The organism is Sphingomonas echinoides ATCC 14820 (assembly GCF_000241465.1).
Lineage (GTDB): Bacteria > Pseudomonadota > Alphaproteobacteria > Sphingomonadales > Sphingomonadaceae > Sphingomonas > Sphingomonas echinoides.
In genome coordinates this window covers 2,780,529-2,895,871 of the sequence record NZ_JH584235.1, presented here as the reverse complement: position 1 = coordinate 2,895,871, position 115,343 = coordinate 2,780,529, and the positions used below count along the sequence as shown (strand labels likewise).

The following is a 115,343-nucleotide window of genomic DNA, read 5'->3' as shown; positions in this document are numbered from 1 at the left end:
CGCAATTCTCCAACGCCAATGCGCTGGCCGGGCTGTTCGAGGCCGAATTGCTGTTCAAATCGGCGCTGATGACCGGCGCGCTGTCGACCGAGGCGGCCAAGGGGTCGGACACGCCGTTCGACCCGCGCATCCATGCCCTGCGTCGCCATGCCGGACAGATCGAAACCGCTGCCGCGTTGCGGACGCTGATGGATGGCTCTGCGATCCGCGCGAGCCATCTCGAAAACGATGCGCGCGTGCAGGATCCCTATTGCCTGCGCTGCCAGCCGCAGGTGATGGGCGCGGCGCTCGACATCCTGCGCCAAGCCGCGACGACATTGGCGATCGAAGCGAATTGCGTATCCGACAATCCGCTGATCTTTCCCGAAACCGACGAAGCGCTGTCGGGCGGGAATTTCCATGCCGAACCGGTCGCCTTTGCCGCAGATATGATCGCGCTCGCGATTTGCGAGATCGGTTCGATTTCGGAGCGGCGGATTGCCATGCTGGTCGACCCCGCCCTCTCCGGCCTGCCAGCGTTCCTGACGCCCAAGCCCGGTCTCAACTCGGGCTTCATGATCCCGCAAGTCACCGCCGCCGCGCTCGTTTCGGAAAACAAGCAACGCGCCTATCCCGCCAGCGTCGATTCGATCCCGACCTCCGCCAACCAGGAGGACCATGTCTCGATGGCCGCGCACGGCGCACGCCGCCTGCTGGAAATGGCCGAGAATGCGAGCGCGGTGATCGGCATCGAATATCTGGCGGCAGCGCAAGCGATCGATTTCCATGCGCCACTCGCCAGCAGCACGGTGTTGCAGGCCGCCCATGCCTGCCTGCGGGCAGACGTGCCGCATCTATCGGACGACCGGCATTTCCATCCCGATATGGAAGCCGCCAACCGGCTGGTGCGCTCGGGGGCGCTGGTCGCGGTCGCGGGTGACCTGCTGCCGGGGGTGGCATGAGCGACTGGCTACACGTCGATCGCGGCGAAACGCCGCTGATCGTCGCCTTTCCCCATACCGGTACCGATCTCGCCGATGTGAGCGACAGCTTCGTTTCGTCGTGGCGTGCGCAGCGCGATGCGGATTGGTGGATTGACCGGCTCTATGCCTTCGCGCGCGACCTCGGCGCGACGACGGTGCGCACCACGATTTCGCGCAGCGTGATCGACGTGAATCGCGATCCGTCGGGCGCGTCGCTCTATCCCGGCATGGCAACCACCGAATTGTGTCCGACGACAACCTTTGACGGCACGCCGCTCTATCGCGGGGCCGTGCCCGATGCGGCGGAGATTGCGCGGCGGCGGACGCTGTGGTTCGATCCGTACCATGCCGCGCTGGCGGCCGAGATCGCACGGCTGCGCGACGCCCACTCCGCCGTCGTGCTGTACGACGCGCATTCGATCCGCAGCCGAATCCCGCGCCTGTTCGAGGGCGAACTGCCCCAGTTCAACATCGGCACCCATGACGGCGCGAGCTGCGCACCCGCGCTGGCCGAGGCGGTTGCGGGCCTGTGCGCGGCGAGCGGTCTTGGCCACGTGCTCAACGGCCGCTTTCGCGGCGGCTGGACGACGCGCCATTATGGTCGGCCGGACACGGGCGTGCACGCAATCCAGATGGAGCTCGCGATGCGCGGCTATCTGGACGAATCCGATGAGCCCGCGCCCGGCATGTGGCCGCCACCCTATGACGCCGCGCGCGCCGCACCGCTCACGACCACGCTTTCCGACATCTTGAAGGCCTGTCTCGCCTTCGCCCAAGCCTAAGGACTCGCCATGACTCGCCTCGACAACAGCCGCGACATTCGCGCGGCGATCGGCACCGACCTCACCGCCAAGAGCTGGCTGACCGAAGCCCCCTTGCGCATGCTGATGAACAATCTCCACCCCGATGTGGCCGAACGGCCCGAGGAACTGGTCGTCTATGGCGGCATCGGTCGCGCCGCGCGCGATTGGGAAAGTTACGACACGATCGTCGAGACGCTGCGTCGGCTCGAGGCCAATGAGACGCTGCTCGTCCAGTCGGGCAAGCCGGTCGGCGTGTTCCGCACCCATGCCGATGCACCGCGCGTGCTGATCGCCAATTCCAACCTCGTGCCGCATTGGGCGACGTGGGAGCATTTCAACGAACTCGATCGCAAGGGGCTGGCGATGTACGGCCAGATGACGGCGGGATCGTGGATCTATATCGGCACGCAGGGCATCGTGCAGGGCACCTATGAGACCTTCGTCGAGATGGGTCGCCAGCATTATGGCGGTGACCTGTCGGGCAGATGGCTGCTCACCGCCGGTCTTGGCGGCATGGGCGGCGCGCAGCCGCTTGCGGCGGTGATGGCGGGCGCATCGTGCCTCGCGATCGAATGCCAGCAGAGCCGCATCGATATGCGACTGCGCACCGGCTATCTCGACGTCGCCGCCGCGACGATCGAGGAGGCGATGGCGATCATCGAACAGAGTTGTGCCGACAAGACGCCGGTCTCGGTCGGCCTGGTCGGCAATGCGGCGGAAATCCTGCCCGAGCTGTATCGCCGTGGCATCCGCCCCGATCTGCTGACCGACCAGACCAGCGCGCACGATCCGATCAACGGCTATCTCCCGATCGGCTGGAGCATGGCGAAGTGGGCCGAGGGCCGCGAGCGCGACCCGCAGGCGGTGGCAGCCGCCGCCAAGCAATCGATGGCGGTGCATGTCCGGTCAATGCTTGATTTCCAGGCAGCCGGCGTGCCGACCACCGATTACGGCAACAACATCCGCCAGGTCGCCTTCGACGCAGGCGTCACCAATGCGTTCGATTTTCCAGGGTTCGTACCGGCCTATATCCGCCCGCTCTTCTGCCGCGGCGTCGGGCCGTTTCGCTGGGTCGCCTTGTCGGGGGATCCCGAGGATATCTACAAGACGGATGCCAAGGTGAAGGAGTTGCTGCCCGACGATACGCACCTGCATCACTGGCTCGACATGGCGCGTGAGAAGATCCAGTTTCAGGGCCTCCCGGCGCGGATCTGCTGGGTTGGCCTTGGCGACCGCCACCGCTTAGGCCTCGCTTTCAACGCAATGGTAGCCAGCGGCGAATTGAAGGCCCCGGTGGTGATCGGGCGTGACCATCTCGATTCGGGTTCGGTCGCGTCGCCCAACCGCGAAACCGAAGCGATGCGCGACGGCAGCGACGCGGTGAGCGACTGGCCGCTGCTCAATGCGTTGCTCAACACGGCGAGCGGCGCGACCTGGGTGTCGCTGCACCATGGCGGCGGGGTTGGCATGGGCTATTCGCAACATTCGGGGATGGTGATCGTCGCCGATGGCACGCCGGAAGCGGCGGCGCGGTTGGAACGCGTTTTGTGGAACGACCCGGCGACCGGCGTGATGCGCCATGCCGATGCGGGGTACGACATTGCGCTGGACTGCGCCCGCGAGAAGGGACTCGACTTGCCCGCGATCCTGGGGTGAGCGACGGCGTGCTGATCCGCGCGGACGCACGTCCGCAAGTGGCGTGGAAAAATGGCGGGGGCGTGACGCGCGCGCTCGCCAGCTTTCCCGACGATGCCGGGATGGAGAGCTTCGCCTGGCGGTTGAGTGCGGCGCGCGTCGATGTGCCCGGGCCCTTTTCGCATTTTGCGGGGGTGGATCGCACCCTTGCGATCCTTTCCGGGCGCTTGCTGCTGAACGTGGCGGGCGCGGCACCGATCACGCTCACGCCGCACAGCGCACCCTATACTTTCCCGGGCGATGTCGCTGCCTTCGGTACCCCCGAGAACGGCCCGGTGCTCGACCTGAACTTGATGGTGCGGCGCACTGCGGGGATAGGCGAGATGCGAATGGTGTCCGCCGGTCCCATCTTCGGCGTCGGTGCTGGAGCGATCCTTGTCGCGACAGCCGACATGGCGCTTCACATCGGCTCCCGCGCCATCCCGATGCAGGCGTGCGACGCTTTCCGCTTCGATACCCGGCCCGACGCGGCCCTTAGCGTCACCGCACCGGCACACATCGTCTCCGTCACTCTCAACTCGGCGGTGTGAGGCCCCGGCGACCTGCCAAAGATCGTTCGACACAGGACAGCGGGAGCGGCTTGGTCTATACGGCGCTGATGGCGTTCGCTCCGCTCTCCATGGCGCTGCCGCTCGGCAGCGCTGCCGTTATCACTGGGATTGCGGTGACGCTGGGCTACGGCCTGTCGCTGCGCGGCAGGGCACGCGCCGCCTAGTTCAACCATTATTGAGGGGGAAACACGGAATGTACGGAATCATCCGAACGAGCGCGGCCCTTGCGGCATCGGTTGCAATGGCCGCCATCGCCCCCGGCGCGGCGCATGCCCAGCAAGCCGCAGGCGAGTGGCACGGCACGCTCAGCATTCCTCCCGGCGTCGTGCTGCGGATCGGCGTGACGATCAGCCCCAAAGCTGACGGCGGCTATCAGGGCGTGATGCAGAGCCCCGATCAGACCCCTGCCCTAATCCCGCTGGACGCGGTGAAGGTGGAGGGCGACGCGCTCAGCTTCGCCGTCGATGCGATCCACGCCAGCTATGCCGCTCGCTGGGATGCGGCGCGCAAAGCCTGGGTCGGCGAATGGCGGCAGGGCAAGGCACTGCCGCTGGTGCTGACCGCCGGCAAGCCCGATGCGCGTCCGGTGATCACCGGCTTGGACGGTGACTGGGCGGGGACCATCACCCCGGCGGGCGCGACGATCCGCCTGGTGCTCCATGTCACGACCGATGCCCGGGGCACGGTAGTGAGCCTGGATTCGCCCGACCAGCTCGCCTTCGGCCTGCCGCTGCCCACGCTCACGCGCGAGGGCCAGAAGGTCCGCTTCACCGTCAACGGCAGCCGCTTCGAAGGGACGCTATCGGCGGACGGCCGCACGATCGACGGCACATGGGAGGGGCCAAACTATAAGGGTCCGCTGGTCTTTACCCCGCAAGCGAAGCAGGCCGCTGCGCCGAAGCGCCCGCAGACCCCGCAGCCGCCCTTCCCCTATCGCACCGAGGAGGTGACGGTAGAGAGCGCCCCGGGGGTGAAGCTCGCGGGCACGCTCACCCTGCCTGCGGGCAAGGGCCCGTTCCCGGCGGTGGTGCTGATCACGGGCTCGGGGCCCCAGGACCGCGACGAAACGATCTTCGGCCATAAGCCCTTCGCGGTCATCGCCGATCGGCTGACGCGCGACGGCATCGCGGTGCTGCGCATGGACGACTGAGGCGTCGCAAAGTCGACCGGCGACTTTGCCGCCGCGATCGACGACGACTTCGCGGTGGATACCGCCGCCGACGTGGCGTTCCTGCGCACCCGCGCCGATATTGATCCGGCGCGGATCGGCCTGATCGGCCATAGCGAGGGCGGGATCGTGGCACCGAAGGTTGCGGCGAAGGATCCGAGGATCGCGTTCATCGTCCTGATGGCGGGGCCCGGCGTGCCGCTGTCGCAGGTGCTCGCGGCGCAGCGCGCCCGGCTTGCCCCGGCAATGGGTCAGACGCCCAAGCAGGTCCGCCAGACACAGGCGCTGACCGACCGCATGGTGTTGGCGATGCGCGGATCGAAAGACGAGGCCGAGGCCCACGCGCGGGCGATGAAGGTTATCACGGGCGAGGGTGCCGATCTGATCCGCTCCAACGAGCAAGCCGAAGCGATGGCAACCACGCTGAGCTCGAAATGGATGCGCGATCTGTTCGACTATGATCCGGGCCCGACGCTCGCAAAGGTAAAATGCCCGATCCTGGCACTGAACGGCTCGAAGGACGGCCAGGTGCTGCCCGAGCAAAACCTGCCGCCAATCCGGATGGCGACCAAGGGCAATCCCGATGTCACCCTTGTCGAGCTGCCGGGTCTCAATCATCTGTTCCAAACGGCAAAGACAGGCGCTTTGGGCGAATATGCCGATATCGAAGAGACCGTCGCACCGGTCGCGCTCGACACGATGGCAGACTGGATCCGCAGGCGCGTTCTGATCGACCGTACCGCGCGCTGAGCGTCAGGCCCGGTGATCGGGTCGGCACCACCGTCGCTTTCAGCGTTGGTGCGTCACCATTTTTCCAGACATACAGTGGCTTATCCAGCGTTGGCAGGCGTTGCGATGTGCTGCGCGCAAGCGCACACTCTCGCACGCGGTGTTTTTGTCTGATCTTCAAAGAGGCACTGCATGCGTTTCCTGATTCTTGCTGTGCTGGCACTCGCCACGCCCGTACGGGCGCAAGAGATCGCGGCCCTGCCGACCCAGGGGCACCCGTTTGCGGCACTGCCGCTACCAGGCGCGGTGATCGTGACGGTCACGGCAAATGGACGGCCTGATAGCGCAACAGGGCTGCGAGTCTTTACGGGCCCGTCGCCTGCCGCGCTGAAGTTCGACTGCTTTCAAGCGGTGGATGCGAAGCAGGTGCATGCGATCGCGATCTCGGCGGACCGGAACACGCTGGTCGTGGCGGCGGGGGATGCTGGCCTGCAACTGTTTAGCCGTGCCGCCGTAATCAATGGCTGCCACGCGCGCCCGGTAACGGTCTCGCTCGGAAGCGCGGCGTCGCGGCAGGGCAGCATCGACGTTACGATCTCGCCAGACGGTCGCTATGCGTTCGTCGCGAACGAATATGGGGTCGTGTCGACCGATGCTGCGGGGCACGACCTGCGCGGTCACGTCGCCATCGTCGCGCTTTCCTATGACGATAAGGGGGCACCGACCGGCGGCAGGGTGGTGGGCCGCGTCGCAACGGGTGCCGCTGCGGTCACCAGCGTGGTGCTGTCGCGCGACGGACGCAGGCTCTACGTGACCAGCGAAGTGGCGCGGCCCGGTGCGCGGTTGGCCAATGCGACCGTGCCAAAGCTCGCGCATGGCGGTTGCCGACAAGGCGACGGTCCCGCGCAGCCGTTCGGGGTGTTGTCGGTGATCGACGTCGCCCGGGCCGAAGCTGGCGATGCCCGCTCGGTGATTTCAGCGACAGCGGCGGGGTGCTCGCCGGTGCGCGCGGCGGTGTCACCCGATGGGCAGACGGTGTGGGTGGCGGCGCGGGGCGACGACAAGGTCCTCGCCTTCTCAACAGACCGACTTGAAGCCGATCCGGCACAGGCGTTTTTGGGGGAAAGCGACAGCGGCGGGCAGGCACCGGTCGGGCTTGCGGTGTTCGCTGGCGGAAAGCGCCTGGCCGTTGCGAACTCCAATCGGTTTGGCGGAGCGACGGCCACGGGAAACCTCGCCTTGCTCGACGCTGTGCCAAGTGCGCCCAAACTGACGGCGTCCATTCCGGCCACACACTTTCCGCGCTCGGTCAGCGTCGGCGGCGACGGACAGACACTTTTCCTGACCGACTATAATGGCGGACAGGTGCAAGTGGTTTTAGCGAATTAGGTCCAGCCATGCCCGCCAGAGCCATCGCGTTTCCGAGGCAGGGCATGGTCAAGACTGGCTTAGCCGGGGCTCGGCCGGCTAAGCGCCCTCTCCCGGCACAGCACCTTCGGCGGTGCTCGGCAGTTCGAAGGTGAAAACGGTACCGCGTTTGTCGGCATGGCGTGCCGTCAATCGTCCGCCATGAGCCTCGACGATCGATTTGCAGATCGCCAGCCCCATGCCCATCCCCTTCGATTTGGTGGTGAACAGCGGCGTGAAGATGCGCGCGAGATGTTCCGGCGAAATGCCAGTGCCCGAATCCTCCACCCGCACGGCGACGCTGGCCTCTTCCCGGTGTGTGGTAACCGTCAGAGCGCGCTCCGCCTCCGGAACGCTCCCCATCGCGTCGATCGCGTTCATCACCAGGTTGAGCACGACCTGCTGCAATTGCACATAGTCCCCGATGACGACGGATTCGGTTTCGTCGAGGTGCACTATCAGCACGACCGCGCGCTCGTCGATTTCCGCCGCCGTCAGCTCCAGCACGTCGCGCACCACGGCATTCAGAACGACGGGTTCGCGGGATGCGGGTTCCTGCCGGGCCAGCGCGCGAAGGCCGCGCACGATGTCGGCCGCGCGCAAACCGCCGTCCTTGATCTGCTGCAGACCCGCCACGGCTTCCGGAATATTGGGCTCAGCTCGCTTCAACCACCGGATGCTGGCCCCGGCATGCGACACGATCGCGGCGAGTGGCTGGCCGATTTCATGCGCGATCGATGCGGCGAGCCCGCCCATCACCGAAAGATGCGAGGTCTGCGCCAATTCCGCCCGAGCGGCGCGCAGCGCGTTTTCGGCCTGCGCGCGACGCGCATCCTCCTCCATCAGCGCGGCGTGCCGGTGCGCGGTGCCAAGCGCGATACTGGCCACCGCAGCGATCCGCTCCATCAAGGCGACGCCGGACGGCGAGCAGCTCTCGGCGGGACAGCTTTCGAGATGCACGATGCCGAGCAACCGATTGCGCTGGAGTAGCGGAATCGACAGGACTTGCCCCTGCTGCCGATCGGCAGTGACAACCGATGTCTGCGTGCGCATCACCGTGTTCAGGATCGTCGGGTCTATGCGCTCGGCGGTGGGGATCACCGCCGCCACGCTGACCTCGATCCCGCCCGGCGTGCGAACCCCCATGGATTCGATGACGGGCTCGCCGTCGCGCAAAATCATCAGCAAGCCACGCTGTGCGCCGGAGCGCTCGATCATCGTGCTGGTGAGCAGTTCGGTCAGCCGGTCAGGGGCGAGTTCCTGAGAGAAGGACAGCGCGAGATCGAGCACCGTATCGACGTCGCGAGTCTGATCGCCTTGCTGGCTGCCAAACCATTCGGGATGACCCGTTTCAAGCAGGGTGGCCTTGGCGGTGGCACCCCAATCGCGATAGCCGGTGCGCGCCGCGCGGCCATGATAGGCAGCAGTCACGCCCAGCCCGATTGCGGTGCAATGGCGCGCGGCCAGTTCGTGGGCCATCGCGCGTTCGTGGCCAAAGTCCCCGCTCGCCTCGATCGCGCGATCGTAAAGCTGCAGGGCCCCCAGCCCCTCGCCACGCAGGCGCGCCATTTCCGCTTCGACGAGCAAGCGCTTATTCTCGAAATTGCGAGGATTGAGCTGGGCCCAGGTCGCGAGCCTAGCGCGATGGACCTCAATCTTGCGCAAGGCGTCCGCACCTTCCCCGTATTGGGCGGCCGTGAGGGCGGAGAACAAGGCGAGATAGGCCAGATCGATATTGGCCGGAAGCGCCCAGGACAGGAACTCCGCTTCGTCGAGCACCTGCGATGCCCGCGCATAATCCTTGAAGAAATAGGCAGCCATGCCGGCATTCAGGCGAACCCAGAACCGGGTCGAGGCCGAGGTGATGTCACCTGCTGATTCGAACGGCAGCATCGTTTCGTTCCGGCTGAGCTGACGCACCAGCCCGTATTGACCGCCGATCAGCAATTCGATGTCGCGAAAATTGATGCGGCGCGTCAACTGCAGCCCGCGTTCGGCCTCTTCTTCGACCAGCGACAGCGGTGCCCCCATCATCAGCAGGTCCGTCACCAGGTGGTTGCGCGCATAACAGGTCATGCCAAGATCACCCGCCGCATGCCCCGCCGCAATCGCTTCGCGGATCCGCAGGACGGCGTAGGAAAATGGCTGCGTCCACGGACTGAGCTGATCGAGCGCGACAAGCGTACCCGTTCGCTGCGTCTCGAATCCATGCCGGTCGACCAGCGCGAGCGCGGCCAGGCCATATTCGAAACCGTCGGCATATTGTCCGTAGAAATCGCACACGAACACCCCGAACCAGGCGAGGCCATAAGCCGACCCCGCAGTGGCCCCATGGGCCAGCGTGAGCTCGACGATCTTGGCGACGTGGATGAAACGCAGTCCGTCATCTGCGAAAACCGCCGCGATCATCGTCGATAACAACGCCATGATCGCCTCGATTTGGGGATCATCGGTTTTGGGCAGATCGGCCAGGCTGGCGATCGGGGCATCGCCAAGCGCGATCCGAACCCGCTGATAGGCGGCGTCGCATTCGGCCTGTGCGGGAAAGCGGTGAAGATCGACGCCGAGCAGCGCCAGCCCGGCCAGCCCCGCCGCGATCGAGCCGTCATAATCGGAATGGAGCGTCCGCGTGATCGCCTTCAGGCGATACACCCGCGCCTTGTCGATCGGTTTGGCGGCATGGCCCAACAAGGCGTCGATCGCGCGTTCGGCAATGTCCACAGCACCAATCTGCAACAGATTTTCGATCCTGCGAAAATCGATGTCGAACGCCAAGGTGTAATGGGTTTGCCACCATTCGTCGGACGACAGGCGCTTCGCGCCCTCCATGTAGCGCGTGACCTGGTCAACCGCGGCCGTCTGCAACGCGCGATCCGCCGCGTCGACCAGCGCGCGCGCGAACAGAGGTCGGTCGATTATGGCAACATCGCTCACCATCGCCCCGACGACATGGTCGGCGATATCGAATTCCGTCACACCGGTGGTACCGCGCTGCTCGAGCATCAGGCGCGCAAGCGCGGCATGTCGAACGGGCCGGTCGGCCTCCGGGGTCAAGGCGATGGAAACTTCCATGATGCGGTCATGCGCAAACGCATAGTGCGTGGCATCGCGGTGGAGGAACCCGGCTTCGACCAGCGGGCGTGTCCGCGCCTCCAACGGATCGCGGTCAAGATCCATGAACGCCCCAAGCAAACCGCCATCCGCACGGCTGCCGATCAACGCAAGCGATTGGAGGACTTCGCGTTGCTCGCGCGGCAGACGCTCGACCCGGCTACCGGTAAAGTCGACCACATTGCCGGCGTGCACCGACGTTTCGAGGTTTTGGGCGGTCCAAATCCAGCACTGCCGCGTCTCGTCATAGCGGATCACCCCTTCCTCGCGCAGGCTGCCGAGAACCTGCTGCACGAAGAACGGATTTCCGCCGGTTTTCGCGTGAATGGCGTGCCCCAACGCCCTCAGATCACGATCCGAGCCGCCAAAGGTGTGCTCCAGCATCTCGACGATCGAATCCGGCGCTAACGCCGCCAACGCGATCGGTGTCACCGGAAGCGCGCACGCGCCGATTCCGTCGAGGAAGCCGATGGGCTTTAAATACACATGCGCTTCGTCTTCACGATAGGCCAGGATGACGAGCGTGTTGGCCGGGGGATCGGCGGCCAGACTCATCAGCATTTCAAGCGAGAAGGGGTCAGCCCATTGAATATCGTCCAGAAACAGGATCAGCGGCGCTTCCCGCGTCGCCAGCGCTGCAATCGTCGCCAACAGTGCTTTGTGAAGCCTGACCTTTGCAAGTGCGGGGGACATGTCGGTCCGCGCGCCACCGGTTCCAAGCACGATCTCCATGTCCGGCACGAGATCGACGACCAGGCGGGTATCGTTTCCCAATTCCGGCAAAAGGGACGCGCGCAAGCTCTCGAGCATGGCATCGCTTTCGCCGAGCAGGCCATGCGCCAGATGTTTCAATGCCTGCGCTATCGGCACGAACGGCGCATGATGGTGAAGCTGGTCGCATTTGCCCGCCGTGAAGCGGTGCGGCGACGCCGCCATCAACATGCGAAATCTGCGGACCAGCGCCGACTTTCCGACCCCGGACACGCCCGACAGCAACACGATTTCGGAACGACCGCTGGCCCGCACGCGCGCGAGCGCATCGGCCAGCGCCGCACTTTCGGTGATCCGGCCAAACAGCCGTCGCGTGAAGCTGCCGTCCGAGGAACCCTGGTCTGTGAACTCTGCGGCATCGACAGTGCCAAATACGACGCTCGACGAAGGCCTGTGATCGATCGAGGTCATATCAATCCCACACCGCGCAGAAATGTTGCACGCGCCCGTAGCCGCACGCCAAGCTCATCCCGGATTGACGCCCACGCAGTGACGCGACCCCGATGAAGAGGGCTTAGGGTGACCCGAGCACCGAGGATTGTATAATCTGCACACGATCGGGGTCTGGCCGCCGAACGACAGGGCACCACCAAAGGTGCCAAGCCTAAGGGGACGGTCGATTGGTCGGGAGGGGGACGATACCCTGGGTTCCGACCGGAAATTTCGCCAGCGTCTCAGCGTCGATATTGAGGTGCTGGGTGACCAGCGCCGGGGGCAAATGGCTGAGCCAATTGGCGAGCGAGACCTCCTCATAACGATCCGAGCGGAACACCTCGACGAACTGCAGCACGTCATCGCCGGTATTTTCGACATAATGGCCGTAATTGCGCCGCACGACGCCAACGTCGCCGGGACGAAAATCGGTCGTGGTCGCCTTGGGGCCGGTGTTGAACACCGTCATGCGTGCGCTTCCGCGCAGGTAATATTGCCATTCGTCTGCATTGGGGTGCCAATGCATTTCGCGCATCCCGCCCGGCTCGATCGTGACCAGCGCGGTCGCCACGGTCTTCGCGATTGGAAAGTTGCGGCTGTCCGCGGTCTGGATGCTGCCGCCGCTATTGCTCTTGATGGCGGGCGAGCGCGACAGGCGGAAGATCACCGGCTCGGTCCCTTCCACGACCCTGGCCGCCTTGCGATCGGCGTCAAGATCGCCGGGTTCGTTCGCCGCGAAGATCCAGAGGTTGTGGAGCGGGATATCCTTGAACGTCTCGATCGGCATCCCGAAATTCTTGGCGAGCACCTCGGGCGGCGTGTGCGCGAACCAATCCGTGATGAGGAGGGTGTTGCTTTCGGACTGGGAGCCGTCGTCGAAGACGATGACGAATTCGGCACCGTCCGGACCGAGCCCCTGCAGCGAGTGCGGCAGGCCCGGCGGGAAGTACCACAGGTCGCCCGCCTCCACATCTTCAATGCTCGGGCGGCCGTGGCGATCGAGCGTGGTGACGCGGCAGCGCCCGCGCGTCATGATCGCCCATTCCGCCGTCTGGTGCCAGTGCAGCTCGCGGATGCCGCCCGCTTCGAGATACATGTTCACGCCAGAAATTTCGTCGGAGATCGCGAAATCGGCCTGTGTCAGCTCGCGTGCCCAGCCCCCAAGCTGTTGGCGGCGCGGCGAGATGTTGAACGACGACCAGAAGAACGGCTGGGTGCTGATGTCGGTCGCCGGCGCATCGATCTGCGACGGGAACTGGCTTTCGATCACCGGATTGCGCGGGCCGGTCATGCGGCTGCTTTTGGCGTCATCGGCAATGTTCACACGACCCTCGGCCGGCATATCCGGATTGCCGAAGACGGGGGCCTCATGATGCGGTGAAAGCTGCGCAGCGCGCGGGTCGGTCATGACGATACCTCGACTTTTACGGTGATCCTGACGCCGAACCAAGATCCGTTCGGGCTGTTTCACGGTATGACGAGCCGCTTTGGTGGTGATACCTATACGATCGTTTCGAGTTCTTCCCGTTGACGTCGCCGCATGTCCGCAGACAGATGCCGACACACAGCGTCGCGACCAACACGGGCAATAACGGTGTCATCTCTGGCCAGCGGATACCGATCGCGCCACCGACTCATATCAACGTATTATCAAAATGCGCCCGTCGCGCCGTTACTTTGGCGGCGATCGAAATCGCTTTGGCCGCACAGTACCGGCCGGAGTGTCAGATCGTCCCATGACCCACGCTTGCGAGCGTAACACGAAAGGTTCTTCCCATGCGCAGCTCCTCCTTCTTCGCAGCCAGCATCCTGATGGCCGCTTTGGCGACGCCGGCCTGCTCGCAGAGCACGGCCAAGAACATTCAGGTCAAGAACGGCGTCGTCACCACCGATCAATTCGTAAAGACGCGCAAAGGCGGCCAGGAAATTAGCTGCGAAGACTTTCTCGACATCGAGAACAAGTACAAGCCGCAGGCGATTTCCTATATCATCGGCTACAACAAGGCCCGCAATCCCAGCGTGAAGGCCATCGACATCAGCGCTGTCGACACGCTCACCCCGGTCATTGTCAGCACGTGCAAGTCGCACCCCAAGGGTTCGCTGCACGACACCGTCAGCACCGTCATCTACAAGCGCTGATACCCCCCCGGAGGGGGCGGGCCGCGCGGCCCGCCCCCCTTTTTTTGTCGGCTCGGGGATCGCGCCCGCCGGACACGGACACAGGCCAGCTGCAGATACGAAGAAGGGAGGGTGGATTGCTCCACCCTCCCCTTTTTGTCGTCGTGCGGATCCGGGGCTCAGCCCTTCACGAACGCGAGCAGATCCGGGTTGATGACGTCGGCATGGGTGGTCAGCATCCCATGCGGATACCCCTTGTAGATCTTGAGCGTGCCGTTCTGCACGAGCTTGACCTGCAGCATCGACGCGTCCTTATACGGCACGATCTGATCGTCATCGCCCTGCAGGATCAGGGTTGGCACCGCCATTGCCTTCAGGTCATCGGTCTGGTCGGTTTCCGAAAAGGCCTTGATGCCCTCATATTGGGCGATCGCGCCGCCCATCATGCCCTGGCGCCACCAATTGTCGATCACCCCTTGCGAAACCTTCGCGTCGGGTCGGTTGAAGCCGTAAAACGGGCCGGAGGCAACATCGCGATAGAATTGCGCACGATTGGCGGCGAGAGCGGCGCGAAAGCCGTCAAAGACCGATAGCGGCGTGCCACCGGGGTTGTTCGGCGTCTTCAGCATCAACGGCGGAACCGAGCTGACCAGCACGGCCTTGGCCACGCGTCCCTGCGGCTGGCCGTACCGCGCGACATAACGGGCGACTTCGCCCCCGCCGGTCGAATGACCGATGTGGACGGCATTGCGCAGGTCCAGATGCTCCACCACGGCCGAAGCGTCTGCGGCATAATGATCCATATCGTTGCCGGTATCGACCTGGGTGGAACGCCCATGACCACGGCGGTCATGCGCCACGGTGCGATACCCGTTGGCGAGGAAGAACAGCATCTGCGCGTCCCAATCGTCCGCCGACAGCGGCCAGCCGTGGTGGAACACGATCGGCTGGGCGTCCTTGGGACCCCAATCCTTGTAGAAGATCTCGGTGCCGTCCTTGGTCTTGATGAATCCGCTGGCCATCTTGGTATCTCCGGTGTGCTTGGGGGGAAGGGGGCGCGCAAAAGTTGCTGTGGGCAGCAACGTCGCGGCAGCGACGCTGGCGGTCCCGACAAGAACCGCGCGCCGGGACGGTTCACGCTTGAGGTTTGACATCCGCATTTGCCCTTTTTGGGAGGAAGGAATGGAGACGCTGCCCGAAGGAACGTCCGGTCGGTGCCAGGGCATAGGGATTCGGCGGTTGATCGTGTGTGACCACTGGTCCCGAATATGACCGGCACTGCCTATCTAGGTTTCGGGCCGCGCCCCCGACATTATACAATGGTTTGGAGACGCGGTTTGGAGCGGTCGTCGGAGCGGGCAGCCGCAGGAAAACCGCGCCACCGGCAGGCCTCGGCCATACAAACCTTGGTATGACTTGGATCGCGCCAGCGCCCCCATATTTCGAGGATGTTCGAGCAGTGCCACCCGCCATGATGCGCGTGGTGTGCCTGCGAGACGTGCCGCCCGTCCGCCATCGCGGAAGGGATCTCGGCGATGGCGGCGCACCTCCCCTGCCCCCCGGGTGCGCCGCCATGACGATCGTGTTCCACGGGAGATCGATATGGACGGACGCATTTTCCTCGGCTCGCTTGCGCTCATCCTGGGCGGCTGCTCGTCCAGCAAACCCGTTACGGTCGTGGGGTGCCCGGATGCAGCCGCGGTCGCCCCGGCCTCCATCGGCGGTGCCGGTTATGTCGCGGGATTGACCGGACGGCTGGGCGACGGCAACCGTGAAAATGTCGTCGAAGAGGCGGTCAAGGAGATGCGGCGAATGGACCCTGCCATCAGCCCCGACGCCATGACCAACGTGCTGATCGCGGCGGATTGCCCCCTGGCGGTCGCACGGCCGGACCATGATGCCAGCGCCGATCGCGCCCGGATCGCCCAATTCCGCGCACAGATCGATCAGATATTGCTTCAATAAAGCCGGTCAGCACCGATCGACCAGCAAGGTGAAGCAAGTCCCCGGCCGCATGTCGCGCCACGCATAGCGCGCGCGCAGCCGGTCCGCCATCATTGCGATCAGCCGTGTGCCAAGCCCGGTGCCCTGCGGGGCGACGCCGCCCGCCATACCGCGACCGCGATCCGAGACTTCGAGCTGATAGCCGCCGAACGGCATCGCCCGTAGCGAGATCTGGATATCCCCGGATTGGCCCGGATCATAAGCATATTTACAGGCGTTTCCGACCAGTTCCGACACAATGATGCCGATTGCGGTCGCGTTGTCCGCCGGCAGATGCAGCGCCTCCGCGTCGATGCGGACATGCCGTCCGCCGGCTGCATCGGCGCAGCTCTGCTCCAGATCGCCGGCCAACTCGCCGAGATAGGCCGCCATGTCGACCGAGCGGGCATCGCGCACTTGATACAACAGGCGGTGAACGCCCGCGATCGCGCCGATCCGGCGCTGCGTCATGTCCAGCGCGGCAAGCGCCAGCGGATCGACGATCCCGCGCGCCTCGATCGAAACCATGGCGGCAAGCAATTGCAGGCTGTTGGCGACGCGATGATTGACCTCGTCGACCGCGCTCGGTTCGGGCATCGGCGGCAACACTGTGATCTGGGGCGCGAAACCCGGCTTCGGACTTTCTGTTGCGATCATCGCACTTTCCTTCCAATTCTCCGGTGCAAACGTGTCACTCTGATCTCTTGGAACCACCGCAGATGCTATCATACGGAAGTTTATGCACAGCGCTTTCCGTATCGCATTGAGCGGGGTGCCCCGGAATCCTCTGCATCGCCGTTCGGGGCCGGGTGCAGGCCCAGGAAATGCCACCCGACCCATGCCGCGACGATGCACGCCAGCGCGCCGACCACGATCGCCCAGCGCGGACTGACCTCCGCAACAAAGCCGATTATTGTTGCGCCGATCGGCGTGGATCCGACAAAGGCGGTCGACCACAAACCCGTCACCCGACCGCGATATTGGGGCGCGGCGGCAAGCTGGATCGTGGAATTTCCGGTCGTGATGAAGGTGATGCTGGCCAGGCCCACCACGATCAGCACCGGTACCGCCACCGGCAAGGACGGCGCGAAAGACAGCGCCAGCATCGCCGCCGCATAAAGCGCGGCGGCGCGTACCAGGCGGGGCAAGCCCGTTGCCGGACGGACCATGCAATAGAAACCACCCAGCACCGACCCCGCGCCGAACGCGCCGAGCAGCCAGCTATAGGTCACAGGTGCGGGGTTCAGCTCCATCTTCGCGAAGATCGGCAGGCTGACCTCAAACTCGTAGGTAAAAGTGCCGATCAGCGCCATCATCGCGATCGGCCCGATAATCTCGGGCACGGTCGCGGCATATCGCAGGCCCTGCAGCACCTGACCGCGCGCGACCGCTACGCGTTTTACCGGGAACAGCGCGCGGGTGTCCATCGTAGCGAGCGCGAGCAGCACGGCTGCAAAGCTGATGGCGTTGATGAGAAAGCACCATCCGATGCCGACCGTGCTGACCAGCCCGGCGGCGACCAGCGGCCCAAGCGCCCGCCCGACATTGACCATCGTGCTGTTGATGGTGACGGCGTTGCGGATCAGACCCTTGCCGACCATTTCGGGGATGAAAGCCTGGCGGGCAGGGTTGTCGAGTGCCGAAAGCGTGCCAAAGACCAGCGCCACGACGAACACCACCCACATCTGCATGTGATGCGACAGGACAAGAGCGCCCTGCAGCACCGACAACAGCGCCAGCGAACAGGCGGTGAGGATCAGGATGCGGCGCTTGTCGTGGCGATCGACGATCAGGCCGGCATAGGGCGTCAGCAACAGCACCGGCAGATACCGCGCGGCGGTGGCGAGGCCCACCGCGACCGCCGAATTGGTCAATTGCAGGACGAGCAATGCCTGTGCGACGGTTTCCGTCCACGACCCGACCAGGCTGATGCCCTGGCCCGTGACGAACCGTCGAAAATTGGGGGTTCCGAGGGCGGCGAACGGCGGCATCGGGCCTGGCAAGGCTAGGCCGCTTGGATCCGTGTCTGGCATTGGCCCTCCCCTTCAAAAATCAAAAAGGCGCGCCGCAAGCATCGGATGCTCCAGTCGAGCGGCGCGCCTGCTTGCCCTTACCAGCCGCGATAGCGCCCGAAGCCCCAGCCGCGGTTGAAGCCGCCCCAGGCACCCCAGTTCCAGGCCGGATTCGCGTAATCCTCCGCCGCCATCTGCTGCGTGTCGGCCAGCTTCTGGGCCTGCATCGCCTTCACATACGCCCCGTAAGCCTGTTGGGTGCCGACATAGATGCAGTTGCAATTCTTGGTATCGGCATAGACGTAATGCACCATCTGCCCCTTCACCCGGCGGATGAATCTGTTCTTGGGGAGTTGGGCGATCATCGCGACGCGCTCGGGCGTGCTGGCCGGGCGATCGACGAAACCGGCGGCGAGCAACGCGTCTTCGGTTTTCTGAATGCTCTTGGTCGAAGCTGCCATTGCCGGCGCAGACAGGCCCACCACCAACAGACCAACCGCCGTCAGGGCGGCGAATGGGCGCGCATAGCTATTTCCGTTGCTCATTAGAATTCTCCTCCGATTCGACCAGCGCCACACCGGCGCCGTTTCCTGACCAGGACAAAATCGCCCCAGGAGGCACCAGGCCTCGGGTCTCATCTAGAAATTCGATGCAGCCGTTAAATTTATACTTTCGTTTAAAGATACTTAGCGTTTGAAAGCGCTGTACATCGTCTCGGGTCGCAGAAGCATTTCTGCAGCGTCTGCGGCCCGCTCCCTTTCCGCGCGCCCGGCAAAAGCGCGCGGTACCACAGCCTACGCCCCTGTGCCCGACATGGTCGTTCGCGCCACCATACCTTGGTGTAGGGCGGCTGCTCGCTTGGATGGTAGCCCGTCCCAAGCGACGGATGGCATATTCCCCTCGGTCGAGCGGCTGCGGCTGCCCGTTGACGAGCAAGCGGGAGACACGCGATGAGCATTTCGGAAACAGCAAGCCCCCCCGCCCTCATCTGCGTGATCGATGACGATCGCGACGTTTGCAGCGCGATCGACAACCTGTTGCGCGCGGCGGGGTTCATGGTGCGCACCTTCACCGCGCCCGCCGACTATCTGGCCTGCCCCCGCGCAAAGGATGCGGCGTGCCTCTTGCTGGATGTCCGTCTGAATGGAGCGAGCGGTCTCGACTTCCAACGGGAGCTGCGCGAGCGCGATGCCAAGGTTCCGGTCATCCTGATGACCGGATATGGCGACATCCCGATGACGGTGCAGGGCATGAGAGCGGGCGCGGTCGATTTCCTGACCAAGCCCTGCGCCGATGACAAGATCCTCGCGGCAGTCGCCGAGGCGGTCCGCCTCAACGCCGTCCGCCGGGCCGAGACGCGCAAAAGTGACACGGCGCGCCCGCTTTACGAGACGCTGACGCCGCGCGAGCGCGAGGTGATGAGCCTGGTGACAGCCGGCCTGCTCAACAAGCAGGTGGCAGCGCGCCTTGGTGTCAGTGAAATCACCGTCAAGATTCACCGCGGAAACATGATGCGCAAGATGCGCGCGCAATCGCTTGCCGACCTGGTGCGCATGGCGGAAGTGCTCGGCGCGCGCGAAGAAAGCGCGGCCCGCTTCGCCGCGCCAGTGCCGTTCTAGGCGTCCCAACACCCGTCCCTCTAAGCCCGGCGCGCGTGGCCGATCAGGCCATGAAGGCCCCCAGTCGCCGACCATATTGCGTGATCGCGCGCCCAACCGGCAACCGCTGGCGTTGATAGTGCAGCAAGGCCTGTTCGACGGGCGCGCGCGCCAGTGCCTCGACCAGTGCCAGCGAATCCGCCGCCGCCTTGGCCACCCCCATCGCGGTGTGCGGACGCGCGACGAAGGCACTGTCACCAACCAACGCCAAGCGGCCACGGACCATCTGCGGGGTTTCATAATCGAAGATCGCTTGCACAAACGGCTCCGGCTCGGCGTGCAGCGCATCCCTGAATTGCGGCGGCAATTGCGTTTCGGCGTCGTGGCGCAAGGTGGACCTGGCCGCGTTCGATAGTTGCTTTGGCGCAAGGGAGAAGGGGTGCACCCGCCCCTCGCGGTCCGTCAGCGTGGCGCTCAGATCCGCTTCGCGTCGATACCACACCCAATTGTACCGCCGATGGCCTTGATCGATCTCGCCGCGCGGCCCCGGCACGACATAGCCCAGCGCCTGCGTCCGCTGCGCCGTGTAGAAGGCGAAGCGGTCGAGCAAGGTGCTCGCCGCCGATGCCGACAAGGCGTTTTCCGGGATCAGCCCACGCCAGGCGACATAGCCGGTACAGCGCGCATTTTGCGTGCCGCCGATGACGGCCGACCGCACCGCCGACCCGATCCCGTCGGCACCGATCACGAGATCCGCCTCCGCGCGCGCACCGTCGGCGAACTCGATCCAGGCCAAGCCGTCGTCCTGGCCCGCGCGCTGGACCAGCCGCCCGAGGCTGTAATTTTGCTCGCCAACAAGCGCGCGCAGGCCGGTGTAGAGATGATCCCACGACACGTGCAGTTGCGGCGTGGCGGCGCGGTCGACGATGCGACCGGCCAGGTCGAGAAAAATCCGCTCCCGCGCGACCACGCCCACACTCGCCAAATGGTTGAGTCCGAGCATACGCAAGGTCGCGAAGACATCCTCCTGCGGCACCAGCCCGGCACCGCGCCCGGCGAGACCCGCGCGCGACCGCTCATAGACATGGACCGTGTGCCCGGCCTGTTGCAGCAACGCCGCCGCAAAGAGCCCGCCAAGCGAGCCTCCTACAATCGCAATCCGCATCACGCGCCCTTCCCGTCCGTGGGGACACCAGCGCTATCATAACGGGCCGCAACAGCGGGCCGGTTGCTATGGCATTCATGGGGCACATCCTGAGGTTTCGGATGAGCGCCGTGTATTGGTCGGTATTCGGCGCAGTAATCATACAATCGTATATTCGGTGGGCTTGGAACATGGTCGGCATTTTCCAACCGCGCCAAACGCGCTGCGCAAGGGCATCCGTCCCCGCGAACGTCATGCTGTCTTGATATGGACCGCCGCGCTTTTCGATGTCGGCGCGCGCGATCTTACAGGGACGGCAAAAGACGTTTTGCGTCGCCACGGGGACATTCGACCGATCCGAACAGGCACGCGCGCACCGCTCAGCAAAGCTGGGCGCAATATGGGACAAGCTTTGGTTATTGTGTGCGATTTCGACAATAATCGTCCGCCGCCGCTGGTATCGTAACGTCGTATGCGGCCACGCATTTTTCTTCGCGCTTACCGCTTCACGGCTCCCCTCCAACCGCAATGGACTGGTGAAATCGAATGACACCAAGCGATGCCAACGGCACCGAAGGCGGCAAAGGAGAAATCCAGGCCGCTTCGATCATACACGAGATCAACCAGCCGCTTTCCAGTATCCTCTCCAATGCCGGTGCCGCGCTGCGCTGGCTCAAGCGCGATCACCCCGATCTTGCGGAAGTGGAGAGCAGCCTGCGCGATATCCAGAAATGCGCCGAACACGCCGCCGCCATGGTCCGCACCTTGCGAAACCTGCCCCAGCCATAGGACAGCCCGGCAAGACGCGGTAAAGCGCAAAACCCCGATCGCGGCGATGGTCGGGAGACGGGAAGGAAGGGAGATCGGGTGACACGACGGACGCAGGAGACAGACGGCAGCGATCATCACGGCGAACCGACGGTCATCATCGTCGATGATGACGCACTGGTACGCTCTGCGATGGATTCGCTGTTTCGCTCGATCGGCCTGCGAACGCTCACCTTCGATTCAGCGCAGACGCTGTTCGAACACGCGTTGCCAAAAGGGCCCAGCTGCCTGGTGATGGATGTCCGCCTGCCGCGCATGAACGGGTTGGAAATCCAGGCGAAACTGATGGAACGTGGTGACCGCGCGCCGATCGTTTTCATCACCGGGCATGGCGACATTCCGATGAGCGTGCGCGCCATGAAGGCGGGCGCGATCGACTTTCTCGCAAAGCCGTTTCGCGACCAGGATATTATCGATGCCGTCGAAACCGCGCTCGACCGCGACCGAAAGCGGCTGGAGGACGAAGATGCGATCGCCGCGGCCGCACAGCGCCAGGCCTCGCTGACACCTCGCGAACGCGAAGTGATGGAACGCGTCGTGGCCGGGCTGATGAACAAGCAGATCGCCGCCGACCTTGGCCTCAGCGAAATCACCGTGAAGCTGCACCGCGGCAGTATGATGCGCAAAATGGGCGTGCGCACGGTCGCCGATCTGGTACGGCTTTCCGAGGCGATCGGGCGGCGCGGCGTCCCATCCTAAACTTGTGTATGGTTTTGCGCGCCCCGCGAACGCTCTAGCAGGGAAGCGGTCGCCAAAGTCGGCCATGACCAGGAATTTCGATGACCTTGCAGCAGCGGACGGTGGCGATTGTCGAGGATGACGACCTCGTACGCTCGGCGACAGCTAGCCTGATCCGTTCGCTCGGCCTGGAGGCCGCGCAATTTCCCTCTGCGCCCGAATGCCTCGCGGCCTACCCTGACCAGTTCGGCTGCATCATCTCCGACATCAACATGCCCGAAATGTCAGGCCTGGAGTTTCAGGACGCGCTTCGCACGCGCGGCATTGCGGTGCCGCTGATCTTGATGACCGCTTATCCGACCGACGACCTGCTCACCCGCGCGCTGAACAACGGTGCGCATTGTTTTTTGCAGAAGCCGTATAGCCCGGACACCCTGGTCGATTGCCTGGCGGACATCTTCGGCCCGCTCGAATGAACCGCGCCACACCGGCCTGAGATGCGCTAAATAGCGCGGCACGGCCCGTCTCTGGCCCGGCGGCTCTGCCACCACCACGACCATTGCTGCCGTAGCGCCGTCGCCCTCCCTCCGACCTTATGCTCGCGACCGTCCGTCGGGATGACGCGGTGCGGCGACGCTGCGAGAGGCTGCCGGGACACCAAAAACCGAGCGCAACATCCGCTTGAATACCGATGTAAAGAAAGATATACCCGTCAGTATCAAAAGATGCCGCGTGATCAAGCGTGGCCGAAAAATAGGGGAGTTCGGATGCTGCGACGCTTTTTGCTGGCGCGTTACGCGCCTTTGGCCATGCTGATGGTGCCCGCCCTTGCCCATGCGCAAACGGCACCCGTTACGCCTCCCTCCCCGCCCGCCTCCGCCGATCAGGACGGGATCCAGGATATCATCGTCACGGCAACGCGCCAAAACACCTCGCTAAGCCGAGTCCCCGGGGCAGTCAGCGCAATCACCGGTGCCGATCTCGGGCCGGGCGGGGTCTCCAATATCGGTGACCTTCAGGTTGTCGTCCCCAACGTGTCGATCGGCGATCAGTTCGGCGTCAACCGGACGTTCATCCGCGGCGTCGGGCTGAACAATTTCGATGTCGGTGGCGAAGGCGCGGTCGCCTTCTTGCAGAACGGTGCCATTCTGCCCCGCCCGGCGCAGCAGCTGAGCGGTTTCTTCGATCTCGAGCAGATCGAAGTGCTGCGCGGGCCGCAGTCGATCCTCTACGGACGCGGCGCAACCGCAGGCGCGATCAATCTCGTCACCGCGCGCCCGAAGGAGGAGCTGCAAGGCTTTATCCGCGCGACCTACGGGGACTATAACGCCAAGATCATTGAGGGCGCGGTTGGTGGCAGCGTGTCCGGGGACGACCGCCTGCTGGCGCGGATCGCCGGCAAATATGAAAAACGCGACGGCTACGGCAAGAATTTGTTTACAGGCGGCGACGTCGACGATCGCGACGCATACGCGCTGCGCGGCACGATCATCGCCAACTTCAATCCGTCGGTGCGCGCAACGCTGGTCCTCGATCATTTCAACGAGGACGACCACAATTACGCGTTTCACTATTTCGGGCCGTCGGTCGTTCCGGAAAACCAGCTGCCGCATACGCTGCTCGGCGGCAAAACGGTGATCGGCTATTATGCGTCGATCGGCCAAACCCCCAACCTGCGCAATATCTATTCCGATCAGGAAGCGATCAATCGTCGCAAAGGCTATGGCGCGACCGGAACGCTCGACTTCAATCTGGGCGCGGCCACGATCAAAACGATCACCGCCTATCGCAGCTTCGACCGTTTTCAGCGCGACGATCTGGATTCGTCACAAGTCAATTTGGCCGGCCAGAACAATTACGTCGAAAAAAGCAGATCGTTCAGCCAGGAAGTCACGGTCAATTACCAGCGTGGCGGCTTATCGCTGCTGGGCGGCGCGATGTATCTGCACGAGAAGCTGTCGGGCCAGGTGCTCGTGCCGACGACGAACTTGGCCTTGCTGTTCGGGCTGCCGGCGAGCACGTTCGACAATGGTGCCTATGAGCAAAAGGGCGTCGTCAAGATCGACGCCGTCGGCGTCTATCTGCAGGCCAGTTATGAGCTCAGCCCGGCGGTGAAGGTCACGCTCGGCGGTCGCTACAATTACGAGCATCGCAGCGGCGATGGCTATTTTCGGTTCGATGCGATTGGGCTGAACATTCCAACCAACGTCGCGAAAGGATGGTCGTCGGTTACGCCCAAGGCGCTGATCGAATATCATCCCACCACGACGACGATGCTGTACGCCAGCGTCACCAAGGGTTTCAAATCGGGCGTGATCAATGTCGGGAGCACAGACCCGGCGATCGATCCTGAAACGGTATGGAGCTATGAAGGCGGGTTCAAGCAGCGCTTCGCCAACAATCGCGTACTCCTGAGCGGCGCGATTTTCTATTATGATTACAAAAACTTGCAGGTTAGCTTCGTCAACGCGAACAGCATCGTCCAAACGATCAACGCAGCGACCGCGCGCAACTATGGCGGCGAACTCGAGCTGGAAGCGCGGATCGTCGGCGGCCTCTCGATCAATGCCAATGCGTCGTATCTGAATGCCAAGTTCACGAAGTTCTGCAACGCCTATTACGGTGCCGCCTTTCCGGCGCGCGCAGGCATCTCTTATGCGCCATGCCCCAACCAGCCGGGCCTGGTCGATTTGAGCGGCAACAGTCTTCCCAATGCGCCGCGAACGTCGTTCGGCGGTGGTTTCAACTGGGATGTGCCGGTCGGCAGTGGAAAGATCACGCTGAACGGCGACGCGAAGTGGCAGTCCAAGGTCTACTTCACCGAGTTCAACAATCGCGACGCCGAACAGGGCGCATATGCGATGGCCAATGCCGGTCTGACCTATCACGCCGCCAAGGATCGCTGGTCACTCGGCGTATGGGTCAAGAACATCGGTGATGAGTTCGTGATCGCAAACAACATCATTGCGGCGGCCACCTATCAATTCCCGCGGGTCGGCTCGTTGATGCCGCCAAGGACGTACGGCGCTACGCTTGGCATCAATTTCTGAAGCCTGCCTGATGGCAGCGCTGGTGCGGTCGGGGTAGACCGGCGCGTGGCGACGCCGCGGCATCGCCACGCGCTGCTGATCCCGTCGGATGACGGGGGAGCGCGCTTCGGCCGGTGGTGATGTGCGAAGCGAAGGGCGCTTGGCCGGTCCTATCGTCCAGTCTCTGGGGCGAAGTGGGCAGGGTCGATGCCCCATGCGCGCAACCGATCCTCGCCGCCCTCGCCAGGCTCAACCGGTGCCGTCGGAAGGGTTGGCGGGGTACGATCGAAACGCGGTGCGGGTGCCGGCTGCAGCACGCCAGACACCGCGACATGCACGCCGCGCGTCACGTTTGCCGGGTGCTCCGTCGCCTCCTGCGGGCTGAGCACGGGACTGAGGCACGCATCGAACGGCGCGAAATGCTCGATCCATCCATCGCGCGTGCGCGTGGCGAAGATCGCTTCCAACTGCGCGGCGCGCGTGGCCCAACAGGACGGATCGAGGTGACCGCCAAAGTCGGCAGGATCGAGCCCGAGACCGCGGATCAGCTCTGCATGAAATTGCGGCTCAAGCGCCCCGACCGCGACAAACTTGTCGTCGGCGGCTCGGTAGCACCGATAGAAATAGGCGCTCCCGTCCAGCAAATTGCCCCCGCGCCCGGGATGCCATCGCCCCATTGCGGTCCACGCGAAGATTTGCGTCGCCAGCAACGATGCACCATCAACCATCGCGGCATCGACGATCTGCCCGCGTCCGCTGACGGATCGTTCGAGCAAAGCGCTGAGCACGCCCACGACCAAAAGCATGCCGCCGCCGCCGAAATTGGCGACATAATTGATCGGCGGCACCGGTGGCCCGTCGAACGGCCCAATCAGGTCGAGCGCACCCGTCATCGACAGGTAGTTGATATCGTGCCCGGCTTTGTGCGTCATCGGGCCCGTCTGGCCCCATCCGGTCATGCGGGCGTAGATGAGACGGGGATTTGCCGCGAGCAGCGGATCCGGCCCCAGCATCAGACGTTCCATGACGCCCGGCCGAAACCCTTCGATCAAAACATCGGCCCGACTGGCCAATTCGAGCGCCAGCGCGCGACCGGGATCGGACTTCAGGTCCACCACGACCGAGGGTCGGCCCCGGTTGAGGAAATCGGCGCGATCGTCCCCGCCCCCAAACGTCTCGGTTCGGCGGCGGTCGATGCGCACCACCTCCGCGCCCAGATCGGCAAGCACCATCGCCCCGAACGGGGTCGGGCCCAGCCCGGCAAATTCGACCACGCGGATACCAGAGAGAGGGCCGCTCATTGAACGACCGCCGCAGACGGTGCGCAGCGGTGCCCGACGGCTCTTTTCGCGCGGCGCGCGGGATCAAGAGAGACTAATCGTTGATCCATCCAGGCTATCTCTGTCTTCGTGGTGGCGACCGGCGATGCGCCCGGCAATGTGCCTACCGGCTACCGAGGGGTAGAGAGAGGGTCAAGCCGCCACCCGGTGATTTTTGAATAATGGTATGAAAATATACTAGTCAGTATCACCAGTGGCGTGCATACTGCTCATCACAAGCGCAAAGATATGCGAGAGAGGATAAGGCCGTGACGAGCGTCATTCCGACCCAGATGACTTTTACGACGACCGAGCGCGTTACGATGGGGCAGCCCGCGCGCGACGCCCTACGCGCGCAAGCCGAGGCGATGGGCGCACGCAAGGTGTTCCTGCTGACCTCCGACAGTCTGCGGCGCAATACCGACGAAATCGCACAGATTGAGATCGCGTTGGGCGATCGTCACGCCGCCACGCATAGCGGGATCGCCTCGCACGCGCCGCGCGCGGACGTTCTCGCCGCAGCCGAGGCCGCACGCGCCGCCGGAGCGGACCTGATCGTCGGCATCGGGGGTGGCTCGGTCATCGACGCGGGCAAGATCGTGCCGTTGTTGCTCAAGCACGACGTGCGGACGGTCGAGGATTTCGAGCCGCTGCGCACCTTCGTCGATGGCGACGGCACTGTGATCAATCCGATAAAGATCGGACCCGACATTCGGACGATTTGCGTCCCCACCACCTTGTCCGGCGGAGAGTTCAACGCCCTGTCGGGCTCGACCGACGAGGTCACGGCGCACAAGCAGGGCTATGAGCATCGCAACATGGCCCCGGTCATGGTGGTGCTCGATCCCGCCATCACGCTGCACACGCCCGAATGGCTGTGGCTGTCGACCGGCGTCCGGTCGGTCGATCATGCGGTGGAAACGCTCGCCTCCGACAAGTCGAACGACTTCGCCAACGGCTTGGCGGACAATGCGCTCCGCCTGCTCGTCGAGGGGCTGACGCGCGCCAAGGCCGATCCCACGGACCTGGAAGCCCGCCTCAAATGCCAGATCGGTGCCTGGCAATCGATGATCTCGATCATCGGCGGGGTCCCGATGGGGGCCAGCCATGCGATCGGGCATATCCTTGGTGGCACCTGCGGCGTCCCGCACGGCCATTGCTCCTGTGTGATGTCGCCCTATGTCCTCGACTGGAATGCCGAATATGACGACAGTCGGCAGCATCGCATCAATGCCTGTCTGGGCGCTACGCACCCGACGGCGGCAGCGAGCCTCGATGCGCTGATCCGATCGCTCGGAATGCCGCGGACGTTGGGCGAAGTGGGCGTCACCGCAGACCGCTTCCAGCAGGTGGCGGAATATACCATGCTTGATATATGGGGACGGACCAATCCGCGCCCCGTGACGTCGCCGTCGGATATCATGGAAATTCTCAGAAGGGCCGCATGACCAAATCCAGCGCCGCCGCGAAAAACCCGGCCGGTTACGAATCGAGCTTGCGGGAAATCAAGCCGGGCGTTGTCGCCTATAAGCGCGCGCGCATTCTCGCGGAAGCGAGCGCGCTGTTTTACGAGAAGGGGTATGAATCGGCGACGCTCGAAATGCTCGCCGACCGTCTGAGCGCCACCAAGCCGTTTCTGTACACCTATTTCAAGGGTAAGAGCGCGATCCTGAGCGCGATCTGCGAAGCGGGCGTCAAGGAATCGCTCGCGGCGCTCGACCGGATCGAGGAAATCGAGCGGCGGCCGATCGACAAACTCAAGGCGTCGTTACGCGAAGTCGCGGAAATCATCGTCGCACGACACGAATATCTCGTGATCTATCAACGCGAGATGATGAACCTCGATCGCGCCGACGCGCAGCGCATTTTGCGCCTACGGCACGAATTCGATCTGCGCATCGGGAAGTTGATCGATGATTGTGTCCAGGATGGCGCGGTCACCGTCGCCAATGCGGCCGGCATGTCGATCTGGATCGGCGGCCTGCTGAGCTGGATCATCCATTGCTATCGGCCGGGCAGCAAACGGTCGGCGGAAATGGTGGTCGATCAGGCGGTCGCGGCCTGTCTGCGCCTTATCGCCGTGGATTGACGACTGCCCTCGCTCAACATTTTCGAGGTGAAGGTGTTATGACTATGACTGTGGCGAGCGGAAGCCGCGACTTTGCCGATCCGCGAATCCCCAATCGCAACGAATGCGTCCTGCGCTATCTGGTCGACCGCTGGGCCGACGAGCGCCCCGACAAGACCCATGTTATTTTCGAAGATGGCGAGGAGTGGAGCTATGCCGAGCTCCGTCGTCGCGTGGTCTCCAAAGCGGCAGGTCTGCAGCGGCTGGGCATCCGTCAGGGGGACCACGTTGCGGCATGGCTGCCGAGCGGGCGCGATGCGCTGATCGCCTTTTACGCGATCAATTATATCGGCGCGGTCTTCGTGCCGTTCAACACGGCCTATCGCGGCAAGATGCTGGGTCATGTGGTGCGCAATTCGGGCGCGATCGTGATGATCGTGCACCCCGATCTGGTCGAGCGCCTGGCCGAAATCGATCGCGCCGAGCTTGCCCAGCTCGTGATCGTCTCGGATGCGCCAGCACCCGATATCGGTCTGCCGGCGGTGCGCTTCGACGAGGTCGGCGGGGAAACGCTTGATCCGCTGGACCGTCCGATCGAGCCATGGGATATCCAGTCGATCATTTACACCTCCGGGACGACGGGCCCGTCCAAAGGGGTGCTGTCGTCCTATCTGCACATGTTTTCCAACGCCGGACCGGAGTCCTGGCCGATGGTGGGGGAAGACGATCGCTATATGTGCGTCGCGCCGATCTTTCACATCGGCGGCATGGGCCCGCCTTTCGTCATGCTGGCGCGCGGGGCATCGGTCGCGCTGATCGAATCCTTCTCGACCGACCGCTTTTGGGACATTGCCCGCACGACGCAGGCGACGGTCGTTTTCCTGCTGGGCGTGATGGCGACATTCCTGATGAAGCGCCCGCCCGCACCCGAAGATCGCGATCACTGCGTGCGCGCCGCCTTCATGGTGCCGCTGACCGATGACGCCGCAGCCTTCACCGAGCGGTTTGGCGTCGACATCTACACGATCTTCAACATGACCGAGATCTCGTCGCCCGTGGTATCCGAAGCCAACCCGGTCAAGCGCGGTACGTGCGGCAAGGTCAGGCCGAACGTCGAGGTGCGGCTGGTGGACCACAACGACTGCGAAGTGCCCGTCGGCGCGATCGGCGAAATGCTGGTGCGGACGGACCGTCCCTGGGCGATGAACAGCGGCTATAATCGCAACCCCGAAGCAACCGCCGCGGCGTGGGCCAATGGCTGGTTCCATACCGGCGACGCCTTCCGGCGCGACGCGGATGGCTATTTCTATTTTGTCGACCGGGTGAAGGACGCGATCCGGCGGCGCGGCGAGAACATTTCGTCGTTCGAAGTCGAAGTGGAGGTTTGCGCGCACCCCGACGTGCGCGAGGCAGCAGCAATCGCCGTGCCGAGCGAATATTCGGAGGACGAGGTGATGGTGGTCGTGGCACCGGTGCCGGGGCGCACCATCACGCATGAAGATCTCGCCGCCTTCCTGATCCGCCAAATGCCGTACTTCATGGTACCGCGCTATATCCGAATCATGGACGAATTGCCCAAGACGCCGTCGGCCAAGGTGCTCAAGGTCGATCTGCGCCAGGAGGGGATCACGCACGACACCTGGGATCGCGAGAAGGCCGGAATGCGCGTGCGGCGCGAGGTGTTTTCCGCCTGACGGCGTGACCTTACCGCCCCGATGTTTCTCGTTCGACCTAATGACAGCGGCCTAATGCGTTGACTCGATATACCAGTGAGTAGATATTGCATATCATCAGTAATGTGGGCGCGTGACGCACCATCATCGAGAGGCACTTGACGGCAATGCAAGCCAGCGACCAACTCCAAGGCGTGTCCCTCGATCGCGGGTTGCTGCGCCAAGGCGTCGACCAAGCCAACATTCCCGCGCTGCTGCTGTGCCTGGTCCAGCTGACCGGGGATCAAGCGTGGCTGGAGGCGCCGTTCGCACCACGGCGCGGTCGCGGGTTGGACGACAACGATACGGGTGGGCTGAGCGACGAGGTTCAGCGTACGATCCGCGATGCGGCCTATGACGCGATCCTTGCCTGGGCCGAAGGCGCACCGCTGAACCTGCCGCGCCCGAGCAATGCCCAATTGGCCGCCATGCTGAGCGTCGCGATGAGCGAACCGGTGCCGGAGGACTATGGCGATGTCGTCGCCTTCTCGATGCAGTTCGAACAGCCAGCCGCCCCAACCCCGTCCAAGCGCCCGCTCACGGCGATCGTGATCGGCGGGGGCATTTCGGGGATCTGCGCGGGAATCGAGCTGCAGCGGGCCGGCATCGACTATACGCTTTTTGAAAAGAACGCGGATTTCGGCGGGACGTGGTGGGAAAATCACTATCCCGGCTGTGGCGTCGATACGCCCAATCTCACCTACACCTTTTCGTGTCGGCCGACCGACTGGTCGCATCATTTTCCGCTGCAGGGTGAGATCGAGCGCTATCTGCTGGAAACCGCGCGCGCTTTCGGTCTCTATGACAAAGCGCGTTTCGGCACCAAGGTCGACCGCGCGGAGTGGATCGCCGAGGACGCCAAGTGGGCGGTCACCGTCACCGACCCGGACGGCAAGCGCGAAACGCATCGCGCCGATATCGTGATGAGCGCGGTCGGGCTGCTCAATATCCCCAAGATCCCGCAAATCCCCGGGCTGGACACGTTTACCGGCGAGGTGCTGCATACCTCCGCCTGGCGCGACGAGGTCGACCTTGTCGGCAAACGCGTCGCGGTGATCGGCAATGGCGCGTCGGGCATGCAAGTGGTGCCCGCGATCGCCGACGATGTGGCGGAGATGACGATTTTCGCGCGATCGAAACAATGGATCGCGCCCTTCCCGCAGTTTCGCAAGGTCGTCCCCGACGGCGTTCGCTATTTGATGCGCACCTTCCCGCTCTATCGCCACTGGGTCGAGCAACGGCTGTCGTGGACTTTCAACGATCGAGTCCATGGCACCTTGTTCCGCGATCCCGACTGGGCGGACTCGAAGCGGTCGATCAACAAGATCAACGATGGGCACCGGCAATTCTTCACGACCTATTATGAAGAGCAACTCGGCGACCGGCAGGACCTGCTGCCGTTGCTGCTGCCCGATTACCCGCCGTTCCTCAAACGCATGCTGCTCGACAATGGGTGGTTCCGCGCGCTGCGCAAACCGCATGTGCGGCTGATCCCCGAACATTTGGCGGAAGTTCGTGGCAGCACCCTCGTCGCCGCGTCTGGCGAAGAGGTGCAAGCCGACGTTCTGATCCTGGCAACGGGGTTCCAGACCACCAACGTGCTCGGATCCTACGACGTCATCGGGCGCGACGGGCGTGTCTTGCGCGACGTCTGGGATGGCGACAATGCCGCCGCCTATCTCGGCACGCTGGTGCCCGGATTTCCCAATTTCTTCATCCTGCTCGGCCCCAATGTCGGTGCCGGACATGGCGGGAGCATGATCCGCAATATCGAGAATCAAGCGCATTATGCGCTGCGCATCATCGATGCGATGATTGCGCGCGACGCGTCTGCGGTGGAGGTCCGCGAGGACGTGTACCGCGCCTATGTCGCGAAGCTCGACGCGGCGCATGAGAAATTGGTGTGGACGCACCCGGGTGCCGAAAATTGGTACCGCAACGCGCGTGGTCGGATCATCGCGATCACGCCGTGGCGCAACGACGCCTTCTGGCGAATGACGCGCGAAGCCAACCCCGACGATCTGACCTTCGAACACGCCTAGCTACAATCGACCCACAGTCACAGGCTGGGGCAAGGGAGAGAATTTGCCATGACTGGAGTCGCTCAGCTCGAGCCGTTCGATCCGGCGCATCCCGACCTGATCACCGATCCCTATCCCATGTTCGCGCGCATCCGCGAGAGCGACCCGTTTCATCGGTCGAAACCGGGCTATTGGGTGGTATCGCGCTACGATCATGTGCGCGAAGTGCTGATGAACCGGAAGGACTTCGGCACGGGCGATTTCGTCGAAAATCTGAAGCTGTTTTACGGCCCCGATTTCGACGTGATGGCCAATTCGGGTTATCGCTGGCTGTCCGACGTTTTCATCATGCAGGATCCGCCGCAGCACACGCGCATCCGCAGCCTCGTCACGGGTTCGCTGACCGCAAAACGGGTTCGCGCGCTCGAGCCGCGGATCCGCGAGATTTGCCAGGAGCTGACCGACGCCTTCCTCGCCGATGGCCATGCCGATCTGATCACGCAATTCGCCTACAAATTGCCGGTGATGGTCATCTGCGAATTGATGGGGATCGATTACGAGACGCCGGAGATGGCCGCATTGATCGCCGCCATCCCCGAAGCCTTTGTCGTCTTCGAAGCGCGAAAATTGACTGAGCCCGAACTGACCACGGCCAATCGCCGGATCGACCAGCTCGAACGCTTCTTCCGCGCCGAGTTCGAAAACCGCCTGGCCCATCCGCGCGACGATCTGTTGACGTCGCTGGCACAAACCGGGGCCGCGCCCGACGGGCTGACGATGCAGGAGGCGACCACCGTCGCCATCGCGCTGTTCGGCGCAGGCTTTGAGACGACCGCCAATATCATCGGCAACGGCCTCTACCGGCTGCACCGGCACCGCGACCAATGGGATCGCCTCGTGGCTGATCCGACCGGACTCGCCGCGTCGGCCAACGAAGAAGTGCTGCGCTACGAAAGTTCGCTGGTCGCAGCCTATCGCACCGCGCTGAGCGACACGACGATCGCCGAGCATCCGGTGAAGGCGGGCGAGCGCGTGCTCACCCTGGTCGGCGCTGCAAACCGCGACGGTCGCAAATTCGCCGACCCCGATCGCTTCGACGTCGCGCGCGGTGCAGCCGACCATATGTCGTTCGGCGGCGGCATCCATTTCTGCGTCGGTGCCGAGCTGGCGCGGATCGAGGGGCGCATCGCGTTCGAACATCTCGCGCGTACACTTCCGGCTATGAGGGTCGATCTGCACGGGGCGGCGTGGCGGGCGAACTTCCTGTTCCGCGGGTTGACCCGGCTCGAAGCGCACTGGGGCTAGCGCCGATGGGCGCGGCGACGATGATCGCGTTGACCAGCGACGCGTTGGGCCCAGTCGAAGGATATGCGCTTCGGCGTGTCGCCGTGCCCGAACCGGCCGAGGGGGAGGTGCGGCTGCGCATCGAGGCCGTCGCGCTCGGCTATGTCGATTCGCTGATGGCGGCGGGGGGATATCAGCACAAGCCGACGCCGCCTTATGTGCCGGGGGCCGAGATCGTCGGCGTGGTCGACCGGGTTGGTGCCAACACGTTCGGGGTTGAGATCGGCGCGCGCGTGGCGAGTTGGCAACTCATCGCGGGCGGCGGATTGGCCGAATTCGCGCTCGCGCCCGCGCGATCGCTGATCCGGGTCCCCGACGCCCTTGCCTCGGCAGCGGCGGCGTCCATGCTGCTCGATCACCTTACCGGATGGTATGCGCTGTTCGATCGCGGCGGCCTGCGCGCGGGCGAGAGCGTGCTCGTTTTGGGGGCCGGTGGCGGGATCGGCAGCGCTGCGGTGCAATTGGCCGCGAACAGCGGCGCGCGCGTGATCGCCGCGGCCGCTACGCCAGCCAAGCGGGACTATGCCCTGGAACTGGGGGCAGAAGCTGCGATCGATTATCGCGCGGCCGATTGGCGAGACGACCTGCGACGCATCCTCGGCGGGGGAGTCGATGTCGTGGTTGATCCGGTCGGCGGGGCAAGCCTCGAACCCGCGTTTCGATCACTCGCCAAGGGGGGCCGTCATCTCGTCTTGGGGTTTGCCGCCGGGACGATCCCGAGCCTTCCCGCGAACCTCCCATTGCTCAAAAACGCCGCGCTGATCGGCGTCGATGCGCGATACCTTTTCGAAAGCGATCCCGATCGCGCCATGCGGATCTGGAACGCGCTGTTCGTCCAGGCCGTCGACGGGCGACTGCGGCCACGGCCGTTGCAAGAATACACACTTGGCCAAGCGCCCCAGGCACTGGCCGCCCTTGGCAAGCGGGACACCCTGAGAAAAATCGTTGTCGTCGCTGACTGAAGACCCCGCATCGTTTTCCCGCGCAAGGTCGCCACGCGCGCGAAATACCTCTCACAACGATGCTCCTCCAATCGCGGCCGAAAAGGCGACGCGGTCTCAGGTCGACCGGTGGCAATCGCTCCTTTGCGATCGCTTGTTTCGCATGCAACAAGGCATCGAGCCGGGAGGAGGACGCGAGAGTGAACGAACATCGCGGAAGCTGCCATTGCGGGCAGGTTCAACTCCTGCTTCGCGATACACCGCTCGAGGTCGCCGAGTGCAACTGCTCCATATGTCGGCGCACCGCCGGGCTTTGGCACTATTGCGCTCCCGATGCCGTCACGGTGGCAGGTGAAGGCGCTGCGTATCAGCAGGGCGATCGCGCGCTCGATCTATGGCATTGCCCGACATGTGGCTGCACGACGCACTGGACTCCAACGGACCCCGCCTATCAGCGCATGGGCGTCAACCTGAGGATGTTCGATCCGGCGCTATGGTCTGCTCTGCCACGCCGTTTGATCGACGGCGCACGCTTTTAACCCATCCGGCACGCGCAAGGCACGGGTTGAACCTCTGGAAACAAGTCCTCGAGTGGTGCTGCCCTCACATATCGATAGCGGCGCAACGTCCGTGGCGATAAAAGATGGGCGAGAATTGCACGGAGCGCGCGATGCCAATTCCTGAGACGATCGGGGCGTTCGCAATCGTCCCCCATAACGATCTGTCCGCCGCCATCCCCTTCTGGGAACGACTTGGCTTCGCACGGACCGGCGGGGATGCCCAATATGCGATCATGACGGGGTGGCATTGCGAGGTCCATTTAACGCAGGCTGGGCCCGGACCCTGGCAAGTCCCCGCCGAGCACAACCCATTCGGCGTCTTCGTTCGCACACCCGATGTCGATGAGATCGCGGCGCGCGTTGACGACCTGATCATTCGCCCTGGCGGCATTCTCCGTCACCGCCCGTGGGGCTTGTACGAAGTCGGCATTTCCGGGCCTGACGGGATGCTGATTCGCATCGGCTGGCCCTCCCACCTCATTCCGTCCTGACCGCCGAGCGAACGGTAGCGCCGCTACCCAGCCAGGCCCACCTCCACCAACCGCGCATCGATCACGCGATCCCGCTCGGATCGGGGCGCACATTAGGCGGGGAGCCGACGATGGCGGGCGGGGGCGGCTGCGGGGCGGCCCTATCCCTTTACCGGCACCTTAGGGACAGCGGCGGGATCGGCCAAAGCCCGGGCCTCCCGCAGTACGCGCACCGCATTTCCGCGCCACACCTTGCCGATATCGGCCGGGCTGTAGGCCGCCTTCAGCAGCGCTGCTGGTACCTCTGGATAGGCGGTGGCTGGCGTCAATCGCCTTGCGCACATTCTCCGTCGGGCGACGGCGGGGGCGATGATGGTGCGGAACCATCTTGTCGGAATAACCCTGCGACTGGTCGCCATCGCCAGCAGCGATGACGCGATCAGCACAAGCAGCAGGAGCCAGAGCTTATGCAGCATTGCGGTTCGGGTCGGCCGCAGCCAACGATGCATTTCGCCTGTCTGACCGGTCGCCAGTGCGGAACGTTAGCCTATGCTAGTCCTCGGGCCGAGATAAGTCGGCGGCAAAGTCTCCGTGCTCAGCACCAACTTCTCGAGCACCACATTGTCGTCAACCCTCCAGATCTTGATCGTATGCCTCCCGGCAGCGAGGTGGCCGAGTTCCGACGAAAGCTGCACGGCGTTATCGCACACGGCCTTGGCCCAGCGCTTCTTTCCCGGCGTATCTTGGGTCCCGCCGGTGGCTTCGAGTTGTGCCTGCAGCGTCTGAACCGCGCCTTCGTCGATCGAAACGCCGATGCGCACCCCACCGGTCTTGCCGATCGTGTCGAGGGTGGGTGCTAGGTAGAGGGTCAGTAGCCCCGACCCGGCCTTCGTGACGGTCACATCATATTCGAGGCGGACACCGTCATCCGGCACCGTTGCAGGCCTGCCCTGCGGAAGCGCGATCACCGCGCCTTCGGTTCGGCCGAGATGCGGTATTTTCGTCCAGCGCAAGTCGCTCGCGTGGCGCGCGCGGCTGAATGCAAGTGCCTCGATTGCGAGGATCCCGTCTGGCGTTGGGCGGCTGTCGACAAACGTGGGCCGGGGACTGCGCTGCTCGCTCGGCGTATCGCCGCCCACGCGCGTGATGCTGGGCATGTTCTGCCGAGTGGGGTCGTTCCAGATGACGTAGCTCATATGGACTTGCGCCATCATGCCGTCCCACTTGCCGCCGTTGATCGAGTGGTAATGCTCGGTCAACTCGCCATCGCGCCGGAAGGCCCTTTCGACCTGATCCGCGAAATAATTGGCGCGGGCATCATTGCGCGAGGCCAGCAGCGTGTTCCAGGCCGCGCCGTAATAAAGGCGGTAGAGGTTGGCCATCGCCGCAACGGGGAATTCCAGCAGTTGGTAATAGGCGTCGAGCTGCTCGGGCCGCAGCTTGGCGCGCGTGTCGAGCATGCGGGCCTCGAGCACCTCCCACTCGGCCACCATCGCACCGAACTCGCCGCCATCCAGCCGCTCGGGCGTGATGCCGCCGAGCGGAAAACTGTCCTGGTCGATCAGCTCGGGTTTGCGGCGCGCGGCATATTTGCTGTAGGCGGTTATCATCTCGCCGATCGCGCTGGCATGCTCGGCACCGAAGGTCGCCTCCGCCCAGGCTTGCGGATACGCGGCGAGCGCGTCGGACGTCATCGCCTCGGGGTTCCACGCCATCGCCAGGAAGAAGCTCAACGGATATTCCATCGGCTTGATGTCGCCGACATTGACGATCCACATCGACCGCGCGTCGCGGCGATAGGCGAGATCCATCTGCTGCCAGACCTTTTCAATCTGGTTGGTGTTGATCCACTTATAGTTTCGGGGCGCGCCGACATAATCGAAGTGGTAATAGACACCGTAGCCGCCGCGGCGCGGCTGAGCGGCTGGGCCGGGCAGCCGCCGGATCTGTCCCCAATTGTCGTCGGCGAAGAGCAGGATCACATCGTCCGGCACCTGCATGCCATGGTCGTAATAGTCCTGCACTTCCTTGTAGAGCGCCCAGACCTGCGGCGTTTCGCTGGCAGGCCGCCCTGTAACATTGGCGATGATCGAACGCTGATCGCGCACAATCCGCTCGAGCAATGGCACAGCGGTGCCTTCCGCCATCGCTTCGTCGCCGTCCCCGCGCATGCCGACCGTGACGACCGACTCATATCCCTTGCCGTCGCCCTTCGACATCATTCGTTCGATGCCGCCGCGCCAGAAACTGCGCAGGTTCGCGGTGTTTTTCGTATAGTCCCATGGTCCGCCGGTCACGCCCTGGTCCGGGTTGCGATGCCATTCGTCATGCGCGCGAAGCATCGGCTCGTGGTGGGAATTTCCGATCACCACCCCCATGGCGTCGGCGAGCACCATGTTCTGCGGATCATCGGCGGCAAAGGCCCTTGGCGACCACATTGCGGGCCAGAGATAATTGCCCTTCATACGCAGCAAAAGTTCAAAGACATGCGCATACATCGCGGCGTTGACGCCGCCGAACTTCTTCTCGGCCCAGCCGCTCAGGCAGGGGGCTTCGTCGTTGATGAAGAAGCCCCTGTAACGGACCCTCGGCTGGTCCCGCTGGGAGCCCGCCGGGATGTGGACCTCAGGCTGGCGGCGCACGGGCACGTCGGCGAACCAGTGCCAAGGCGAAACGCCGATGCGTTCGGACAGGTCGTAGGTGCCAAACACGGCACCGCGCCGGTCCGAACCGACGACGACGAGCGCGCGCGGTACACCCGGGAAGGGATTGTCGACGACGATCTGGCGAAAGGCCTCCCATTCGCCCTGAAGATCGGTGATATCGATCTTTCCTGCTGCGGCGAGCGCGTCGATAAGGATGCTGTGTCCGAGGACGCCGATCACGACAACGGCACCCCGTAGGTCGTCGGCTCCCCCATCGATCAGTCGCGCGCGGTTTCCGCTAACGCGTTCGAGGTCGGCTGCGAAGCTCCTCGCCGCATGCAACACCGCCGAATCGGCTTGGGAATCGACGAGGACGGCTGCGGGATAACCGTTCGTAACCAGAGGGAAAGCGCCGCGGTGCCCGGACCGGTCCAGCCGGCCCACGCCAAGCGACGGCGGTGCAAGAAGAGCGAGCGCGCCCGCGCAGGCGGCACCCCCCATCAGCCTTCGCCGCGTCAAAGCCGGTCCTGCGCGTCGACGCATCTTACTCTCCTGTCCGGTCTTGTGGGACTCGTTCCAGAACGCGGGTCCTCATGATATCGCTACCATGCGCCGTTCGCCCGCAGAAGGGCGTAAAATTGGATTGCGCTGTGGGAGTGGCGGGAGGCTGCCTTGGGCCGCTGGGAGGCACCTAAAGGTATAGTCCGCGATCATCCGTTCGTTTGTCGACACGATCCTGCGGCGGAAGAGCGCGAATTTCCAAATCTCTCAAGGGCATGACGAAACATCCCGATATGATCGATCTTGGCCGAAACCCCCGGTGAAATTGCGTCGAAATGGCCCGCCGGGCCATCACCTAAATCGGGCCACCAATGGCCCGATCCATGGCCCGTTTTTGGCTGAAATCGACTGAGATCTGCTCGAACCTTATCAGACAAAATTAACGATAAAACGGCAGACATATGCCGTTTTGCCGATGGTTGTCGGATGTTCTGAGAAGAACGAATGGTGCCCGGAAGAGGACTCGAACCTCCACGCCCTTGCGAGCGCCAGCACCTGAAGCTGGTGCGTCTACCAATTCCGCCATCCGGGCACTGGGTAGGGAGCGGCCTTTAGGGGAGCGGAGTCGGCCTTGTCAACACGGGCGTTGCTGGGGCAAGGGACAAATCACCGATCCAGACGGCATTTACGAGGCGCACCCCATGAAAGACACACTGGTTACGCTGATTGGCGGCGGGGGTTTCCTCGGCCGCTATGTCGCGCAAGCCTTGCTCGCACGCGGTGCCCGCGTGCGAATCGCCCAGCGCGACCCGCGCCAGGCGTTTTTTCTGAAGCCGCAGGGCGGGCTCGGCCAAACGCAGTTCGTCGCCGCCGACCTTCTTAAGCCCGAATCGATCGCGCGCGCGGTCGCCGGGTCCGACGTGGTGGTGAATCTGGTCGGCATCCTCGCGGGGGATTTCCAGCGGATCCAGGTCGAGGGCGCGCGGATCGTCGCCGAAGCCGCGAAAACCGCGGGCGTTGGCCATCTGGTGCATATCTCGGCGATCGGTGCCGACCCTGCATCGCCCTCGGCTTATGGTCGTTCCAAGGGCGAGGGCGAAGCGGCGGTGCGCGCGGCTTTCCCCGGTGCCACCATTCTGCGCCCATCGATCGTGTTCGGCCGCGAGGACCAGTTCATCAACCGCTTCGCCAAGATGATTGCCAGCGCGCCGATCGTGCCCGTGCTGCGCGCGGGCACGAAATTCCAGCCGGTCTATGTTGGCGACGTCGCCGACGCGGTCGTCGCTGCGCTGGAGCATCCGGCGCTTGCTTCCGGCAAAACATTCGAGCTGGGTGGCCCCGATGTGCTGTCGATGGGGGCGCTGGTGCGCTGGATCGCCAAGGCGGTCCGTCGCACGCCGCCTATCGTCGAACTGCCCGATGCCGTTGGCGGCGCGATCGCTGCCTTCGGCTTTCTGCCCGGCGCGCCGATCACGGCCGATCAGTGGAAGATGTTGGCAAACGATAATGTCGTGTCCGGCAAGAACGGGCTAACCGCGCTCGGAATCACGCCAACGCCGCTCGACGCGGTGGCGGCGGGGTGGCTGGTGCAATATCGCAAGGGCCGACGGTTCGCGGTGCCGGCGTCGGCCTGAGCGCCGACTAACAGGGGATTTTCGTGAACGAAATTATCAACATCATCCTGCTCGGCATTGTCGAGGGGGTGACCGAGTTCCTGCCAGTCTCCTCGACCGGCCATTTGATCCTGGCAACCAAGCTGCTGGGCTATGATGCGACGCGCTGGGAGGTGTTCAACATCGTCATCCAGCTCGGCGCGATCCTGGCGATCGTGGTGCTGTACTGGCGCACCTTCTGGGCGGTCGGCATGGGGCTGCTGCGGCGCGATCCGGTGTCGATCCGCTTCGTGCGCAATGTGCTGGTGGCGTTCATCCCCGCCGCCGTCATCGGCCTTGCCATCCACAAGCAGATCGAAGCGCTGCTCGGCAATGCCGAGGTCGTGTCGATCGCGCTGATCGTCGGCGGCTTTGCGATCATCGCGGTCGAGCGCTTCGCGCCCAAGAGCAACATCGTCGGCGTGGCGGATATTCCGTTGCCCAAGGTCATCGGGATCGGCTTTCTGCAATGCATGGCGATGGTGCCCGGCGTCAGCCGCTCGGGCGCGACCATCCTCGGCGCGCTGGCATTGGGGGTCGAACGCCGCACCGCCGCCGAGTTCAGCTTCTTCCTCGCCATCCCGACCATGCTCGGGGCGACCACGCTCGAACTGGTCAAGAACCGGCATGAGCTGGTCAGCGGGCACGGCGTCGGGCTGGCGGCAATCGCGCTCGGCTTTGCGGTGGCCTTCGTCGTCGCGCTGATCGTGGTGAAAGCCTTTGTCGGCATCGTTACCCGATTCGGGTTCGTGCCCTTTGCCTGGTATCGGATTGTTGCGGGAAGCATCGCCCTCGCATGGATTTTAAGTATTTAGGTCCGGCGCGGTATCAGTTGAACCTTGTTCAAGCCGGTTTTGCCACCGCCCGTATCAAACACCGCATTTTATAGGTCACTATAGCTGTCCTAAATGCCGTTTTGATCGTGACAATCCGCGTAACACACGGTATCTGCGCCCTCGAAAGGGGCGCAGATGGCCGACACGTCGCTACTGAAGTTCGTCGATCGCGAGCAGGCTTATCCAGCCAAGCGCGAACCCGAGATCCGTGCCGAGGATTTCCGCGAAATCGCCGAGCGCTATGCCGCGCCCGAAGCGGAGGATCAGGCCGGGCGCTGCTCGCAATGCGGCGTGCCCTATTGCTCGGTGCATTGCCCGCTGCACAACCACATCCCCGACTGGCTGCGCCTCACCGCCGAGGGGCGGCTGCGCGAAGCCTATGAGCTGAGCAATTCCACCTCGACCATGCCCGAGATTTGCGGCCGCATCTGCCCGCAGGACCGGCTGTGCGAAGGCAATTGCGTCATTGAATTCTCCGGCCATGGCGCGGTGACGATCGGATCGGTCGAAAAGTTCATCACCGATACCGCCTGGGAAGAAGGCTGGGTCGAACCCCTCGTGCCCGGCACCCCGCGCGGCCAGTCGGTCGGCGTGATCGGGGCGGGGCCAGCGGGCCTCAGCGCCGCCGAATATCTGCGCGTCAATGGCTATGACGTGCATGTCTATGACCGGTATGACCGTGCGGGCGGGCTGCTGACCTATGGCATCCCCGGCTTCAAGCTGGAAAAGCCCGTCGTCATGCGCCGGGTCGATCGGTTGAAGGCCGGCGGCATCGTCTTCCACGAAAATTTCGAGGTCGGCCGTGATGCCACGCTCGACGAATTGCGCCAGCGCCATGATGCGGTGCTGATCGCTACCGGCGTGTACCGCGCGCGCGCGATCAAGGCAGCGGGCGTGGACAAGAAGGGCGTCGTCGACGCGCTAGCCTTCCTCACCGCCTCCAACCGCAAGAATTTCGGCGATACCGTGCCGGCGTTCGACGATGGTCGCCTCAATGCGGCGGGCAAGCATGTCGTGGTCATTGGCGGCGGAGATACCGCGATGGATTGCGTGCGCACCGCGATCCGCCAGAATGCGGCGTCAGTGAAGTGCCTCTATCGCCGCGACCGCGCCAACATGCCGGGTTCGCAGCGCGAAGTGAACAATGCCGAGGAGGAAGGCGTCGAGTTCGTCTGGCTCTCCGCCCCCGAAAGCTTCACCGGCGGCGACGCGGTGAGCGGCGTGAAGGCGAGCGGCATGCGCCTCGGCGCGCCCGACGCCTCGGGCCGCCGCGCGCCCGAGATCGACCCTGAGGGCGGCTTTGACTTGCCCGCCGATCTCGTCATCAAGGCGCTCGGCTTCGATGCCGAGGATCTGCCCAAACTGTTCGCCGCGCCCGAACTCGGCACCACGCGTTGGGGCACGGTGCTGGTCGACAATAAGACGCTGATGACCTCGCTCGACGGCGTGTTCGCGGCGGGCGATATCGTGCGCGGTGCGAGCCTCGTCGTCTGGGCGATCCGCGACGGCCGCGATGTCGCGGCGAGCATGCACAAATATCTGAAGGCAAAGGCGAGCGCGGGGAGGAAAGCGGCGTGAAGGGGACGATCTTGCTCGCGGCCGCGATCCTCGCCCCCGCCGCCCCCGCCATGAGCCAGACCGCAACGTCGGAAGCTACGGCACCTGCGGTCGATCCAGCGCGTCTCGCCGCAGCCCGCTTGCTCATCGACCAAATCTTCCCCCCGGCCACCCGGGAGCAAATGATGAACGGTATGATGGCGGCGATGACCGCCAACATTCGTCAGCCGCTCATGGCCAATCCTGAATTTGCGGCTGCGGTTAACAAGGACCCGCGCGTCAAGACGCTCTTCGATGCCTTTGTCGCTCGTCAATTCGCTCGATCGACCCAGGTATTAAACGCAAACCTCCCCGGAATGGCCGACGCGATGGCCCACGCTTATGCGCGTCGTTTCGATACCGCCCAACTCCATGATTTGTCGGCATTCTTCTCGACCCCGACCGGCAAAATCTACACTGCAACTTCGATGACGATCCTGAGCGATCACGACATTGCCGCGTGGCAACGCAATGTGATGACGCAATCGATGAAAACGGTGCAATCCGACATCGCAGATCTCGTCAAGCAAATCACCGCCCTCCAGCCGCCCGTGAAGACGCCATGACCGCGCTACTGTCGTTTCTGCTGTTGGGGGGTGCCGTTGCCGGACAGGATGGGCCAAAGCCTCCGGTCCCGATCTACGCCGCCCAGACGCCAGATCCCGCGCGACTGGACGAAGCACGCAGGCTTGTAGCGATCTTATCACCACCGTCAGTCCGTAAAGTGACCAGCGACAAGCTCGCTTTTATCTTGACGGAACAAGTGATGCAGGCCGTCCGGTCAGACGCGACATTCAAAGCCCTGGGATCGAAGAGCAGGCCTTCCATTCAGCGGCTCCTCAATCGACAAACGCTGCTGGTCGAGCACGATCTAACCGCAGCTTGGCCGACAATCGCGGAAGCGCAGGCGAATGCCTACGCCTTGCGCCTTACCGTCGAGCAAATGAAAGCAACCGAGGCCTTCATGGCAACGGACGCGGGACAGAGCTATCTCAACGTAACAGCTTTGCTCGACAACGACCCGATGGCCGCCCGCCCAATCGCAGAAGTGATTGGCGCGGGCGTGAAACGGGCACCCGAGGAGATAGCGAAAATGAGAGCTGATCTCGCATCGCTCCACCAGCAGGACAGCAAAAATGGCAAGTGACGCCGAACGCCTCCGCCTCGCCGAACACGGCATGTACCGCCCCGAATTCGAGGGCGACGCGTGCGGCGTCGGCCTCGTCGCGGCGACCGATGGCACGCCGTCGCGCCGGGTCGTGCAATCCGCGATCGATGCGCTGAAGGCCGTATGGCATCGCGGTGCGGTCGATGCCGATGGCAAGACCGGCGATGGCGCTGGCCTGCATATCGACTTGCCGCTCAAATTCTTCGACGATGCGATCGCCGCCTCGGGCCACCGCCCGCTGCCCAACCGGCTGGCGGTCGGCATGATCTTCCTGCCGCGCACCGATCTTGGCGCGCAGGAGGATTGCCGCACGATCGTTGAAAGCGCGATCATCGAGGAAGGCTATACCATCTATGGCTGGCGTCAGGTGCCGGTCGATGTGTCGGTGATCGGGCAAAAGGGCCTCGCCACGCGCCCCGAGATCGAACAGATCATGATCGCCGGCCCGCTGCCCGAGGAGCAGAGTGCCGCCGAGTTTGAAAAGAACCTCTATCTCGTTCGCCGCCGGATCGAGAAGCGTGTCATCGCCGCGCAGATTCAGGGCTTTTACGTCTGCTCGCTGTCGTGCCGCTCGATCATCTACAAGGGGCTGTTCCTCGCCGAATCGCTGTCGATCTTCTACCCCGATCTGCGCGATCCGCGTTTCGAGAGCCGCGTCGCGATCTTCCACCAGCGCTATTCCACCAACACCTTCCCGCAATGGTGGCTGGCGCAACCGTTCCGCACGCTGGCGCATAATGGTGAGATCAACACCATTCGCGGCAACAAGAACTGGATGCTCAGCCACGAAATCAAGATGGCGAGCCTCTCGTTCGGCGAACAGTCCGAGGACATCAAGCCGGTGATCCCGGCGGGCGCGTCGGACACCGCCGCGCTCGACGCGGTGTTCGAGGCGATCTGCCGCTCGGGCCGCGATGCGCCGACCGCCAAGCTGATGCTGGTGCCCGAGGCCGTGGCGGACAATTCCGACATGCCCGCCGATCACCTCGCTATGTATCAATATCTGGCGAGCGTGATGGAGCCGTGGGACGGCCCCGCCGCGCTGGCGATGACCGATGGCCGCTGGGCGGTGGCGGGCATGGACCGCAACGCGCTGCGCCCCTTGCGCTATGTCCGCACCATCGACGGTCTGGTGATCGTCGGGTCGGAAAGCGGCATGGTCGTCGTGCCCGAATCGACTGTGGTCGAGAAAGGCCGGCTCGGGCCGGGCCAGATGCTCGCGATTGATCTCGACGAAGGCGTGCTGCTGCACGACCGCGCGATCAAGGACCGCATTGCCGGCGAAGCCGATTATGCCGGGATGATCGAGGCGTTCCAGCGGATCGAAGCGCTGCCGCAGCCCGACCACGATCCGATCACGCGCTTCGACCGCGCCGAACTGACGCGCCGCCAGATCGCCGCCGGGCAGACGCTCGAAGATATGGAGCTGATCCTCGCGCCGATGGTGGAAAGCGCCAAGGAAGCGATCGGCTCGATGGGCGACGATACCCCGCTCGCGGTCATTTCCGACAAGCCGCGCCTGATCAGCCAATTCTTCCGGCAGAATTTCAGCCAGGTCACCAACCCGCCGATCGATCCTTTACGCGAACGCCATGTGATGTCGCTCAAGACGCGCTTCGGCAACCTCGCCAACATCCTCGACACCGAGGATCGGCGCGATGGCGTGCTGGTGCTGCAATCGCCGGTGCTCGACGGCACCACCTGGGCGCAATTGAAAACGCATTTCGGCGCACAGGCAGCCGAAATCGACTGCACCTTTGAGGCCGGTGGTGGCCCCGAGACGCTGCGCGCCGCAATCGCCCGCATTCGTGCCGAAGCGGTGACCGCCGTGCGCCAGGGCAAGAGCGAATTGTTCCTGACCGACATGGCGATCGGCCCGGACCGCATCGGCATCGCCGGGGTCCTCGCTGCCGCCGCCGTCCACACCCATCTCGTGCGGATGGGATTGCGCTCCTATGCCAGCATCAACATCCAGACCGCCGAATGCCTCGACACTCATTATTATGCGGTGCTGATCGGCGTCGGCGCGACCACGGTCCACGCCTATCTGGCCGAGGCCGCGATCGTCGATCGCCATGCGCGCGGCCTGTTCGGAAATCTGACGCTGGAACAATGTCTTGAACGGCATCGCACGGCGATCGACGAGGGCCTGCTCAAGATCATGTCGAAGATGGGGATCGCCGTGATCTCCAGCTATCGCGGCGGCTATAATTTCGAAGCGGTCGGCCTCAGCCGTGCGCTGGTCAACGACCTGTTCCCGGGGATGCCCGCGAAGATCTCGGGCGAGGGCTATGCCTCGCTCCACCTCAACGCGCAGTTGCGGCACGACAAGGCTTATGACACGGCGGTGGCCTCGCTGCCGATCGGCGGCTTCTATCGCCAGCGCCACACCGGCGAAACGCACGCATATTCCGCACAACTCATGCACTTGCTGCAGACCTCGGTCGCGACCGACAGCTATTCGACCTATCTGCAATTCTCGCGTGGGGTGGAGGGGCTGCCGCCCATCTATCTGCGCGATCTGCTGCAGTTCAATTTCCCCGCCGAGGGCGTGCCGGTCGATCAGGTCGAGGCGATCACCGAGATCCGCAAGCGTTTCGTGACGCCGGGCATGTCGTTGGGCGCGCTCAGCCCCGAAGCGCATGAAACGCTCGCCATCGCGATGAACCGCATCGGGGCCAAGGCCGTGTCGGGCGAAGGCGGCGAGGACAGCGCCCGCTATCAACCCTATGCCAATGGCGACAACGCCAATTCCGGGGTGAAGCAGATCGCCAGCGGTCGCTTCGGCGTGACGGCGGAATATCTCAACGCCTGCGACGAGATCGAAATCAAGGTCGCGCAGGGCGCAAAGCCCGGCGAAGGCGGGCAATTGCCCGGCTTCAAGGTGACCGAATTCATCGCCAAATTGCGCCATGCGACCCCCGGCGTAACGCTGATCTCGCCGCCGCCGCACCACGACATCTATTCGATCGAGGATCTGGCGCAGCTCATCTATGACCTGAAGCAGATCAATCCAGTCGCGCGGGTGTGCGTCAAGCTCGTCTCCTCGGCCGGGATCGGCACGGTGGCGGCGGGCGTGGCCAAGGCCCATGCCGACGTCATCCTGATCGCCGGGCATGTCGGCGGCACCGGAGCCTCCCCGCAAACCAGCATCAAATATGCGGGGACCCCGTGGGAAATGGGCTTGTCGGAGGTCAACCAGACGCTGACGCTCAACGGCCTGCGCGGGCGCATCAAGCTGCGCACCGATGGTGGCCTCAAGACCGGACGCGACATCGTCATCGCCGCGATCCTGGGCGCGGAAGAATTCGGCATCGGCACGCTCAGCCTGGTGGCGATGGGCTGCATCATGGTGCGCCAATGCCATTCCAACACCTGCCCGGTCGGCGTGTGCACGCAGGACGAGGCGTTGCGCGCCAAGTTCGGCGGCACGCCCGAAAAGGTCATCAATTTGATGACGTTCATCGCCGAGGAAGTGCGCGATATCCTCGCCCGGCTGGGGTTCCGCAGTCTGGACGAAGTGATCGGCCGCACCGAATTGCTGCGCCAGGTCAGCCGGGGGGCCGAACATCTCGACGATCTCGACCTCAACCCGATCCTCGCCAAGGTGGATGCACCCGACGATCAGCGTCGCTTCAGCCTGAAAACGCGCCGCAACGAAGTGCCCGACAGCCTCGATGCGCAGATGATCAAGGATGCCGCAGCGGTGTTCACCCGGCGCGAGAAGATGCAATTGACCTATTCGGTGCGCAACACGCACCGCGCGGTCGGCACGCGCCTGTCGAGCGAGATCACGCGCACCTTCGGCATGTCGGCCCTGGCCGACGGGCATGTCCATGTCCGTCTGCGCGGCTCGGCCGGGCAAAGCCTCGGCGCGTTCCTGTGCAAGGGCATCACGCTCGAAGTGTTCGGCGACGCCAATGACTATGTCGGCAAGGGTCTGTCGGGCGGGAACATCGTGGTTCGCCCGGTGGTCAGTTCACCGCTCGCCAGCCAGGACAACACCATCATCGGCAACACCGTGCTCTACGGCGCGACCTCGGGCAGCCTCTATGCGGCAGGCCAGGCGGGCGAGCGCTTCGCGGTGCGCAATTCGGGCGCGACCGTGGTGGTCGAAGGCTGTGGTGCCAATGGCTGTGAATATATGACCGGCGGCACCGCCGTCGTGCTCGGCCCGGTCGGGGCCAACTTCGGCGCAGGCATGACCGGCGGCATGGCGTTCATCTATGATGCGGATGGCAGCTTCGCCCGGCGCGCCAACCCCGAGAACATCACCTGGAACCGCCTGTCGTCGCTGCATTGGGAAGCGGTGCTGCTCGGTCTCGTCCGCGCGCACCATGCCGCGACCGACAGCAAATGGTCGGGCGCGTTGCTCGACGATTGGGGCCGCGTGGTCGATCGCTTCTGGCAAGTGGTGCCCAAGGAAATGCTGACCCGCCTGTCGCATCCGCTCGACGACCAGGTGGAGCAAATCGCCGCCGAATGATCGACCGAGCGCGCGAATCGTGCTAACGGTGCGTGCGCTCGGTTTCTATTCGAGGTTTGTTATGCGGTTTCTTCTCGTCAGTGTTTTCGCGCTCGGGCTGGCCTCGCCCGCTTTTGCGCAGGACCGCGCGCCCGCTCTGGATGCGCAGCAAATCGGCTCGGCGCTGTCGACGCCGCTGGTTCAGGAAGGCCTTGCCGCCACCGTCGATGAATTCGCAGATGCCCTGCTCCAGACGCATGTCGGCCCGCTGGCGCATTATGCCGATCCGCGCGCCAATGTGCGACCGGACAATACGCTCGGCGATCTCGCGGCCCGTTCCAACCCCAATTACCGCCGCGATCTGCACGAAAGCGCGCGCGGCGCGGTCGCGGCTACCGGTCGGGCGATGCAGGACGTTGCCAGCATGAGCGCCGAGCTCAAGCGCACCTCCGACCGGATCCGCCACCTGCTCGACCAGACACGGGCGGAGATGGAATCGCTCCGCTAATATCTCGAGTGGCGTCGGGCATGCCGCAAAGGGGTCGATCGACCGAATCCCGCGTCAAGCCATCTTCCCCCGCCGCCGCGCAGCTTCTACGACGGGCCTATGTGGCAACTCTTTCAATTCCCGCTCTGCCCGTTTTCGCGCAAGGTGCGCCTGCTGCTGGGGGAAAAGGGCGTCGGCTGCGAGCTCATCCGCGAAAACCCGTGGGAGCAGCGCGACGAATTCCTCGACATGAACCCGGCGGGCCAGGTGCCGGTGATGACGGACAAGCAGCGCAGCATCCGCCTGATGGATTCGATGGCGATTTGCGAATATCTTGAGGAAACCGTCGAGAAGAACGCGATGCTCAACGGCACCGCCGTCAACCGCGCCGAAATCCGCCGTCTGGTGGCCTGGTTCGATTCGCAATTCTTCGCCGATATCGTGGCACCGCTGCTGCACGAACGCATGGAAAAGCGGCTGGTCACCAAGGAGCCGCCCGACGCGCGCAAGCTGCGCGATGCGATGAAGGCGGCGGTGCGGCACCTCGATTATACCGATTATCTGCTCGACCATCATAATTGGATGGCAGGATCGACGATGAGTCTGGCCGACCTTGCCGCCGCGGCGCAGATTTCGGTCGCCGATTATCTCGGCGGGATCGACTGGAAGAATCACGAACAGACCGCAAAATGGTACCGCGGGTTCAAGAGCCGCCCGAGCTTCCGCCCGTTACTGTCCGAGCGGATGGAAGGGATCGTTCCTCCAAGGCACTATGACGATGTCGATTTCTGAGCGCGTCACCTTCGACGATTTCCTGAAGCTCGACATTCGCGTCGGGACGATCGTCGAGGCCTTGCCCTTCCCGGAGGCGCGCAAACCCGCCTATCGGTTGAAGATCGATTTCGGGCCGGAGATCGGGATCAAACGCTCCTCGGCGCAGATTACCAAGCGCTACACGCTGGAGGAATTACCGGGGCAGCAGGTGGCGGCGGTGGTGAACTTTCCACCGCGCCAGATCGGCCCGGTCCTGTCCGAAGTGCTGACGCTGGGCTTTCCCGATGCGGAGGGCGAGGTCGTGCTGGTGCAACCCACCCTCCCCGTGCCCAATGGCGGGCGTTTATACTGACGGCGCGAGCCGCCGGTCGCGCTCTGCGGCCCGTGTCCACCACAGGATCAGCCCCAGCATCGGCAACGCGACGTCGAGATATAAGGCAAAGCCGAACCAAGGCTGCCAGCCCCAATAGACATTGGCCAGCGTGTTGAACTTGCCGTGCGCGAACAGGCCGACAAAATTGCGCGTCCATACCGGCGTCGCCATGTTTTCCGGTGCGAAAATGTCGGTCGATGCGATGACCAGATTGAGGATCATCGACAGCCCGAGCAGCGCCGCCGCCGCACGCTTGGCCGCACGCGACCGCAGCGAGGCCCAGAACGGCGCGAGACCAAGCGCCAGAAAGGGAATGGCCGGCACCGAATGGCGCGGCCCGGTTGAAGCGCCACCGTCCCAATAGGCGTAGGAGGCGTTGAGCAAGAGCACGATCCCGATCACACCAACCGCCAAGATGCCGAGGTCGCGAGTCCGACGGTCGCGCAGCCAATAGACCACACCCACCCCGCCCATCACGAGCGCCGGTGCCACCCACATCAGGCCGCGCCGCAGGCCAAGCGTGATGCCCAGCAGCGCTTCCGGTTTTGGGTAGGTCAGCCCGAACAGCCCCTGATTCATCCCACTAAACCCGACCACGCCGCGATAGCCGGTCATGAACGGCGTCCCGAACGCGAACTGATTATAGGCCAGCATCGGCAGCACCGCGACCACCGCAGACGCAACCGCCAGCGCATGCAATCGCCACCGCATCGGCCACACCGCCGACCGGCTGCGCCACAAGGCCCATAGCCCGATGGCAAGGCCGCCCAAGGCCGCCTGAAATTCCACCGCAACCCCCCAGCCAAGCGCCAACCCGGCCATCACCGGATAGCGCCAGCGGCCAAGCTCCGTCGCGCCCGACGTGCCACGCCAGATCGCCCAGGTCGCGATCAGAAACAGCGCCGCGACCGAGGCATGGCCGAACATCGTGGTCGACCAGCCCCATATCACCGACCCCAAGGCATACCCCAGCGCCGCAAACAGCCCGGCGGCCGGGCTGCCGGTGAGGCCAGTGCCGAAATCGAACAGCAGCACCGTCGCAAAGGCCGTCAACAGCGCCGACCCGAATGCCACCGCCAGCCACAAGCGCAGCCGCAGGAAATTGGCGAGCCGGAGATTGGTGATGTCGATCACTTCATCATAGGATTGCGCGCCCGCCAGGCGATCGGCCGCCCAAACCACCGGGGCCGCCATCAGCGTCATGCCCGGCGCTTTATCCATATAATAATGGGTGCCGGTCTTGGTCTCGAACTGCGCCTTGTCGATCGTCAGCGTCTCGTAACGATCGATCGTCGCCTCGCCGCGCTCGACCAGCGCGAGCGCGCCAAACAGGCGCGTGGCGTTATTGGGGTTGAGCTCGAACGAGCCGAACCACACGCACGACAGCCACACGAGCGCGAACAGCAGGAGCGCCGACGCATGCGGAGCGCGAACGGTCGTGTTAGGCTCGCTCATGAAATCAGGCGAACAGCCATCGGCCAAGCAAGCGCCCGAACGGGAGTGTGAAAAAGCCCGCAATCAGCAGTGCACCCGTCACCATCCCGCGCACTTGCCGCCGGTGCGAGGCGATCCGGTGGTTGCGCGCGCTCCACCAGAGCAAGGGTGCGGCGATCACGACATAGGCCGAAATGATATGGATGACGCTGAAACGCCCGTGATTGGTGGAGCGCACAAAAAAGGATTCAACCGCCGTCAGGACCATGGCGACGACCCAAATCATGCCCAGGATCCGGTGCGGCCTGTCCCCGCGGGGCCGCAGCAGCATCACCGGCGTCAGCACCAGCGCCAGCATCACCGTGACGAGATGGCCCCAGATGACGAGCGGCACCCCGCCCCACCTTGGATACCCCTTGGCGAGCGCGACCATGATGGTCCCGAACAACGCCAACGCGGCGATGGCGAGAACTTTCTCATAAGCATCGGCCGCGAGCGGCTTTGTCATCTTGTCGCGTGTCAGGACGTTCCCGCGCGCCATGCCACCCCCTTGCACGCTCAAACGATCACGGCAGCGAGGCTTCGATGGCGCGTTGGTCGGCTTTGGCTTCCTGCTTTTCCCGCTTGTAGGTGCGCCCGGCCTGCGCGAAGCAGCCGGTCGACCCGCCGGGACCAACTGTCGAACAACTGCCGATGCCCGATGCGCCGACCCGGTCACTGGCCGCCGCGCGCGATGCCCAGCTTTCATTTTCGGGCGTGACCTTCAGTTCGCGCAATTCCTTGGGGATACGGAACTGCTCGCCGGGCTTGCGGCGAACGCACACCACGATTTCATTGCCGTCGGCATCGGTCGGGCACTTTTGCGTGCCGTAGATCACCAGCGTCGGCACCGGCACATTCTGCGCGGCAAGCGGCGTGGGCGCGATGGCCCCCATGCCAAGTCCGCTTAGCACCGTCGCCGCCAACACTGTCTTCGTCGTCAGGTTCGCCATGATCCTGTCTCCCGTCAAATCCGTTTCGCGGTCGCGATGGCGACCTTGCAGCCCAGCCGGATGACCGCGCTGAGCAGCGGATATCCAACAGCGTTTTCCGCACCCGCCGCCAGCGCCGTTTCGCGATGTTCGACCTCTTCGGCCTGAAAATCGCGGATGGCGGCGGAAAGCTCCGGATCGCTGTCCCCTAGCACATCGAGCTGCTCGGCATAATGCTTGTCGATCTCGGTTTCTACGGCAGCGGTGCACGCCATCGCGGCTTCAGGGCCCATCGCCGCCGTCACCGCGCCGAGCGCAAAACCGGCCACATCCCAGAACGGCTGCAGCACGGTTGGCCGCACACTGCGCCGCGCCATCATCGAATCGAAGAACGCGCGGTGGCGCTCCTCCTGATTGGCCATGCCCGCAACCGCGCGCGCCGCCGGGCTGCGATCGCCCAGCACCGCCAGCTGCCCCGCATAGATCCGCGTCGCGCCATATTCGCCCGCTTGATCGACCCGTACCATCGCTGCGGTCGCGCGCTTCGGATCGCCGGGTTTCCAGCGAGTCATGCGGCCTTCCTCCGCATCAGCGCAAAGATGGTGAGCGCGCCGACACTCGAAAAGAGCGCATTGTACCCGGCGAGCGAGACATGGAACAACGTCCACTGCGCCACGTCGCAGCGAATGATCGGCGCGTTCATGATGCTGTCGAGCGTGATCGGCCCCGATACCGTCGAAGTGCAAGCGGTGACGCCCGCCCACCAATGATATTCGACCCCGGCATGATAAACCCCGATCAGGCCGCTGACCAGAATTGCCAACGCCGCCAGCCCGACGAGCGCGGTCTGCGCCACGCGTCCCGGCACCACAAACGCAAGCGCCGCCAGCACCAGGGCCACGATATGCGGATACCGCTGCCACCAGCACATCTCGCACGGATAGAGCTTGCCGATATATTGAAAGGCCAGCGCCCCGCCGAGCAACGCCAGCGGGATCAGCAATGCCAGCAAACGCGCGGCGCGAAAACGGTCCCGGATCATCGCTTACTTCGCCGCCGTCACGGATTGGGTGGACGACAGCCGCGCGAGCGTCTTCAGCGCATAGCTCAGCTGAAAGTCATCGACCCCCTTGGCTTTCAGCTCGTCCGCGGTCGCGGCAAAGCGCGGATCGACCTTGCCGTCTTCCTCCAGCGCGCCGTTATTGGCCTTCACTTCGTTGATGAGATGCCGCCGCAAATCATCCTCGCGGAACACGGGCCGCGATTTGTAATCGGGGTCGGAAAGCTGCGGCACCGCGATATCGGGCTCGATCCCGCCCTCCTGCACCGATCGGCCGGACGGGGTATAATAACGCGAGGTGGTCAAGCGCAGCGCGGCATTGTCGCCAAGATCGATCACCGTCTGCACCGATCCCTTGCCGAACGAGCGTTCGCCCATCACCAGCGCGCGGTGATGATCCTGCAGCGCGCCCGCGACGATTTCGGAGGCCGATGCGGTGCCGGCGTTGGTCAGCACGATGATCGGCACGCCATGCGCGAGATCGCCTTTCACATAGGATTCGGCGTAGAACGGCTCGATATCGGCCTTGTCGCGCCCACGCTGCGAGACGATTTCACCGCTGCTGAGGAAATTGTCGGCAACCGCGATCGATTCGTCGCGCAAGCCACCGCCATTGTCGCGCAGATCAATGATATAGCCGAGCGGATCGTGACCGAGCTGCTTGACGATGCCGCGGATCGCGCCCGTCACCGCTTCGCCGGTATGTTCCGAAAAGGCGGTGATGGTGATGACCCCAACGCCGTCCTTGACGCTCCATTTGACTGGCTTCTGCACGATCTTTTCGCGCACCAAAGTCACCTGGATCGGCTTGTCGCGGCCTGGACGCAGCAGCGTCAGCGCGACCTTGGTGCCCGGCGCACCGCGCATCTTCTGGATCGATTCATCCAGTGAGTCGCCAAAGATCAATTTGCCGTCGATATGGGTGATATAGTCGCCCGACTTGATCCCGGCGCGCGCGCCCGGAGCATCGGGCTGTGGCGACATCACCTTGACCGCGCCATCCTCCATCGTGACGGTGAGGCCAAGGCCGCCATAGCTGCCCATCGTCTGGATCTTGAGATTGTCGTAATCGAGCCCGGTCTCATACGCGCTGTGCGGATCGAGCGCGGCGAGCATTCCCTGGATCGCGCCCTTGACCAGCACCTTATCGTCGACCTTGTCGACATATTCCGCCTTCACGCGGTTGAACACGTCGAGGAACACCGACATTTCGCGGTACGTGCCGGTGTCGACCGCCGCCATTGCGCTGGTGCCGATCGGCACAATGGCCAGCACCGCGGCAATCGCGGAGGCCTGAAACAGCGAGGTGGTGAAGCGCGACATCGTTTCGATACTCGTACGAGCAAGAGGGTATCGCCACACCGTAGCGGGGTTTCGTCGCAGAGCAAAGCATGGTCGCCCTGAACGCAGCGTGACTCAGCCGATCAGCGCGGTCATGTCCACCGCGCGATCGCGCCGCCTTAGCTCGACCGTCACGCGCGGAGCCTCACCGCGCTGGGCCTGACCGATCGGCGCGCCCTGCCCGACCGCCTCGCCGATCCGTACGCTCACACTGGCGAGCCCGGCCACCAGCGACGTCCAGCCGCCGCCATGATCGATGATGACGATCGCCCCATAATCGCGAAACGGCCCGGCAAAGGCGATGCGTCCGGCGGCGGGCGCGACGACTTGCGCCCCCGCGAGCGGTGCCAGCGTCAGCCCGCGCGACCGCACGCCCGCCGCCGACACTTCGCCAAGCCCGGTCACGATTTTGCCCTGGACCGGCAGGCGATAGGGCGGGGCCGCGTTCGACCAATGCATCGGGTCAATCGGCGCGGCGGCTTCGCCGGGCCGTGGCGGGCGCGGCAACGGCCCCGGCAGCGATTGCAGGCTCTCGCGCGTCGCCGCCTGATTGCCGATCGTGTCCATCGAATCGACAATGTCGCGCGCCTTTTCGCCAAGCGCGATCGCCCGGTCGGATTCGAACAGCGCGTCGCGCCCAAGGGTACGCGAGCGCAAGCGGTGCTCGGCCTCCAACCGCGTCAGCGCGAGCCGTTGTGCCTCCAGCCGCGCGCGACTTTCGGCCAGCGCCCGCGTCGCCAGCGCGGCTTGCTCCTGCAGCGCGCGCGTCTGGGCCAGATCGGCGCGGACGTCGGCGGTGCGCGCGCGGATGACCGGCAGCGTGCTGGACAGCACCGCGCGAACGTGGACGAGATCATCGACTGAGCCAGGCTGGACCATGCTGATGACGGCGGGACGCCGCGCGAGCGACTGCAGCGCCGCCATCAGCCGCGCGACCGGCGCTTGTTTCACGGCGAGGCGCGCGCGCTGGTCGGCCAGCAACGTGTCGATGATCGCGATCCGTGCTTGCCCGGCGGCGATATCGGCCTCGGCCTGTTGAATGCGGGCCGCGACGGCGGCTTCTTGGGCGCGGGCTTGGGCAGCCTGATTGCGTTCGATGGCGGCGGCGCGTTCCAGCCCGGCCGACCGCGCAGCAGCGGCAGCCGATTGCGCCTTGGCCTCGGCCAGTCGCTGGCGTTGGTCGGCAGTATCCTGCGCCGGTGCCACACTCGCACCCGCCAGTGCCACCGCCCCGATCAAAAAACCCCGCCCGCGCATCTTACCCCTCGCGGTGATAAGGATGGTTGGCGAGAATGCTGGTCGCACGGTACAATTGTTCCGCCAGCATCGCGCGCGCCAGCAAATGCGGCCAGGTCGCCCGCCCGAAGCTCAGCAGCACATCGGCTTCGGCGCGCTGCGCATCGTCAAAGCCATCCGCCGCCCCGATCAGAAAGCGCGCCTCGCGCACCCCGCCATCGCGCCACTTCTCCAGCTTCGCGGCAAGGTCGCGCGAGGGCAGCACCTGCCCCGTCTCATCAAGCATCACCACGCGGGTGCCAGGCTCGACCGGGGGCATCTTGCCGCCGGTATCGGGCAGTTCGGTCATTTTAAACGGCCAGGCCAGCCGTTTGACATAGCGCTCGACCAATTCGGCCTCCGGCCCGCGCCCGATCCGACCACGGGCGACGATGTGGAGCAGCATTGGTTACTCCGTTGCGAGATGTCTTAGCCCACGACTTCCCCGGCGAAGGCCGGGGAGGCAGAAGATATTGCGATCAACCCTCGACCGGCGGCACGACCGGCGGCGTCGGCGCATCGCCAAACGCCCACATCCGTTCGAGATTGTAGAAGGTGCGCACTTCGGGGCGGAACAGATGCACGATCACGTCACCGGCATCGAGCAGCACCCAATCCGCGGTCGGCAAGCCTTCGATGCGGGTCGGGCGGCCAAGCTCACCCTTGATCTTTTCGGCGAGCTTCTGCGCCATCGACGCGACCTGACGGGTCGACCGCCCGCTGGCGATGACCATGTAATCCGCAATGCTCGATTTGCCCGCAAGCGGGATCGAGATGGTGTCGACCGCCTGATCGTCGTCGAGCGACGCGAGCACGAGCCGATGCAGCGCCTCGACCTCATCGGGTTCGGACGCGCGATAAACAGGAGAAGATGAGGCCAAGACGATTCCTATGCAGAAGGTGGAGACGGTTCATCTGGCAGGAAATGCCGCTGCCAGGCGGGGTCGGCAGCACGAAGCTGCGTCGCGGAGTGCGGGTCGGGGCGGAAGCGCAACAGCACGAGTGCCGGCAATCTCCACTGCGTCCAGTTCTTCGCCTGGTGTGCGGGCCGACGTGCGCGCCGCAACCAGCCCATCGCGGGAGCCGCGAGAGCAGCATGTTCATACCCCGGACGCGCGATAACCGCAATCGGAACCTCACGCGCGATCCGGCGCCACCCTTTCCACTGGTGGAACTGCGCGAGATTGTCCGATCCCATCAGCCAGATGAACTGCTTCTTGGGGTAGATTCGCCGCAATTTGGTGACGGTGTCGACGGTGTAGCGCGTGCCGAGATGCTGTTCGATCGCGCTCACCCGGATCGGCGCGTGCCGCGCGACGCGCGTGGCCGAGGCGAAGCGCGCGGCGAACGGGGCCATGTCGCCGCTCTTCTCCTTCAACGGGTTGCCCGGCGACACCAGCCACCACACTTCATCGAGCGCGAGCGCGTCGAGCGCCGCCAGGCTGATCGCGCGGTGCCCCGCATGCGCTGGATTGAACGAACCGCCGAGAATACCGATGCGCGTCCGTGTCGGCGTCTTCAACCGCGCACCTGCCCGGTGCCATAGCCAACCCATTTGTAGGTGGTCAGCCCTTCCAGTGCGACCGGCCCGCGTGCGTGCAACCGTCCGGTAGCGATCCCGATTTCGGCACCCAATCCGAACTCCCCGCCATCGGCAAATTGCGTCGACGCGTTCCACAGCACGATCGCGCTGTCGACTTCGGCCAGGAAGCGCGTCGCGACACTTTCGTCGGCGGCGACGATCGCGTCGGTGTGGTGCGAGCTGTGCCGCGCGATGAAGCGCAATGCCCCTTCCAGCCCGTCGACCAGACCCGCCGAGGCGATCGCCTCGAGATATTCGGTATCCCAATCCATATCGGTCGTCGGCACGAGATCAGGCACCAGCGCGCGCAAGCCGGGGCCACCGCGCACCTCGCACCCGGCGTCGCGCAAAGCGGAGACCAGCCCCACCGGATCGGGATAAGCGCGATCGATCAGCAACGTTTCCATCGCCCCGCACACCCCGGTGCGCCGCATCTTGGCGTCGACCACGATCGCGCGCGCCATCGCGGGATCGGCCGAGGCATCGACATAGATGTGGTTGATGCCGTCGAGATGCGCGAGCACGGGCACGCGCGCTTCCGCCTGGACGCGCGCGACCAGCCCCTTGCCGCCGCGCGGAACGATCAAGTCGATCGCACCGGCGCCCGATGCTCCGTCCGCCGCCAGCATCGCACCGACGGCGGCACGGTCAGTGGTCGGCACCAATTGCGCGGCATCGGCCGGAATGCCTGCCGCCACCAGGCCCGCGACGAGCGCGGCGTGGATCGCGCGGTTGCTCTCAATCGCTTCGGAGCCCCCGCGCAGGATGACGGCGTTGCCCGCCATCACCGCGAGTGCGGCGGCATCGGCGGTCACGTTCGGACGGCTTTCATAGATGATGCCGATCACGCCAATCGGCACGCGCACGCGGCGCAGACGCAAGCCGTTGGGGCGCTCGCGCTCATCAATGATCGCGCCGACCGGATCGGCCAGGCCTGCAACGGCAGTAACGCCATCGGCCATCGCCGCCACGCGCCCGGCATCGAGCTTCAGCCGGTCGAGCATCGCATTCGACAGCCCCGCTTCTGTTGCCTTGGCCATATCGGAAGCATTGGCGGAAAGGATCTGCGGCGCGGCATCGCGCAGCGCCTGTGCGGCCGCGCGGAGCGCAGCCGCCTTGGTCGCGGTCGGCAGCGTCGCCAGCGTGCGGGCGGCGACGCGGGCGCGGTTGGTCATGTCGGCGAGCAGAGTCGTGGCATCGGTCATGACACAGGCGGTATCACGAGCATATGGCCTCCCGCAAAAGCTATCGCATTCGCAAAAGCCGCTGCTATGCTTGGCCCCATGTCGGGGGAAATCGGGGCAGCGGGCGATATCGCAACGGGCATGCTGGTTGGCCGTGTGGCCGAGCCGCATGCTGGCGAGGTCGTCCATCGCGCCCATGAGCATGGGCTTTGCCTGAATTGCGGAACGTCGCTGCAGGGCGATTTCTGCCACGCCTGCGGTCAGGCGGGGCATGTCCACCGCTCGCTTCATTCGATCGGGCATGATCTGCTCCACGGCGTCTTCCACTTTGAAGGCAAGATCTGGCGCACCTTGCCGATGCTGGCATTCCACCCCGGCGCGCTGACGCGGCGCTACATTGCCGGCGAGCGCGCGCGCTTCGTCTCGCCGCTGGCGCTGTTCCTGTTTTCGGTGTTCCTGATGTTCGCGACGATCCACGCGCTTGCCGGGGAAGGCGGCGTCGGCATGCCACCCGAGGCGCGCGCCAAGGCAGTCGAGAACATCGACGCGAACCTCGCCAAGGGCAAAGCGCAGCTCGCCGAGCTGCAAGCGACGCCCAATGCCCCCGGCGCGGCGGAGAAAATCGCTGAGGTGAAGGACGATATGACCTCGCTCACCGCAGCGCGCAATGTGATGTCGGGCAAGGCCGCGCAGGACATCCCGCTCAGCTTCGACGACGTCCACACCAGTTGGCACGCGCTCGACAAGGGGCTGGCCAAGGCGAGGGAGAATCCGGGGCTGGTGCTCTACAAGCTGCAATCGAGCGCGTATAAATATAGCTGGGCGCTGATCCCGATCTCAACGCCGTTCGTGGCCTTGCTGTTTCTGTGGCGGCGGCGCTTCCAGATGTACGACCATGCGATCTTCGTGACCTATTCGATCGCCTTCATGATGATGCTGGTGGTCGCGCTGACGCTGCTGTCGAGCGCGGGGGTATCGTACTGGCTGATCGAGCGCGCGGCGCTGATCATCCCTCCTGTCCATATGTTCGCGCAATTGCGCGGTGCTTATGGCCTGCGCAAGCGATCGGCGCTGTGGCGCACGGTCGCTTTGCTGATCTTCGCCTGGGTCGCGTTGCTCGCCTTCGTCGCGATGCTGCTTGTTATGGGCTTGATGGAATAGCCCTCCGCTCGGTCGCCACCCGATCCCGCAGCACAGGAAAAAGGCCGCGTCCGATATGTCGGACGCGGCCTTTTCTTGCCTCGGAGAGCGGAACGTCAGGCCCCGGCGGGTGCCGGGTTACCGAAGCCGCTGCCGCCCTTGGGCTTGCGCGTCTTGGGGATCGACGTGCCCGCCCCCGGCACCGATGGCGATTTGGGGCCATCGTCGCGGCTGATGCTGCCCTCGGCGACGAGCTTCAGGATTTCGTCACCCGACAGCGTCTCATATTCGAGCAAGGCACCGGCCAGCAAGTGCAGCTGGTCGATATGCTCGGTCAGGAGATGCTTGGCGCGGTCGAGCCCGCCCTGGACGATCGCCTTGATCTCATCGTCAATCAGTTGCGCGGTCTGGTTGGACATGCGCACCGGCTGCGAATTCGAATAGCCAAGGAAGGATTCGCCTTCGGGCTGGGCATATTCGACCGGGCCGACCTTATCGGACATGCCCCATTTGGTGACCATGTCGCGCGCCAGGCCGGTGGCATATTGAATGTCCGACGACGCGCCCGACGACACTTTGTCATAGCCGAAGATCACTTCCTCGGCGACGCGCCCGCCCATCGACACCGCAAGGTTCGCGTACATCTTGTCACGGTGATAGCTGTACGAATCGCGCTCCGGCAGGCGCATCACCATGCCCAGCGCGCGACCGCGCGGGATGATCGTCGCCTTGTGGATCGGATCAGATGCCGCTTCGTGGATCGAGACGATCGCATGGCCGGCCTCGTGATAGGCGGTCATGCGCTTTTCTTCGTCGGTCATCACCATCGAGCGCCGTTCGGCGCCCATCATCACCTTGTCCTTGGCTTCCTCAAACTCGCTCATCGCGACCAGCCGCTTGCCCTTGCGCGCCGCCAGCAGAGCAGCCTCATTGACCAGATTGGCGAGATCGGCACCCGAGAAGCCGGGCGTACCGCGCGCGATGACGCGCGCATCGACGTCTGGGGCCAGCGGCACCTTCTTCATATGCACTTCGAGGATCTTCACGCGGCCTTCAATGTCGGGCCGGGGCACGACGACCTGGCGATCGAACCGGCCCGGACGTAGCAAGGCTGGGTCGAGCACGTCCGGTCGGTTGGTGGCGGCAATGATGATAATGCCCTCGTTCGCCTCGAAACCGTCCATCTCGACCAGCAACTGGTTGAGCGTCTGTTCGCGCTCGTCATTGCCATTGCCGAGGCCAGCACCACGATGGCGGCCGACCGCGTCGATTTCGTCGATGAAGACGATGCACGGGGCGGACTTCTTGGCCTGTTCGAACATGTCGCGCACACGGCTGGCACCGACGCCAACGAACATCTCGACGAAATCCGAGCCCGAAATGGTGAAGAACGGCACGCCCGCCTCACCAGCAATCGCGCGGGCCAGCAGCGTCTTGCCGGTGCCAGGCGAGCCGACCAGCAGCGCGCCCTTGGGGATCTTGCCGCCAAGGCGCGCAAACTTGGTCGGGTCCTTGAGGAACTCGACGATCTCCTGCAATTCCTCGCGCGCTTCGTCGATGCCGGCGACATCATCGAAGGTTACGCGGCCTTCCTTCTGCGTCAGCATCTTGGCGCGGCTCTTGCCGAAGCCCATCGCGCCCGAGCCAGTATTCTTCTGCATCTGGCGCAGCACGAAATAGCCAAGACCGAGGAACAGGAAGAAGGGCAGCGAATTGACCAGCAGGATCTGCCAGATCGGCGCGCCCTCTTCGGGCTTGGCGCTGATCACCACGCCCTTTTCGCGCAGTCGATCGGTCAGGCGCGGGTCCTGCGGCGCGAAGGTGCGGAATTTGGTGGTGTCGTTATACGTGCCCGTGACGACTTCGCCGGCGATGTTCACATCATGCACGGCACCGCTCTCGACCTTGTCGAGGAAGGCCGAATAGGGGATCTGCGCGGCGGCCGCGCCGGGCTCGCGATTGCCGATCAGCGCGACGAACAGTGCCAGCGCGACGAGGATGCCAACCCAGATGAGCAGCGACTTCATCCACGGGTTGGGCCCGCCAGTGTCGGAGCCGGGCTGCTTGTCGTTGTCGTTCATGCGGAAACGTACCTTTCTCGATCTCTCAAGATAGGCGCGTGCGGATTAATGGCAATGGAATGTGCCAAGCAAATTCGTCGATCAGAGCGAGCGACGCGGTGGTTGTGGGGCAAAACGCCACACTTTTCCCCGCACCGACACCATGATTCCGCCCTGAGTCGCGGTCGTGCCCGCCAAGAGCGCGTCCAGCAGCGGTTCGATATTGGTCGAGTCGTCGAAAATTGGACGGAGGATACCATTGGCCGCACGCACCGAATGGATCGCGGAACGGCACATCCGGCGTTGCACCTCACGCGGCAGATCGGACAAATCGAGCCAGCTTTGCAGGTCAGGATCGTCAATCCGTTCGGGCGTGACCTTGCGCGTCGTCCATAGCCACGCCTCGATCTCGCGCAGCGTCGCATCCGCCTCGGCGACATACGCCGCCGCGCGTGCGAGCTGCGCGGCATCAAGCCACGGCGTGTCCCGCAGCAGCGCGCGAAACCGCGTGCGGTCATAATGCGGGTCGGCATTGCTGGGGTCATCGACGAAGGGCACCGCCGCCGCCACCGCCAACGCCCGCAACTCGGATACGCGCCAGCCGAGCAAGGGGCGAACAAGGTCGATTGCGCGGCGGTGTCGGGCTCGGATGCCCGCCAGCCCGGCGACACCCGACCCGCGTGCCGCGCGCATCAGGAAGGTTTCGGCCTGATCGTCGGCATGGTGCGCAGTGGCAAGGCAGCGCGCGCCGATCTCAACCGCCCAGCGTACCAGCAAATCATAGCGTACCGCCCGCGCGCGCGCCTGTACCGACGCGCTGCCAATCGGCTCTGCCACCACCAGCGTGGTGTGCGGCACGCCAGCGTCGACACACCAATCGGCAACCATCCGCGCCTCCGCAGCAGCGGCGGCGCGCAAGCAGTGATCGACCGTGGCGGCATGGACTTGCCCCGGAAAGGCCGCCGCGGCGAGCGCGAGCATCGCCATGCTGTCGGGCCCGCCCGACACCGCCAGCGCGATCGGCGCATCGGGCGGGACCACACCGCCCAGCACCTGCGCAAGATCACCGCCGAACCGCTCGACCGCTGCCCGGTCGAGCATGCTCATCTCACGAACAATTGGCCGCCGCGCGGCCCTTGGCGACGCCGGCCTTCATCTTGGGGTCGGCATCGACCTTGGCACCGTAAGTCCGCGTAAGCTCGGTATAGACCTTGCACACTTGTGCGGCGGGCTTGTCCAGTTTCACCAATGCCTGGGCCAGATAATAAAGGCTTTCGGGCGCGCGGTCGCCATCGGGCCACTTCTTGTAATTGTCGTAAAAGGCAAGGCTGGCGAGCGACGGCTTGCCATCTTCCAGATACGACCGGCCCAGCAGATTCTGCGCATAGCTCGCGCGCTTGTGGGTCGGGAATTTGGTGGTGACGATGGTGAACTGCGCCTCGGCCTCGGGGTAGAGCTTGGCCGCCCACAGCCGATAGCCGTAGAGATAAGTGTCTTCGGCAGCGTCCCCCGTGTCCGGCCGATCGATCGCGGCGAGCTTCGCCCCGCGTTCGGGGTCCTTCGCTGCAACGGTCCGCACGACCGGCGGCGGAGTCACGCCGCCCTTGGTCGGGGCTGGCCTGGCCGCCGTCGGTTTGTCGGAGGGCCGGTCCGCTGCGGGGCGTACCGGAGTGGGGCGATCGTCCGCACCGGGCGACTGGATCGGTGCGGGCTCTGCTGCGGCCGCCGCTGCGGCAGCCGCAGCCGCTGCATTGGCTTCGAGCGTCTTCAGTCGCCCCTCGACCAGTTGCAGGCGATGCTGATTGGTCTCGATCTGTGCGGTCATGCCGCGCAACTGCGTTTCCAGCGAATCGACGCGCGCGGTCAGGTCCGCGACCGGGCTGGTGGGCGAGCCCGACAGGATCGTGTCCGGGTTGGTGGGCTGGTTCTCGGGCTGGACATATTGCCCGCTTCCGCCCGGAAACACCTTGCGCTGCACCGCGCGCATCTCGCCTTCGAGCCGGTCCACCCGACCCTCAATTGCAGCGCCGGTCGTGCGCTGGGCAAACGCGGGTTGGGGGGCCAGGGCTGTTCCAGCCACGACCAGTGCAGAGATCAGATAAGTGCGCATTCGACACCCCCCGGTGTAAATAAAAATCGCGCAACGAACATCGCCATTGCGCAGACGATCATGGTTTCGGCGTCGCGCCCGGCGTGGGCCCAGTCGGCTCCGGGGCGACGGGAGCGGGTGCAGCGATATTGAGCGGCGGCTCGACCGAGGCCGAACCCGCGCGATCGCGATGCGCGGCGGGGCTTGCCGTGCTCCGCGACGCCGCACGCGTTGGCGCGGGGGGCGTCGGGGATGCCGCCACACCCTGATCAGGCTGTGCCGCGCCGCGCGCACCGAGCGTCGCCGCGTCGATCGGGACGTCCTTGATCGCAACCTTGCCATCGCCAAGCGGCGCGACCTGCGTTCCGCCCACCGTCACCTGCAATTTATCGGGCCGCCCGACATTGATCATCGGGCCGACAGCATCGCCGGGCACCGCATAGGTATCCCCGGCCTTCATCGTGCCGATGAACAAGGTCTTTCCGGCCTTGTCATACACTTTCAGCCAGACTTCGTCGGTCGCGGTCAGCACCACTGCGCCCGTCGGTGCGGCAGCGGCGGGCGTTGCCGCCGGCGCAGTCGCAACCGCCGCGCTTGGTTCCGCAGCGGGCGCTGGCAGAACGCTCTCCTCACCGTGAAACAGGTTGGTGCCGTAAAACACCCCGACCCCAACCAGCAGCACGATCGCCACCAACAAGGTCGCGATGGCCAGTCCCCGCGTGGGCACGCGCGAGGGCTCGTCGATCTTATAGGCTTCATATTCGGTGCGGCGCACCGCATTGGGCTGATCGCTGGCACCGCGCACCTCGCGCGCGATCGCAACTTCGTCGATCCCGACCGCGCGGGCATAGGCCTTGGCGAAACCGACCGAATAGGTGATCGAGGGCAAGGTCGCATAATTGCCGAGTTCGATCGCCTCGAGCTGGCGCACCGGCACGCGCGTCCGCGCCGCGATCTCGGCGAGGGACAGGCCCTGCGCCTCGCGCGCTTCGCGCAGCTTTTCCCCGGCAGTCTTGGGGAAGAGCGTCGCCTCTTCGGACGGTAACGGATCGGTCATGCGTCTCTCCGGCAGGATGGGTGCGGCCCAATCTCTGTCCTGCCCTGCAATCGTGTCTCACAAAGGGGGGCAGACAAGTCAACGCCCTGTCGCATCCTCCATCGCCCGATCACGCCAGTTCAACGCCGTTTTCGGTCGCCCAGGCCAAAAGCGCGCCGCGCATATCGCGCGGAGGGGCCTTGAGCAGCGCCACCATATGCGCCGTCAACGCCGCGCGATCGAGCGAGCGCACCATCGCCTTGATCGGCCCGACCGCTGCCGGGGTGATCGACAGGCGGTCGATGCCGAGCCCGATCAGCGCCATCGCCTCGAGCGGACGGCCGCCCATCTCGCCACAGACCGTCAATTGCACGCCCGCTGCCCGCGTTGGCTCGACCAGCTTGAGCAGGAAGCGCAGGATCGCGGCGCTCAGCCAGTCATAACGTTCGGCGAGCTTTGGGTTGGCGCGATCGGCGGCGAACAGGAATTGCGTCAGATCATTGGTGCCGACCGACAGGAAAGAGATGTTGGGCAGCAGCAAATCGAGCTGTTCGGCGAGCGCCGGCACTTCCAGCATCGCGCCATAGCGGATCTCGGTCGGCAGCTTTTTGCCGCGCGCACCCAGCCAGTCGCGCTGCGCCTCGAACAAAGCGCGCGCCTCGTCAAACTCCCACGGTTCGCTAACCATAGGGAACATCACGTTGAGCGTGCGCCCGGCAGCAGCCTCCAGCAGCGCGCGCGCCTGGACCTTCATCAACCCGCCACGCTCCAGCGCGAGGCGCAGCGCGCGCCAGCCCATCGCCGGATTCTCCTCGTCGGCATCTTCCTTGTTGAGATAGGGCAGCGCCTTGTCGCCGCCGATATCGACCGTGCGGAACACCACCGGGCGATCCCCCGCGGCATCGAGCACGTCGCGGTACAGCCGCTGCTGGCGCTCGCGCGAGGGCAAGGTGGCGGAGACGAGGAACTGGAATTCGGTACGGAACAGGCCGATGCCGTCGGCACCGGTCACGTCGAGCGCCGACACGTCATCGCGCAAGCCCGCATTGACCATCACCGTCAGCCGGTGGCCGTCCTTGGTGACCGGTGCCTCGGTCTTGAGCGCAGCGAACACCGCGCGGCGCTTCTGGCGCAGCTCGAGCGCGGTCTCGAACGCTTCCTCCATCGCCGCCGAGGGGCGCGCGAACACATTGCCCGCGGTCACATCGAGCAGCAGCAGGTCGCCCTCGCCGATCAGCCGCCGCACGTCGCGCACGCGGCCGAGCACGGGCACGCCCATCGCGCGGGCGACGATCGTGACATGCGCGGTGAGCGAGCCTTCTTCGAGCAGCACGCCCTTCAAGCGCCGCCGGTCATATTCGAGCAGTTCGGCCGGCCCCAGATTGCGCGCGATCAGGATCGTATCCTGCCGCAAGCCCATTTGCGCGGCGGTGCCCATTTGCCCCGACACGATGCGCAACAGCCGGTTCGACAGATCCTCAAGATCGTGCATCCGGTCTGCGAGCAAGGGATCGTCGATCTGGCGCATCCGCATCCGCGTGCGCTGCTGCACGCGCTCGATCGCCGCTTCCGCGGTCAGCCCGGAATCGATCGCTTCGTTGATGCGCCGCGCCCAGCCTTCGTCATAGGCGAACATCTTATAGGTCTCGAGCACCTCTTCATGCTCGCCGCCGACGCCGAATTCGGCTTGCGCGGCGATGCGCTCGATTTGCTCGCGCATCTTGTCGAACGCGGCATAGACGCGGTGGCGCTCGACCTCGGTATCCTCGGCGACGATATGTTCGACATGGACGCGCGGCTGGTGGAACACGGCATAGCCGCTCGCCATGCCGTCGACGAGCTTGAGCCCCGCGATGCGCATCGGCGCGGTGGATTGCGGGCGTGTCGTCGCGGCACCGCTCGCATCGACCAGTTCGGCATTGGCGATGAGTTCGCTCAGCACCATCGCCACGGTCTGCAGGGCCTCGATCTCGACCTCGTCATATTTGCGCGGGTCGACATGCTGGACCGACAGCACCCCCACCGCGCGTTCACGCCGGATGATCGGCACGCCGGCGAAGCTGCGGAAGCGCTCCTCGCCGGTTTCGGGGTTGTGGACGAAATCGGGATGGCTCGCCGCTTCGTCGAGATTGAGCATCTCGACGGTCTGCGCGATCGTGCCGACCAGGCCTTCGCCGAGCGCCAGCTTGGTGACATGCACCGCCTCCTGCGCCAGCCCGCGCGTGGCATAGAGTTCGAGTACGCCCTCGCGCAGCAGGTAGATCGAGCAGACCTCGCTCACCATCGCCTCGCCGACGATATTGACCACTGCATTGAGCTTGGCCTGCGCAGGCGTGCGCGACGCCATCACGTCGTGCAGACGGCGGAGGATTTCGCGGGCGGAGGCGGCGGCTGTCATACAGCGGGGCTAACAGATTGTTGCCGGGCTTGGCTATCGTGCGGCGCACAAGATTTGCTTGGGTGCGCTTTCTTATTCCCCTCCCGCTTGCGGGAGGGGTTGGAAGCGGCCGCAGCGGTTCCGCACGGCCCTCCCCCAGCCCCTCCCACAAGTGGGAGGGGAGCGCTAAACATCAAACAAACTTTCCTGCGCGCCTTCGGGTGGGGTTAGGCCGAGATGCTTCCACCCGCCTGCATTGAGGCAGCGCCCGCGCGCGGTGCGCGCGATCAGCCCGAGTTGGATGAGATAGGGCTCGATCACTTCCTCGACCGTGTCACGCGGCTCGCTTAAGCCCGCCGCGAGCGTCTCCACGCCGACCGGGCCGCCGCGGTAAATGTCGGCGATCATCATCAGATAGCGCCGGTCCATCGCATCGAGCCCGAGCCGGTCAACCTCCAGCCGATTGAGTGCGGCATCGGCGGCGCGCGCATCGACTTGGATCTGCCCCGCCGCATGCGCAAAATCGCGCACCCGCCGCAGCAACCGCCCGGCGATGCGCGGCGTGCCGCGCGAACGCCGCGCCACCTCGGTCGCGCCATCGGGCGAAATCGCAAGACCGAGCAGCCCCGCCGCGCGCGTGACCACGCTGGTCAATTCCTCGACCGTATAGAAAGACAGCCGCACCGGAATGCCGAAGCGATCGCGCAAGGGTGTCGTGAGCAAGCCCTGCCGCGTCGTCGCGCCGATCAGCGTGAAGCGCGGCAAATCGATCCGCACCGAGCGCGCGCTTGGCCCCTCGCCGATCATGAGATCGAGCGCGCGGTCCTCCATTGCGGGATAGAGCACCTCCTCAACCGCCGGTTGCAGCCGGTGGATCTCGTCGATGAACAGCACGTCGCCATCTTCGAGATTGGTGAGCAAAGCGGCGAGATCGCCCGATTTGGCGATGACCGGGCCGGACGTGGCGCGGAAGCCGACGCCCATTTCGCGCGCGACGATCTGCGCCAGCGTGGTCTTGCCCAGGCCCGGCGGACCGAAGAACAGCACATGATCGAGCGCATCGCCGCGCGCGCGCGCCGCACTGATGAAGATCCGCAGATTCTCGCGCGCCGCCTTCTGCCCGACGAAATCATCGAGCGACTTCGGGCGCAGCGCGGCGTCGACGTCCTCGGCGGTGCGGGCCGGGGTGAGGAGGCGGTCGTCGGTCATGATGGGGCGATAGCGCGCGGTGGCTGGGCGCGGCAAGGCACAGCGGCTAAGGGAGCGACATGACTGCCCTGCCCGATCTGTTCGTCGCCTCGCCGCTGGCACCCAGCCTGATCGCCGCGCTGGAGGCGCGCTTCACGCTGCACCGCGATGCGCCGCCGGTTACGACGCGCGCGATCGTCGGTGGCGGGATGACGCGGCTCGACGCTGCGATGATCGCCACGTTGCCCGCACTCGAAATCGTCGCGATCCACGGTGTCGGGCATGATCGCATCGATCTGGCGGCGGCCAAGGCGCGCGGCGTGCGCGTGACCACCACGCCCGACGTGCTGACCGAGGATGTCGCCGATCTCGCCATCGCCTTGTGGCTGGCGGTCGAGCGGCGGGTGGCCGCCAACGATGCGGTGGTGCGCGGCGGCGGCTGGGGCGTGCCGCTCGGCCGGCGCGCAAGCGGGCGCACGATCGGCATCTTCGGGCTGGGCAAGATCGGCCAGGCGATCGCGCGGCGGGCCGCGCCGTTCGGAGGCGAAATTCTTTATACCGCGCGCCACGCCAAGCCGGAGCTGCCGTGGCGTTTCGTGCCCGACATCGCCGCGCTGGCCGAGGCGAGCGACGTGCTGATCCTCGCCGCGCCCGGCGGGGCCGCGACGGAGAGCAGTGTCGATGCGGGGGTGCTCGAACGGCTGGGGCGCGGTGGCGTTTTGATCAATATCGCGCGCGGCAGTCTGGTGGACGAAGCCGCGCTGATCGTTGCGCTGGAGCAGGGCGTGATCGCCGGCGCGGGCCTGGACGTGTTCGCCGACGAACCACGGGTGCCGGATACGCTGAAAGCGATGCCGCAGGTCGTGCTCGCCCCGCATCAGGGCAGCGCCACGATCGAGGCGCGCGCGGCGATGGAGGCGCTGGTGCTGGCCAATCTCGACGCGCACTTTGCGGGCAAGGCCTTGCCGACGGCGATCGTGTAGCGCCCGCACCGGCGGCTGGTCACTTCGCCGCCTTGCGCAGGGCGAGGCGCACCAGCGCGTCAAGTGTGGCGCCGCCGCCCAGTTCCTCCTCCGCCGCCGCGACCGCGCCGCTGGCTTCGGCGGGACGGAAGCCGAGGTTGAGCAGCGCCGACACCGCATCCCCGCCCGCGCCGACCGGGGCCACCGTTACGCCCGCGCTGCCGATGGCGACGCCGCCGATCTTGTCCTTCAATTCGCGCACGATGCGTTCGGCGAGTTTTGGCCCCACGCCATTGGCGCGGGCGACCATCGCCTTGTCCTGCGCCGCGATCGCGCGCGACAGGTCGGCGGGGTCGAGCGCCGACAGGATCGCCAGCGCGACGCGTGCGCCCACCCCCTGCACGCCGGTGAGCAAGCGGAACCAGTCGCGCTCCGAAGCGGTCGCGAAGCCGACCAGGCGGATGAAATCCTCGGCGACCAGCATCTCGGTATGCAGCATCACCGCCTCGCCGACCGGGCCGATCGCGGCGAGCGTGCGCGACGAGCAGCCGACGAGATAGCCGACGCCGCCGACATCGACCACTGCATGATCGAGCCCGGTCGCATCGAGGCGGCCCTTCAAATGCGCGATCATCGCGACCGCCCATTCCTGGCATGGGCGGTGCCAGAATCGCCGCGGAAGTCCACAAAGTCCACACTACGTCCCTGCTCTTTTGCCCCCCTGCACGCTTTTGCAGGGCAGGCGGCGGACGGCGACCGGGCGGGTGCGGAGCGGGAGGCGAAAGGAACGGGCACGCGTGGTACGTAACCGGAACAGGACGGGGTAGGAAAGCGAAATCGGGCGCCACGCGCAATCAGGGGATGCGCCGTGCGCTCGCCAGATGGTGGGCGTGGCAGATCGCCACCGCCAGCGCGTCCGCCGCATCGGGGCCGTCGATCTTTACGCCCGGCAGCAAGCGGCTGACCATCGCATGGACCTGCGTCTTTTCAGCGCCGCCGACGCCGACCACCGCCTTCTTGATGAGCCGCGTGGCATATTCGCCGACATCGAGCCCGGCGCGCGCGCCCGCGCACAGCACCACGCCGCGCGCTTGCCCCAGCTTCAGCGTCGATTGCGGGTTGGCGTTGACGAACACTTCCTCGACCGCGCACGCATCGGGCGCGTGATCGATCAGCAGCGCGCTCAACATCGCGTCGAGATGCGCGAGGCGGCGCGGAAGCGGCGCGGCGGTATCGGTCTTGAGCTTGCCATTGGCGACATGGCTGAGCCGGTTGCCCTCCGCGCGGATCAGGCCCCAGCCGGTGATGCCGAGGCCTGGGTCGAGGCCGAGGATCAGCATGGTTTTGGGTCCACGCGAAGGCGCGAAGGCGCGAAGCAAGGTTTGGTTCGCGCGGAGACGCGGAGGCGCGGAGAGGGTTCACGGACCGCGCGCGCGGCGTCACCCCGGGCTTGTCCCGGGGGCCACCGATCGCCGAGACTATCGGCCACAGGATAGGTGGCGGGGTGGATGCCGGGACGAGCCCGGCATGACGTAGGGAGTGTGTCGGTCGATGCTGGGCGCATCCCCTCCGCGCCTCCGCGCCTCCGCGCGAACCGGATCCCGCTTCGCGGCTTTGCGGCTTCGCGTGAGCACAGGCTCGGCGAGAGGAGAGACCATTTCAGCACGGGAGCGACATGCCCTCCCCTAGCCCCTCCCGCAAGCGGGAGGGGAAAGACGGTCAGCCGAGTTTCTCGAGGATCGCGTCGGACACTTCGTAATTGCCCCACACGGTCTGCACGTCGTCATCGTCGTCGAGCACGTCGATCAGCTTGAACAACGTTACCGCGTCTTCCTCGCTGACTTCGACCATGGTCTGCGGCCGCCAGGCGAGCTTGGCGCCTTCGGGTTCGCCCAGCACGGGGGTGAGCGCCGTCACGACTTCGTGCAGCGATTCGTTCGAGGTCCAGATTTCATGGCCCTCCTCGCTCGACTGCACGTCCTCAGCGCCGGCCTCAAGCGCCGCTTCGAACACCTTTTCGGCATCGCCCGCACTCGCCGGATAGGAGATCAGGCCCATCCGATCGAACGCATGGCTGACCGAGCCCGATGCGCCGAGATTGCCGCCATTCTTGGCCATGCCGGTGCGCACGTTGGTCGCGGTACGGTTGCGATTGTCGGTCAAAGCCTCGATGATCAGCGAAACGCCGCCGGGGCCGAAGCCTTCGTAGCGGATTTCCTCGTAATTCTCGGTGTCGCCCTTCGACGCCTTGTCGATCGCGCGCTGGATATTATCCTTGGGCATCGACTGCGCCTTGGCGGCGTTGATCGCCATGCGCAGGCGCGGGTTCATGTCCGGATCGGGCAAGCCCATCTTGGCGGCGACGGTGATTTCGCGGCTGAGCTTGGAAAACATGCCCGAGCGCTTCTTATCCTGCGCGCCCTTGCGGTACATGATGTTCTTATATTTGGAATGGCCTGCCATTATGTCCTCGATCGCGAATGTCGCGCCATACTCGGTCGTCGTTCGGTTCGGCAACCCTTGCTATCCGCGCTGATTGGCAGTGAGATAGGAACATGCCCAACGCCAACGAGCGCAATCGTGCGATGCATCTCTTTAGGACCCTGATCGGCGATGTTATCGCAGCGCGCGAGCGCCTAGACGTCAATGACACGCAAACAGGCCGCCGAGACGTTGTGCGCGCTAGCCTAGCCGCCATAGAAGGTGAGGTTTGGCTTGCGCGCGAACACATCAGGGAAACTCTTCGAGATTTTGACGACCTGTCACCTTTGGCCGATCTAGCATTAGGCGAGAAGACATATGTAGTGACAGAAAATGGCAAAATTCTTGAACAGACAAAGAGTGTCCCTCTTCCGACTGCCATCAGATTGATTGTCGCCCAAGCTCAAATAATCTGCCCAGAACTGTCTGTAGATTTCAACACCATCGGGTGGTCAAATTTACGGGAAGCGGTTTCTATCCGGAACCGCATTACCCACCCTCGACCCGAGAGCGATTTGAACGTTAGCGATGAAGAGTTACACGCCGTCTCCTCGGGCCTATTTTGGCTTCTGGCCACGATTGAGTACATAATGGCAAGCACTAACCTGGCCTTGGTCGAGGCTCGCACGATCCTCGACCAACTCCTTGTTGGCGACGCAGATGTTCTTACTCAATATTACGCTGCGCTCAGCCGAGACAGCTAACCCTATTTCATGCCTAGAGCTTGGAGGTATGTCTCCATCATCATTTCCGCTTCGTCGCGGTGATGCTTTTCCATTTTACGCAGGCGGACGATGGCGCGGATCGTCTTGACGTCGAAGCCGGTCGATTTGGCTTCGCCGTACACGTCCTTAATGTCGTCGGCGATGCCCTTCTTTTCCTCTTCGAGGCGCTCGATGCGCTCGATCAGCAGGCGGAGTTGGTCGGCGGCGATGATGTCGCTCACGGCGTTGTTCCCTGAATGTGAATCACTGAAAGGGGCGCGCTTTAGGACAGCGCGCGCGCGGCGTCACGCATTCTTCGCGACGCTTTGGCGCATCCGCTCCAACTGCTCGGGTGTGGCCTCGCTGTGATGCGCGGCTTTCCACTGCGCATAGGGCATGCCGTAAATGATCTCGCGCGCGGCATCCTTGGTGATAGTGCCGTCGGCTTCCTCCACCCAGTCCGACAGGCAATTGCGGCAGAAGCCGGCAAGCCCCATCAAATCAATGTTTTGCGCATCCTGCCGGTGGCGCAGATGCCGCACCAGCCGCCGGAACGCCGCCGCCGCCACGGCATCATCAAGAGTCTCCAAATCGGCCATTATCGTCGCTCCACGGTTGATCGGGCGGAAATAGGGGTTAGAGCATCACGCGCACAAGCCATCCCCAGGGCGAGAATGATTTCATGACACAGGCAATAGCCCCGCGTTCGCGCAAGGTCCGCATCCTCGCGACGCTCGGTCCCGCAAGCAGCACCCCCGAAATGATCGCCACGCTGTTCGAAGCGGGCGCCGATGCGTTTCGCGTCAATATGAGCCATGGCGACCAGCAATCGAAGGTCGCGGTGATCCAGGCGATCCGCGCGCTGGAAGAAAAATACGGCCGCCCGTCGACCATCCTCGCCGATCTGCAGGGGCCAAAACTGCGCGTCGGCAAGTTTGAAGGCGGTCGAGTCACGCTGGAAAAAGGCCAGACCTTCACGCTCGACCGCGACCCCACGCCGGGCGACGCGACCCGCGTCGAACTGCCGCACAAGGAAATCTTTGCGGCGATCGAACCGGGCGCACGCCTGCTGCTCGACGACGGCAAATTGGTGCTGCGCGTGACCAGCCACGCCGCCGACACGATCGTCACCGAAGTGGTGGTCGGCGGCGCGCTGTCCAACAGCAAGGGGCTGAACGTGCCCGACGTGGTGCTGCCAATGGCGGCACTGACCGAGAAGGACCGCAGCGATCTGGCCTTCGCGGTCGACCAGGGCGTCGACTGGATCGCGCTGAGCTTCGTGCAGCGGCCCGAGGATCTGGCCGAAGCGCGCAAGCTGATCGGCGGCAAGACCGCGCTTCTCGCCAAGATCGAAAAGCCCTCCGCAATTGAGCGGCTCGAGGAAATTGTCGAGGCATGTGACGGCGTTATGGTCGCGCGCGGTGACCTTGGCGTCGAGCTTCCGCCCGAAAGCGTGCCGCCGCTGCAGAAGCGCATCATCGAGGTTTCGCGCCGTCTAGGCCGCCCGGTGGTGGTGGCGACGCAGATGCTCGAATCGATGATCACCTCGCCCTCCCCCACCCGCGCCGAAGTTTCCGACGTCGCGACCGCGATTTACGACGGGGCGGACGCGATCATGCTGTCGGCGGAGAGCGCTGCGGGGGCGTGGCCGACCGAATCGGTCGCGATGATGAACGCGATCGGCGAGGCGGTCGAGCGCGACCCGACGCATGGCGAGCGCATCCATTTCACCGTCATCCGCTCCGACCCGACCACCGCCGACGCTTTGTCGGAAGCCGCCAAGAACATCGCGCACACCGTCGATGCCGCCGCGATCATCTGCTTCACCGCCTCGGGCTCGACCGCGCGCCGCGTCGCGCGCGAACGGCCCGGCGTGCCGCTGATGGTGCTGACCCCCAACCTCGAAACCGCGCGTCGCGCCGGATTGCTGTGGGGGGCATATGCCGTCCACACCAAGGACGTCGAATCGTTCGAGGAAATGGTCGCCAAGGCCAAGCGCATGGCGCTGCGCCACGGGCTGGCGGTGGCGGGCGACCGCGTCATCATCATCGCGGGCGTGCCGTTCAAGACGCCGGGATCGACCAATGTGCTGCACGTCGTGCGGATCATCGGCGATGAATTGAAGGACTATATTTAACGTTCGACCGGTCCCCCGCGAAAGCGGGGGGCCGAGGTTACACGCGAACCGCGCGGTGCCGTGCAATCAGGCCGACAGGCCGAGCTTTGCGAGATCGGCGCGCAACGTCGCGGCATCGGTGAACAGCAAGCCGGTGATGCCGAGCGCATTGGCCGCGTCGATATTGGCGGCGCTGTCATCGATGAACACCGCATCCTCAGCCGCCACGCCGAAGCGATCGAGCGCGAGCGTGTAGATCGCCGGATCGGGCTTGATCAGCTTTTCCTCGCCCGACACGACGATGTCGCGGAAGCGGCCGAACACGTCGGGCCGGCTCGCGCGGAAGGCGGCGAAGAAATCATCGTGGAAATTGGTGATCGCGAACAGCGGTACGCCCGCTGCATCGAGCGATTCGAGAATCGCGACGACGCCGGGCACTTCGCGTTGCAGCGAATCATTGAAGCGCGGACCGTAGAGATCGATCAGCGCGGCATGCTGCGGGAAACGCGCGCGCAGCTCTGCCGACGTCTCGGCGAAGGAAACGCCGAGATCGTGCTGGGCATGCCAGTCGAGCGAGACAACATCGTCCACGAATGCACGAAGCGCCTGATCATCCTCGATCAGGCGCTCATAGATCGCGTGGCGATCCCAGTGGAACAGCACATTGCCGACATCGAAGATGACGGCGCGCGTGCCCAATCCCATGGCGGGCGATCAGCCCTGGCGTGCCTTGAAGCGACGGTTGGTCTTGTTGATGACATAGGTCCGCCCACGACGACGAATCACGCGGTTATCGCGGTGACGGCCCTTGAGCGACTTCAGGGAATTGCGGATCTTCATGATCGATTCGCTTTGCAAATTCTGGAATGTGGAAAAGAGCGGCTGCGCATATGGTCGGGATGCCCCCAAGTCAAGTATAGAGCGCGCCAGACATATGCGGGACACCCCGCCGGAACATCGATACAACGGAACACGGGGACCGGGTCGAAGCGTTACACCCCTGCAACAAGCGCGTACGAGGAAAACTGGCATGAAGCGGACTATGGGTTTGGCATTGGCGACGATGGTCGTCGGAGCGGGCGCGCTGGCAGGCTGCACGACGACCGGCAAGAGCGGGCCCGTCGAAGTGACGCGCTTCCACCTCGGCGCGCCGCTCGAAACCGGCACGCTGACGGTCGAGGCGATGCCGGGGCGCGATCAGGACAGCCTGGAATATAAGACCTATGCCGCCGCCGTCGAAACCGAGGCGCTGACCCACGGCTTCACCGTGCCCGCGACCGGGGCCGCGCCGCAATATGCCGCAGTCGTCAGCTTCACGCGTACCAACCGCCCAGCCCCCACGCCGGGTGGCAGCCGCAGCGGCGTCAGCGTCGGCCTGGGCGGTGGCGGTGGTGGCTATGGCGGTGGCGTCGGCCTGGGCGGCGCGATCTCCTTCCCGATCGGCAAGCCGCGCTATCGCACGATCGTGCTGACCGACCTCGCCGTGCAGATCCGCCGCCGCAGCGATGGCACGGTGATCTGGGAAGGCCACGCCCAGACGACCGCCGACGGTGCCGCACCCGATGCGCAGACCGGCCCGGCGGCCACGAAATTGGCGCGCGCGCTGTTCCTGGGCTTCCCCGGCGAATCCGGGCGCACTATCACGGTGAAATGAGCATCACCGTCAACGCCGCCTTTGACAGCGGAAACATCCTGGTCGCCGGCATTGACGGCGACCAGGTGAACCTCACCATCGCGCGGGATCACCTGTCCGACTTCTTCCAATGGTTCCACTTCCGCGTGGCCGGAGCCAAGGGGCGGACGCTGACCTTGCGCATCCTGAATGCCAGCGAATCGGCCTATCCGTTCGGCTGGCCGGGCTACAAGGTGCGCGCCAGCACCGACCGGCAGAACTGGCGGATGATCCCGACGCGCTATGTCGACGGCGTGCTGGAATTCGAATGGACGGGGACGAGCGAGCTGGTGTGGTTCGCGTACTTCCAGCCCTATACGCTGGAGCAGCATGACGCCCTGGTCGCGCGGATCGCGCTTCAGCCGGGCGTCACCCACCGCGAGCTCGGCCAGTCGCTCGACGGGCGCGCGATCGATTGCCTGGAGCTTGGCACCGGCCCCAAGCATGTGTGGCTCTATGCCCGCCAGCACCCCGGCGAGAGCATGGCCGAATGGTGGATGGAGGGCGCGCTGGAATGGCTGACCGACCCGGCCAACGCGACTGCGCAAGCACTGCGCGACAAGGCGACCTTCCACTGCGTGCCCAATATGAACCCCGATGGCAGCTTCCGCGGGCATTTGCGCACCAATGCGGCGGGCGTGAACCTCAACCGCGAATGGGACACGCCGACGCCTGCGCGCAGCCCCGAAGTGCTGTGTGTGCGCAGCGCGATGGACGAAACCGGCGTCGCCTTTGCGATGGACGTGCATGGCGACGAAGCGATCCCCGCCAATTTCCTGGCAGGCTTTGAGGGCATCCCTTCCTGGACCGATGCGCTGGGCGCGAAATTCTATGATTTCGGCCAGCGGCTGGCGGCGCACACGCCCGATTTCCAGACCGAGCGCGGGTACGAAAAGGCAGCCCCCGGCCGCGCGAACCTGTCCATGTCGACCAACCAATTGGCCGAGCGCTTTGGCGCGGTGTCGATGACGCTGGAAATGCCGTTCAAGGACCATGACGCCAATGCCGATGCCGAATTCGGCTGGTCGGGCGCACGGTCGAAGACCTTGGCGCATGCGTGTTTGGAGGTGTTGGCGGGGATGATTGACGGGATTTGAGCCCTCGACCTTGGCGCGTCACTCGCGAACGCAAGGGCCCAGTGGCCAGGCGTTGGGTTGGGGAGCACCTTGTTATTGTCTCCACCGCCTGCGCGTCGAGCTGACCTCGGGCGATCTGACACCGATCGGCAGGCACCGCCAGCGCCAGGTCAGATGCCTGTTCGCCGGGCTGGCCGGCCAGCGCTAGGCATGATCGTGCCATAACCGACAGCCGCTCTTTTCGCCGGACAGAGTGACCGGCGTCACGCGTCGCGTTCGATCTCCACGCGTATCGACTTGATCGAATAGTTCTGATCCTGTAAAGAATAACCAGATATTGTCTATCCCGCGACCGAGACAGAATGGTCGTGCATGAAGCACTGTGATCTCAAAACAATTTTTGGGAGAAATCCGGATGCTGCTACCGATGACTGTACCACAAGGCGGCTTCAACCAGGAGTTTCGTCAGCACCCGAGTTTTCCTGGTGGTTATATCTACAGCCATACCGGCGACAATTATCAGGCGTATATGGATCATATCTATCCGCTGTTGCCGAGCCGCGTGTCGTTCTCGACGCACGAGCTGCCCAGCGATCTGCAAAAGGACGAGCCCGGGACGAACGGCGTGCCGCAGACCGCGGTACTCTTTCCCTATCCCGGCACGCCGCCCGCCGGGTTTCCGTGGCGCTTCACGCTGCTCGCCGGGAAGCAGACGATCGATTGCCTGCTGATCGCGCGCATCCTCTGGATCCAGCCGATCCCGGCCGACGAAACCGGGGGCGACGATGCCTCGCAATCGTCGACAAGCTGGTCGCGGGGATTGATCGAGCGCCGCACCGAGACGACATTGCTGGCCGGTGGCACGCTGGTGGAGCTGGTGGGGGACGACGGCGATCGCTATGCGTTGGTCGCCAGCTTCCAGGCACCCGACACCGACGCGATGCCGCCGCCACCGCCCGGATATCATTATGAAAGCCGCCTGCTCGAGGCGGACTTCCGGCTGCTATGCCGACAGTTTGCGCATATTCTGGTCACGTCGGGATATAATTTCCAGCGCTACCTGCGCGGCCGCGCCGAGGACTGACGGCGGCGGCACTTGCAGTGCGGCCATTCCTCCATTGCAAGAAAGCGCCGCTGCGGGTTTGTTTTAACCGCCCAGCCAATCGGTGATGATCTCGCCTTGATGCCCCTCGGGTGCCAGCGCGGCGCGCAGCGCTTCCAGCAGCGGCGGCAGCGCTTGCGTGAAGGCGTAGGGCGGATTGACGATATACAGGCCCGCGCCGTTATAGATGCCGGGCTGATCGCTATCGTACAGCCAATGCTCCACCCGCAGCAGTTTCGGGATGCCGAGCTTGCGGACCTGCTCCCGCCACTGCCAATGCGTGGCGCGGTCTTTTAGCGGATACCAGATCACCGTCACGCCATGCGCCCATTTGCGGTGTGCCGCGGCGAGGGTGGCGGTGATGCGGTCGCGTTCATCGGTCTGCTCGAACGGCGGATCGACCAGCACCACGCCGCGCGCGGTGCGCGGCGGCAGCAGCGCCAGCCACAGTTCGTAGGCGTCGCGCTCATGCACCGCAGCCGAGGTGCCGCGCATCACGCCGCGCAGGGTATAGGCATCCTCGGGATGCTTTTCGTTCAGGATCAAGAAATCCTGCGGGCGCAGAAGCTGCGCCAGAATCCGGGGCGAGCCGGGGTAGAAATGCGGCTCGGCCCCGACATTCACCGCCTGCACGGCGGCGCGATAGTCGTCGAGCACGGGGTTCGCGTCGGCAAAGGCGCGCAGCACGCCCTGTAGGGCTTCGCCGGTGCGCCCGGCATCCGCGCCGCCAAGGTCGTACAGACCGCAGCCGGCATGGGTGTCGATCAGCGTCAGCGCGCCCGGTTTTTGCTGCAAGGCCCGCACCAGCGCGATCAGCAGGCTGTGCTTCACGACATCGGCGCTGTTGCCGGCATGGAAGGAATGGCGATAATTCATGGCGAGTCACAATCCCGGCGATCTGCCTTTATCCAACGTGCGGGCGCGGTGGCCGAGCGCGCGGCGATGGAAGGCCCCAATCGGGTGCGCGTAGAAAGTCGCGCGCAAACCTTCAACGCCCTTCTGCGCGGGGACATCAAACCCGGCTGTTGATCGCGCCGCCGCGAGGGGATACCCGGCGGGGCGTTGCGCCCGGCCTGATGCCGGGGAAGGAGACCGCGCCTTATGCCTAGCCTCGTCCTGATCCGCCACGGCCAGTCCGACTGGAACCTCGAAAACCGCTTCACCGGCTGGTGGGATGTCGACGTGACCGCCAAAGGCGCCGAGGAAGCGCGCGCGGCGGGGCGGTTGATGGCGGAGAAGGGGCTGGATTTCGACCTCTGCTTCACCTCGCTGCAGACGCGCGCGATCAAGACGCTCAACCTGGCGCTGGAGGAAATGCAGCGGCTGTGGCTGCCGGTGGAGAAGGACTGGCGGCTGAACGAGCGCCATTATGGTGGGCTGACGGGCCTCAACAAGGCCGAGACCGCCGCCGAATATGGCGATGCGCAAGTGCATATCTGGCGCCGCAGCTTCGACGTGCCGCCGCCGCCCATGGCGCCGGGCAGCGCCTATGACCTGTCGCAGGACCGCCGCTATGCCGGGATCGCCGTGCCCGCGACCGAGAGCCTGAAGGATACGATCGCGCGCGTGCTGCCGTATTGGGAGGGGCGGATCGCGCCGGCCTTGCGCGCCGGGCAGCGGGTGCTGATTTCGGCGCATGGCAATTCGCTGCGCGCGCTGGTGAAGCATCTGTCGGGCATTCCCGATGACGAGATCACCACGCTGGAAATCCCGACCGGGCAGCCGATCGTTTATGAACTCGACGACAGCCTCGCCGCCACCGATCGTTACTATCTGAACGAGCGGTAGCGGCGGGCCGCCCCCGGCTTACTGCCCGGTGGTGACGGTGGTGGTGGTCTTCTCGGTCGCGCGCGGCGCCGGGCGTTTGGCGGTGTGGCGCACGGTCTTGCGCACCACCTTGTGCGTCACGGGCGCAGCCGGTGCGGGGGTTGCCGTCTTGGTGGTTTCGGTGGTGACCGTCATGGTTGGCGCAGGCGCTGCCGGGGCGGCGATGATCACCGGCGTGGCGCGCGCGGCGGCGGCATCGGCCGATGCCGAGGCGGCGGCCTGTTCGGCGGCGTTGGCGCGGGCATTGGCGGCAGCGGCCTGCGCCTGCGCATCGGCGGCGGCATCGCGCGCAGTTTCGGTCACGGCGCGGGCATTCTGGGTGCGGGCGCGCTGCGCTTCACCAAGCGCTGTGTCGGCGAGCTGGCTGGCGTGGTGCGCGGCGGCGATCGCCTCTTCCTTGTGGCCGCTGGCGAGATCTTCCTGCGCGGTGCGCAAGGCGGCCTGCGCCTCGGCCTGGAGGCGCGGGGTCTCGGCAGTGGCACCGACCTTGGCCGAGGCGTCGATCTTCGCGCGGGCTTCGGCGATCGCGGCTTCGGCGCGCTCGTGCTTGCCTTCGGCGAAAGCGGGGGTGGCGAAGGCGAGCATGGCGGCGAGGGCGGCGATCGACGCTTGGGTCTTGCGGTGCATGGGGGTTCTCCTTGGGATCTGTTCTAGTGGCCCCCCAACCCCCGCCGAGACGCACAAGTTCCACGACGAACCGTTTGCGAGAGTTGCCCTGCCCAGCGCAGGCCGCTAGTCGAACGGCATGGCCACGCCCGAAACCTCCGCCGCGCGCCCTGTCGTCGGCATCATCATGGGAAGCACCTCCGATTGGGAGACGATGCACCATGCCGCCGAACTGCTCGCCGAGCTGGGGGTGGCGCATGAAAGCAAGGTGGTGTCGGCGCATCGCACGCCGCAGCGCCTGTATGACTATGCCGGGGGTGCGGCGGAACGCGGCATCCAGGTGATCATCGCAGGGGCCGGTGGCGCGGCGCATCTGCCGGGCATGGCGGCGGCGCTGACGCATCTGCCGGTGCTGGGCGTGCCGGTGGAAAGCAAGACGCTGAAGGGCGTCGACAGCCTTTATTCGATCGTCCAGATGCCGGCCGGGATTCCGGTGGGGACGCTCGCAATCGGCAAGGCGGGTGCCAAGAATGCGGCGCTGCTGGCGGCGGCGATCCTGGCGCTGTCGGATGCGGGCTTAAGCGAGCGCTTGCAGGCGTGGCGCGCGCGGCAGACCGAAAGCGTGGCGACTGACCCGGCGTGAGGGTGGGGCGGGCGGTTCTTCCTCCCCTCCCCGAAAGGGAGGGGTCGGGGGTGGGTCGGCTGATGGCGAACGTTACGCCCGACTACGGGCCAACCCACCCCCAGCCCCTCCCTTCCAGGGAGGGGAGGATAAAGACCGAGCGATTTTCTCTTCACCAAGCGGACGGACCAGCATGACTCCCCTTCCCCCCGGCTCGACCATCGGCATTCTGGGCGGCGGCCAGCTTGGGCGGATGCTCGCGGTGGCGGCGGCGCAGCTCGGCTACAACACGCGCATTCTCGCGCCCGATGAGGAAGCCGTCGCCGCGCAGACCGCATCGAGCTTCACCCGCGCCGATTATCACAGCCGCATCGTGCTCGACGAATTCGCCGCCGCCGCCGATGTCATCACTTACGAGTTCGAGAATATCGCGCTCGAGCCCGTCACCTATCTGGCGGGCAAGGTGCCGGTCCACCCCGCCCCCGCCGCGCTGGGCGTGGCGCAGGACCGCGCGACCGAAAAGGCGTTCGTGCGCGATCTGGGCGGACGCACCGCGCCCTGGGCCAAGGTCGAGACGCTGGCCGAACTGGAGGCGGCGGTGGCCGAAATCGGCACGCCTGCAATCCTGAAGACGCTGCGCATGGGCTATGACGGCAAGGGCCAGGTGCGCCTGACCGCGCCCGGCGATGTGGCGGCGGCGTGGGAGGCGATCGGGCGGCGGCCGGCGATCCTGGAAGGGTTCGTCACCTTCAGCCATGAATTCTCGATCATCCTGGCGCGGCGCGGCGATGGGCAGATGGTGAGCTATCCGCCGCCGTGGAACGAACATAAGGACGGCGTACTGGCGCGATCGACCTTGCCTGCACCTGCCGAAGTCGCGGCCAGCTGGGGCGAGGCGGCGGCGCTGGCCGGGCGAATCGCCGACCAGCTCGAGTATGTCGGCGTGCTGGCGTGCGAATTCTTTGCGGGCGCCGACGGGCCGGTGTTCAACGAAATGGCGCCGCGCGTGCACAATTCGGGGCATTGGACGATCGAGGGCGCGGTGTGCTCGCAATTCGAGAACCATATCCGCGCGATTTGCGGGCTGCCGCTGGGCGACACCGGCCTGACCGCGCCCACGGTAGCGATGGAAAATCTGATCGGCCATGACGCCGACCGCTGGGCCGAGATTCTGGCCGAGCCGGGCGCACATCTGCACCTGTACGGCAAGGAGACGCGGCCGGGGCGCAAGATGGGGCATGTGACGCGGCTGGGGCGGTGAGATAGCCCTTTCCCCTCCCCGTTCGTTTCGAGCGAAGTCGAGAAACCTGCGCCCGGTGTGACGGGTTTCTCGACTTCGCTCGAAACGAACGGGAGAGTGGTGGGGCCGGGCGGCTACCGCGGCCGAGGCTGCGCTTGGGGCGAGCCCCCTCCACCATGCGCTTTGCGCATGGTCCCCAGTTTTGGGTTGACCATGCCCCGCATGGTCAAGGATCGTCCGGGGGACGATCCGACCCAAAACTCCGTTCCGGGGAGGATCAAAAAAGGCCCGCGGTCCTTGCGGAACGCGAGCCTTTTCGTGTCGGTTGAGCGAACGGCTTAGGCCGCGCGGGTGCCCGTCATCGGGAAGCTGCCGAACGCGCCGGCGCCGACCGAACCGGTGAGCGTGTCGCCATCGGCGGTCGCTTCGCAGGTCAGCGTCATCGGCATCGGCACGACGATCGACATCGTCCACTTGATCGTCTCGCCCTCGACGATGCCGTCGGTGATTTCGGCGCTGCCCTGCGCGCCGACTTGGCTTCCGGTCCAGCTAGCGCCGTCGGTCTTGACCGTCAGCACGGCCTTCTGGTCGCCCAGCGGCGACTTGACGATGGTATCCCAGGTTCCGTCGATTGCAGCCATGATCTCTCTCCTGACAAAGAATCTTCAGCGCGCATCCGCGACGGATGCGGCGGGCACCACCTCAACCGGCAACCCGATGCTGTCAAGCTGGCCACGGACCTTCGCCGCGTCGCCGACGACGATCCAGACGGTCTTGGCCGGGTCGATTGCCGTGCGTGCCGCAGCGTCAAGCTCGGCTGCCGTCATCGCGCGATATTTTTGCGGGAGCGTCGCATAATAATCGTCGGGACGCTTGTAGAGGTCATTTTGCTGCAAAGCCCCAAGCACTGCGCCCGACGTTTCGAAATTGCCTGGCAGCGAGCTGATCGCATCGGTGATGGTGCGATCAAACTCTTCCTGGGTAATGCCCTTGGTGGTCAGGAACTCGGCAAAATCGGTCCGCAGCGATTTGATCGATTCGCCGGTCTTGTTGGCCTGCACCCCGGTGCCGAGCAGATAGGGCGTGTCGTGCTGGGCACGGCGGAACGACCCGTTGACGCCGTATGACCAATGCCGCGCCTCGCGCAGGTCCATGTTGACGCGCGACAGGAAATCGCCGCCGAGCGTGTCGTTGGCGGTGATCACCGGCAGCAGATCGTCGGTGCCGACCAGGCGCGTGGGAATCCCGGCGATGAGGAACGACTGCGGCGAATCGGGCCGGTCGATCAGCACGATCTTGGGCGCAGACGGTGCGGCCTTGACGCTGAAATCCTTGACGCCCGCCGGGCCGGTCGGCGTCCAGTCGCCAAAGCGCGCGTCGAACGCCGCCTTTACTTCGGCCAGCGGACGATCGCTGACGACGAAGATCTTGGCCTTGTCGGGCCGGATCCAGGCTTGCTGGAAGGCAATCAGATCGTCGCGCGTCAGCGCGGCCACCGCCTTGGCATCGCCGCTGCCAAACGACTTCGCGTAGGGATAGGCCGCGCCGTAGATCAGCTTGGGATAGACGCGCGTTGCCAGGCCCTGCGGGCTGGTCAGCTCGGCCGAGATTCGCGAAAGCTGCTGGTTCTTGACGCGGGCGACTTCCGCCGGGTCAAATTTCGGATGCCGCACGATATCGGCGAGCAATTCGGTCGAAGCGGCGAGGTTGGCGCTCGGTGTGAACAGGCCGACAACGGTGCGATCGGGCCCCGATCCGCTGGTGATGTTCGCGCCCAGCCGCTCCTTGGCTTCGGCGATCGCGATCGAATCGCGCGTGAGCGTGCCTTCGTCGAGCATGTCGAGCGTCAACGCCTGCGTGCCGAGCTTGCCCGGCACATCGGCGGCGACCCCCGCATCGAAGCTGATCGACGCCTGGGTGATCGGCACGGCGTTGCGATAGGCATAGACCAGTTCGATGCCGTTCTTGAGCTTGGCGTGCTCGACCTTGGGGAAGACCAGGCTCGACAAGGTGCCGACCGCGGGGAGGGCACCGCGCGTGCCCTTGACTTCAGGCTCGGGCGCAGCGGCGACCTTGGCCGGCGGTGTCGCCTCGACATAAGCATCGCGCGCGCCGGGCACGACGGTCAGCGCATAGACCGGACGCGTCAGCCATTTCGCGCTGGCCGCCTTGACTTGCGCGGGCGTCTGCGCGGCGAGTTCGGCCAGTTGCTTCTTGTAGAAGCCGGGATCGTTTTCATACAGCGCGCCTTCGGCGAGCGCGACCGCCTTGCCGCCGAAACCACCGGTCGATTCAAGCCCGGCAATGCGTGCCGCAGCATCGCGCGTCGCAACGCGCTGCACTTCATCCGCAGTCGGACCGTTGGCGATGACATCGGCAATGATCTCGTCGAGCCGCTTGGCGACCAGCGCCGGATCGACGCCCGGGCGCACATCGGCGCTGACCACGAACATGCCGACCTGCGCGAAGCTCTCATTGTTGGCCGACACGCGCACCGCGAGCTTTTCCTTGCGCACCAGCGCATTGTCGAGACGGCTGCTGGCGAGGCCGCCCAGCACCCCGGCGGTCACGTCCAGCGACACTGCTTCGGGGTTGTTGAGGCCCGGCACCGCCCACATGCGGTAGATGCGCGTGGTGGCAACGCGGTCCTTGATCGTTTCCACCTTGGGCGCGGCCAAAGTCGGCACGTCGGCGGCGGGCACGACGCTTTCCGGCCCCTTGGGGATCGCACCGAAATATTTCTCGACCAGCAGCTTGGCCTTGGCGGCATCGATATCGCCCGACAGCACCAGCACCGCATTGTTGGGGGCGTAATGGCTGCGGAACCAGGCCTTCACATCCTCGACGCTGGCCGAATCGAGATCGGCCATCGATCCGATCGTAGTGTGGCCATAAGGGTGCGTCGCGGGGAACAGCGTCTCGACCTGCTTATATTCGATCAGACCGAACGGCTGGTTGTCGCCTTGCCGCTTTTCATTCTGCACGACGCCGCGCTGCTCATCGACCACGCCGGGCGTGATCGCCCCGAGCAGATAGCCCATGCGGTCGCTTTCCAGGAACAGCGCGCGGTCTAGTGCTGCGACCGGCACCGTCTCGAAATAATTGGTGCGATCGAAATAGGTCGTGCCGTTGAGATCGGTCGCGCCGATCGCCTTGGTATAGGTGAAATAGTCCTTCGGCGCATTCTCGGAGCCGTTGAACATCAGATGCTCGAACAGATGCGCAAAGCCGGTCTTGCCCTTGGGCTCAAACTTCGAGCCGACATTGTACCACACGCTGATCGCGACGACCGGGGCCTTGCGATCGGTATTGACGATGACGCGCAGGCCATTGGCGAGGCGGAATTCGCTATAGGGAATATCGACTTGCTTGACCAATTCCGCGACCGGCACGGGCTTGGGCGCGGTCTGCGCAAAGGTCGGCACGGCGAGCGTGGCGAGCGCCACGCCGGAGAGCGCGAACAGCTTGACGGTCATCGATGGATCCCCTGGGAAATGGTGTGTGAATATAGGACTGTGTCAGCAGGCTATCGCACTGTTCTGGCCGTAGCAATCGCTGCGTTGAGGGGGTGGCGGTGGGGCGTGCTTGCTGGCGCGCGTTGAGGCGCTTCTTCCTCCCCTCCCTGCAAGGGAGGGGTCGGGGGTGGGTCGGCCAATGGCGGAGGTCACGTTCGACCACGGGCCGACCCACCCCTCAGTCCCCTCCCTTTCAGGGAGGGGAGGGGCGTGGGGCTGGCAGCACTCTCTCCTGTCGACCTGGGGAGCGAGGCAGCGATCACGGGCGATAGACGCGCTCGATCTTCTTGCGGAGGTCCTCGCGCCAGAACAATACCGGCTTGGTCTTGTGCGCGACGAACAGCAGGGCCTGGTCGGCATAATGCGGTGATTGCGGCCGAGTCGTCGCCGCACCATAAGGCTGCACCGAGTCCGAGCTGACGCGCCCCGCTTTGTCCCAGGTCATGAACATGATGAAGCTGTCGCCATGCTTCACCACCAGTCGCCCGTCATCGGCTTCATCCCAGGTCGAGGCGGCGCGCAGCACGTCGGGGCCACCGTCGAGCGGCAAGTCCACCGCGCCATGCCGCAAGCGCAACACGGTGCCGAGCGGCGGATCGAGCGTGCCGAAATGCCGTTGCAGATACCCCGCCGCCTTGGCCAGCGCATCGCGCGGGTCGAGCTCGGGGCGACGCGGATAATGCCATTTCTGCCCGGTGCGCAGCAGGATCGCGGCGAGCGCCTGCCCGCTATGATGGCCATCGAAATCCCAGTTCCACCGCTGGAGCAGCGCTTGTGCCTGCACCAGTTGCGCATCGCCGTGCGGATCGACGCGGGCGATGTCGCCATACCAGCGCGCCGCCCAGCTCAAGCGGCTGATGCCGGTATCATATTTGATGCGCCGCAGATCCTCCGCGCTGATCGAGGGGTGCGCGCCCATCAGTTCCACCGCGCGGGTGCCGCGATTGGTGGTGTCGGTCTCGATGCCGAGCAGCGGTGAATAGGCGGCGGGATTGAGCTCGGACCCCGCCCCCGCCGCCTGGAACGGGGTGTTGTTGGCGTTGACGAGAAAGCCCGAGGCGGGGTTCACGTTGCGCGGCACTTGCGCGAACGGCACCGTACCGGGGGCGAAATCGCGCGAGGTGTCGCCGGGCAGAACGTGACGGTAATCGAACCCCGGTTTGCGGTTGGGGAAGCTGGCATTGTAGAAATAAGCGATGTTGCCGTGCGCGTCGCCATAGAGGAAATTGGTCGCGGGCACGCCCTGGATCGCCAGCGCCTTCTGCCATTCGGCAAAGTCACGCGCGCGGGTGAGGCGGTAATATTCCTCGATCATGCGGAGCTGGTCGGCCCCGGCATAACGGATCGCATAGGCGCCGCTTTTGTTGACGATCACCGGCCCCTGCACCGCGCGATACGCCATTTTGGGGATCGGCAGCACGAACGGGCCGAAGCGCACCTTCAGCCACACGCGCTGCGCCTGCAGCGGACGCCACGCACCATCGAAGCGATAGTGGGTGCGATCGGCATCGAGCGTCAATTTATAGACGTCGGTCAGATCGGGGCGGTTGACGGTGTTGGTCCAGCCGAGATGTTCGTTATGGCCGAGCACCGGGAAGGGCACGCCGGGAAAGGTCGCGCCGGAAAAATGCCAGCCGCTGCCCGATTGCACGCTCAGTTCATACCAGGCGACCGGGCCGCTCCACGGCTGATGCGAATTGGCGATGACGCGGGTGAAGCCATCGGCCGAACGCTTCGGGCCGACAACAAAGGCGTTCGAGCCGTTGGGCATGGCTTCACCCGTCGCCGGTAACGCCGCCGGATCGGGGCTGTCGGGCACGGACCCGGCGCTTTCCCGCGGCAAGGCGGTGTCGCCCGACAATGCGCCGAGCGTCTGGTCGAGCCCGAAGAAGAACGGGGTGCGCAGCACGAAGCCGGTCGCAATGTCCTCGCCATTGGCCGGGAACAGCCGCGCGAGGCGGATCTCGCCCGGATGCCGCCGCGCATAAGCGTTGAGCCCGCTGGCATAGGCATCGAGCAAGGCGCGTACATCGGCCGGCTGCTTCGCATAATCGCGCTGTGCGGTCTCGCGCGCGCCGAGCAGGCGCAAGGTGTAATCGACCTTGGCCCCGTCCGCGCCCTGCAGCGCACCGAGCCGCCCGCGCGCCATCGCCACCGCTTCCTGCAGCGTCGCGAAATCATCTTCGGCATGGGCATAGGCCACGCCGTACGCGACATCGGGATCGGTCTTGCCGAAGATATGCGGCACGCCGAAGCGATCGCGGGCGATGACGCTATCGTAATGATGGGCGGGCGGTGGCGTTACACGGATCGCGACCAGCGGCTCCCACACCGCAAGAGCGAGGCCGAGCCCCAATAGCAACACGCCCAAGCCGACCGCCGCCCGCCGCAATCCCCGCATCCACCCTGACCTTTTATCGTTTGCGTCAGGGTGTAGCGGGGCGGCGGCGGTACGACGAGGGGATAATCACACCCCGGCGGGCTTGGCTTAGAACCCCGCCTTGATCGTCACGAAATACTGGGCGGGCGCGCCCGCCAGCAGCGTCTGGTTGTCGCCCGAATAGCCAAAACCGTTCGATCCGATCGTCGAGATATATTTCTTGTCGAACAGATTGGTCGCGTTGCCCTGGATTTCGAACTTGCGGTCGCCGATCGTGACGCGGGCACCGATCGTTGCGTCGACCAGGACACGGTCGGGCACCGACTGGTCGTTGGTATAGGTGAAGTAACGTCGGCTCATATAATCCGCGCCGACGCGACCGAAGAACATGCCCTTGTCATAGGTCAGCTCGGCCTTGGCAAGATGCTTGGGCGTGTCGACGGTTTGCTTGCCCCGGATGTTCTGCACCACGCCGCCGACCGTTACGTTGTCGCGATAGGTCGAGTCGTTGTAGCTGTACGAAGCGTAGACGCCGAAGCCGTAGCCGATCTTGGCTTCCAGCGCGGTCTCGATGCCGTAGGCGCGCACCGAACCGACGTTGGACAGGATCGGCGGGTTGCCGACGATCCCGGCACCGACCGTCTGCGCCAGCGTGCGGTTCTGGAAATCGATATAATAGCCAGCGACCGAGGCGTTTATGCCGCTATGATGATAGCGCGCGCCGACTTCATAGGTGTCAGATGTTTCAGGCTTCAGCTTGTTGGTCGTCAGCAGCGCATTAAACCCGGCCTGCGTGGTAGCGAACGGTCCGCTCGTTGCCGCTGCGACGAACGCGCGCGTCACTTCGGTGAAATCGCCGAACAATTCGACCTGATTGCCCAGCTTGTAGTTGAGCCCTGCGTGCGGCTGGAAGAAATCCTTCACCTGGATCCGGCCCGAGGCAAGGCCGCCCGACACGATCGGCGTGGCCTTGTTGGTGACCGAAAAGCCCTTCCAGCCAAGATCGACCGTCAGATCGCCGAGCGCGATCTTGTCCTGCACATAATATTGCACGGTGTCGGTCTGATAGGTGTTGTACCACTGAGTCGCGAACGGAAGATACTGGAAGTGCAGGGCATCGCGTGTCGGCGTGGTGCGACTGTCGAGCCCGTAATAGCGCCGGGCTTGGCGGAAATCGTTGACTTCATACCAGCCGCCGACGGTGAAATCGTTAAAGGCGAGCTTGGTGCCCAGCGAGCCGAACACACCCTTGCGGTGAATGTCATATTCGGTGGTCCGCACCGAAATCGGCACGCCCGACGGCGAGGGGACATACGGCGTGAACCAGATGCCCTGGCCGTGGTTCGCATGGTAATAGGCCTTCAATTCGCCGTGGACGGTCGCGCCCTTGGCGGTCTCGACGCCAAGCGAGGCGAGATAATCCTGTCGCAGGCCCGCAGCGTCATAATAGACATCGTCGGCATTGGCATAAGGGGCGGGTGTAACCGTGCCCGCCGCCGGATTGAGTTTGGGGGCACCGGTGTAGCCGCTGTTCGCGCCGGTATCCGCGATCAGCACCGCCAGCGGGAAGTTGTTGGAGATATTGTCGTTGCGCAGGCCGAGGCGCTTGATCATGTCGAGCGACAGATCCTGAAAATCATTCTCGCGGCGATCGGAGAAATCGAAGGTGCCGACCAAGCGCACCGGGCCGACGGGGGCGATGAACTTGGCGTTGACCTGGTTCTGGCGCTGGACGCCATAGCCCTTCCATTTGTCGGTATCGAGGAAGCCGTAGGAGACATACGCGCTCGGCCCGTTCTCGCCGAGCACGCCGGTGTCGAGGCGACCGAAGGCGCGCACCGTGTTGGCGCTGCCATAAGTGCCGTTGAGCGTCAGCCCGAAGGTCGGCTTGGGGTCGCTCGAGAAAAATTCGACAGTGCCGCCGAGATTGTTGGTGGCTTGGGTGCCGATCGAGCCCGACCCCTGCGACACTTCGGTACGGCCAACGTTTTCGGGCGAAATCGCGCGGCTGATGTGCAGGCCGTTGGTATTGCCATACGACCCGTCGCCGAGCGGAATGCCGTCGAGTGTGAAGCCGATCTGGTTCTGGTTGAAGCTGCGGATCGAAACACGCTCGGACCATTCATAGGCACCGAAGGCATCGGCCGACTGGAAGTTGACGTTGGGGAGCTTGGCGATTGCTTTCAGCGGGCTGGTGCCGGCGGCGAGGATCGCAATGTCGGCCTGGTTGAGCTGCTGCACCTGGCGCGTCTGGCCCTTGCCGACGATGATGATGTCGCCGCCCGCGTCATCGGTGACGGGAGGTGCCTCCGGGACCGGGGCATCGGGTGTCGGAACGGCAGACGTGTCTCGGGCGGAGGCAGCGAGCGGCCACGCCAGGGCGGCACCCGCGAGGAGGCAAAGCGTAAAACGACGCATGGTCGATCCCCTGAAAAGTGTTTTTTTTGCAGGCACTACTCCCCGCGCCCAGTGCCGGACCTAGCCATGCTGCGTTGCGGAAATACGTAAATCCCGCGTCAAGCGGATGACGATTTCTGCTGGTAGATCGTCCCATAGAGAATCCTGCGCGAGTCGCTCTTGTGTTGCATAAGTGCAACACTACATCGGGCCGGAAGAAGGAGGGACACTTCCCAATGAACATCGAAAAATTCACCGACCGCGCGAAAGGCTTTCTGCAATCCGCGCAAACCGTCGCGATCCGGATGAGCCATCAACGCATCGCGCCCGAACATATTCTGAAGGCGCTGCTCGAGGATGAGCAAGGCATGGCTTCGGGCCTGATTTTGGCAGCCGGTGGTGACGCCAGGCGCGCAATGACCGAGACCGACCTCGCGCTCTCCAAAATCCCTGCCGTGTCGGGCAGCGACGCACAAGCGACCCCGGGGCTCGACAATGATGCGGTGCGCGTGCTCGACCAGGCCGAGCAGATCGCGACCAAATCGGGCGACAGCTTCGTCACGGTCGAGCGGCTGCTGGTCGCGCTGGCGCTGTCGCTCAACACCGTGGCGGGCAAGGCGCTGAAGACCGCGGGCGTGACGCCCGAGGCGCTGAACGCTGCGATCGAAAAGGTGCGCAACGGCCGTGTCGCCGATAGCGCGGGGGCCGAGGACAAGTTCGATGCGCTCAAGAAATTCGCGCGCGACCTGACCCAGGCGGCGCGCGACGGCAAGCTCGACCCCGTGATCGGCCGCGACGAGGAAATCCGCCGCACGATCCAGATTCTGGCGCGCCGCACCAAAAACAACCCCGTGCTGATCGGCGAACCCGGCGTGGGCAAGACCGCGATCGCCGAGGGCCTTGCCCTGCGCATCGCCAATGGCGACGTGCCCGACACGCTGAAGGACCGTCGCCTGATGTCGCTCGACATGGGGTCGCTGATCGCCGGCGCCAAATATCGCGGCGAGTTTGAGGAACGCCTCAAGGGCGTGCTCGACGAAGTGAAAGCCGCCGAGGGCGACATCGTTTTGTTCATCGACGAGATGCATCAATTGATCGGCGCGGGCAAATCCGAAGGCGCGATGGATGCGGGCAATTTGCTGAAACCCGCGCTCGCGCGCGGCGAGTTGCACTGCGTCGGTGCGACCACGCTCGATGAATATCGCAAATATGTCGAGAAGGATGCAGCACTCCAGCGCCGTTTCCAGCCGGTGTTCGTCGGCGAGCCGACCGTGCCCGACACGATCTCGATCCTGCGCGGCCTCAAGGAAAAATACGAGCTGCACCACGGCGTGCGCATCACCGATGCTGCGATCGTGGCAGCAGCGACGCTCTCCAACCGCTACATCACCGATCGGTTTTTGCCCGACAAGGCGATCGATTTGATGGACGAGGCCGCCAGCCGCATCCGCATGGAGGTGGAGAGCAAGCCCGAGGAGATCGAAATCCTCGACCGGCGGATCATCCAATTGAAGATCGAGCGCGAAGCGTTGAAGCGCGAGAGCGACGAAGCCTCGCGCGACCGGCTGGTGAAGCTCGACGGCGAGTTGGCCAATCTCGAACAGCAATCCTCCGAGCTGACCACGCGCTGGCAGGGTGAGAAGGACAAGATCTCGGCCGAGGCCAAGCTGAAGGAACAGATCGACGCCGCGCGGCTCGAACTGGAACAGGCGCAGCGTGCGGGCGACCTTGCCAAGGCGGGCGAGCTGTCCTACGGGCGCATCCCCGAATTGCAGCGGCAATTGGATGCGGCGGCGGGCGCGACCAAGGGCGCAATGCTGCGCGAGGAAGTGACCGGCGAGGACATTGCCGGGGTGGTCGCACGCTGGACCGGGATTCCGGTCGAGCGGATGCTGGAAGGCGAGCGCGACAAATTGCTGCAGATGGAAGCGACGATCGGCAAGCGCGTGATCGGCCAGCAAAATGCGATCCGTGCGGTGTCGACCGCGGTGCGCCGCGCGCGTGCGGGGTTGCAGGACCCGAACCGGCCGCTGGGTTCGTTCCTGTTCCTCGGGCCGACGGGCGTCGGCAAGACCGAGCTGACCAAGGCGCTCGCCGAATTCCTGTTCGATGATCCCACCGCAATGGTGCGCATCGACATGAGCGAGTTCATGGAAAAGCACGCGGTCGCGCGGCTGATCGGCGCGCCTCCCGGCTATGTCGGCTATGAGGAAGGCGGCGTGCTGACCGAGGCGGTGCGGCGGCGGCCCTATCAGGTGGTGTTGTTCGACGAGGTCGAGAAGGCGCATGGCGATGTGTTCAACATCCTGTTGCAAGTGCTCGACGATGGGCGGCTGACCGACGGCCAGGGCCGCACGGTCGACTTCACCAACACGATCATCGTGCTGACCTCCAACCTCGGCAGCCAGGTGCTGACGACGCTCGGCGAAGGCGAGGATGTCGCGAGCGTCGAGCCGCAAGTGATGGAAATCGTGCGCGGGCATTTCCGCCCCGAATTCCTCAACCGCTTGGACGAGATCGTGCTGTTCCACCGGCTGGGCCAGGCGGAGATGGCGCCGATCGTCGATATCCAGGTGCAACGCATCGCGACGCTGCTCGGCGAACGCAAGGTGACGCTGGAGCTGACCGATGCCGCGCGGGCGTGGTTGGGCCGCGTTGGCTATGATCCGGTGTACGGCGCGCGCCCCCTGAAGCGCGCGGTGCAGCGCTATTTGCAGGACCCGCTCGCCGACCTGATCCTGCGCGGCAGCGTGAAGGATGGCGCAACGGTGCGGGTCGACGAAGGCGACGGGAAACTGGAGCTGACCGTCGACTGATACGAAAAGGGGCGGTTCCCTTGCAGGAACCGCCCCTTCGCGTTGCTATGATGCGGTTGGCTTACCAGTCGACCTTGGCGCCGAAGCGGACGAAGCGGCCGATAAAGCCCTGGCTTTCCCATGCCACGTTATAGCCGAAGCCCGTGTCATAGGTCTGGCCCGGGTTGAAGTCAGGCTTCACGTCGAACACGTTGAGGACGTTTGCGTAGAAGGTGAAGCGGCTGCCCACCTTGACGCTCGCGCTCATGTCCACATCGATGAAGCGGCGCGCGCGGCACTTGTACGGCGAGCCGTCCGAGTAGGTGTAGACCGATACACCGCCATTGTTGGCGCAATCGCCCGGAACGCCGCCGTAATCGACCGACGCCATGTCATAGCCGCTGGTGTAATAGGCCGTCGCGCTCAACGTACCCTTGCCGTTGAAGTCGAGCGTGTTCTGCCAGCTGCCACGCCACTTCGGTGCACCCGAGCACGACGTGATGTTGCACGGGCTGAGCGATCCGTCGAAGCGCTGGATCGTACCGTTCGGCTGGACCTGCTCGAGATTGATCAGATACGTCGCATCGACGCGGCTGGTGAGGTTGATGCCATGGCCCAGCGGGATCCGTGCCGTACCCGACATGTCGAGCCCCGACGTCGTTTCCGAAGTCGTGTTGATGAAGCTGTACTGGATGAAGCCCAGCTGCGGCAGCGCGGTCGGGAAGTTCGGATCCGCCACGCCCGGCTTCACGGTGATGCCGGGAACATTGACCACGCCGTTATTGGCATAATAGGCCGCAGCCACACCCGAATAATCCGGTGCCCCGATCAGGCCCTTGATCTTGATGTGGTAGTAATCGAGCGTGAAGCTGAGACGACGGGTCGGCTCGAAGACGATGCCCCCGGTAATGCTCGTCGACTTTTCGGGCTTCAAATTGGGATTGCCCGCCGACGTCAGACCGTAGGTGTACGCCTGCGTTGCATAGGTGTCGCCCCCGTGCGCCGCGATATAGGCCGCACCGCCGGCCTGGGTCGGCGAAACCGTCGCCGTGACATAACCGGTCGTCGGCTGGCCATAGGCTTCCTGGAAGCTCGGGATGCGGAAGCCACGCGACCACGTCCCGCGGATCTTCAGCTGCTCGATCGGCTTGAAGATCGCGGTGACCTTCGGCGAGAAGTTGCTTTGGCCCGACGAATAATCGTCATAGCGACCGGCACCGGTAAGCGTGAGCATCTTGAACACCGGCGCTTCGATTTCGAAGAAGGCCGATTTCACGTTGCGGCTACCCGCCGTGCTCACCGAGTTGATGCTGTAATAGCGGTCGGCGGGGTTGACCTCATTCGGGGCGTTCGCGCTCGGATTGTTGACCGATTCGTGACGGTAGGCAACGCCAACCGCCGTCGTCAGATCGCCGCCCGGGAGCGTGAAGAACGCCTTGGACAGCGTGCCCTGGACTTGCCACAGCTTCGAGGTCGACAAGTTGTTGTTGGTCGGCGCGATATAGTCGCGCATCGCCTGCGTGTTGAGGACGGATCGACGAAGTTGAACGAGCCATCGTTGATCACGTTGATCAGACGCTGCGCGTTGAGATAGTTCTTGTTGGTGACCTTCAGATCGACTTCGGAATAGGTCGCATCCGCATTATAGTGCCAGCCTTGGCCGAACGTGCCCTGGATCCCGCCTGCGAAGCGATAGGTCTTGGCATCGGTCAGCGAGATACGCGGCTGATCGTAGCGATAGTTCACCCGCGCCTGCTGGCCCAGCGATGCGAACGGATTGTTCGGATTGAGCGTGCCATTGGCCGCGGTGCAGGCGACGGTCGTGCCGCGCGGGCAGACATAGACCGGCAGGAGAACCGGGCTGAGCGTGAATTGCGTGCCGCCCGCCGCAGTCTGGCCCGCGAAGTTCAGCGGCGAGATGCTGCTGTTGGTCTGCGTTTCGTAGAAATTGCCCATCAAATAGGCCTGCGCCTGGCTGCCGACATTGACGGTCAGATGCGCGGTCGCCCCGAAGCGCTGCTCCTCCGGGATTTCCATCAGATAATCTTTGACGTTGTCCTGCGAGCAGACCAGCGAACCGGTCGGCGTGCCTGCCGCTGCAGCCTGCGCCTGCTGTGCCGCCGTCAAGGTGATCGCGGTCAGGTCGCGGCAACCAGCCGCCGGATTGAGCAACTGGAATTGCGAGCCGGGAACGGCGCTGCCGTTCAGATAAGGCCGCACGACCGGTACGCGCGTCGCACCCAGGCCGCCAAAGGTGCCATCGCCCTGAATGCCGTTGATCGTCTCGTTGGGCAAGCAGGTGCCACCCGCCTTACAGATCGCGCTGTAATTGTTGGTGTTCCACGGATAGCCACGATCGCGGGCGAAGATCGGGTTGTCATGCTGGAATTCGGCATTGACGTAGAAGTTGAAGCCCTGCTCGCTGAGCTTGCCATAACCATAGGTCACGTCCGCGCGCGTTTCGCCACCGTCGCCGCGCTGCGAGATGCCAGCCGACGCGTTGGCGTGAAGTCCAACAATTTGCTTCTTCACGACAACGTTGACGACGCCTGCAACCGCGTCGGCACCATAAGTTGCCGAAGCGCCGTCCTGCAGGACGTCGACCTTCTCGACAATCGCCTGCGGAATGGTGTTGAGATCGACAAAGCTGCGCTGGCCGTCATCCCCGAGCGGATAGATTGCGGAGCGCAGACCGTCGAACACCGTCAGCGTGTTGCCGGTGGTGAGGCCGCGGAGCGAAACCGCTGTCGCGCCGGTGGCGAAACCGAAGCTGTTCCACGCGCGCGTCATCGTGCCGGCACCGTTGGCAGGAATGGTCTGCAGCGCTTCAGCGATGGTGTTCTGGCCGCGATTGGCAAAGTCTTGCGCGGTCAGCGTGTTGATCGGTGCGGCACCGGCGGCGGCGCTGTTGCGGATCAACGAGCCGGTGACGACGATGTCCTGGCCCTGGCTACCCGTGTCGGGCTGCGCTTGCTCGGGTGCCGTCGCGGCCGGGGCGGCGGCGGCTTGCTGGTCCTGCGCAACCGCGGGAACTGCGGTGAGGAGCAGCGCAGTGGATGCGGCCCCCGTCAGCAGCCGTGCCTTGCGCGCGATAAAATCTGTTCCGATCACGTCATTTCCCTTGCTGACCGCACGCATCTACGAAGCATTCGCACCGCGGCGTTGTTTGCAAATCTCGTGACCGAACATGTGCCCGGCCCCCCGAGACATGCGCATGGGATGAAGCGCTCAAGGCACGCTGTAAAGCCAGCCGCGCACGTTCGGTTACGCTTTCATTTCACTCTGTTACATAAAAACAACAACTTCGTTGCGTGCGCGTAGCAATTGAACAAAAAAGGGCGGCCCCTTCACAGAGACCGCCCTTAAGACCGAAGCTATAGCGCAGGTTTTAGAACTTGAAGTTTGCGCCTGCCTGGAAAGTACGGCCGACGATGCCAGCGTTGTGCCACGAGGTCAGATAGTTCGGTTGCGTGGTATAAGCGTTGTTCGCGAAGATCGGCGCGCGTGCGTTGAACGCGTTACCGACGGTGAAGAAGAACTTGAACTTGTCGTTCACGGTAAAGTCGACGTTTACGTCTGTGTAGATGAAGCTGTTGATGTTGCAGAAGGAGGTGCCCCCGCTCGCATCCTTGTAAACAACAGCCGCGCACGACGTATCGCCATTAACCGAGGTCGACTGATCGGCGGCGACCGCCTTCATCCGTCCGACATAATAGGTCGTGGTGGTGAGCGCGACCTGACCCAAGATCAGCGTATTCTGCCAGTTGCCGCGCCAACGCGGCGTGCCACCGCCCGACGACAGATCTTCCGGACCAACCGTGCCGGCATAATGCTGCACCGCGCCACCGGCCGGATGGAGATCGTATTTCATGGTCTCCTGCACGTCGAGGCGGGTCTCGAAATGCAGACCGGACGTGATCGGAACCCGTGCGCTGGCACCGAATTGCAGGCCGGCGATCACCTCGTACGACGCATTCACATAAGGCGCGTTGAGCACCAGGAGACGCGGCAGTGCATTGAGCGAGAACGGATCCGCCGCATCGATCACGTTGCACGAATAACCGGTGCCCACCGCGGCGACCGCAGCGCAGGCCGCCGCAGCAGCGGCAGCGGCCGAGGCGAAGGTCTTCGATTCAACCGAGTAATAAGCGTTGATCGCATCCGACGTCTGTGGACCGGTGACGATCAGATTCGACTTCTTCACGTTGAAATAGTCGGCGGTCAGCGTCAGCCAGCGCACCGGCTCGATGACCGTTCCGACGGTAAAGCTCTTCGACTTTTCCGGCTGGATGTTGGGGTTACCGACATAGCCACGGCCGAGGCTGTAGGCCACGGTGTAAGCGGCGTTGTTGGGATGCGCGGCCTTGAACCCGGCGTCTGGCGTCTGGCCGACGAAGCCCGAATACGAGCTGCGAGGATCCGATTCGGCAAAGGTCGGTGCGCGGAAGCCTTCCGAATAGGAACCGCGCAGCGCGATCTCCTTGATCGGCTGGAACTTCGCCGTCGCCTTTGGCGAGAAACGACCGATCCCGGTCGAATAATGATCGTAGCGACCCGACAGATTGACGTTGAGCACGCTCAGCACGGGCACGTCAAATTCGAAGAAGCCAGCCCAGACCGAGCGTTTGCCATAAGCCTGCGCGGTCGAGAGACCGGGCACGTCGAGGTTCGGGTTGAGGCTGTTATTGGTGAGCGTTTCGCGGCGGAACTGTCCACCAACGGCCAGCTTCGAATCGCCGCCCGGCAAGGTGAACAAGGTGCGGCTGAGCGACGCATCGACGGTCGCTTCGCTGGACTTCGACAGCGCAGTGATCGGCGGCAGAACCGCATCCCGCACCGCCTGCGAGTTCAGGCTCGGATTGACGAAATTGTAAGAGCCCGTGTTGATCGCCTTGATCAGCGCAGCTTCATTCGCCCAACCGTAAACGGTGTAACGCAGATTGTCCTGCGAATAGGCCGCCTGAACGCTCCAGTCCCAGCTATCGCCGAAATGGCCGCTCAGGCCGCCGGAAACGCGATACACTTCGTTGATGCGCTTGCTGCCGGAGTCGACGTCGCCGAACAGATAGTAGATGCGCGCCGCACCTGCGGCGGGATTAGCAGCATAAGCGGCGGCATAGGGGTTGTTCGGGTTCAACTGCCGGTCGGCAGCGGTCGAGCAGTTGATGCCCGACGAGCAGATGTAGACGGGAAGGACGATACCCGGGTTGCTCGTTGCGGTCGAAGGCTGGCCGCCGAACGCCTGGGTTTGGCGGATCGCACGCGGCGGGTTGATGATGTCGACACGGTCGCGCGCATAGCTCCCCGCGAGATATCCCTCGATGTTGTCGCTGATACGGAGGCTCAGGCGCGCAACGGCGTCCATCCGCTCCTGCCGCGGTAGGATCTGGGCATATTCATTGGTGATATCGTGTGCGCAGGCTGTACCGACGCGCGAACTCGTGTTCTCCGAGAACGTGCCGAACGGACAATTTGCGAGCGGCGTCAAGGAAGTGAACAGCGCTGGCGTGGTCGCATTGGCGACCGAGCCCGCAAGCGGATTGTTGAGGTCGGTCTGGGTCACGCGGGTGACGACCGCATTGGGGGTCGCCTGGGTCAGCGTGTCGTCCGCGCGATTGTTGTCCTGGCCGTTGATCCGCCGCAGGTCGAGCGTGTTGAAGGGGAAGCCGCGCGATGCAGCGGTGATGCGGCCGCCAAATTCGTAATCGCCGCCGACATAGACGTTGAAGCCCTGACGGTCGTAATCACCATAGCCAGCGAGCAGATGGGCGCGATACTTCTGCCCGTCGCCCTTTTCGGTCGCGCCGCCCTGGACGCCGCCTTCGATGCCGGTGACGTGCTTGCGCGTGATGATGTTGACCACGCCGCCAATCGCGTCCGCGCCGTAGGTCGACGAGGCACCGTCCTTGAGCACCTGGACCTGCTGCACATTGACCAGCGGGATGCTGTTCAGATCGACATAAGCATTATGGCCATCGTCGTTGAGCGGGAAGTTGGTCGAACGCAGCCCGTCGATCAACACCAGTGTCGAGGAAACGCCGAGGTTGCGCAGCGAGATCGCAGCACCGCCGGCCGAAAAGCCGCTGGTGAAGCCGTTGCCGATCGAGCCAGCGCCATCGGCGGAGATGGAGCGGACTGCATCGGTGATGTTGGTGATGCCGGCGCGCTCAATGTTCTGCGCGGTGACCACGGTGATCGGCAGTGCTGTCTCGGCCGCGCTCCGCCGGAAAATCGACCCGGTAACAACGATATCTTTGTCTTTATCTTCGTCGGCGGCTGCGGCGGTTGGCGCAGCTTGGGCAGGCAACGTCGCCGTCTGCGCAAAGGCTGGACCGGCCGACAGCGCGATCAGCAGCGCGACCGGCGCTGCACTGGAACGAAGGCGCGCAAAAGCGCGAGCTTGCGTGGTCTGCATCAATGAAAAACCCCCAGATGGTGCGCAATGGCGCAGCGTTGTGTCGGCGATCGCGAACCCCCGAGATCACCGCAATGCAGCTAGACTGTAACGATCCCACAGCATTGTAAAGAGGCCGACACGGAACTTTCGCCAAGTGTCGCTGCGGTGCAACACTCTTGCGTTACACGCCCCGCCCGGCCCGCAAACCGCTCATTCGCTGCGCGGCATCGGCCCTGCGACCAGCAGTGGATCGATCTTCGCATCGTGCCATTTCAGGCTCCAGTGCAGATGCGGACCCGTCGCGCGCCCGGTCATGCCCGACAGCGCAACCGGCTGCCCACGGCGCACCCGTTCCCCCACGCGCACGTCGATTCGCGACAAATGCAGGAAGGCGGTGTTGAGCCCCATGCCGTGATCGATCATCAGCAGATTGCCCTCCAGCGTGAAGGGGTGATCCGCCGCGAGGATGACCACGCCATCGGCTGGCGCAAGGATGACCGAGCCCTGCGGCTTGGCGATATCGACACCAGAATGATACGATCCCGCCTCACCATTTTTGTAGATCCGCTGCGATCCGAACAGCGTGGAGATGCGGCCGGTGGTTGGCCACAAAAAGGGCTGCCGCCAGCCCTGCGAGTCCGAGGAAACGCGCCGCGCGGCGTTGATCTGCGCCAGTTCGGCCGGGCGCAACCGATCGAATTCGGGTTGCGGCAAGGGGATCTTGGGCAAGGAATTGAGCCGCGAAATGTCCCAGCCACGCGGCGCGATGGTGAGGGTATCGCGCACCACCCGCCCGTCATCGAGCGTCGCGATCAGGCTGGCGGTGGGCTTGGCGTCGCGATCAAAGGCGATCAGGAAACGCCCGTCAGGCGCGACCGGGATGGTTTCGCCGTTGAAGGACAGCAGACTGGTGTTGGATGGCGCAATACCGATCACCAGCCCGCCCTGGATCAAGTTGCCCGAATAGCTGAAGCTGATCCGCTGCGGTTCGCGCTGCGGCTGCGGGGTGGCCCGGCGCGCGACCGGCGGGGTGCTGACCGGTTGAACGGTCGGGCGTTCGGGCGCGGTCGCACAACTGCCCAAGGCGACCAGGGCCATCGCCGCGACCGCCCCCCATCCTGTTCGCACCAGCCCCCCGCGACGCGTCATTCCGATGCCATCGCCTCGGTCGCGATTTGCGCGCTGGCATAGGCTTCCTGCCGCGCAACGCTCCAATAGCGCAAATCGTCGAGCGCGATCCGCGCGCCGCTCACCGCACACACGACATGATCGCCCGGGGCCAGCACGCGAAAACCGTTCGCCATGAAATGCAGCCGCGCCGGGCGATCGGAATTGGACATCAGCATAAGCGCAGGCTTTTCGAAAATAGGAGTGGATCAGAGCAGCGTCGGCTGCTCGGGCTTGGGCGCACCATAGGCTTTGGTGCCCGCGCGCTCAACCTTGGCGTCAACCTGACCGTCCCGAAAGTGGAGCGTGACGGTGGTGGCGGCGCGCGCCGCGTCGGCCGAGCCGACCACCGCGCCCGAGGGCCGCGCCGAGACGAAGGCGTAGCCGCGGTCGAGAATGGCATTGGGGCCAAGCGATTCGACCAGCCGCCACGTCGCCGCCAGCCGATCGCGCGCGCGCTCCAATTGCCGGTCGAGCGTCGCCAGGCGCAGCGCGCCCGCCGACCGATCGAGCTGGCCGCGCGCCACCACCACGCGGCGTTCCAGCCCGCGATCGAGCCGGGCGCCGAGATCATCCGCTTTCTGCCGCTGCGGCCCAAGCAGCGCGTCGCGGCGCGGCAGCACGCGCACCAATGCGGTGAGCTGCTCGCGTCCGCGATCGGCATAGCGCCGCGCGCATTTCTCGGTGCGGGTGCCGTAGCCCGCCAGCGTCAGGCGCAGATCGGCGAGCACCGGCACCGCCATCTCGGCCGCCGCCGTGGGCGTCGGCGCGCGCAGATCGGCGGCGAAATCGGCGAGCGTGGTGTCGGTTTCGTGGCCGACCGCGGAGATGATCGGGATGCTGCACGCCGCAATCGCGCGCACCACCACTTCCTCGTTGAACGACCACAGATCCTCGATCGAGCCGCCGCCGCGCGCGACGATGACGAGGTCGGGCCGCGTCTCGGGCGACATCGCGTCGAAGCCGCGCACGGCGGCGGCAACTTCCTCGGCCGACCCTACGCCCTGCACCTTGACCGGCCACACCAGCACATGCGTCGGGCAGCGATCCTCGAGCCGGTGGAGGATGTCGCGGATGACGGCGCCGGTCGGCGAAGTGACCACGCCGATCCGGCGCGGCAGGAACGGCAGGCGCTTTTTGGCGGACGCAGCGAACAGCCCCTCGCCTGCCAGCTTTGCCTTCAATTTCTCGAGCAGCGCCATCAGCGCACCCTCGCCTGCCAGCTCCATGCGATCGATCACGATCTGATATTTGGAACGGCCGGGATAAGTGGTGACCTTGCCGGTCGCGATCACCTCGGCCCCATCCTGCGGCGTGAAGCCCAATTGCGCGACATTGCCCTTCCAGATGACGCCATCGATCACGGCGCTATCGTCCTTGAGGCTGAGATAGGCATGGCCCGAGGCGACGCGCTTATAGCCCGAAATCTCGCCGCGCAGCCGGACGAAGCCGAACTCGCTTTCGACGACGCGCTTGAGCTTTCCCGCGAGTTCGCCCACGCTCATCGGGGCGGCGTTGTCCCCTGCGACCGGCTCGTCTAGGAGCGCGCCTACGCCCTCTCGCCGGGCAATCTCTAGAAAAGGGTCCGCCATTGAATGTCCTGTTGATCGGCTCGGGTGGTCGCGAACATGCGCTGGCATGGAAGCTCGCGCAATCACCGCGCCTCGGTACACTGTTCGCCGCACCCGGCAATCCGGGCATTGCAGCGCATGCCGAAATCGCAGGGCTGGACGTGACCGATCATGAAGCCGTCATCGCCTTTGCGCGAGAGCATGCGGTCGAACTGGTGGTGATCGGCCCCGAGGCGCCGCTGGTCGACGGGCTCGGCGATAGTCTCCGCGCCGCCGGGATCGCGGTGTTCGGGCCGAACCAGGCCGCAGCCCAACTGGAAGGATCGAAGGCCTTTACCAAGGCGCTGTGCGACCGCGCTGACATCCCGACCGCGGGCTATGTCCATGCGACGAGCCGCGCCGAGGCGCGCTTTGCGCTCGATCGCTTCGGCGTGCCGGTGGTGGTCAAGGCCGATGGCCTCGCCGCCGGCAAGGGCGTGACCGTGGCGACCACGCGCGAGGAGGCGGAAGGCGCGCTGGCCGATCTGTTCGGCGCGCGCGGCGGGGAAGCGGTGATCGAGGAGTTTCTCGAGGGCGAGGAAGCCAGCCTGTTCGTGCTGACCGACGGCACCGATATTCTCTCCTTCGGCTCAGCGCAGGACCACAAGCGCGTCGGCGAGGGCGACACCGGCCCCAATACCGGCGGCATGGGCGCGTACAGCCCGGCGCGTGTGCTGACGCCTAAGCTCGAACAGCGCGCGATCGACGAGATCGTCCGCCCGACCGTGGCGGCGCTGGCGGAGGCCGGCACGCCGTTTTCGGGGGTGCTCTATGCGGGGCTGATGCTGACCGCCGATGGCCCCAAGCTGATCGAATATAATGCCCGCTTCGGCGACCCCGAATGCCAGGTGCTGATGGCGCGGCTCGACGAGGATCTGCTCGAGCTGCTGCTCGCGGTGGCCAATGGCACGCTGGGGCAGCGCGGGCCCGCCAAATGGGTCGCACAGACCGCGCTGACGGTGGTGCTCGCCGCCAATGGCTATCCCGGCACGCCCGAAAGCGGCGGGCGAATCGATGGTATCGCCGACGCAGAAGCGACCGGTGCAACCGTGTTCCAGGCGGGGACGCGGCTGCAGGACGGGCAGATCGTCGCCAGCGGCGGGCGCGTGCTGGCGGTCACTGCACTGGGGGCCGACATTGCCGAAGCGCAGGCCGCCGCTTACCGCGCGGTCGATGCGATCGCCTTCCCCAGCGGCTTTCACCGGCGCGACATTGGCTGGCGCGAGATTGCGCGCGACGCGGGCTGATCACGTCCGCTACCCTCACCACGACACAGGAGACCCCGATGGCTAGTGGCCCGCAAAACCCCAACCAAGCAATTGACATCATGGGACCGATCACCACCGCGCATATCGTGCTGATGGCGGCGCTGGCGATTGCGGCACTGTTGGCGATCTGGTGGGGAACAGTGCTGCGCCGCCGCCGGGCAGAGGCGGAAAGCCAAGTCGACGAGGATTTCGCAATTGCCGAGGAACATGGCGCAACCACACCCGCCACTGTGCAAGGCATGGACGAAACGCCGCTGGCGGATCTCCGGTCGCAGCCCGAGGACGTCGCGCCGCCGGTGCCCGTACCGACGCCAACGCCAGCACCTGAGCCAGGCTCCGCAGCCCCACCGGTTGCCACCAACCTCACCCAGATCAAGGGGCTCGGTCCGAAACTGGCGGCCACGCTTGGCGAGCACGGCATCACCCGCATCGAGCAGATTGCGGCGCTCAGCCCAGCCGACGCCGCCGAGCTCGACGCAAAGCTCGGCAGCTTCAAGGGACGGATGACGCGCGACCGCTGGGTCGAGCAGGCCAAACTGCTCAGCGCCGACGACCGCGCAGGCTATGAGGCGGCCTTCGGGAAATTGGGCGGCTGAGCCGGAGCGCACCGCCCGGCGCTCACGATCGCACGAACAAATTCCGTAGCCACACCGCGCCGTCGCGCCCCGCCGTGCGCCAATCGGCATCGTCCGCCACCTCGTCCAGCCGATAGCCGGTCGGATCGAACAGTTTGACTCGCGCCCCCTTGAACTTGGCGGGCGTGCGGGTCACCAGTGTCAGCCCATGTTCCAGCGCGGTCGCCGCCAGCACGGCGTCGCGCATATCGGCCAACGCGACCTGAGCGCGACGCCGCGCAACCGCAGTGTCGAGCGGCAGGATGTTACCATCAAACGCCGGGATCACGCGCTCGTCGATCCAACTGCGCAGCGCAGCGCCCGCCGCCTTGTCGCGTCGCACCGCCTGCGTCGCTGCCGCGTCCAGTTCGAGCACGCTGAGCGCGGATAGGAACAAGCGCTCACGCGCAACCCCGCCAGCCCACAGCACAAGGCCCTGCTCTGCGTCCGGGCTTCGCGCACGGCGAAGATCGAACACGATCGCTGTATCCAGCAGGAACATTATGGCCGCTCTCGCATGACCCAGGGTTCCGGCGGTGGCAGATCGCCCTCAGGTCCACCGGGGATAGCAAGCAAATCGACAATCGTATCGCGCTGCCCGCTCATCTGACGATAGGCCTGAATGCTCATCAGCACATGCGTCGGCCGTCCGCGGTCGGTGATAAACACCGGTTCCGCGCGTGCCAGCCGCTTGGCGGCACTGACATCCTGGTTGAACTCGCGGCTGCCAATGACTTTCATATGTGCCTATGTTGCTATTTGGATTGCGCTATCATGTAGCGATGTTACTACAATGTTGAGCCTGCGCAACACCGGACGCGCCGCCAACGAAAAAGCGCGCTCGCTACTACCAATGGTGTTGCACACCTCGGAATAATGGCGCTTTTCTAACGATCGCGATGGCGGGGACGCAGCTGCGCGAGACGATTGGGGAGGGTGCATGTTTGAACTGTTGACCAGCGCGTGGCACGCGCTGACCGGGGTGTTAGGTCCGCACGGTCCGGCGGTGAATGCCGCGAAAAGCTATGTCCCCGGCGACTTCAGCATTCACTTCTTTCTGCAGCTTGCCGTCATTATCCTCACCTGTCGTGTGGTCGGATGGCTGGGCAAAAAGCTGCTGCGTCAGCCACAGGTCGTCGGCGAAATGATCGCGGGTGTCCTGCTCGGACCGTCGCTGTTCGGATTGCTGCTGCCCGATCTGCAACTCGCCATCTTCCCCAAGGAAACGCGCAACGTGCTGTATGTCGGCGCGCAACTGGGTGTTGGCCTGTACATGTTCATCGTCGGGCTGACGCTCAACCTCGACCATTTCAAATCCAAGGCGCGCAGCGCGGCGATGGTGTCGGCGGCGGGGATTGCGGCACCGTTCCTGTTCGCGGTGCTGATCACGCCGTTCCTGTTGACCGTGCCCGGCCTGTTCTCGCCCGGCATCGACCGGGCGAGCGCAACGCTGTTCATGGGCGCGTGCATCGCGCTGACCGCGTTTCCGATGCTGGCGCGGATCATCAATGAGCGCGGGCTGGCCAATTCGGCGCTGGGAACGCTGTCGCTGACGGCCGGCGCGTTCGACGATGCCGCATCGTGGTGCGTGTTGGCGATCGTGCTGGCGACCTTTGGCGCGGGGGCCGGGGTGGCGGTGCTCGCGATCGGGGGTGCCATCCTCTATACCGGCTTCATGCTGCTGTTCGGGCGGCGCTTGCTCGCCCCGCTCGGTCGCATCGTCGAACGCGAGGGCGCGATGAGCAGCGAGATGCTGGCGACCGCCATGCTGCTCTTCTGCCTGTCCGCCTTCTTGATGGACGCCATCGGGATTCATGCCATTTTCGGCGGCTTCCTGATGGGCGTGTGTATGCCGCGCGGGGTTTTCGTCGAGGAACTGAAGCGCAAGGTGGAACCGCTTGCGGTGGTGCTGCTGCTGCCGATGTTCTTCACCTATTCGGGGCTCAACACGCGCCTGGATATGGTCAATTCCGCCGCGCTGCTGCTGATCGCGCTGGGCATCCTGATCGTGTCGATCCTCGCCAAATTCGGTGCCTGCTACGCCGCCGCGCGCCTGTCGGGGGAGGACAATCGCACCGCGCTCGGCATCGGGGCGTTGATGAACTCGCGCGGGCTGATGGAGTTGATCATCATCAATATCGGCCTGCAAAAGGGCATTATCGGGCCGACGCTATTCTCGATGCTGGTGCTGATGGCGATCGTCACGACCGTGATGGCGACGCCGTTGTTCGAGGCGGTCTATGGCCGCAAGGCGCGCGCGCGCGGCGAACTGGGCGCACTCGACGCGCCACTCGCAACGATCTGATCCGACATCCCGCTGCCAAGCATGGCGGCGGATCGACTGGAGCCTTTAGCGGAGCGTCCGTCCGGCGTTGATGTCGTGCAACAACGCACGGTTGGTCGGCAAATCGGCAACGGCGCGCTCGCCAAAGCGGCGGATGCGCGCGAACATCGTTTCCGCCGCCGCCGCGTCCGGAAAATCGCCCCTACCCGCCACGAGATCGGTCGGGAAATCCATGCCGTAGAGGATGTACTGATAGTTGAAATAGGCGAAGCTTTCGACATCGATCAGGAAATCGAAACGGTTGGGCGGGCGGTACCGCCATTGGTCCAGCAGATCGCGCAGCGCTTCGGGGATCGAATCCGGCGCGGCATTGTCGCGCCAGAACGGCTCCTCGCGTCGGCTGAGACAATAATGCAGCTTCAGGAAGGTGATGATCCGGTCATAGCGCGCCGCCATCAGCGTGTTGAAGCGCCGCGCGGGCGCATCGATCGGCCCGGTATGGGGGAACAGTTCGGCAATCATCGCCACCGCTGCCTCGACCAGCACCACGCCGGTCGATTCGAGCGGCTCCAGAAAGCCGCCCGACAGGCCTACCGCGACACAGTTCCCGATCCATTGCTGTGTGCGATAGCCGGATTCGAACGGAATGGTGCGCGCGGTAAAGCGATCGTGCCCGATATAGCGCTGCAGCACCTCCGCCGCGCGATCGTCGGTCATATGGGCCGAGGAATAGACGCACCCGATGCCGCGCGCGCCCTCCAGCGCGATGTCCCACGTCCAGCCCGCCGCATGTGCGGTCGCGATCGTGAAACTCTCGATCGGCGCATCGGCACGATCATAACCGATCTTGCAGGCCAGCGCGCGGTCGGTGAACAAGTGATCCTGCGCCGACTTGAACGGCGCGCCCAGCGCCTTGCCGATCAACTCGGCGCGAAAGCCCGAACAATCGATATAGAGATCGGCCTGCAGCGCGCCATGCTCGCGCGTGGCGATATGGGCGATGCTGCCATCCTCGGCCAGCGCGACATCGGTGAGCAACCCTTTGAGGTGCCGCACCCCCAGTTCGACCGCGCGCTGCTCGATGATCTCGACGAATTTTGCCGCATCGAAATGATAGGCATAGTTGAGCGGCCCGGAAAACGCGCCTTCCTCGGCCCGCTTGGGCGCGCGGCCGCTTTCGGCGACGCGATTCTGGATCGTCACGGCTTCGGCAAAGGGCGCGCGGGTCGCGGCATCCTGCAGCAGCCAATAAGGTACCAGGCTGGTGCGCTCGGTCTGGAACGGCGCTTCGAACGGATGCAGGTAGCGGTGCCGCCGCCCGTCGGCGGTCGGCGCGTGCAACCAATCGTCGAAGCGGATTCCCTGTTTGAAGGTGCCAGACGTCTCGCGCAGGAAACGGGCCTCGTCTATGCCCAGGAATTGCAGCGTCGCGCGAATCGTCGGAAACGCGCCTTCACCGACCCCGATGATCCCGATATCGGGCGATTCCAGCAGCGTGATCTCGATCCGCCCGTCGAAGAAGCGCGCGAGATAAGCCGCAGCAAGGCACCCGGCCGTGCCACCTCCCACGACCAGGATCTTTCGCTTGGCGGGCATTTTCTTTCGCTAGCGCATCGCGGGGCCAGCGGGAACACCAAACCGGCGGCTGGACGGACTGGATCGGTCGAGTGCCCTGCGTCGCCGACTGAGCCGACCGACTTAGCCTTCGATTTGGAGGGGCGTTTCACCGGCCGAGCTGCAAACGCACAACAGCCCCATCTCTTTCGAGATGGGGCTGTTGTGATAGCGTTGGTTGCGGTGACCCGCTTTCATCTTAACTGGCGAGCGCCGGTCAATTGCGGGCAAGTGGTCAACTTTGTGGCGGACAAAGCGAGCTATAGTGCACTTTTCCGAGCGGCCGCATGAAGGCGCTACCGCCTGATGATTATAGCAGAGGTGATGTCCCCGACTTCGTCGATGTACAATAGTGGAGGTGTTGAACACCACTGAAGGAGGCGTCGATGGCAGAGGTTACTGAGGCGGTTCCGCCTTCTTGGACAGGTTTGCGGCTGAGTTAAGTTACGCCGGGTTGCCGTTCATGCCGCCATTTTGGTCATCAGATGCTGGGGGACATGCCCCGCAGTATCTGATTGCCCGATCCACCGATTGGCCTCCACCGGGGTTCGCCGACCCAGAAGCTTGCAATTCTCCGAAAAAACCGGTCGCGTTTCCCCGCTCCTTTCACATTGCGGCGCTGTCGCGCCAGTACGCGGATCGTCGATCGCTCAAATTAAAACTTCCCAACCTTCGTCCTCAATGCATCACGCGTCGCTCACCTGTAACCTTGCGGCAGCATCAGTCCCCGGCGGCAGGACCCAATAGGGACGCCCACCGACGATAGTGCAATGAAACCCCGGGGGACTTTTCGTCATGAAAATTCGATCGATGGCGCTTGTCTCGACGATGCTCGCTTGCTCTGCGACGTCGGGCGCGCTGGCCGCAGAGCGCGCCAAAAGCTCCGACGCGGCATCTGCTCAGCAGGACATCGTCGTCACCGCGCCGCGCGCACAGGACAAGGCACGGGAGAAGCAGCAGAGTGCGCCCAACATTGTCAACGTCCAGTCCGCCGAAGCGATCGACAAATATCCCGATTTCAACGCGGCCGAATCGTTGAGCCGCATTCCTGGCATTTCGCTGTCGAGCGACACCGGCGAGGGCCGCTTCGTCAACATCCGGGGCATCGACGGAAACCTGAACGGTGCCACGTACGGCGGCGTCGTGCTGCTCAACACCAATCCCGGCGGCACAGTATTTGGCAGCGGTCGCGCGGTTGAGTTCGACACCATCCCGACGGGCGCGATCGACGGCATCATCGTCACAAAGACCGGCCTGCCAAATCACGATGCCGAAGGGCTTGGCGGCTCGATCGAACTGACCCCGCGTTCCGCCGCGCGACTGACCAAGCCGTTCGTCGATGGCGCGGTCGGTTATGGATATGAGCCCGCGCACGATCATGGTGGCCCGCTCAATCTCGACCTCGCGGTCGGCGGACGCTTCGGGGGCGGGAGCAAGCCCTTCTCCTTCGTGGTGACGGGGTCTTATCGTGAAGATCGTCGGGGTTTCGACGATATCGAGGCCGATTATGTCGACGATTCGGGCCTGACTGCCGCCTCGGGCACGCCCTTCACGGCGTTGCAGATCGACAAGGCGTTGTCCGATATCCAGTTGCGCCGGTACAATTATAACCGCCGACGGTTCGGCTATGGCGGGGAATTTGCTTACACCCCCAATGATGATCACCAATATTATATCCGCGCCGCGATCGCCGGCTACACCGAGTCGGTACTCAAGAACCGCTTGACCTATGACAAGCTGGACGGCTCGGCGCTGCGGGTCGATCCGGCCAATCCGGCGGGTTATGCGACCACCACCGCGCTCACCATAAAGAGCACCGACGAAGAGGAAACACATCGCAATCAGGTGTTCGTGGTCGGCGGGCGCGATACTTTTGGCGATCTGACACTCGATTATCACGGGGCCTATTCACGCGCTACGTTCAAGGTTGGGCGCAACTTCGGTGCCACCTATACCGGGCCGAAAAATGTTCCCTTTACCTATGATAACATCACCAACGCCGAATTTCCGGCGCTGGCGGTTACCAATGGCACCAATGTCAACGATCCGTCGCTCTACAAGCTAACCAAGCTGAGCAACGCGCAGGAACGGGCGGTCGACAAGGAATGGTCGGGAGCGATCAACGCCACGCTCACCACCAACTGGATCGGCAATGGCGATCACTTGACGTTTGGCGGACAAGTGCGGTTGCGCGACAAAATCGATACGCCGGCGGCGCAATCTTTCAAGCTGCCCACCTCGGGGTTGCCCCTGCTCGGCAGCGCCATCACCACTTTTTATGACAATCGCTATACCAATGGTCCGCAGGTCGACCCTGCGGCAATCCAGGCGACCGCTGGCCAATCGACCACGACCGGCTTTGCCGACAATCTGACCGGCTTCTTCGCGGCGGAGGAAAATATCTATGCCGGCTATGCGATGTATACGACCACGCTCGGTAAATTCGGTGCCTTGGCCGGGGTCCGGGTAGAGAATACCCAAGCGACCTACAGTTCGTATGCATTTGACCAGAACGCCGTCAACCTTGGCCTGCGGGTGCGCAATCGCACGTATACCAACGTGTTTCCCACGGTGCAGCTGCGCTATGATTTTACGCCGCACTTTGTTGTCCGATCGACCTATTCGACCGGCATCGGTCGCCCCGGTTTTTCGCAAGTGGCCAAGCCGATCACGATCGATCGGGACAATAATATCTTGACGACCGGCAACCCCGATCTGCAGCCGACTACCGGGAACAGCTTCGACCTATCGCTCGAATATTATCTGCCGCACAGCGGCATTCTATCACTCGGGTTCTTCGACAAGGAATTCGACAATTATGTCGTCTCCCGCACCCGGAACGGCACCGACACCGTCAACTTCCCGGGTGTCTCGGTGGTCAAGTTCGTGACCTATCAGAATGTACCCTCCGCTTATGCGCGCGGTATTGAGGCGGCCTACGACCAGCGCTTCGCCTTTCTGCCCACGCCATTCGACGGCTTCGGTGTTGGTGCGAACGTCACCTATGTCGACAGCCAGATCGAGCTACGGACCGGGGAGAAACGCCCGCTACCGGCCACATCCAAGTGGACATGGAACGTGGCCGCCTATTACGAGGCGCACGGCGTGCAAGTGCGGCTCGCCGCGCAATATGTCGGCTCAAACCTGTTCGGTATTGGCGACACCGCCGCGGGTGACGTGTTCCAGAGCCCGCGCACGACGTTAGACCTGACCAGCTCGCTGGAGATCCTCAAAGGTATCCGACTGTATTTTAACGTAAAGAATCTGACCAACGCGCCATTGCGTATTTATGAGCGGGACTCCAGCCGTCCGATCCAACGCGAATTCTACGATGAAACCTATGAAGGCGGCGTCAAGTTCAAGCTTTGACCGTGACGAATGAGGAGTGTGCCATGACCGAATTCGCAATCGACCGCCGCACCGCGATGGCCGGGATGGCTGCGGCGGCAGCGCTTCCCATAGTGCCGCTGACCGCCAAAACGCGCCCGGGAAGTTTCCTGGTGGTCGGCGATTGGGGTCGGGATGGTGCCCAGCACCAGCGCGACGTTGCAGTACAGATGGGCAAGACCGCCACCACCTTGGGTAGCCGCTTCGTGGTGTCTGTCGGCGACAATTTTTACGAAAACGGCGTCCAGTCGGCCGACGATCCGCAGTGGCAGAGTTCGTTCGAGAAGGTTTACACCGATCCGGCGCTACAGGTGCCGTGGTACGTTGCGCTCGGCAATCACGATTATCGCGGCAACCCGCAGGCTCAGGTCGATTACGCTGCCACCAGCAAGCGCTGGCGCATGCCGCGCCGATATTACAAGGTACCAGGCGCAGCGCTGGAGATGCCGCAGATCGACCTGTTCGTCATCGATACGTCCCCGACGGTCCACCAATATCGCGACAAGGTGGAAAGCGTGATCGCGCACAATGTTGCATCGCAGGACGTGGCGGCGCAACTGGCCTGGCTTGACCAGGGGCTTGCGGCGTCGACTGCACGCTGGAAAGTAGTCGCGGGGCACCACACGATCCGCTCCGGCGGCAGCGGACATGGCGAGACCCGCGAGATGGTCGAGATGGTGATGCCGATCCTGAAACGGCGCGGCGTGGCGGCCTATCTGTTCGGTCATGATCACGACCTGCAGCATATTGAGCGGGACGGGCTGCATTATGTTGGCTGCGGTGCGGGATCCGAGGTGCGCCCGGTATCGGCGGTGGCGGGCACAAAGTTTTGTCAGGCGCGATCGGGTTTCGCCGCCGTCAGCGTTGGCGAGAATGCACTGTCCTTCGAGTTCCGCGATTTCGGGGGCACAGTGCTCTATCAGTCCATCCTGCGCGCCTGAAACGTCTCGGGGCGAACACACCGGGCGTGAGGCGGGCTTCTGAGCGTTCGACCACCACGCCTTCGTGATTTTCGATGGAGGTAGCAAGCTTCTGCCTCCGCGCTCTTACCCTCAGAAAGAGTGGCCTGAGCTGCGGCTGGTTCGATGGACACAAGGTTACGCTATCTGCGCCTGCCGCTCGAAGTTGGACACTTCGAAACCATCAGCACAGCGTCGAACTGAACCGCGCCGGGTCTGCCGGAGGCATTGGGTTGTGAGTCACGCTGCCATATCGATGTTGTCTGCGGCAGCATAATATTGTTCTTCGGCTTCGGCAGGCGGGATGTTGCCGATGGGCTCGAGCAGCCGACGATGGTTGAACCAGTCCACCCATTCGAGCGTGGCGTACTCGACGGCTTCGAAGGTACGCCACGGCCCGCGCCTGTAGATCACCTCGGCCTTGTAAAGGCCGTTGATGGTCTCGGCCAAAGCGTTGTCGTAGCTGTCGCCGATGCTGCCGACTGACGGCTCGATCCCGGCTTCGGCGAGGCGCTCGGTGTACTTGATGGACAAATATTGCGACCCGCGGTCGCTATGATGGATGAGGCCGCCCCGATGGGCCAGCCGTCGACCGTGAAGCGCCTGTTCCAGGGCGTCGAGGACGAAGCCGGCATGCGCCGTCCTGCTGGCGCGCCAGCCGACGATCCGCCTGGCGTAGGTATCGATGACAAAGGCGACGTAGACGAACCCGGCCCAGGTCGCGACATAGGTGAAGTCCGACATCCACAGCATGTTCGGTGCTGGCGCGTAGAATCTTCGATTGACGTGATCGAGCGGACACGGCGCCGCTTTGTCGCTGACGGTGGTGCGCACCGGCTTGCCCCGGATCACCCCTGCCAAGCCCATCTCGCGCATCAGCCGAGCGACCGTACAGCGGGCAACCGGAAAGCCTTCCCGCATAATCTGCCGCCAGACCTTGCGCACGCCGTAGACGGCGAAGTTCTCGGCGAATACGCGTGCAACCTCTGGCTTCAGGGCGACATCCTGCTGCGCCCGCGCCGACAGGCGTGTCGGATCCCGCCGCTGCGCGGCGCGTTCGAAATACGTCGATGGGGCGATCGGCAGAACGCGGCAGATCGGCTCGACCCCATAGGCATCGCGGTGATCATCGATAAACGCGATCATCACCGGAACGGGCGGTCGAGCTCCGCCTGGGCAAAATATGCGGACGCCTTAAGCAGAATCTCGTTGGCCTGTCGCAGCTCACGGACCTCGCGCTCGAGCGCCTTCATCTTGTCGGCAACCTCGGTCGGGACACCGGCACGCTTGCCGCTGTTGACCTCAGCCTTCTTCACCCACTCATGCAGCGTCTGCGGAACGCAGCCGATCTTCTCCGCGATCGACACCACCGCTGCCCATCGCGAGGGATGATCCCGCTCGTGCTCGAAAACCATCCGTACCGCGCGTTCGCGAACTTCCGGCGCAAACTTGTTCGTCGTCTTGCTCATACAGACTCCACCTTCTCAGGAGTTGGAGCCTCCGGCAAACCCGGCGCGGTTCAATCCCATTTATAGGTTCACGGCCTAGATGCGCGTCAGAAATCGCTGAAAGACTTTCTAGCAGAGGCCAATGAGCCCCCGGCCCTGCTTCATCCTGAAATGGCCGGTTACTATCGCCGCCAGGTTGCATCGCTGCACGGGTTGCTCGAGCGGGGACCAGAGATCGAACGCATGAAGGCAACGGAAATTCTGCGATCGCTGATCTCGGCGATCGTACTGACGCCGGACGACACGGGGCTGGCGATCGACGTGCAGGGCGATCTGGCCGGGATCCTCGCGATTGCGACTGCCGAGAACGCAAAAAACCCCGGCGTTTTCACGTCGGGGATATCGCAATTGT

At 64.5% G+C, this 115,343-nt stretch carries 96 protein-coding genes, 1 tRNA gene, 1 pseudogene and 1 other annotated feature (1 of these 99 only partly in view); of the genes and pseudogenes, 47 read left to right on the top strand and 51 right to left on the bottom strand.

Going from position 1 to position 115,343, the window contains the following annotated elements; all coding sequences use genetic code 11:
• The 7 genes and pseudogenes from hutH to ON00_RS13535 all read left to right on the top strand — a co-directional run.
• Positions 1-941: the 3' portion of a histidine ammonia-lyase gene (gene hutH, locus ON00_RS13565; protein WP_010406576.1), read on the top strand. Its footprint begins 589 nt before the window's first position; 941 of the gene's 1,530 nt are visible here — the last part of the coding sequence; its start codon lies beyond the left edge, outside the window; the stop codon is at positions 939-941.
• A complete protein-coding gene (gene hutG, locus ON00_RS13560) occupies positions 938-1,744 on the top strand; it encodes an N-formylglutamate deformylase (RefSeq protein WP_010406574.1) in 807 nt (268 codons plus the stop codon). The genes hutH and hutG overlap by 4 nt, the downstream gene beginning before the upstream one ends.
• A gap of 9 nt (positions 1,745-1,753) precedes the next feature.
• Positions 1,754-3,421 carry a urocanate hydratase gene (gene hutU / locus ON00_RS13555; RefSeq protein ID WP_010406572.1) on the top strand — a complete coding sequence of 556 codons (1,668 nt, stop codon included), beginning with the start codon at positions 1,754-1,756 and terminating at the stop codon, positions 3,419-3,421.
• Complete coding sequence (locus tag ON00_RS13550) at positions 3,418-3,990, top strand: HutD/Ves family protein (protein ID WP_010406570.1); 573 nt, start codon at positions 3,418-3,420, stop codon at positions 3,988-3,990. The genes hutU and ON00_RS13550 overlap by 4 nt, the downstream gene beginning before the upstream one ends.
• Before the next feature lie 214 nt (positions 3,991-4,204).
• Complete coding sequence (locus ON00_RS19910; protein WP_010406565.1) at positions 4,205-5,161, top strand: alpha/beta hydrolase family protein; 957 nt, start codon at positions 4,205-4,207, stop codon at positions 5,159-5,161.
• Between the two features lie 12 nt (positions 5,162-5,173).
• Positions 5,174-5,929, top strand: a pseudogene (locus tag ON00_RS19905) (alpha/beta hydrolase family protein); the annotation flags it as partial.
• Positions 5,930-6,100: 171 nt separating this feature from the next.
• The gene (locus ON00_RS13535; RefSeq protein ID WP_010406561.1) at positions 6,101-7,297 is read left to right on the top strand and encodes a lactonase family protein; all 1,197 of its coding nucleotides are present in this window, start codon (positions 6,101-6,103) and stop codon (positions 7,295-7,297) included.
• Positions 7,298-7,375: 78 nt separating this feature from the next.
• On the opposite strand, the gene ON00_RS13530 is transcribed toward ON00_RS13535, so the two are convergent.
• Together ON00_RS13530 and ON00_RS13525 are read right to left on the bottom strand one after the other, a co-directional pair.
• Complete coding sequence (locus ON00_RS13530) at positions 7,376-11,608, bottom strand: trifunctional serine/threonine-protein kinase/ATP-binding protein/sensor histidine kinase (RefSeq protein ID WP_010406560.1); 4,233 nt, start codon at positions 11,606-11,608, stop codon at positions 7,376-7,378.
• A 193-nt stretch (positions 11,609-11,801) separates the two neighbouring features.
• Positions 11,802-13,037, bottom strand: coding sequence for a cupin domain-containing protein (locus tag ON00_RS13525; RefSeq protein ID WP_010406558.1), 1,236 nt, complete (start codon positions 13,035-13,037; stop codon positions 11,802-11,804).
• A 368-nt stretch (positions 13,038-13,405) separates the two neighbouring features.
• Between ON00_RS13525 and ON00_RS13520 the strand changes: the two genes are divergently transcribed.
• The gene (locus ON00_RS13520) at positions 13,406-13,768 is read left to right on the top strand and encodes an HdeA/HdeB family chaperone (RefSeq protein WP_010406557.1); all 363 of its coding nucleotides are present in this window, start codon (positions 13,406-13,408) and stop codon (positions 13,766-13,768) included.
• A 158-nt stretch (positions 13,769-13,926) separates the two neighbouring features.
• On the opposite strand, the gene ON00_RS13515 is transcribed toward ON00_RS13520, so the two are convergent.
• On the bottom strand, positions 13,927-14,769 hold the full coding sequence (locus ON00_RS13515) for an alpha/beta fold hydrolase (protein ID WP_010406556.1): 843 nt from the start codon (positions 14,767-14,769) through the stop codon (positions 13,927-13,929).
• A 580-nt stretch (positions 14,770-15,349) separates the two neighbouring features.
• Between ON00_RS13515 and ON00_RS13510 the strand changes: the two genes are divergently transcribed.
• The gene (locus ON00_RS13510; RefSeq protein ID WP_010406555.1) at positions 15,350-15,712 is read left to right on the top strand and encodes a hypothetical protein; all 363 of its coding nucleotides are present in this window, start codon (positions 15,350-15,352) and stop codon (positions 15,710-15,712) included.
• 6 nt (positions 15,713-15,718) lie between these two features.
• Here the strand turns inward: ON00_RS13510 and ON00_RS13505 are convergent, their stop codons facing one another.
• The 3 genes from ON00_RS13505 to ON00_RS13495 all read right to left on the bottom strand — a co-directional run bounded on the left by ON00_RS13505 (position 15,719) and on the right by ON00_RS13495 (position 18,287).
• Positions 15,719-16,387, bottom strand: coding sequence for a sensor histidine kinase (locus ON00_RS13505; RefSeq protein WP_010406554.1), 669 nt, complete (start codon positions 16,385-16,387; stop codon positions 15,719-15,721).
• A gap of 80 nt (positions 16,388-16,467) precedes the next feature.
• Complete coding sequence (locus ON00_RS13500; protein WP_083834108.1) at positions 16,468-17,763, bottom strand: MFS transporter; 1,296 nt, start codon at positions 17,761-17,763, stop codon at positions 16,468-16,470.
• Positions 17,764-17,840: 77 nt separating this feature from the next.
• Positions 17,841-18,287: a hypothetical protein gene (locus ON00_RS13495; RefSeq protein ID WP_010406552.1), complete on the bottom strand. Its 447-nt coding sequence runs from the start codon at positions 18,285-18,287 to the stop codon at positions 17,841-17,843.
• Positions 18,288-18,692: 405 nt separating this feature from the next.
• On the opposite strand from ON00_RS13495, the gene ON00_RS13490 reads away from it, so the two are divergent.
• Complete coding sequence (locus ON00_RS13490; RefSeq protein WP_010406551.1) at positions 18,693-19,361, top strand: response regulator transcription factor; 669 nt, start codon at positions 18,693-18,695, stop codon at positions 19,359-19,361.
• A gap of 43 nt (positions 19,362-19,404) precedes the next feature.
• Here the strand turns inward: ON00_RS13490 and ON00_RS13485 are convergent, their stop codons facing one another.
• A complete protein-coding gene (locus ON00_RS13485) occupies positions 19,405-20,505 on the bottom strand; it encodes an FAD binding domain-containing protein (RefSeq protein WP_010406550.1) in 1,101 nt (366 codons plus the stop codon).
• 525 nt (positions 20,506-21,030) lie between these two features.
• Here ON00_RS13485 and ON00_RS13475 point away from each other — a divergent pair.
• The 4 genes from ON00_RS13475 to ON00_RS13460 all read left to right on the top strand — a co-directional run bounded on the left by ON00_RS13475 (position 21,031) and on the right by ON00_RS13460 (position 25,040).
• Complete coding sequence (locus ON00_RS13475; protein WP_010406547.1) at positions 21,031-21,273, top strand: histidine kinase dimerization/phospho-acceptor domain-containing protein; 243 nt, start codon at positions 21,031-21,033, stop codon at positions 21,271-21,273.
• 78 nt (positions 21,274-21,351) lie between these two features.
• Complete coding sequence (locus ON00_RS13470) at positions 21,352-22,011, top strand: response regulator transcription factor (RefSeq protein WP_010406546.1); 660 nt, start codon at positions 21,352-21,354, stop codon at positions 22,009-22,011.
• A 101-nt stretch (positions 22,012-22,112) separates the two neighbouring features.
• Positions 22,113-22,466, top strand: a complete 354-nt coding sequence (locus tag ON00_RS13465) for a response regulator transcription factor (RefSeq protein ID WP_211207125.1) — start codon at positions 22,113-22,115, stop codon at positions 22,464-22,466.
• 291 nt (positions 22,467-22,757) lie between these two features.
• The gene (locus tag ON00_RS13460) at positions 22,758-25,040 is read left to right on the top strand and encodes a TonB-dependent receptor (RefSeq protein ID WP_010406544.1); all 2,283 of its coding nucleotides are present in this window, start codon (positions 22,758-22,760) and stop codon (positions 25,038-25,040) included.
• 149 nt (positions 25,041-25,189) lie between these two features.
• Here the strand turns inward: ON00_RS13460 and ON00_RS13455 are convergent, their stop codons facing one another.
• Complete coding sequence (locus ON00_RS13455; protein WP_029622870.1) at positions 25,190-26,320, bottom strand: CaiB/BaiF CoA transferase family protein; 1,131 nt, start codon at positions 26,318-26,320, stop codon at positions 25,190-25,192.
• Between the two features lie 287 nt (positions 26,321-26,607).
• Between ON00_RS13455 and ON00_RS13450 the strand changes: the two genes are divergently transcribed.
• From ON00_RS13450 to ON00_RS13420, 8 genes are all read left to right on the top strand, one after another.
• Positions 26,608-27,786 carry an iron-containing alcohol dehydrogenase gene (locus tag ON00_RS13450; RefSeq protein ID WP_010406542.1) on the top strand — a complete coding sequence of 393 codons (1,179 nt, stop codon included), beginning with the start codon at positions 26,608-26,610 and terminating at the stop codon, positions 27,784-27,786.
• Positions 27,783-28,427 (top strand): TetR/AcrR family transcriptional regulator, encoded by a 645-nt coding sequence (locus ON00_RS13445; RefSeq protein ID WP_010406541.1) that lies wholly within the window; start codon positions 27,783-27,785, stop codon positions 28,425-28,427. Before ON00_RS13450 ends, ON00_RS13445 begins: the two co-directional genes overlap by 4 nt.
• Positions 28,428-28,465: 38 nt before the next feature.
• Positions 28,466-30,100, top strand: a complete 1,635-nt coding sequence (locus ON00_RS13440; RefSeq protein ID WP_154651330.1) for an AMP-binding protein — start codon at positions 28,466-28,468, stop codon at positions 30,098-30,100.
• A 146-nt stretch (positions 30,101-30,246) separates the two neighbouring features.
• Complete coding sequence (locus ON00_RS13435) at positions 30,247-32,160, top strand: flavin-containing monooxygenase (RefSeq protein ID WP_010406537.1); 1,914 nt, start codon at positions 30,247-30,249, stop codon at positions 32,158-32,160.
• Between the two features lie 48 nt (positions 32,161-32,208).
• Complete coding sequence (locus ON00_RS13430) at positions 32,209-33,444, top strand: cytochrome P450 (protein WP_010406535.1); 1,236 nt, start codon at positions 32,209-32,211, stop codon at positions 33,442-33,444.
• Between the two features lie 5 nt (positions 33,445-33,449).
• On the top strand, positions 33,450-34,445 hold the full coding sequence (locus ON00_RS13425) for an NADPH:quinone oxidoreductase family protein (protein WP_010406534.1): 996 nt from the start codon (positions 33,450-33,452) through the stop codon (positions 34,443-34,445).
• Between the two features lie 179 nt (positions 34,446-34,624).
• Complete coding sequence (locus tag ON00_RS20240) at positions 34,625-34,963, top strand: GFA family protein (RefSeq protein ID WP_010406533.1); 339 nt, start codon at positions 34,625-34,627, stop codon at positions 34,961-34,963.
• Between the two features lie 131 nt (positions 34,964-35,094).
• Entirely contained in the window at positions 35,095-35,475 is a 381-nt protein-coding gene (locus ON00_RS13420) for a VOC family protein (protein WP_029622865.1), read from the top strand.
• 140 nt (positions 35,476-35,615) lie between these two features.
• Here ON00_RS13420 and ON00_RS13415 read toward each other — a convergent pair whose 3' ends face one another.
• The 3 genes from ON00_RS13415 to ON00_RS13405 form a co-directional block, all read right to left on the bottom strand.
• Entirely contained in the window at positions 35,616-35,930 is a 315-nt protein-coding gene (locus ON00_RS13415) for a membrane dipeptidase (protein WP_029622863.1), read from the bottom strand.
• 66 nt (positions 35,931-35,996) lie between these two features.
• On the bottom strand, positions 35,997-38,339 hold the full coding sequence (locus ON00_RS13410) for a glycosyl hydrolase 115 family protein (protein WP_245535576.1): 2,343 nt from the start codon (positions 38,337-38,339) through the stop codon (positions 35,997-35,999).
• Between the two features lie 766 nt (positions 38,340-39,105).
• Positions 39,106-39,192: transfer RNA gene (locus tag ON00_RS13405), tRNA-Leu, on the bottom strand.
• 109 nt (positions 39,193-39,301) lie between these two features.
• Between ON00_RS13405 and ON00_RS13400 the strand changes: the two genes are divergently transcribed.
• The 9 genes from ON00_RS13400 (at position 39,302) to ON00_RS13360 (ending at position 49,930) form a co-directional block, all read left to right on the top strand.
• Positions 39,302-40,234, top strand: a complete 933-nt coding sequence (locus ON00_RS13400) for a complex I NDUFA9 subunit family protein (protein ID WP_010406527.1) — start codon at positions 39,302-39,304, stop codon at positions 40,232-40,234.
• Between the two features lie 23 nt (positions 40,235-40,257).
• Entirely contained in the window at positions 40,258-41,067 is an 810-nt protein-coding gene (locus ON00_RS13395; protein ID WP_010406524.1) for an undecaprenyl-diphosphate phosphatase, read from the top strand.
• A 156-nt stretch (positions 41,068-41,223) separates the two neighbouring features.
• Positions 41,224-42,666 (top strand): NAD(P)-dependent oxidoreductase, encoded by a 1,443-nt coding sequence (locus ON00_RS13390; RefSeq protein ID WP_010406521.1) that lies wholly within the window; start codon positions 41,224-41,226, stop codon positions 42,664-42,666.
• A gap of 11 nt (positions 42,667-42,677) precedes the next feature.
• On the top strand, positions 42,678-43,250 hold the full coding sequence (locus ON00_RS13385) for a DUF2059 domain-containing protein (protein ID WP_211207124.1): 573 nt from the start codon (positions 42,678-42,680) through the stop codon (positions 43,248-43,250).
• On the top strand, positions 43,247-43,831 hold the full coding sequence (locus ON00_RS13380) for a DUF2059 domain-containing protein (RefSeq protein ID WP_010406517.1): 585 nt from the start codon (positions 43,247-43,249) through the stop codon (positions 43,829-43,831). The genes ON00_RS13385 and ON00_RS13380 overlap by 4 nt, the downstream gene beginning before the upstream one ends.
• Positions 43,821-48,338, top strand: a complete 4,518-nt coding sequence (gene gltB / locus ON00_RS13375) for a glutamate synthase large subunit (protein WP_010406516.1) — start codon at positions 43,821-43,823, stop codon at positions 48,336-48,338. The genes ON00_RS13380 and gltB overlap by 11 nt, the downstream gene beginning before the upstream one ends.
• 61 nt (positions 48,339-48,399) lie before the next feature.
• Complete coding sequence (locus tag ON00_RS13370) at positions 48,400-48,825, top strand: hypothetical protein (RefSeq protein ID WP_010406514.1); 426 nt, start codon at positions 48,400-48,402, stop codon at positions 48,823-48,825.
• 99 nt (positions 48,826-48,924) lie between these two features.
• Positions 48,925-49,596 carry a glutathione S-transferase family protein gene (locus ON00_RS13365; protein WP_010406512.1) on the top strand — a complete coding sequence of 224 codons (672 nt, stop codon included), beginning with the start codon at positions 48,925-48,927 and terminating at the stop codon, positions 49,594-49,596.
• Positions 49,583-49,930, top strand: a complete 348-nt coding sequence (locus ON00_RS13360) for a tRNA-binding protein (protein WP_010406510.1) — start codon at positions 49,583-49,585, stop codon at positions 49,928-49,930. Before ON00_RS13365 ends, ON00_RS13360 begins: the two co-directional genes overlap by 14 nt.
• On the opposite strand, the gene ON00_RS13355 is transcribed toward ON00_RS13360, so the two are convergent.
• The 11 genes from ON00_RS13355 to ON00_RS13305 form a co-directional block, all read right to left on the bottom strand.
• Positions 49,922-51,406: a hypothetical protein gene (locus tag ON00_RS13355; RefSeq protein ID WP_010406508.1), complete on the bottom strand. Its 1,485-nt coding sequence runs from the start codon at positions 51,404-51,406 to the stop codon at positions 49,922-49,924. The two genes, ON00_RS13360 and ON00_RS13355, sit on opposite strands and share 9 nt — an antisense overlap.
• Before the next feature lie 4 nt (positions 51,407-51,410).
• A complete protein-coding gene (locus ON00_RS13350) occupies positions 51,411-51,926 on the bottom strand; it encodes a DUF2306 domain-containing protein (protein WP_010406506.1) in 516 nt (171 codons plus the stop codon).
• A gap of 25 nt (positions 51,927-51,951) precedes the next feature.
• Positions 51,952-52,377, bottom strand: a complete 426-nt coding sequence (locus tag ON00_RS13345; RefSeq protein ID WP_010406505.1) for a hypothetical protein — start codon at positions 52,375-52,377, stop codon at positions 51,952-51,954.
• Between the two features lie 14 nt (positions 52,378-52,391).
• On the bottom strand, positions 52,392-52,928 hold the full coding sequence (locus ON00_RS13340) for a demethoxyubiquinone hydroxylase family protein (RefSeq protein WP_010406504.1): 537 nt from the start codon (positions 52,926-52,928) through the stop codon (positions 52,392-52,394).
• Positions 52,925-53,398, bottom strand: coding sequence for a disulfide bond formation protein B (locus tag ON00_RS13335; RefSeq protein ID WP_010406503.1), 474 nt, complete (start codon positions 53,396-53,398; stop codon positions 52,925-52,927). The genes ON00_RS13340 and ON00_RS13335 overlap by 4 nt, the downstream gene beginning before the upstream one ends.
• 3 nt (positions 53,399-53,401) lie before the next feature.
• Positions 53,402-54,739, bottom strand: coding sequence for a S41 family peptidase (locus tag ON00_RS13330; protein WP_010406502.1), 1,338 nt, complete (start codon positions 54,737-54,739; stop codon positions 53,402-53,404).
• A 93-nt stretch (positions 54,740-54,832) separates the two neighbouring features.
• Positions 54,833-56,014, bottom strand: a complete 1,182-nt coding sequence (locus tag ON00_RS13325) for a murein hydrolase activator EnvC family protein (protein WP_010406501.1) — start codon at positions 56,012-56,014, stop codon at positions 54,833-54,835.
• A gap of 1 nt (position 56,015) precedes the next feature.
• Positions 56,016-56,438 carry a 23S rRNA (pseudouridine(1915)-N(3))-methyltransferase RlmH gene (locus ON00_RS13320; RefSeq protein ID WP_010406500.1) on the bottom strand — a complete coding sequence of 141 codons (423 nt, stop codon included), beginning with the start codon at positions 56,436-56,438 and terminating at the stop codon, positions 56,016-56,018.
• Positions 56,439-56,511: 73 nt separating this feature from the next.
• Complete coding sequence (gene rsfS, locus ON00_RS13315) at positions 56,512-56,913, bottom strand: ribosome silencing factor (protein ID WP_010406499.1); 402 nt, start codon at positions 56,911-56,913, stop codon at positions 56,512-56,514.
• 8 nt (positions 56,914-56,921) lie between these two features.
• Positions 56,922-57,587 carry a nicotinate-nucleotide adenylyltransferase gene (locus ON00_RS13310; RefSeq protein ID WP_050810920.1) on the bottom strand — a complete coding sequence of 222 codons (666 nt, stop codon included), beginning with the start codon at positions 57,585-57,587 and terminating at the stop codon, positions 56,922-56,924.
• Positions 57,551-58,819 (bottom strand): glutamate-5-semialdehyde dehydrogenase, encoded by a 1,269-nt coding sequence (locus ON00_RS13305; RefSeq protein ID WP_010406496.1) that lies wholly within the window; start codon positions 58,817-58,819, stop codon positions 57,551-57,553. Before ON00_RS13305 ends, ON00_RS13310 begins: the two co-directional genes overlap by 37 nt.
• Before the next feature lie 66 nt (positions 58,820-58,885).
• On the opposite strand from ON00_RS13305, the gene ON00_RS13300 reads away from it, so the two are divergent.
• A complete protein-coding gene (locus ON00_RS13300) occupies positions 58,886-59,959 on the top strand; it encodes a DUF3667 domain-containing protein (RefSeq protein WP_010406495.1) in 1,074 nt (357 codons plus the stop codon).
• A 95-nt stretch (positions 59,960-60,054) separates the two neighbouring features.
• Here the strand turns inward: ON00_RS13300 and ftsH are convergent, their stop codons facing one another.
• The 6 genes from ftsH to ruvB all read right to left on the bottom strand — a co-directional run bounded on the left by ftsH (position 60,055) and on the right by ruvB (position 68,709).
• A complete protein-coding gene (ftsH, locus tag ON00_RS13295; protein WP_010406494.1) occupies positions 60,055-62,019 on the bottom strand; it encodes an ATP-dependent zinc metalloprotease FtsH in 1,965 nt (654 codons plus the stop codon).
• Between the two features lie 81 nt (positions 62,020-62,100).
• Positions 62,101-63,099 (bottom strand): tRNA lysidine(34) synthetase TilS, encoded by a 999-nt coding sequence (gene tilS, locus ON00_RS13290; RefSeq protein WP_010406493.1) that lies wholly within the window; start codon positions 63,097-63,099, stop codon positions 62,101-62,103.
• A gap of 7 nt (positions 63,100-63,106) precedes the next feature.
• The gene (locus tag ON00_RS13285; protein WP_010406492.1) at positions 63,107-64,108 is read right to left on the bottom strand and encodes a tetratricopeptide repeat protein; all 1,002 of its coding nucleotides are present in this window, start codon (positions 64,106-64,108) and stop codon (positions 63,107-63,109) included.
• Positions 64,109-64,166: 58 nt separating this feature from the next.
• Complete coding sequence (locus ON00_RS13280) at positions 64,167-65,144, bottom strand: helix-turn-helix domain-containing protein (RefSeq protein WP_010406490.1); 978 nt, start codon at positions 65,142-65,144, stop codon at positions 64,167-64,169.
• Positions 65,145-65,253: 109 nt separating this feature from the next.
• Positions 65,254-67,521, bottom strand: coding sequence for a phosphoenolpyruvate--protein phosphotransferase (ptsP, locus tag ON00_RS13275; protein WP_010406487.1), 2,268 nt, complete (start codon positions 67,519-67,521; stop codon positions 65,254-65,256).
• A gap of 165 nt (positions 67,522-67,686) precedes the next feature.
• Positions 67,687-68,709 (bottom strand): Holliday junction branch migration DNA helicase RuvB, encoded by a 1,023-nt coding sequence (ruvB, locus tag ON00_RS13270; RefSeq protein ID WP_010406486.1) that lies wholly within the window; start codon positions 68,707-68,709, stop codon positions 67,687-67,689.
• A 59-nt stretch (positions 68,710-68,768) separates the two neighbouring features.
• Here ruvB and ON00_RS13265 point away from each other — a divergent pair, with 59 nt between their 5' ends.
• Positions 68,769-69,671, top strand: a complete 903-nt coding sequence (locus ON00_RS13265; RefSeq protein WP_010406484.1) for a 2-hydroxyacid dehydrogenase — start codon at positions 68,769-68,771, stop codon at positions 69,669-69,671.
• A gap of 19 nt (positions 69,672-69,690) precedes the next feature.
• Here the strand turns inward: ON00_RS13265 and ruvA are convergent, their stop codons facing one another.
• The 3 genes from ruvA to ON00_RS13250 form a co-directional block, all read right to left on the bottom strand.
• Positions 69,691-70,284, bottom strand: a complete 594-nt coding sequence (gene ruvA, locus ON00_RS13260; RefSeq protein WP_010406482.1) for a Holliday junction branch migration protein RuvA — start codon at positions 70,282-70,284, stop codon at positions 69,691-69,693.
• Positions 70,285-70,504: 220 nt separating this feature from the next.
• A complete protein-coding gene (ruvC, locus tag ON00_RS13255) occupies positions 70,505-70,990 on the bottom strand; it encodes a crossover junction endodeoxyribonuclease RuvC (RefSeq protein WP_010406480.1) in 486 nt (161 codons plus the stop codon).
• Positions 70,991-71,369: 379 nt separating this feature from the next.
• Positions 71,370-72,113 carry a YebC/PmpR family DNA-binding transcriptional regulator gene (locus tag ON00_RS13250; RefSeq protein WP_010406479.1) on the bottom strand — a complete coding sequence of 248 codons (744 nt, stop codon included), beginning with the start codon at positions 72,111-72,113 and terminating at the stop codon, positions 71,370-71,372.
• A gap of 92 nt (positions 72,114-72,205) precedes the next feature.
• Here ON00_RS13250 and ON00_RS13245 point away from each other — a divergent pair, with 92 nt between their 5' ends.
• On the top strand, positions 72,206-72,835 hold the full coding sequence (locus tag ON00_RS13245) for a hypothetical protein (RefSeq protein ID WP_010406478.1): 630 nt from the start codon (positions 72,206-72,208) through the stop codon (positions 72,833-72,835).
• Positions 72,836-72,837: 2 nt separating this feature from the next.
• On the opposite strand, the gene ON00_RS13240 is transcribed toward ON00_RS13245, so the two are convergent.
• The gene (locus ON00_RS13240; RefSeq protein WP_010406477.1) at positions 72,838-73,077 is read right to left on the bottom strand and encodes a DUF2312 domain-containing protein; all 240 of its coding nucleotides are present in this window, start codon (positions 73,075-73,077) and stop codon (positions 72,838-72,840) included.
• Between the two features lie 63 nt (positions 73,078-73,140).
• Positions 73,141-73,434, bottom strand: coding sequence for a DUF1244 domain-containing protein (locus ON00_RS13235; RefSeq protein WP_010406475.1), 294 nt, complete (start codon positions 73,432-73,434; stop codon positions 73,141-73,143).
• Positions 73,435-73,517: 83 nt separating this feature from the next.
• Between ON00_RS13235 and pyk the strand changes: the two genes are divergently transcribed.
• Positions 73,518-74,972, top strand: coding sequence for a pyruvate kinase (gene pyk, locus ON00_RS13230; protein WP_010406474.1), 1,455 nt, complete (start codon positions 73,518-73,520; stop codon positions 74,970-74,972).
• 66 nt (positions 74,973-75,038) lie between these two features.
• On the opposite strand, the gene ON00_RS13225 is transcribed toward pyk, so the two are convergent.
• Together ON00_RS13225 and ykgO are read right to left on the bottom strand one after the other, a co-directional pair.
• A complete protein-coding gene (locus ON00_RS13225) occupies positions 75,039-75,656 on the bottom strand; it encodes an HAD family hydrolase (RefSeq protein ID WP_010406473.1) in 618 nt (205 codons plus the stop codon).
• Positions 75,657-75,665: 9 nt separating this feature from the next.
• Positions 75,666-75,791 (bottom strand): type B 50S ribosomal protein L36, encoded by a 126-nt coding sequence (gene ykgO, locus ON00_RS13220; RefSeq protein ID WP_004210176.1) that lies wholly within the window; start codon positions 75,789-75,791, stop codon positions 75,666-75,668.
• 190 nt (positions 75,792-75,981) lie between these two features.
• Between ykgO and ON00_RS13215 the strand changes: the two genes are divergently transcribed.
• The 3 genes from ON00_RS13215 (at position 75,982) to ON00_RS13205 (ending at position 78,783) form a co-directional block, all read left to right on the top strand.
• Positions 75,982-76,605, top strand: coding sequence for a DUF4136 domain-containing protein (locus tag ON00_RS13215; protein ID WP_040601662.1), 624 nt, complete (start codon positions 75,982-75,984; stop codon positions 76,603-76,605).
• Complete coding sequence (locus tag ON00_RS13210; protein WP_010406471.1) at positions 76,602-77,720, top strand: M14 family metallopeptidase; 1,119 nt, start codon at positions 76,602-76,604, stop codon at positions 77,718-77,720. Before ON00_RS13215 ends, ON00_RS13210 begins: the two co-directional genes overlap by 4 nt.
• A 394-nt stretch (positions 77,721-78,114) precedes the next feature.
• Positions 78,115-78,783 (top strand): hypothetical protein, encoded by a 669-nt coding sequence (locus tag ON00_RS13205; RefSeq protein WP_010406470.1) that lies wholly within the window; start codon positions 78,115-78,117, stop codon positions 78,781-78,783.
• A 63-nt stretch (positions 78,784-78,846) separates the two neighbouring features.
• On the opposite strand, the gene ON00_RS13200 is transcribed toward ON00_RS13205, so the two are convergent.
• Complete coding sequence (locus ON00_RS13200) at positions 78,847-79,677, bottom strand: 23S rRNA (adenine(2030)-N(6))-methyltransferase RlmJ (protein WP_010406469.1); 831 nt, start codon at positions 79,675-79,677, stop codon at positions 78,847-78,849.
• A gap of 225 nt (positions 79,678-79,902) precedes the next feature.
• Here ON00_RS13200 and gpmA point away from each other — a divergent pair, with 225 nt between their 5' ends.
• On the top strand, positions 79,903-80,589 hold the full coding sequence (gene gpmA, locus ON00_RS13195) for a 2,3-diphosphoglycerate-dependent phosphoglycerate mutase (protein ID WP_010406468.1): 687 nt from the start codon (positions 79,903-79,905) through the stop codon (positions 80,587-80,589).
• An 18-nt stretch (positions 80,590-80,607) separates the two neighbouring features.
• Here gpmA and ON00_RS13190 read toward each other — a convergent pair whose 3' ends face one another.
• A complete protein-coding gene (locus ON00_RS13190) occupies positions 80,608-81,255 on the bottom strand; it encodes a hypothetical protein (protein WP_010406467.1) in 648 nt (215 codons plus the stop codon).
• A gap of 118 nt (positions 81,256-81,373) precedes the next feature.
• On the opposite strand from ON00_RS13190, the gene purE reads away from it, so the two are divergent.
• Both purE and ON00_RS13180 read left to right on the top strand, forming a co-directional pair.
• The gene (gene purE, locus ON00_RS13185; protein ID WP_010406466.1) at positions 81,374-81,877 is read left to right on the top strand and encodes a 5-(carboxyamino)imidazole ribonucleotide mutase; all 504 of its coding nucleotides are present in this window, start codon (positions 81,374-81,376) and stop codon (positions 81,875-81,877) included.
• A 172-nt stretch (positions 81,878-82,049) separates the two neighbouring features.
• Positions 82,050-83,117 (top strand): 5-(carboxyamino)imidazole ribonucleotide synthase, encoded by a 1,068-nt coding sequence (locus tag ON00_RS13180; RefSeq protein ID WP_010406464.1) that lies wholly within the window; start codon positions 82,050-82,052, stop codon positions 83,115-83,117.
• A gap of 317 nt (positions 83,118-83,434) precedes the next feature.
• On the opposite strand, the gene ON00_RS13175 is transcribed toward ON00_RS13180, so the two are convergent.
• From ON00_RS13175 to ON00_RS13160, 4 genes are all read right to left on the bottom strand, one after another.
• Entirely contained in the window at positions 83,435-83,737 is a 303-nt protein-coding gene (locus ON00_RS13175) for a hypothetical protein (protein ID WP_010406463.1), read from the bottom strand.
• 24 nt (positions 83,738-83,761) lie between these two features.
• On the bottom strand, positions 83,762-86,572 hold the full coding sequence (locus tag ON00_RS13170; RefSeq protein WP_010406462.1) for a M16 family metallopeptidase: 2,811 nt from the start codon (positions 86,570-86,572) through the stop codon (positions 83,762-83,764).
• Positions 86,573-86,870: 298 nt separating this feature from the next.
• On the bottom strand, positions 86,871-89,012 hold the full coding sequence (locus ON00_RS13165; protein WP_010406461.1) for a penicillin acylase family protein: 2,142 nt from the start codon (positions 89,010-89,012) through the stop codon (positions 86,871-86,873).
• Positions 89,013-89,099: 87 nt separating this feature from the next.
• On the bottom strand, positions 89,100-91,409 hold the full coding sequence (locus ON00_RS13160; RefSeq protein ID WP_010406460.1) for a TonB-dependent receptor: 2,310 nt from the start codon (positions 91,407-91,409) through the stop codon (positions 89,100-89,102).
• Between the two features lie 215 nt (positions 91,410-91,624).
• Here ON00_RS13160 and clpB point away from each other — a divergent pair, with 215 nt between their 5' ends.
• Entirely contained in the window at positions 91,625-94,204 is a 2,580-nt protein-coding gene (clpB, locus tag ON00_RS13155; RefSeq protein ID WP_010406459.1) for an ATP-dependent chaperone ClpB, read from the top strand.
• A 61-nt stretch (positions 94,205-94,265) separates the two neighbouring features.
• On the opposite strand, the gene ON00_RS19900 is transcribed toward clpB, so the two are convergent.
• The 6 genes from ON00_RS19900 to xseA all read right to left on the bottom strand — a co-directional run bounded on the left by ON00_RS19900 (position 94,266) and on the right by xseA (position 103,339).
• Positions 94,266-95,696, bottom strand: a complete 1,431-nt coding sequence (locus tag ON00_RS19900) for a TonB-dependent receptor plug domain-containing protein (protein WP_050810919.1) — start codon at positions 95,694-95,696, stop codon at positions 94,266-94,268.
• Positions 95,588-97,294, bottom strand: coding sequence for a TonB-dependent receptor (locus tag ON00_RS19895; protein ID WP_169313334.1), 1,707 nt, complete (start codon positions 97,292-97,294; stop codon positions 95,588-95,590). Before ON00_RS19895 ends, ON00_RS19900 begins: the two co-directional genes overlap by 109 nt.
• Positions 97,295-97,571: 277 nt before the next feature.
• Positions 97,572-100,598, bottom strand: coding sequence for a TonB-dependent receptor plug domain-containing protein (locus ON00_RS13145; protein ID WP_010406458.1), 3,027 nt, complete (start codon positions 100,596-100,598; stop codon positions 97,572-97,574).
• Positions 100,599-100,790: 192 nt separating this feature from the next.
• A complete protein-coding gene (locus tag ON00_RS13140; protein ID WP_245535575.1) occupies positions 100,791-101,729 on the bottom strand; it encodes a M23 family metallopeptidase in 939 nt (312 codons plus the stop codon).
• Positions 101,726-101,926 (bottom strand): DUF2093 domain-containing protein, encoded by a 201-nt coding sequence (locus tag ON00_RS13135; protein WP_010406456.1) that lies wholly within the window; start codon positions 101,924-101,926, stop codon positions 101,726-101,728. The genes ON00_RS13140 and ON00_RS13135 overlap by 4 nt, the downstream gene beginning before the upstream one ends.
• Before the next feature lie 30 nt (positions 101,927-101,956).
• Positions 101,957-103,339 carry an exodeoxyribonuclease VII large subunit gene (gene xseA, locus ON00_RS13130; RefSeq protein ID WP_029622841.1) on the bottom strand — a complete coding sequence of 461 codons (1,383 nt, stop codon included), beginning with the start codon at positions 103,337-103,339 and terminating at the stop codon, positions 101,957-101,959.
• On the opposite strand from xseA, the gene purD reads away from it, so the two are divergent.
• Complete coding sequence (purD, locus tag ON00_RS13125; protein WP_010406453.1) at positions 103,339-104,604, top strand: phosphoribosylamine--glycine ligase; 1,266 nt, start codon at positions 103,339-103,341, stop codon at positions 104,602-104,604. The two genes, xseA and purD, sit on opposite strands and share 1 nt — an antisense overlap.
• Positions 104,605-104,642: 38 nt before the next feature.
• On the top strand, positions 104,643-105,221 hold the full coding sequence (locus tag ON00_RS13120) for a helix-hairpin-helix domain-containing protein (RefSeq protein WP_029622840.1): 579 nt from the start codon (positions 104,643-104,645) through the stop codon (positions 105,219-105,221).
• Between the two features lie 22 nt (positions 105,222-105,243).
• Here the strand turns inward: ON00_RS13120 and ON00_RS13115 are convergent, their stop codons facing one another.
• Positions 105,244-105,741 carry a PIN domain-containing protein gene (locus ON00_RS13115; protein WP_010406448.1) on the bottom strand — a complete coding sequence of 166 codons (498 nt, stop codon included), beginning with the start codon at positions 105,739-105,741 and terminating at the stop codon, positions 105,244-105,246.
• Complete coding sequence (locus tag ON00_RS13110; RefSeq protein ID WP_010406446.1) at positions 105,741-105,980, bottom strand: type II toxin-antitoxin system Phd/YefM family antitoxin; 240 nt, start codon at positions 105,978-105,980, stop codon at positions 105,741-105,743. Before ON00_RS13110 ends, ON00_RS13115 begins: the two co-directional genes overlap by 1 nt.
• 199 nt (positions 105,981-106,179) lie before the next feature.
• Between ON00_RS13110 and ON00_RS13105 the strand changes: the two genes are divergently transcribed.
• Complete coding sequence (locus tag ON00_RS13105) at positions 106,180-107,544, top strand: cation:proton antiporter (RefSeq protein ID WP_010406445.1); 1,365 nt, start codon at positions 106,180-106,182, stop codon at positions 107,542-107,544.
• Between the two features lie 45 nt (positions 107,545-107,589).
• Here ON00_RS13105 and ON00_RS13100 read toward each other — a convergent pair whose 3' ends face one another.
• Complete coding sequence (locus ON00_RS13100) at positions 107,590-109,119, bottom strand: tryptophan halogenase family protein (RefSeq protein WP_010406443.1); 1,530 nt, start codon at positions 109,117-109,119, stop codon at positions 107,590-107,592.
• 813 nt (positions 109,120-109,932) lie between these two features.
• Between ON00_RS13100 and ON00_RS13095 the strand changes: the two genes are divergently transcribed.
• Together ON00_RS13095 and ON00_RS13090 are read left to right on the top strand one after the other, a co-directional pair.
• Positions 109,933-112,506, top strand: a complete 2,574-nt coding sequence (locus tag ON00_RS13095; RefSeq protein WP_029622839.1) for a TonB-dependent receptor — start codon at positions 109,933-109,935, stop codon at positions 112,504-112,506.
• Between the two features lie 23 nt (positions 112,507-112,529).
• Complete coding sequence (locus ON00_RS13090) at positions 112,530-113,465, top strand: purple acid phosphatase family protein (protein ID WP_010406436.1); 936 nt, start codon at positions 112,530-112,532, stop codon at positions 113,463-113,465.
• Between the two features lie 258 nt (positions 113,466-113,723).
• Here ON00_RS13090 and ON00_RS13085 read toward each other — a convergent pair.
• Positions 113,724-114,952, bottom strand: a protein-coding gene (locus tag ON00_RS13085; protein WP_086010571.1) for an IS3 family transposase whose coding sequence is annotated in 2 segments (ribosomal slippage) — positions 113,724-114,664 and positions 114,664-114,952 — 1,230 coding nt in all. Because the reading frame shifts where the segments join, the coding sequence is not laid out codon by codon here.
• Positions 114,555-114,671: a sequence feature (AL1L pseudoknot), on the bottom strand. (Overlaps the previous gene by 117 nt.)
• Positions 114,953-115,343 lie beyond the last annotated feature (391 nt).

Coding starts and splice junctions, on each gene's coding strand:
- ON00_RS13360 (WP_010406510.1), top strand. CDS start 49,583: ATGTCGATTTCTGAGCGCGTCACCTTCGACGATTTCCTGAAGCTCGAC.
- ON00_RS13285 (WP_010406492.1), bottom strand. CDS start 64,108: ATGCGCACTTATCTGATCTCTGCACTGGTCGTGGCTGGAACAGCCCTG.
- ON00_RS13460 (WP_010406544.1), top strand. CDS start 22,758: ATGCTGCGACGCTTTTTGCTGGCGCGTTACGCGCCTTTGGCCATGCTG.
- ptsP (WP_010406487.1), bottom strand. CDS start 67,521: ATGACAGCCGCCGCCTCCGCCCGCGAAATCCTCCGCCGTCTGCACGAC.
- ON00_RS13280 (WP_010406490.1), bottom strand. CDS start 65,144: ATGACCGATCCGTTACCGTCCGAAGAGGCGACGCTCTTCCCCAAGACT.
- ON00_RS13505 (WP_010406554.1), bottom strand. CDS start 16,387: ATGATCGCAACAGAAAGTCCGAAGCCGGGTTTCGCGCCCCAGATCACA.
- ON00_RS13335 (WP_010406503.1), bottom strand. CDS start 53,398: ATGATCCGGGACCGTTTTCGCGCCGCGCGTTTGCTGGCATTGCTGATC.
- ON00_RS13305 (WP_010406496.1), bottom strand. CDS start 58,819: ATGACCGATGCCACGACTCTGCTCGCCGACATGACCAACCGCGCCCGC.
- hutG (WP_010406574.1), top strand. CDS start 938: ATGAGCGACTGGCTACACGTCGATCGCGGCGAAACGCCGCTGATCGTC.
- ON00_RS13350 (WP_010406506.1), bottom strand. CDS start 51,926: ATGGCGCGCGGGAACGTCCTGACACGCGACAAGATGACAAAGCCGCTC.
- ON00_RS13140 (WP_245535575.1), bottom strand. CDS start 101,729: ATGACGCGTCGCGGGGGGCTGGTGCGAACAGGATGGGGGGCGGTCGCG.
- ON00_RS13160 (WP_010406460.1), bottom strand. CDS start 91,409: ATGCGTCGTTTTACGCTTTGCCTCCTCGCGGGTGCCGCCCTGGCGTGG.
- ON00_RS13200 (WP_010406469.1), bottom strand. CDS start 79,677: ATGAATTATCGCCATTCCTTCCATGCCGGCAACAGCGCCGATGTCGTG.
- gltB (WP_010406516.1), top strand. CDS start 43,821: ATGGCAAGTGACGCCGAACGCCTCCGCCTCGCCGAACACGGCATGTAC.
- ON00_RS13310 (WP_050810920.1), bottom strand. CDS start 57,587: ATGGGTTGGCTATGGCACCGGGCAGGTGCGCGGTTGAAGACGCCGACA.
- ON00_RS13475 (WP_010406547.1), top strand. CDS start 21,031: ATGACACCAAGCGATGCCAACGGCACCGAAGGCGGCAAAGGAGAAATC.
- ON00_RS19910 (WP_010406565.1), top strand. CDS start 4,205: ATGTACGGAATCATCCGAACGAGCGCGGCCCTTGCGGCATCGGTTGCA.
- ON00_RS13180 (WP_010406464.1), top strand. CDS start 82,050: ATGACTCCCCTTCCCCCCGGCTCGACCATCGGCATTCTGGGCGGCGGC.
- ON00_RS13455 (WP_029622870.1), bottom strand. CDS start 26,320: ATGAGCGGCCCTCTCTCTGGTATCCGCGTGGTCGAATTTGCCGGGCTG.
- ON00_RS13145 (WP_010406458.1), bottom strand. CDS start 100,598: ATGCAGACCACGCAAGCTCGCGCTTTTGCGCGCCTTCGTTCCAGTGCA.
- ON00_RS13190 (WP_010406467.1), bottom strand. CDS start 81,255: ATGCACCGCAAGACCCAAGCGTCGATCGCCGCCCTCGCCGCCATGCTC.
- ON00_RS13120 (WP_029622840.1), top strand. CDS start 104,643: ATGGCTAGTGGCCCGCAAAACCCCAACCAAGCAATTGACATCATGGGA.
- ruvB (WP_010406486.1), bottom strand. CDS start 68,709: ATGACCGACGACCGCCTCCTCACCCCGGCCCGCACCGCCGAGGACGTC.
- ON00_RS13535 (WP_010406561.1), top strand. CDS start 6,101: ATGCGTTTCCTGATTCTTGCTGTGCTGGCACTCGCCACGCCCGTACGG.
- ON00_RS13235 (WP_010406475.1), bottom strand. CDS start 73,434: ATGGCCGATTTGGAGACTCTTGATGATGCCGTGGCGGCGGCGGCGTTC.
- ON00_RS13215 (WP_040601662.1), top strand. CDS start 75,982: ATGAAGCGGACTATGGGTTTGGCATTGGCGACGATGGTCGTCGGAGCG.
- ON00_RS13250 (WP_010406479.1), bottom strand. CDS start 72,113: ATGGCAGGCCATTCCAAATATAAGAACATCATGTACCGCAAGGGCGCG.
- ON00_RS13205 (WP_010406470.1), top strand. CDS start 78,115: ATGCTGCTACCGATGACTGTACCACAAGGCGGCTTCAACCAGGAGTTT.
- ON00_RS13510 (WP_010406555.1), top strand. CDS start 15,350: ATGGACGGACGCATTTTCCTCGGCTCGCTTGCGCTCATCCTGGGCGGC.
- ON00_RS13320 (WP_010406500.1), bottom strand. CDS start 56,438: ATGCTGCTCCACATCGTCGCCCGTGGTCGGATCGGGCGCGGGCCGGAG.
- ON00_RS13520 (WP_010406557.1), top strand. CDS start 13,406: ATGCGCAGCTCCTCCTTCTTCGCAGCCAGCATCCTGATGGCCGCTTTG.
- ON00_RS13100 (WP_010406443.1), bottom strand. CDS start 109,119: ATGCCCGCCAAGCGAAAGATCCTGGTCGTGGGAGGTGGCACGGCCGGG.
- ON00_RS13300 (WP_010406495.1), top strand. CDS start 58,886: ATGCTTGGCCCCATGTCGGGGGAAATCGGGGCAGCGGGCGATATCGCA.
- ON00_RS13090 (WP_010406436.1), top strand. CDS start 112,530: ATGACCGAATTCGCAATCGACCGCCGCACCGCGATGGCCGGGATGGCT.
- ON00_RS13380 (WP_010406517.1), top strand. CDS start 43,247: ATGACCGCGCTACTGTCGTTTCTGCTGTTGGGGGGTGCCGTTGCCGGA.
- ON00_RS13400 (WP_010406527.1), top strand. CDS start 39,302: ATGAAAGACACACTGGTTACGCTGATTGGCGGCGGGGGTTTCCTCGGC.
- ON00_RS13325 (WP_010406501.1), bottom strand. CDS start 56,014: ATGCGCGGGCGGGGTTTTTTGATCGGGGCGGTGGCACTGGCGGGTGCG.
- ON00_RS13330 (WP_010406502.1), bottom strand. CDS start 54,739: ATGTCGCGCTTCACCACCTCGCTGTTTCAGGCCTCCGCGATTGCCGCG.
- ON00_RS13370 (WP_010406514.1), top strand. CDS start 48,400: ATGCGGTTTCTTCTCGTCAGTGTTTTCGCGCTCGGGCTGGCCTCGCCC.
- ykgO (WP_004210176.1), bottom strand. CDS start 75,791: ATGAAGATCCGCAATTCCCTGAAGTCGCTCAAGGGCCGTCACCGCGAT.
- ON00_RS13415 (WP_029622863.1), bottom strand. CDS start 35,930: ATGCTGCATAAGCTCTGGCTCCTGCTGCTTGTGCTGATCGCGTCATCG.
- ON00_RS13105 (WP_010406445.1), top strand. CDS start 106,180: ATGTTTGAACTGTTGACCAGCGCGTGGCACGCGCTGACCGGGGTGTTA.
- hutU (WP_010406572.1), top strand. CDS start 1,754: ATGACTCGCCTCGACAACAGCCGCGACATTCGCGCGGCGATCGGCACC.
- ON00_RS13345 (WP_010406505.1), bottom strand. CDS start 52,377: ATGGCGAACCTGACGACGAAGACAGTGTTGGCGGCGACGGTGCTAAGC.
- ON00_RS13525 (WP_010406558.1), bottom strand. CDS start 13,037: ATGACCGACCCGCGCGCTGCGCAGCTTTCACCGCATCATGAGGCCCCC.
- ON00_RS13425 (WP_010406534.1), top strand. CDS start 33,450: ATGGGCGCGGCGACGATGATCGCGTTGACCAGCGACGCGTTGGGCCCA.
- ON00_RS13135 (WP_010406456.1), bottom strand. CDS start 101,926: ATGCTGATGTCCAATTCCGATCGCCCGGCGCGGCTGCATTTCATGGCG.
- ON00_RS13340 (WP_010406504.1), bottom strand. CDS start 52,928: ATGACTCGCTGGAAACCCGGCGATCCGAAGCGCGCGACCGCAGCGATG.
- ON00_RS13500 (WP_083834108.1), bottom strand. CDS start 17,763: ATGCCAGACACGGATCCAAGCGGCCTAGCCTTGCCAGGCCCGATGCCG.
- ON00_RS19900 (WP_050810919.1), bottom strand. CDS start 95,696: ATGCGCGACTATATCGCGCCGACCAACAACAACTTGTCGACCTCGAAG.
- ON00_RS13165 (WP_010406461.1), bottom strand. CDS start 89,012: ATGCGGGGATTGCGGCGGGCGGCGGTCGGCTTGGGCGTGTTGCTATTG.
- purE (WP_010406466.1), top strand. CDS start 81,374: ATGGCCACGCCCGAAACCTCCGCCGCGCGCCCTGTCGTCGGCATCATC.
- tilS (WP_010406493.1), bottom strand. CDS start 63,099: ATGCTCGACCGGGCAGCGGTCGAGCGGTTCGGCGGTGATCTTGCGCAG.
- pyk (WP_010406474.1), top strand. CDS start 73,518: ATGACACAGGCAATAGCCCCGCGTTCGCGCAAGGTCCGCATCCTCGCG.
- ON00_RS13485 (WP_010406550.1), bottom strand. CDS start 20,505: ATGCGGATTGCGATTGTAGGAGGCTCGCTTGGCGGGCTCTTTGCGGCG.
- gpmA (WP_010406468.1), top strand. CDS start 79,903: ATGCCTAGCCTCGTCCTGATCCGCCACGGCCAGTCCGACTGGAACCTC.
- ftsH (WP_010406494.1), bottom strand. CDS start 62,019: ATGAACGACAACGACAAGCAGCCCGGCTCCGACACTGGCGGGCCCAAC.
- ON00_RS13175 (WP_010406463.1), bottom strand. CDS start 83,737: ATGGCTGCAATCGACGGAACCTGGGATACCATCGTCAAGTCGCCGCTG.
- ON00_RS13225 (WP_010406473.1), bottom strand. CDS start 75,656: ATGGGATTGGGCACGCGCGCCGTCATCTTCGATGTCGGCAATGTGCTG.
- xseA (WP_029622841.1), bottom strand. CDS start 103,339: ATGGCGGACCCTTTTCTAGAGATTGCCCGGCGAGAGGGCGTAGGCGCG.
- ON00_RS13095 (WP_029622839.1), top strand. CDS start 109,933: ATGAAAATTCGATCGATGGCGCTTGTCTCGACGATGCTCGCTTGCTCT.
- ON00_RS13210 (WP_010406471.1), top strand. CDS start 76,602: ATGAGCATCACCGTCAACGCCGCCTTTGACAGCGGAAACATCCTGGTC.
- ON00_RS13355 (WP_010406508.1), bottom strand. CDS start 51,406: ATGAGCGAGCCTAACACGACCGTTCGCGCTCCGCATGCGTCGGCGCTC.
- ON00_RS13245 (WP_010406478.1), top strand. CDS start 72,206: ATGCCCAACGCCAACGAGCGCAATCGTGCGATGCATCTCTTTAGGACC.
- ON00_RS13530 (WP_010406560.1), bottom strand. CDS start 11,608: ATGACCTCGATCGATCACAGGCCTTCGTCGAGCGTCGTATTTGGCACT.
- ON00_RS13495 (WP_010406552.1), bottom strand. CDS start 18,287: ATGAGCAACGGAAATAGCTATGCGCGCCCATTCGCCGCCCTGACGGCG.
- ON00_RS13440 (WP_154651330.1), top strand. CDS start 28,466: ATGACTATGACTGTGGCGAGCGGAAGCCGCGACTTTGCCGATCCGCGA.
- ON00_RS13490 (WP_010406551.1), top strand. CDS start 18,693: ATGAGCATTTCGGAAACAGCAAGCCCCCCCGCCCTCATCTGCGTGATC.
- ON00_RS13515 (WP_010406556.1), bottom strand. CDS start 14,769: ATGGCCAGCGGATTCATCAAGACCAAGGACGGCACCGAGATCTTCTAC.
- ruvA (WP_010406482.1), bottom strand. CDS start 70,284: ATGATCGCGCATTTGAAGGGCCGCCTCGATGCGACCGGGCTCGATCAT.
- ON00_RS13445 (WP_010406541.1), top strand. CDS start 27,783: ATGACCAAATCCAGCGCCGCCGCGAAAAACCCGGCCGGTTACGAATCG.
- ON00_RS13390 (WP_010406521.1), top strand. CDS start 41,224: ATGGCCGACACGTCGCTACTGAAGTTCGTCGATCGCGAGCAGGCTTAT.
- ON00_RS13115 (WP_010406448.1), bottom strand. CDS start 105,741: ATGTTCCTGCTGGATACAGCGATCGTGTTCGATCTTCGCCGTGCGCGA.
- ON00_RS13430 (WP_010406535.1), top strand. CDS start 32,209: ATGACTGGAGTCGCTCAGCTCGAGCCGTTCGATCCGGCGCATCCCGAC.
- ON00_RS13365 (WP_010406512.1), top strand. CDS start 48,925: ATGTGGCAACTCTTTCAATTCCCGCTCTGCCCGTTTTCGCGCAAGGTG.
- ON00_RS13110 (WP_010406446.1), bottom strand. CDS start 105,980: ATGAAAGTCATTGGCAGCCGCGAGTTCAACCAGGATGTCAGTGCCGCC.
- ruvC (WP_010406480.1), bottom strand. CDS start 70,990: ATGCTGATCCTCGGCCTCGACCCAGGCCTCGGCATCACCGGCTGGGGC.
- ON00_RS13435 (WP_010406537.1), top strand. CDS start 30,247: ATGCAAGCCAGCGACCAACTCCAAGGCGTGTCCCTCGATCGCGGGTTG.
- ON00_RS13265 (WP_010406484.1), top strand. CDS start 68,769: ATGACTGCCCTGCCCGATCTGTTCGTCGCCTCGCCGCTGGCACCCAGC.
- clpB (WP_010406459.1), top strand. CDS start 91,625: ATGAACATCGAAAAATTCACCGACCGCGCGAAAGGCTTTCTGCAATCC.
- ON00_RS13420 (WP_029622865.1), top strand. CDS start 35,095: ATGCCAATTCCTGAGACGATCGGGGCGTTCGCAATCGTCCCCCATAAC.
- ON00_RS13170 (WP_010406462.1), bottom strand. CDS start 86,572: ATGACCGTCAAGCTGTTCGCGCTCTCCGGCGTGGCGCTCGCCACGCTC.